Annotated in this window: 109 protein-coding genes, 1 pseudogene and 1 riboswitch (1 of these 111 cut by a window edge); of the genes and pseudogenes, 81 read left to right on the forward strand and 29 right to left on the reverse strand. The window is 71.7% G+C overall.

Features of this window, described 5'->3' with window-relative positions; translation table 11 throughout:
* From AB0M97_RS07610 to AB0M97_RS07625, 4 genes are all read right to left on the reverse strand, one after another.
* Window positions 1-1,364: the 5' portion of a hypothetical protein gene (locus AB0M97_RS07610; RefSeq protein WP_365959823.1), read on the reverse strand. Its footprint begins 139 nt before the window's first position; 1,364 of the gene's 1,503 nt are visible here — the first part of the coding sequence; the start codon lies at window positions 1,362-1,364; its stop codon lies off the left edge, out of view.
* A gap of 47 nt (window positions 1,365-1,411) precedes the next feature.
* Window positions 1,412-3,634 carry a hypothetical protein gene (locus AB0M97_RS07615; RefSeq protein ID WP_365959824.1) on the reverse strand — a complete coding sequence of 741 codons (2,223 nt, stop codon included), beginning with the start codon at window positions 3,632-3,634 and terminating at the stop codon, window positions 1,412-1,414.
* Complete coding sequence (locus AB0M97_RS07620; protein WP_365959825.1) at window positions 3,631-4,449, reverse strand: hypothetical protein; 819 nt, start codon at window positions 4,447-4,449, stop codon at window positions 3,631-3,633. Before AB0M97_RS07620 ends, AB0M97_RS07615 begins: the two co-directional genes overlap by 4 nt.
* Before the next feature lie 172 nt (window positions 4,450-4,621).
* On the reverse strand, window positions 4,622-5,413 hold the full coding sequence (locus tag AB0M97_RS07625) for a Crp/Fnr family transcriptional regulator (RefSeq protein WP_365959826.1): 792 nt from the start codon (window positions 5,411-5,413) through the stop codon (window positions 4,622-4,624).
* A 364-nt stretch (window positions 5,414-5,777) separates the two neighbouring features.
* On the opposite strand from AB0M97_RS07625, the gene rpsL reads away from it, so the two are divergent.
* From rpsL to tuf, 4 genes are all read left to right on the forward strand, one after another.
* A complete protein-coding gene (gene rpsL / locus AB0M97_RS07630; RefSeq protein ID WP_003948652.1) occupies window positions 5,778-6,149 on the forward strand; it encodes a 30S ribosomal protein S12 in 372 nt (123 codons plus the stop codon).
* 2 nt (window positions 6,150-6,151) lie between these two features.
* Window positions 6,152-6,622, forward strand: coding sequence for a 30S ribosomal protein S7 (gene rpsG, locus AB0M97_RS07635; RefSeq protein WP_003998848.1), 471 nt, complete (start codon window positions 6,152-6,154; stop codon window positions 6,620-6,622).
* Between the two features lie 39 nt (window positions 6,623-6,661).
* A complete protein-coding gene (fusA, locus tag AB0M97_RS07640) occupies window positions 6,662-8,788 on the forward strand; it encodes an elongation factor G (protein WP_365959827.1) in 2,127 nt (708 codons plus the stop codon).
* A 154-nt stretch (window positions 8,789-8,942) separates the two neighbouring features.
* Entirely contained in the window at window positions 8,943-10,136 is a 1,194-nt protein-coding gene (gene tuf / locus AB0M97_RS07645) for an elongation factor Tu (RefSeq protein WP_365959828.1), read from the forward strand.
* 185 nt (window positions 10,137-10,321) lie between these two features.
* Here the strand turns inward: tuf and AB0M97_RS07650 are convergent, their stop codons facing one another.
* Both AB0M97_RS07650 and AB0M97_RS07655 read right to left on the reverse strand, forming a co-directional pair.
* Window positions 10,322-11,689 (reverse strand): carbohydrate-binding protein, encoded by a 1,368-nt coding sequence (locus AB0M97_RS07650; protein ID WP_365959829.1) that lies wholly within the window; start codon window positions 11,687-11,689, stop codon window positions 10,322-10,324.
* 241 nt (window positions 11,690-11,930) lie between these two features.
* Window positions 11,931-12,890 carry a LysR family transcriptional regulator gene (locus AB0M97_RS07655; RefSeq protein WP_365959830.1) on the reverse strand — a complete coding sequence of 320 codons (960 nt, stop codon included), beginning with the start codon at window positions 12,888-12,890 and terminating at the stop codon, window positions 11,931-11,933.
* Between the two features lie 369 nt (window positions 12,891-13,259).
* Here AB0M97_RS07655 and AB0M97_RS07660 point away from each other — a divergent pair, with 369 nt between their 5' ends.
* The 33 genes from AB0M97_RS07660 (at window position 13,260) to truA (ending at window position 34,003) form a co-directional block, all read left to right on the forward strand.
* Window positions 13,260-14,396 carry an endo-1,4-beta-xylanase gene (locus tag AB0M97_RS07660; RefSeq protein WP_365959831.1) on the forward strand — a complete coding sequence of 379 codons (1,137 nt, stop codon included), beginning with the start codon at window positions 13,260-13,262 and terminating at the stop codon, window positions 14,394-14,396.
* 513 nt (window positions 14,397-14,909) lie between these two features.
* Window positions 14,910-15,218: a 30S ribosomal protein S10 gene (rpsJ, locus tag AB0M97_RS07665; RefSeq protein WP_003948644.1), complete on the forward strand. Its 309-nt coding sequence runs from the start codon at window positions 14,910-14,912 to the stop codon at window positions 15,216-15,218.
* Window positions 15,219-15,234: 16 nt separating this feature from the next.
* On the forward strand, window positions 15,235-15,879 hold the full coding sequence (gene rplC / locus AB0M97_RS07670; RefSeq protein ID WP_029380970.1) for a 50S ribosomal protein L3: 645 nt from the start codon (window positions 15,235-15,237) through the stop codon (window positions 15,877-15,879).
* Window positions 15,880-15,887: 8 nt separating this feature from the next.
* Window positions 15,888-16,556 carry a 50S ribosomal protein L4 gene (rplD, locus tag AB0M97_RS07675; protein WP_365959832.1) on the forward strand — a complete coding sequence of 223 codons (669 nt, stop codon included), beginning with the start codon at window positions 15,888-15,890 and terminating at the stop codon, window positions 16,554-16,556.
* Window positions 16,556-16,975: a 50S ribosomal protein L23 gene (gene rplW, locus AB0M97_RS07680; protein ID WP_365959833.1), complete on the forward strand. Its 420-nt coding sequence runs from the start codon at window positions 16,556-16,558 to the stop codon at window positions 16,973-16,975. Before rplD ends, rplW begins: the two co-directional genes overlap by 1 nt.
* Window positions 16,976-17,015: 40 nt before the next feature.
* Window positions 17,016-17,852, forward strand: a complete 837-nt coding sequence (gene rplB / locus AB0M97_RS07685) for a 50S ribosomal protein L2 (protein WP_365959834.1) — start codon at window positions 17,016-17,018, stop codon at window positions 17,850-17,852.
* Between the two features lie 12 nt (window positions 17,853-17,864).
* Complete coding sequence (gene rpsS, locus AB0M97_RS07690) at window positions 17,865-18,146, forward strand: 30S ribosomal protein S19 (RefSeq protein ID WP_010036728.1); 282 nt, start codon at window positions 17,865-17,867, stop codon at window positions 18,144-18,146.
* 43 nt (window positions 18,147-18,189) lie between these two features.
* Window positions 18,190-18,537, forward strand: a complete 348-nt coding sequence (gene rplV, locus AB0M97_RS07695) for a 50S ribosomal protein L22 (protein WP_028420772.1) — start codon at window positions 18,190-18,192, stop codon at window positions 18,535-18,537.
* On the forward strand, window positions 18,537-19,364 hold the full coding sequence (gene rpsC / locus AB0M97_RS07700) for a 30S ribosomal protein S3 (RefSeq protein WP_365959835.1): 828 nt from the start codon (window positions 18,537-18,539) through the stop codon (window positions 19,362-19,364). Before rplV ends, rpsC begins: the two co-directional genes overlap by 1 nt.
* Window positions 19,365-19,369: 5 nt before the next feature.
* Complete coding sequence (rplP, locus tag AB0M97_RS07705) at window positions 19,370-19,789, forward strand: 50S ribosomal protein L16 (protein WP_029380975.1); 420 nt, start codon at window positions 19,370-19,372, stop codon at window positions 19,787-19,789.
* Window positions 19,789-20,013, forward strand: coding sequence for a 50S ribosomal protein L29 (rpmC, locus tag AB0M97_RS07710; RefSeq protein WP_003974259.1), 225 nt, complete (start codon window positions 19,789-19,791; stop codon window positions 20,011-20,013). Before rplP ends, rpmC begins: the two co-directional genes overlap by 1 nt.
* On the forward strand, window positions 20,013-20,300 hold the full coding sequence (gene rpsQ / locus AB0M97_RS07715) for a 30S ribosomal protein S17 (protein WP_030641193.1): 288 nt from the start codon (window positions 20,013-20,015) through the stop codon (window positions 20,298-20,300). The genes rpmC and rpsQ overlap by 1 nt, the downstream gene beginning before the upstream one ends.
* 104 nt (window positions 20,301-20,404) lie before the next feature.
* Complete coding sequence (rplN, locus tag AB0M97_RS07720; protein WP_003998823.1) at window positions 20,405-20,773, forward strand: 50S ribosomal protein L14; 369 nt, start codon at window positions 20,405-20,407, stop codon at window positions 20,771-20,773.
* A 2-nt stretch (window positions 20,774-20,775) separates the two neighbouring features.
* Window positions 20,776-21,099, forward strand: coding sequence for a 50S ribosomal protein L24 (rplX, locus tag AB0M97_RS07725; protein WP_069779212.1), 324 nt, complete (start codon window positions 20,776-20,778; stop codon window positions 21,097-21,099).
* Window positions 21,099-21,656: a 50S ribosomal protein L5 gene (gene rplE / locus AB0M97_RS07730; protein WP_365959836.1), complete on the forward strand. Its 558-nt coding sequence runs from the start codon at window positions 21,099-21,101 to the stop codon at window positions 21,654-21,656. The genes rplX and rplE overlap by 1 nt, the downstream gene beginning before the upstream one ends.
* Before the next feature lie 5 nt (window positions 21,657-21,661).
* Window positions 21,662-21,847, forward strand: a complete 186-nt coding sequence (locus tag AB0M97_RS07735) for a type Z 30S ribosomal protein S14 (protein ID WP_003956452.1) — start codon at window positions 21,662-21,664, stop codon at window positions 21,845-21,847.
* 209 nt (window positions 21,848-22,056) lie between these two features.
* The gene (gene rpsH / locus AB0M97_RS07740; protein ID WP_003992367.1) at window positions 22,057-22,455 is read left to right on the forward strand and encodes a 30S ribosomal protein S8; all 399 of its coding nucleotides are present in this window, start codon (window positions 22,057-22,059) and stop codon (window positions 22,453-22,455) included.
* A gap of 24 nt (window positions 22,456-22,479) precedes the next feature.
* The gene (rplF, locus tag AB0M97_RS07745) at window positions 22,480-23,019 is read left to right on the forward strand and encodes a 50S ribosomal protein L6 (RefSeq protein WP_365959837.1); all 540 of its coding nucleotides are present in this window, start codon (window positions 22,480-22,482) and stop codon (window positions 23,017-23,019) included.
* A 3-nt stretch (window positions 23,020-23,022) separates the two neighbouring features.
* Window positions 23,023-23,406 carry a 50S ribosomal protein L18 gene (gene rplR / locus AB0M97_RS07750; RefSeq protein ID WP_365959838.1) on the forward strand — a complete coding sequence of 128 codons (384 nt, stop codon included), beginning with the start codon at window positions 23,023-23,025 and terminating at the stop codon, window positions 23,404-23,406.
* Between the two features lie 66 nt (window positions 23,407-23,472).
* On the forward strand, window positions 23,473-24,078 hold the full coding sequence (gene rpsE / locus AB0M97_RS07755) for a 30S ribosomal protein S5 (RefSeq protein ID WP_003992370.1): 606 nt from the start codon (window positions 23,473-23,475) through the stop codon (window positions 24,076-24,078).
* Between the two features lie 2 nt (window positions 24,079-24,080).
* Window positions 24,081-24,263 carry a 50S ribosomal protein L30 gene (rpmD, locus tag AB0M97_RS07760; RefSeq protein WP_279548905.1) on the forward strand — a complete coding sequence of 61 codons (183 nt, stop codon included), beginning with the start codon at window positions 24,081-24,083 and terminating at the stop codon, window positions 24,261-24,263.
* Between the two features lie 2 nt (window positions 24,264-24,265).
* Window positions 24,266-24,721 (forward strand): 50S ribosomal protein L15, encoded by a 456-nt coding sequence (gene rplO / locus AB0M97_RS07765; RefSeq protein ID WP_365959839.1) that lies wholly within the window; start codon window positions 24,266-24,268, stop codon window positions 24,719-24,721.
* A 457-nt stretch (window positions 24,722-25,178) separates the two neighbouring features.
* Window positions 25,179-26,492, forward strand: coding sequence for a preprotein translocase subunit SecY (gene secY / locus AB0M97_RS07770; RefSeq protein WP_365959840.1), 1,314 nt, complete (start codon window positions 25,179-25,181; stop codon window positions 26,490-26,492).
* The gene (locus AB0M97_RS07775) at window positions 26,492-27,148 is read left to right on the forward strand and encodes an adenylate kinase (protein WP_365959841.1); all 657 of its coding nucleotides are present in this window, start codon (window positions 26,492-26,494) and stop codon (window positions 27,146-27,148) included. The genes secY and AB0M97_RS07775 overlap by 1 nt, the downstream gene beginning before the upstream one ends.
* Window positions 27,149-27,300: 152 nt before the next feature.
* Window positions 27,301-28,137: a type I methionyl aminopeptidase gene (gene map, locus AB0M97_RS07780; RefSeq protein WP_365959842.1), complete on the forward strand. Its 837-nt coding sequence runs from the start codon at window positions 27,301-27,303 to the stop codon at window positions 28,135-28,137.
* A gap of 150 nt (window positions 28,138-28,287) precedes the next feature.
* A complete protein-coding gene (infA, locus tag AB0M97_RS07785; protein ID WP_003948620.1) occupies window positions 28,288-28,509 on the forward strand; it encodes a translation initiation factor IF-1 in 222 nt (73 codons plus the stop codon).
* 60 nt (window positions 28,510-28,569) lie between these two features.
* Window positions 28,570-28,683: a 50S ribosomal protein L36 gene (gene rpmJ, locus AB0M97_RS07790; protein WP_003998809.1), complete on the forward strand. Its 114-nt coding sequence runs from the start codon at window positions 28,570-28,572 to the stop codon at window positions 28,681-28,683.
* 184 nt (window positions 28,684-28,867) lie between these two features.
* Window positions 28,868-29,248, forward strand: a complete 381-nt coding sequence (gene rpsM, locus AB0M97_RS07795; protein WP_006130767.1) for a 30S ribosomal protein S13 — start codon at window positions 28,868-28,870, stop codon at window positions 29,246-29,248.
* A 64-nt stretch (window positions 29,249-29,312) separates the two neighbouring features.
* On the forward strand, window positions 29,313-29,717 hold the full coding sequence (rpsK, locus tag AB0M97_RS07800; protein WP_003956432.1) for a 30S ribosomal protein S11: 405 nt from the start codon (window positions 29,313-29,315) through the stop codon (window positions 29,715-29,717).
* A gap of 152 nt (window positions 29,718-29,869) precedes the next feature.
* Entirely contained in the window at window positions 29,870-30,892 is a 1,023-nt protein-coding gene (locus tag AB0M97_RS07805; protein WP_009715858.1) for a DNA-directed RNA polymerase subunit alpha, read from the forward strand.
* Between the two features lie 156 nt (window positions 30,893-31,048).
* Window positions 31,049-31,588, forward strand: a complete 540-nt coding sequence (rplQ, locus tag AB0M97_RS07810) for a 50S ribosomal protein L17 (RefSeq protein ID WP_365959843.1) — start codon at window positions 31,049-31,051, stop codon at window positions 31,586-31,588.
* A 205-nt stretch (window positions 31,589-31,793) separates the two neighbouring features.
* Window positions 31,794-33,062 carry a hypothetical protein gene (locus tag AB0M97_RS07815; protein WP_365959844.1) on the forward strand — a complete coding sequence of 423 codons (1,269 nt, stop codon included), beginning with the start codon at window positions 31,794-31,796 and terminating at the stop codon, window positions 33,060-33,062.
* A 74-nt stretch (window positions 33,063-33,136) separates the two neighbouring features.
* Window positions 33,137-34,003, forward strand: a complete 867-nt coding sequence (gene truA / locus AB0M97_RS07820; protein WP_365959845.1) for a tRNA pseudouridine(38-40) synthase TruA — start codon at window positions 33,137-33,139, stop codon at window positions 34,001-34,003.
* 16 nt (window positions 34,004-34,019) lie between these two features.
* Here truA and AB0M97_RS07825 read toward each other — a convergent pair whose 3' ends face one another.
* The gene (locus AB0M97_RS07825; RefSeq protein WP_365959846.1) at window positions 34,020-34,898 is read right to left on the reverse strand and encodes a hypothetical protein; all 879 of its coding nucleotides are present in this window, start codon (window positions 34,896-34,898) and stop codon (window positions 34,020-34,022) included.
* Window positions 34,899-35,239: 341 nt separating this feature from the next.
* On the opposite strand from AB0M97_RS07825, the gene rplM reads away from it, so the two are divergent.
* The 3 genes from rplM to glmM all read left to right on the forward strand — a co-directional run bounded on the left by rplM (window position 35,240) and on the right by glmM (window position 37,855).
* Entirely contained in the window at window positions 35,240-35,683 is a 444-nt protein-coding gene (gene rplM, locus AB0M97_RS07830) for a 50S ribosomal protein L13 (RefSeq protein ID WP_365873994.1), read from the forward strand.
* 42 nt (window positions 35,684-35,725) lie between these two features.
* Window positions 35,726-36,238, forward strand: coding sequence for a 30S ribosomal protein S9 (rpsI, locus tag AB0M97_RS07835; protein ID WP_365959847.1), 513 nt, complete (start codon window positions 35,726-35,728; stop codon window positions 36,236-36,238).
* Between the two features lie 258 nt (window positions 36,239-36,496).
* Complete coding sequence (glmM, locus tag AB0M97_RS07840) at window positions 36,497-37,855, forward strand: phosphoglucosamine mutase (RefSeq protein WP_365959848.1); 1,359 nt, start codon at window positions 36,497-36,499, stop codon at window positions 37,853-37,855.
* 104 nt (window positions 37,856-37,959) lie between these two features.
* Here the strand turns inward: glmM and AB0M97_RS07845 are convergent, their stop codons facing one another.
* Window positions 37,960-38,913 (reverse strand): DUF389 domain-containing protein, encoded by a 954-nt coding sequence (locus AB0M97_RS07845; RefSeq protein WP_365959849.1) that lies wholly within the window; start codon window positions 38,911-38,913, stop codon window positions 37,960-37,962.
* Window positions 38,914-38,932: 19 nt separating this feature from the next.
* Window positions 38,933-39,922 (reverse strand): type I pantothenate kinase, encoded by a 990-nt coding sequence (gene coaA / locus AB0M97_RS07850; RefSeq protein WP_365959850.1) that lies wholly within the window; start codon window positions 39,920-39,922, stop codon window positions 38,933-38,935.
* A 280-nt stretch (window positions 39,923-40,202) separates the two neighbouring features.
* Between coaA and AB0M97_RS07855 the strand changes: the two genes are divergently transcribed.
* The 3 genes from AB0M97_RS07855 to AB0M97_RS07865 all read left to right on the forward strand — a co-directional run bounded on the left by AB0M97_RS07855 (window position 40,203) and on the right by AB0M97_RS07865 (window position 43,451).
* Window positions 40,203-40,979, forward strand: coding sequence for a hypothetical protein (locus tag AB0M97_RS07855; protein ID WP_365959851.1), 777 nt, complete (start codon window positions 40,203-40,205; stop codon window positions 40,977-40,979).
* A gap of 158 nt (window positions 40,980-41,137) precedes the next feature.
* Window positions 41,138-42,985: a glutamine--fructose-6-phosphate transaminase (isomerizing) gene (glmS, locus tag AB0M97_RS07860; RefSeq protein ID WP_365959852.1), complete on the forward strand. Its 1,848-nt coding sequence runs from the start codon at window positions 41,138-41,140 to the stop codon at window positions 42,983-42,985.
* A 94-nt stretch (window positions 42,986-43,079) separates the two neighbouring features.
* Entirely contained in the window at window positions 43,080-43,451 is a 372-nt protein-coding gene (locus AB0M97_RS07865) for a holo-ACP synthase (protein ID WP_365959853.1), read from the forward strand.
* A gap of 70 nt (window positions 43,452-43,521) precedes the next feature.
* On the opposite strand, the gene AB0M97_RS07870 is transcribed toward AB0M97_RS07865, so the two are convergent.
* Complete coding sequence (locus AB0M97_RS07870) at window positions 43,522-44,742, reverse strand: hypothetical protein (RefSeq protein ID WP_365959854.1); 1,221 nt, start codon at window positions 44,740-44,742, stop codon at window positions 43,522-43,524.
* A 227-nt stretch (window positions 44,743-44,969) separates the two neighbouring features.
* Here AB0M97_RS07870 and AB0M97_RS07875 point away from each other — a divergent pair, with 227 nt between their 5' ends.
* From AB0M97_RS07875 to tsaE, 5 genes are all read left to right on the forward strand, one after another.
* Window positions 44,970-46,400 (forward strand): NAD(P)H-hydrate dehydratase, encoded by a 1,431-nt coding sequence (locus tag AB0M97_RS07875; protein WP_365959855.1) that lies wholly within the window; start codon window positions 44,970-44,972, stop codon window positions 46,398-46,400.
* A gap of 313 nt (window positions 46,401-46,713) precedes the next feature.
* Window positions 46,714-47,613, forward strand: a complete 900-nt coding sequence (locus AB0M97_RS07880) for a L,D-transpeptidase (protein WP_365959856.1) — start codon at window positions 46,714-46,716, stop codon at window positions 47,611-47,613.
* Window positions 47,614-47,685: 72 nt separating this feature from the next.
* Window positions 47,686-48,915 (forward strand): alanine racemase, encoded by a 1,230-nt coding sequence (gene alr, locus AB0M97_RS07885; protein WP_365959857.1) that lies wholly within the window; start codon window positions 47,686-47,688, stop codon window positions 48,913-48,915.
* Between the two features lie 97 nt (window positions 48,916-49,012).
* Complete coding sequence (locus tag AB0M97_RS07890; protein WP_365959859.1) at window positions 49,013-50,287, forward strand: alpha/beta hydrolase; 1,275 nt, start codon at window positions 49,013-49,015, stop codon at window positions 50,285-50,287.
* Window positions 50,253-50,765, forward strand: a complete 513-nt coding sequence (tsaE, locus tag AB0M97_RS07895; RefSeq protein ID WP_365959860.1) for a tRNA (adenosine(37)-N6)-threonylcarbamoyltransferase complex ATPase subunit type 1 TsaE — start codon at window positions 50,253-50,255, stop codon at window positions 50,763-50,765. Before AB0M97_RS07890 ends, tsaE begins: the two co-directional genes overlap by 35 nt.
* 27 nt (window positions 50,766-50,792) lie before the next feature.
* Here tsaE and AB0M97_RS07900 read toward each other — a convergent pair whose 3' ends face one another.
* The gene (locus AB0M97_RS07900; protein ID WP_365959928.1) at window positions 50,793-50,984 is read right to left on the reverse strand and encodes a hypothetical protein; all 192 of its coding nucleotides are present in this window, start codon (window positions 50,982-50,984) and stop codon (window positions 50,793-50,795) included.
* Window positions 50,985-51,224: 240 nt separating this feature from the next.
* Window positions 51,225-51,776, reverse strand: a complete 552-nt coding sequence (locus tag AB0M97_RS07905) for a hypothetical protein (protein ID WP_365959861.1) — start codon at window positions 51,774-51,776, stop codon at window positions 51,225-51,227.
* Between the two features lie 156 nt (window positions 51,777-51,932).
* On the opposite strand from AB0M97_RS07905, the gene tsaB reads away from it, so the two are divergent.
* The 5 genes from tsaB to AB0M97_RS07930 all read left to right on the forward strand — a co-directional run bounded on the left by tsaB (window position 51,933) and on the right by AB0M97_RS07930 (window position 56,047).
* Window positions 51,933-52,586, forward strand: a complete 654-nt coding sequence (tsaB, locus tag AB0M97_RS07910) for a tRNA (adenosine(37)-N6)-threonylcarbamoyltransferase complex dimerization subunit type 1 TsaB (protein WP_365959862.1) — start codon at window positions 51,933-51,935, stop codon at window positions 52,584-52,586.
* 53 nt (window positions 52,587-52,639) lie between these two features.
* Window positions 52,640-53,146 (forward strand): ribosomal protein S18-alanine N-acetyltransferase, encoded by a 507-nt coding sequence (gene rimI / locus AB0M97_RS07915; protein ID WP_365959924.1) that lies wholly within the window; start codon window positions 52,640-52,642, stop codon window positions 53,144-53,146.
* On the forward strand, window positions 53,139-54,224 hold the full coding sequence (tsaD, locus tag AB0M97_RS07920) for a tRNA (adenosine(37)-N6)-threonylcarbamoyltransferase complex transferase subunit TsaD (RefSeq protein ID WP_365959863.1): 1,086 nt from the start codon (window positions 53,139-53,141) through the stop codon (window positions 54,222-54,224). The genes rimI and tsaD overlap by 8 nt, the downstream gene beginning before the upstream one ends.
* Window positions 54,221-54,478 (forward strand): hypothetical protein, encoded by a 258-nt coding sequence (locus AB0M97_RS07925; RefSeq protein WP_365959864.1) that lies wholly within the window; start codon window positions 54,221-54,223, stop codon window positions 54,476-54,478. The genes tsaD and AB0M97_RS07925 overlap by 4 nt, the downstream gene beginning before the upstream one ends.
* 519 nt (window positions 54,479-54,997) lie before the next feature.
* Complete coding sequence (locus AB0M97_RS07930; RefSeq protein ID WP_365959865.1) at window positions 54,998-56,047, forward strand: LacI family DNA-binding transcriptional regulator; 1,050 nt, start codon at window positions 54,998-55,000, stop codon at window positions 56,045-56,047.
* 134 nt (window positions 56,048-56,181) lie between these two features.
* Here AB0M97_RS07930 and AB0M97_RS07935 read toward each other — a convergent pair whose 3' ends face one another.
* Entirely contained in the window at window positions 56,182-57,384 is a 1,203-nt protein-coding gene (locus AB0M97_RS07935; protein WP_365959866.1) for a methyltransferase domain-containing protein, read from the reverse strand.
* A 221-nt stretch (window positions 57,385-57,605) separates the two neighbouring features.
* On the opposite strand from AB0M97_RS07935, the gene AB0M97_RS07940 reads away from it, so the two are divergent.
* The 3 genes from AB0M97_RS07940 (at window position 57,606) to groL (ending at window position 60,610) form a co-directional block, all read left to right on the forward strand.
* A complete protein-coding gene (locus AB0M97_RS07940; RefSeq protein ID WP_365959867.1) occupies window positions 57,606-58,334 on the forward strand; it encodes a polysaccharide deacetylase family protein in 729 nt (242 codons plus the stop codon).
* A gap of 225 nt (window positions 58,335-58,559) precedes the next feature.
* Window positions 58,560-58,868 carry a co-chaperone GroES gene (gene groES, locus AB0M97_RS07945; protein ID WP_014178834.1) on the forward strand — a complete coding sequence of 103 codons (309 nt, stop codon included), beginning with the start codon at window positions 58,560-58,562 and terminating at the stop codon, window positions 58,866-58,868.
* A 116-nt stretch (window positions 58,869-58,984) separates the two neighbouring features.
* On the forward strand, window positions 58,985-60,610 hold the full coding sequence (gene groL / locus AB0M97_RS07950; RefSeq protein WP_365959868.1) for a chaperonin GroEL: 1,626 nt from the start codon (window positions 58,985-58,987) through the stop codon (window positions 60,608-60,610).
* A 173-nt stretch (window positions 60,611-60,783) separates the two neighbouring features.
* On the opposite strand, the gene AB0M97_RS07955 is transcribed toward groL, so the two are convergent.
* Complete coding sequence (locus AB0M97_RS07955; RefSeq protein ID WP_365959869.1) at window positions 60,784-61,281, reverse strand: ATP-binding protein; 498 nt, start codon at window positions 61,279-61,281, stop codon at window positions 60,784-60,786.
* A gap of 307 nt (window positions 61,282-61,588) precedes the next feature.
* On the opposite strand from AB0M97_RS07955, the gene AB0M97_RS07960 reads away from it, so the two are divergent.
* The 3 genes from AB0M97_RS07960 to AB0M97_RS07970 all read left to right on the forward strand — a co-directional run bounded on the left by AB0M97_RS07960 (window position 61,589) and on the right by AB0M97_RS07970 (window position 63,403).
* The gene (locus AB0M97_RS07960) at window positions 61,589-62,443 is read left to right on the forward strand and encodes a helix-turn-helix transcriptional regulator (protein WP_365959870.1); all 855 of its coding nucleotides are present in this window, start codon (window positions 61,589-61,591) and stop codon (window positions 62,441-62,443) included.
* The gene (locus AB0M97_RS07965) at window positions 62,440-62,640 is read left to right on the forward strand and encodes a DUF397 domain-containing protein (RefSeq protein ID WP_365959871.1); all 201 of its coding nucleotides are present in this window, start codon (window positions 62,440-62,442) and stop codon (window positions 62,638-62,640) included. Before AB0M97_RS07960 ends, AB0M97_RS07965 begins: the two co-directional genes overlap by 4 nt.
* A 352-nt stretch (window positions 62,641-62,992) precedes the next feature.
* A complete protein-coding gene (locus AB0M97_RS07970) occupies window positions 62,993-63,403 on the forward strand; it encodes a preprotein translocase subunit TatB (RefSeq protein ID WP_365959872.1) in 411 nt (136 codons plus the stop codon).
* A 105-nt stretch (window positions 63,404-63,508) separates the two neighbouring features.
* Here AB0M97_RS07970 and AB0M97_RS07975 read toward each other — a convergent pair whose 3' ends face one another.
* The 3 genes from AB0M97_RS07975 to AB0M97_RS07985 form a co-directional block, all read right to left on the reverse strand.
* A complete protein-coding gene (locus tag AB0M97_RS07975; RefSeq protein ID WP_365959873.1) occupies window positions 63,509-64,201 on the reverse strand; it encodes an ester cyclase in 693 nt (230 codons plus the stop codon).
* An 82-nt stretch (window positions 64,202-64,283) separates the two neighbouring features.
* Window positions 64,284-65,057: an SDR family oxidoreductase gene (locus AB0M97_RS07980; protein ID WP_365959874.1), complete on the reverse strand. Its 774-nt coding sequence runs from the start codon at window positions 65,055-65,057 to the stop codon at window positions 64,284-64,286.
* A gap of 113 nt (window positions 65,058-65,170) precedes the next feature.
* Window positions 65,171-65,839 carry an MOSC domain-containing protein gene (locus AB0M97_RS07985; RefSeq protein WP_365959875.1) on the reverse strand — a complete coding sequence of 223 codons (669 nt, stop codon included), beginning with the start codon at window positions 65,837-65,839 and terminating at the stop codon, window positions 65,171-65,173.
* 80 nt (window positions 65,840-65,919) lie between these two features.
* On the opposite strand from AB0M97_RS07985, the gene AB0M97_RS07990 reads away from it, so the two are divergent.
* Window positions 65,920-66,816, forward strand: a complete 897-nt coding sequence (locus tag AB0M97_RS07990; protein ID WP_365959876.1) for a LysR family transcriptional regulator — start codon at window positions 65,920-65,922, stop codon at window positions 66,814-66,816.
* A 111-nt stretch (window positions 66,817-66,927) separates the two neighbouring features.
* On the opposite strand, the gene AB0M97_RS07995 is transcribed toward AB0M97_RS07990, so the two are convergent.
* A complete protein-coding gene (locus AB0M97_RS07995) occupies window positions 66,928-67,260 on the reverse strand; it encodes a WhiB family transcriptional regulator (RefSeq protein ID WP_365959877.1) in 333 nt (110 codons plus the stop codon).
* 380 nt (window positions 67,261-67,640) lie between these two features.
* On the opposite strand from AB0M97_RS07995, the gene AB0M97_RS08000 reads away from it, so the two are divergent.
* The 4 genes from AB0M97_RS08000 to AB0M97_RS08015 all read left to right on the forward strand — a co-directional run bounded on the left by AB0M97_RS08000 (window position 67,641) and on the right by AB0M97_RS08015 (window position 72,073).
* Complete coding sequence (locus AB0M97_RS08000) at window positions 67,641-68,252, forward strand: response regulator transcription factor (protein WP_003948568.1); 612 nt, start codon at window positions 67,641-67,643, stop codon at window positions 68,250-68,252.
* 315 nt (window positions 68,253-68,567) lie between these two features.
* Window positions 68,568-69,155, forward strand: a complete 588-nt coding sequence (locus tag AB0M97_RS08005; RefSeq protein ID WP_365959878.1) for a sigma-70 family RNA polymerase sigma factor — start codon at window positions 68,568-68,570, stop codon at window positions 69,153-69,155.
* 161 nt (window positions 69,156-69,316) lie between these two features.
* Window positions 69,317-70,822: an IMP dehydrogenase gene (gene guaB / locus AB0M97_RS08010; protein WP_365959879.1), complete on the forward strand. Its 1,506-nt coding sequence runs from the start codon at window positions 69,317-69,319 to the stop codon at window positions 70,820-70,822.
* 126 nt (window positions 70,823-70,948) lie between these two features.
* Window positions 70,949-72,073 carry a GuaB3 family IMP dehydrogenase-related protein gene (locus AB0M97_RS08015; protein ID WP_365959880.1) on the forward strand — a complete coding sequence of 375 codons (1,125 nt, stop codon included), beginning with the start codon at window positions 70,949-70,951 and terminating at the stop codon, window positions 72,071-72,073.
* A 243-nt stretch (window positions 72,074-72,316) separates the two neighbouring features.
* Here AB0M97_RS08015 and AB0M97_RS08020 read toward each other — a convergent pair whose 3' ends face one another.
* Window positions 72,317-73,525, reverse strand: coding sequence for a nucleotide sugar dehydrogenase (locus AB0M97_RS08020; protein ID WP_365959881.1), 1,209 nt, complete (start codon window positions 73,523-73,525; stop codon window positions 72,317-72,319).
* Window positions 73,526-73,799: 274 nt separating this feature from the next.
* Between AB0M97_RS08020 and AB0M97_RS08025 the strand changes: the two genes are divergently transcribed.
* On the forward strand, window positions 73,800-75,506 hold the full coding sequence (locus AB0M97_RS08025) for a glycerol-3-phosphate dehydrogenase/oxidase (RefSeq protein WP_365959882.1): 1,707 nt from the start codon (window positions 73,800-73,802) through the stop codon (window positions 75,504-75,506).
* A gap of 253 nt (window positions 75,507-75,759) precedes the next feature.
* On the opposite strand, the gene AB0M97_RS08030 is transcribed toward AB0M97_RS08025, so the two are convergent.
* The gene (locus tag AB0M97_RS08030) at window positions 75,760-76,854 is read right to left on the reverse strand and encodes a serine hydrolase domain-containing protein (RefSeq protein WP_365959883.1); all 1,095 of its coding nucleotides are present in this window, start codon (window positions 76,852-76,854) and stop codon (window positions 75,760-75,762) included.
* 170 nt (window positions 76,855-77,024) lie between these two features.
* Between AB0M97_RS08030 and AB0M97_RS08035 the strand changes: the two genes are divergently transcribed.
* From AB0M97_RS08035 to AB0M97_RS08070, 8 genes are all read left to right on the forward strand, one after another.
* On the forward strand, window positions 77,025-79,040 hold the full coding sequence (locus tag AB0M97_RS08035) for a serine/threonine-protein kinase (protein ID WP_365959925.1): 2,016 nt from the start codon (window positions 77,025-77,027) through the stop codon (window positions 79,038-79,040).
* A 166-nt stretch (window positions 79,041-79,206) separates the two neighbouring features.
* The gene (locus AB0M97_RS08040; RefSeq protein ID WP_365959884.1) at window positions 79,207-81,612 is read left to right on the forward strand and encodes a protein kinase; all 2,406 of its coding nucleotides are present in this window, start codon (window positions 79,207-79,209) and stop codon (window positions 81,610-81,612) included.
* 121 nt (window positions 81,613-81,733) lie between these two features.
* Window positions 81,734-83,581, forward strand: coding sequence for a serine/threonine-protein kinase (locus AB0M97_RS08045; protein WP_365959885.1), 1,848 nt, complete (start codon window positions 81,734-81,736; stop codon window positions 83,579-83,581).
* A 95-nt stretch (window positions 83,582-83,676) separates the two neighbouring features.
* A complete protein-coding gene (locus AB0M97_RS08050) occupies window positions 83,677-84,798 on the forward strand; it encodes a serine/threonine-protein kinase (RefSeq protein WP_365959886.1) in 1,122 nt (373 codons plus the stop codon).
* Window positions 84,799-85,003: 205 nt separating this feature from the next.
* Entirely contained in the window at window positions 85,004-86,671 is a 1,668-nt protein-coding gene (locus tag AB0M97_RS08055; RefSeq protein ID WP_365959887.1) for a serine/threonine-protein kinase, read from the forward strand.
* Window positions 86,672-86,732: 61 nt separating this feature from the next.
* Window positions 86,733-88,373 (forward strand): serine/threonine-protein kinase, encoded by a 1,641-nt coding sequence (locus AB0M97_RS08060; RefSeq protein WP_365959888.1) that lies wholly within the window; start codon window positions 86,733-86,735, stop codon window positions 88,371-88,373.
* A gap of 127 nt (window positions 88,374-88,500) precedes the next feature.
* Window positions 88,501-90,117: a succinic semialdehyde dehydrogenase gene (locus tag AB0M97_RS08065; protein WP_365959889.1), complete on the forward strand. Its 1,617-nt coding sequence runs from the start codon at window positions 88,501-88,503 to the stop codon at window positions 90,115-90,117.
* Window positions 90,118-90,177: 60 nt separating this feature from the next.
* Window positions 90,178-91,989 carry a GMC family oxidoreductase gene (locus tag AB0M97_RS08070; RefSeq protein ID WP_365959926.1) on the forward strand — a complete coding sequence of 604 codons (1,812 nt, stop codon included), beginning with the start codon at window positions 90,178-90,180 and terminating at the stop codon, window positions 91,987-91,989.
* Between the two features lie 89 nt (window positions 91,990-92,078).
* Here AB0M97_RS08070 and AB0M97_RS08075 read toward each other — a convergent pair whose 3' ends face one another.
* Both AB0M97_RS08075 and AB0M97_RS08080 read right to left on the reverse strand, forming a co-directional pair.
* A complete protein-coding gene (locus tag AB0M97_RS08075) occupies window positions 92,079-93,071 on the reverse strand; it encodes an LAETG motif-containing sortase-dependent surface protein (protein ID WP_365959890.1) in 993 nt (330 codons plus the stop codon).
* A 673-nt stretch (window positions 93,072-93,744) separates the two neighbouring features.
* Complete coding sequence (locus tag AB0M97_RS08080; protein WP_365959927.1) at window positions 93,745-94,029, reverse strand: chorismate mutase; 285 nt, start codon at window positions 94,027-94,029, stop codon at window positions 93,745-93,747.
* Window positions 94,030-94,393: 364 nt separating this feature from the next.
* Here AB0M97_RS08080 and guaA point away from each other — a divergent pair, with 364 nt between their 5' ends.
* The gene (gene guaA, locus AB0M97_RS08085) at window positions 94,394-95,974 is read left to right on the forward strand and encodes a glutamine-hydrolyzing GMP synthase (RefSeq protein WP_365959891.1); all 1,581 of its coding nucleotides are present in this window, start codon (window positions 94,394-94,396) and stop codon (window positions 95,972-95,974) included.
* Window positions 95,975-95,980: 6 nt separating this feature from the next.
* Here the strand turns inward: guaA and AB0M97_RS08090 are convergent, their stop codons facing one another.
* Both AB0M97_RS08090 and AB0M97_RS08095 read right to left on the reverse strand, forming a co-directional pair.
* The gene (locus tag AB0M97_RS08090) at window positions 95,981-96,463 is read right to left on the reverse strand and encodes a pyridoxamine 5'-phosphate oxidase family protein (protein ID WP_365959892.1); all 483 of its coding nucleotides are present in this window, start codon (window positions 96,461-96,463) and stop codon (window positions 95,981-95,983) included.
* 105 nt (window positions 96,464-96,568) lie between these two features.
* A pseudogene (locus tag AB0M97_RS08095) lies at window positions 96,569-96,688 on the reverse strand (SHOCT domain-containing protein); the annotation flags it as partial.
* 211 nt (window positions 96,689-96,899) lie between these two features.
* On the opposite strand from AB0M97_RS08095, the gene AB0M97_RS08100 reads away from it, so the two are divergent.
* A complete protein-coding gene (locus AB0M97_RS08100; protein WP_365959893.1) occupies window positions 96,900-98,138 on the forward strand; it encodes a hypothetical protein in 1,239 nt (412 codons plus the stop codon).
* Between the two features lie 189 nt (window positions 98,139-98,327).
* Window positions 98,328-98,858, forward strand: a complete 531-nt coding sequence (locus tag AB0M97_RS08105; protein WP_365959894.1) for a DoxX family membrane protein — start codon at window positions 98,328-98,330, stop codon at window positions 98,856-98,858.
* A 47-nt stretch (window positions 98,859-98,905) separates the two neighbouring features.
* On the opposite strand, the gene AB0M97_RS08110 is transcribed toward AB0M97_RS08105, so the two are convergent.
* The gene (locus AB0M97_RS08110; protein WP_365959895.1) at window positions 98,906-99,145 is read right to left on the reverse strand and encodes a hypothetical protein; all 240 of its coding nucleotides are present in this window, start codon (window positions 99,143-99,145) and stop codon (window positions 98,906-98,908) included.
* On the reverse strand, window positions 99,132-100,655 hold the full coding sequence (locus AB0M97_RS08115) for a PspC domain-containing protein (protein WP_365959896.1): 1,524 nt from the start codon (window positions 100,653-100,655) through the stop codon (window positions 99,132-99,134). Before AB0M97_RS08115 ends, AB0M97_RS08110 begins: the two co-directional genes overlap by 14 nt.
* A gap of 179 nt (window positions 100,656-100,834) precedes the next feature.
* Between AB0M97_RS08115 and AB0M97_RS08120 the strand changes: the two genes are divergently transcribed.
* From AB0M97_RS08120 to AB0M97_RS08130, 3 genes are all read left to right on the forward strand, one after another.
* On the forward strand, window positions 100,835-102,127 hold the full coding sequence (locus AB0M97_RS08120; RefSeq protein WP_365959897.1) for a PspC domain-containing protein: 1,293 nt from the start codon (window positions 100,835-100,837) through the stop codon (window positions 102,125-102,127).
* Window positions 102,124-102,870 (forward strand): response regulator transcription factor, encoded by a 747-nt coding sequence (locus AB0M97_RS08125; protein WP_365959898.1) that lies wholly within the window; start codon window positions 102,124-102,126, stop codon window positions 102,868-102,870. The genes AB0M97_RS08120 and AB0M97_RS08125 overlap by 4 nt, the downstream gene beginning before the upstream one ends.
* A gap of 171 nt (window positions 102,871-103,041) precedes the next feature.
* The gene (locus tag AB0M97_RS08130; RefSeq protein ID WP_365959899.1) at window positions 103,042-103,395 is read left to right on the forward strand and encodes a hypothetical protein; all 354 of its coding nucleotides are present in this window, start codon (window positions 103,042-103,044) and stop codon (window positions 103,393-103,395) included.
* Window positions 103,396-103,423: 28 nt separating this feature from the next.
* On the opposite strand, the gene AB0M97_RS08135 is transcribed toward AB0M97_RS08130, so the two are convergent.
* Window positions 103,424-104,629: an NlpC/P60 family protein gene (locus AB0M97_RS08135; protein WP_365959900.1), complete on the reverse strand. Its 1,206-nt coding sequence runs from the start codon at window positions 104,627-104,629 to the stop codon at window positions 103,424-103,426.
* Window positions 104,630-104,637: 8 nt separating this feature from the next.
* Window positions 104,638-104,806, reverse strand: a riboswitch (cyclic di-AMP (ydaO/yuaA leader).
* 252 nt (window positions 104,807-105,058) lie between these two features.
* Here AB0M97_RS08135 and AB0M97_RS08140 point away from each other — a divergent pair.
* Window positions 105,059-106,147 (forward strand): ScyD/ScyE family protein, encoded by a 1,089-nt coding sequence (locus AB0M97_RS08140; protein ID WP_365959901.1) that lies wholly within the window; start codon window positions 105,059-105,061, stop codon window positions 106,145-106,147.
* An 80-nt stretch (window positions 106,148-106,227) separates the two neighbouring features.
* A complete protein-coding gene (gene pcrA, locus AB0M97_RS08145; protein WP_365959902.1) occupies window positions 106,228-108,708 on the forward strand; it encodes a DNA helicase PcrA in 2,481 nt (826 codons plus the stop codon).
* A gap of 48 nt (window positions 108,709-108,756) precedes the next feature.
* Here the strand turns inward: pcrA and AB0M97_RS08150 are convergent, their stop codons facing one another.
* Together AB0M97_RS08150 and AB0M97_RS08155 are read right to left on the reverse strand one after the other, a co-directional pair.
* A complete protein-coding gene (locus AB0M97_RS08150; RefSeq protein ID WP_365959903.1) occupies window positions 108,757-110,478 on the reverse strand; it encodes a M23 family metallopeptidase in 1,722 nt (573 codons plus the stop codon).
* A gap of 208 nt (window positions 110,479-110,686) precedes the next feature.
* On the reverse strand, window positions 110,687-111,604 hold the full coding sequence (locus tag AB0M97_RS08155; RefSeq protein ID WP_365959904.1) for an alpha/beta fold hydrolase: 918 nt from the start codon (window positions 111,602-111,604) through the stop codon (window positions 110,687-110,689).
* Window positions 111,605-111,959: the final 355 nt, after the last annotated feature.

Raw genomic sequence — 111,959 nt, forward strand, 5'->3', positions numbered from 1 at the left:
GCCGCGGGCGGCATCGTCGGCGCAGGCGGCACCTGCCCGGTGGGCGGCGCGGGCATCGGCGGCGTCATGGGCGGTGGGGGAGGCGGTGCGTACGGCGTCTGCTCGTAGGGCGCCGACGGGGACGCGTACGGCGTCTGCGGATATGCGTACGGCGGTGTCCGGGGTGGTGCGCCCGCCGATGCCTGCGGCTCCGAAGGGGTCTGTGCCTCCGGGGCGGCCGGTGTGTGCGGGGTCCGCGGTGCCGAGGCGGCGTGATCCCTCGGCGCCGGGAGCTGGGGCGGGGTCTGCGGGACGCCCGGCAGGCGCTGGTTGAGGATGTCGCTGACCGTGCGCAGGGCCAGCTGCTTGGGACCCTCCATTTCAAACTTCTCCGCGTTCTCGCCGCCGAGCAGTTCCTTCACGAGGTCCATCTGGGCCTGGATCATGCGGAGCTGGTCCTCGCGCATGCTGTTCATGACGAGCCGCGAGTCCTCCGGGTGCCGGGCGAGGTGCAGCGCCCAGGCGTGCACGCCGCCCTGTGCCAGATGCCACTGGTAGAACTCGATCTTCTTCGCCTCGAGTTGCTGAAGCTCCAGCGCCTGCTGCCCCTGGAGCAGGGCCCGATCGTGCTGCCATTGCTGGTGCTGGAGGGCGAGTTCCTGCTCGGTGCGGCCGTACTCCATGGCGCGGGTGAGTTGCAGCGCGTCCTGCTGCCGGTGCCGTTGGTCCATCTCGGCGTCGACCCGCATGCCCTGCCGCGCCGTGCGGATCTGCTCGGCGGCGGAGTGGTCGATGGCCTGGAGGCGCTGCTGGTGCTCGATGTTCGCCTGGTCGCGACGCAGTCGCAGTGTCCAGGTGACCTGCAATCCGGCGGGCGCGCCGAGCGGCCCGACCACGGTGACGGCGCGCAGCAGCACCTGTTCCGCCGCCGCGCTGTCGGTGATGGCGAAGCGGCGCGTCACCGGCCGAGATGCCTGCTGGAGCTCGCTGAGCAGCATCGCGGGGACGTCCCGGATGCCGCTCGCGACGAACCGGGCCGGGTCGAGGACCTGCCACGAGACGTCCACCTCGGCGGTGAACTCGAACGCGTCGTTGTCGCTGGGCAGGGCGATCGTGTCGGTGAAGAGGTGAACGCCCATGTCCACCTCGTACACGGCCGTGTAGCGGCGTCCCGCGATCTCGCTCCGGGTGGGGCGCCTGGGCGGCAGGTAGGCCTCGTACCCGCTCTTGGGGGTGGCGAAGACCAGGGCGTGGTCGATGCGGACCACATGCTTGAGGGACGTCTCGAAGCGGGACAACTGCCGCACGGTGAGCACGGGATCAATCAGCCGGGTATGCCGGTCCGCGGGCTGCTGCCACTCGGGTGGGCGGTGGAAGCCGGGCATGGTGGGTGCTTCTCCTAGGGACAGTGCCGGCCCGTGCGGGCGGGCGGTCAGCGGGTCGGAAGGGTGGTGAGCAGCCGGTCCGCGACGCGGGGCGGTGGGTTGCCGTCCTCGCCGGGCATCGTGCGCAGCAGGTGGCTGAGGCGGGCGTACTCGGTGGGCGTGGTGACGAGGTTCGGCAGGAGCGCGGCGAGCGCCCATTCCGTGGTCGTCGAACGGTCGGCCACGAGCACCCATTCGCGCAGGACGTCGAGGGCCTGCCGGGTGGTGTGCGGGTCGCCGAGGGCCTCGCGCCACAGGTGGGCGACGCCATTCGCGGACGGTGGGTCCCCGGTGCTCGCCCGGGAGTACCAGCCGAGGACCAGCGGTGTCCCGTGGCATTCGTCGTCCTCGGTACGGCGGCACGCGTTGACGAAGCCGCTGAGCGTCAGGTCGCGCACGGGCCGGTCGTCGTCCAGGTGGGTGCGTAGCTCGGCGAGGACCTGCGGGGCGGCGGCGGACAGCAGGAGCAGTTCGACGGCCCCGGCGAGTTCGTCGGCCATCTCCAGGTCGAAGTCGTCCGGGGTGGAGAGGCCGGCGTGCAGCCTGCGGACGGCTCCGCGCAGCGCGGCGAGGGCCTGTCCGGGCCGCTCCGGGCCGATCAGCGCGTAGGCCCGTACCGCCACCCAGCGCAGCCGCCGGTCCTCCTCGTCACGGGACCAGACGTCGAGGATGCGCGGGACGTTGGGCGTGCCGACGGCGTGGGCGAAGGTGAGCGAGTTGACGGCGACCTGCCGGTGCCGGAACCGGTTGGACCGCGCCCACGGCTCGATGACCAGGGCCATCGCTGACGGCAGGTCGGTGCGGGCCAGGACGGCGACGGTGGACGCGGCGCGGGTGCGGACCAGGGGCCGGCCGTCCTCGGCGAGGCGGCGCAGCCACTCGATGAGCGCAGGACGCGCGGAAGGGTGACCGGTCCACACCTCGCGCAGCAGGACCAGCGAGACGCGTTCGTCGAGGAACGCCGCCTTGGTCTGGGTGACCGGTCCCCACTCGGTGTTCTCGTCCTCCTCGTACCGCTGGGCGCGGGCGAGCTGGAGGCGTTTGCCGATGTGGGTGCCGAAGATGGGGATGTCGGGGGCGAGTTTGCTGTTCTGCGTCTTCTGCAGGAACTCGTAGAGCAGGTCGCCGAGTTCCGCGGTGAGCGCGTACGGGCCGCCGTCGAACGCGGCGAGTGCCACGAGGAACGCCTTGTCGCGCAGGTGGACGGTGTTCTCGTCCTCCTCGAACCACTCCTGGACCTGGTTCTCCAGGGACGCCAGGGAGAACTGCGCGACCTCGTCCTCGGTGACCTGCCCGAGGGAGTACCGGACGAGCAGGTGGGCGAAGGCGGCGATCTCGCGCAGCTGGTGGCCGCGTGCCAGGAACTCCTTGACGTCCGGCATCCCGAGCAGCCGGCCTGCCGTCGCCTCGTCGGTACGGGCGCCCAGATGCGCGGCGAGTACCTCTTCGGCGGCGGGCGGCTTCCAGTCGGCGGGCTGCACGTCCTCCAGCACGGCGGTGGGGCCGACGGTGACGACGAGGTAGGCGTCCTGCTCGGTGAGGCGGTCCCGGACGGCCAGCAGGTGCGGTTCGCGCAGCGGGTTGCCGCGCCGGGTCACCAGGTCGCACAGCACATGTCCGCGGGGCCGCGCGGCGTCGTCGTCGGCGCCGCCGGTGAACCGGTCGGCGAGCGCGCCGGGCGTGGTCTCGCGGTCCAGTGCGTGCAGGGAGGTGACGCCGAGCCGGTGCAGCAGCATCAGGGCGGCGGTGCGGCGGCCGGTGAAGCGGGCGCCGGACAGCACCAGGACGCGTTCGTGGCGCAGCCTCTCCAGCAGGCTCCCGAACTCCGTGTCGTCGGTGACGAAGGACCTGGCCAGCCGGTCCAGCGTCGTGCGCGGGATCTCGCCCGAGATGGCCGTGGTGGAGAACCCGGAGAAAGTCCAGTTGTGGACCGTCTTGCTGCCCATGATCACGTCGCCGGTGACCCTGGCCCCGGCGGCGATATTGGTGTCGCCGCCGCCGAAACTGCCGCCGAAGTCCACGGACCCGCCGCGCACGTTCATCGTGCGAGGGCTGTGGTCGACCAGGTCGCGCCGGGCGGCCCAGGCCTTCTGGGTCTGCTCGGGCTCCTCCGCGTCCTCGGCACCGCCCTTCTTGGTCTCGTCCGCCGCGGCATCGCCCGCGTCGGGCGCGGTTCCGGACCCGCCGGGCGGCGCCGTCGAACCCGCCTCCTGTTGGTCCTGGACGGTCACGACCGTTCACCCCGGTCCTGGTCGCCCAGGATGATGTTGGTGTCGCCGCCGCCGAAGCTGCCGCCGAAACTGACCGCACCGCCACTGACGTTGAAGACATGGCCCGACGCCGGGGTTCCCCGTGATCCCGCCGATGCCGGGCCGCCCGTGGGGACCCCGTGGCACTGCGGCGCCGGACGGTCCCCCGATCCGCCCGGCGCCTGCTCCGTTCCCCCGGAACAGTGGTTCTCCGGGTCGGCCGCTGCCGGCAGCGGCCCGTGCAGCCACGCCCGCAGCGGGCCGTTCTTGCTGTCCAGCGTCACCGGGTGGAACTCGGACGCCGGTACGCCGGGGTGGTCGTGCCGGACGACACCCTGGTACAGGGCGTCCGACACGCACAGCGCCAAGTCGTCGGGGCGCTCCCGCAGCGCCGCGCGCAGCAGGTCCGCGTCCAGCAGCCGGCACGCCCGGTTCAGGTCGGAGCCGACCCAGCCGCCCTGGAGGTCCACGGCGACCCAGCCGGTGGCGACGACGCCGCGCAGCCGGATCTGCGCCGAGCGGGAGGCCATGCGGTTGATCTGCCGCAGCTGTGCCGGTACCTCGGTGAGCAGGGCCCGCAGCAGTGCCGTGACCGGGGCGTTCGCGTCGATCAGCTCCATTACGGCGTCACCGCGGTCCGCGCGCAGGCGCAGGGTCTCGTCGATGCCCGCGCTCTCCAGGGCGCGGTCGGTGATGTCGTAGAGCATGCGCCGCAGATAGGCCTGCTCGACGTCGTCGCGGTCGCTGAACCTCTCGATGTCCAGCAGCAGGATCGTACGGCTCACGGGATCGGTCATGGTCGCCCTTCGAACGGTGGGGTGCCGTGCAGGGCAGCAGCGTGACCGGAGTGCGGAGCGGGGCGTGAGGGCGCATGACCCATTCGAAGTGTGAAAGCGTGCACAGAAGCGCGAGTCCCGCTCCGCCGCAACGACGACTGGGCCACGCGGCAAGGAGTACGGGTGTTCCCCGCTACGCCTTGCCGGGCCGGCACGACCGCGCCGACCCGTCCGCCGCGCGCGGCGGACGCGGTGGTGAGGGGACGCCCGGCACCGGCTGTTCCGTGGCCGCGATGAGGCGCAGCAGGTCGGGCCGGAGGATGATCAGGGCGCGGCGGCCCGTGGCGACGGCCTCCTTCTCGCGCAGCTCCCGCAGCAGGCGCTGCACCATCTCGCGGGAGGCACCCACCGAGCCCGCCAACTCCTGCTTGCTGAGCGGCACGACCAGCTCAATGCCCTCGGCGGTGCGGCGGCCGTGGGTGCGGGCGAGATCCAGGAGCAGCACGGCGAAGCGCTGCCGCACGTTCATCGAGGCGAACTCCAGGCGCCGCCGGTCGGCCGCGCGGGTCCGGTCCGCGGTGAGACCCAGCAGGGCGAAGGACACGGCGGGGGAGCGGCTCAGGAAGTCCTTGAAGCGGGAGTGCTCCAGCGCGACCGCCCGCACCGGCTCCAGAGCGGTGACGGTCGCCGAGCGGGGCCGTCCGGTCAGCGCGGCGGACTCGCCGACGATGTCGCCGGGGCCGCGCAGCGCGAGCAGCGCCTCGTATCCGCTGGCGGCCGCGGCCGTGACCTTGGTCCAGCCCTCCACCAGGAACAGCACGTGCGCCGACGGTTCGCTCTGGTGCAGCAGGACGACGCGGGCCGCGAAGTTCAGCTCCCGGCCCAGTGACAGCAGTGCTGTACGGTCCGGGCTCTCCAGCCGGGCCAGGAACGGCACCCGGTCCTCAAGACCCCCGTCGTCCGGTGAGTGCGGCGCCGGCCTCATCAGGTTGACCCCCCGTTCGTCGCAGTGGACGGATCAACGTACTGAACGGCTCGGCCGTCGGCGGGGTACAGGGCGCGATTCGGCCAATCCGGGGCGCGGGGTGCCCGCGGGGTCCGCCATTGGTGCCGCGTTCCATTTGTTTTGACCGAAGTCCTTGCGGTAGGTACGCTCAGACCTTGTGCCTGGGGTGTGCCCTGGCCCTCGTGCGTGCCTGTGAACCGCACAGGGTCCGAGAGCGGCCACCGTAATCTGCGCCCTTTCCGTCCCAGCGGCGGGAGTCTGCCGGATTCGACACACCCGACCGCGTGGGTCGGTGACGTTCCAGGTTAGCTGTACCCATCGGCACACAGAAACCGGAGAAGTAGTGCCTACGATCCAGCAGCTGGTCCGCAAGGGCCGGCAGGACAAGGTCGAGAAGAACAAGACGCCCGCGCTCGAGGGTTCCCCTCAGCGCCGTGGCGTCTGCACGCGTGTGTTCACGACCACCCCGAAGAAGCCGAACTCGGCCCTGCGTAAGGTCGCGCGTGTGCGTCTGACCAGCGGGATCGAGGTCACCGCTTACATTCCGGGTGAGGGACACAACCTGCAGGAGCACTCCATCGTGCTCGTGCGCGGCGGCCGTGTGAAGGACCTGCCGGGTGTTCGCTACAAGATCATCCGCGGTTCGCTTGACACCCAGGGTGTGAAGAACCGCAAGCAGGCTCGCAGCCGTTACGGCGCCAAGAAGGAGAAGTAAGAATGCCTCGTAAGGGCCCCGCCCCGAAGCGCCCGGTCATCATCGACCCGGTCTACGGTTCTCCTCTGGTGACCTCCCTCATCAACAAGGTGCTGCTGAACGGCAAGCGCTCCACCGCCGAGCGCATCGTCTACGGCGCCATGGAGGGCCTGCGCGAGAAGACCGGCAACGACCCGGTCATCACGCTGAAGCGCGCTCTTGAGAACATCAAGCCGACCCTCGAGGTCAAGTCCCGCCGTGTCGGTGGTGCCACCTACCAGGTCCCGGTCGAGGTCAAGCCCGGCCGTGCCAACACGCTGGCGCTGCGCTGGCTGGTCGGTTACTCCCGCGCCCGCCGCGAGAAGACCATGACCGAGCGTCTGCTCAACGAGCTCCTCGACGCCTCCAACGGCCTCGGTGCCGCTGTGAAGAAGCGCGAGGACACGCACAAGATGGCCGAGTCCAACAAGGCCTTCGCGCACTACCGCTGGTAGTCGCAGACCCCATCGAGACCGAGAGAAGACGAAAGCCTTATGGCTACCACTTCGCTTGACCTGGCCAAGGTGCGCAACATCGGCATCATGGCCCACATCGACGCGGGCAAGACGACCACCACCGAGCGGATCCTGTTCTACACCGGCGTCTCGTACAAGATCGGTGAGGTCCACGACGGCGCTGCCACCATGGACTGGATGGAGCAGGAGCAGGAGCGTGGCATCACGATCACCTCTGCTGCCACCACCTGTCACTGGTCGCTGGAAGACGTCGACCACACCATCAACATCATCGACACGCCGGGTCACGTCGACTTCACCGTTGAGGTGGAGCGCTCCCTGCGCGTGCTCGACGGTGCCGTGACGGTGTTCGACGGCGTCGCCGGCGTGGAGCCCCAGTCCGAGACGGTGTGGCGTCAGGCGGACCGCTACGGCGTTCCGCGCATCTGCTTCGTCAACAAGCTCGACCGGACCGGCGCCGAGTTCCACCGCTGCGTCGACATGATCAGCGACCGCCTGGGCGCGCAGCCGCTCGTCATGCAGCTGCCGATCGGCGCCGAGGCCGACTTCAAGGGCGTCATCGACCTCGTGACGATGAAGGCCCTGGTCTGGTCCGCCGAGGCCACCAAGGGCGAGATGTACGACGTCGTCGACATCCCGGACACGCACGCCGAGGCCGCCGAGGAGTACCGCGGCAAGCTGCTGGAGGCCGTGGCCGAGAACGACGAGGAGCTGATGGAGCTGTACCTGGAGGGCACCGAGCCCTCCGTGGAGCAGCTGTACGCGGCGATCCGTCGTATCACCATCGCGTCCGGCAAGGGCGGCGGCACGACCGTCACCCCGGTGTTCTGCGGCACCGCGTTCAAGAACAAGGGCGTTCAGCCCCTGCTCGACGCGGTCGTGCGCTACCTGCCGTCGCCGGTCGACATCGAGGCCATCGAGGGCCACGACGTCAAGGACCCGGAGACGGTCATCCGGCGCAAGCCGTCGGACGACGAGCCCCTCGCCGCGCTCGCGTTCAAGATCATGAGCGACCCGCACCTGGGCAAGCTCACCTTCGTCCGCGTGTACTCCGGCCGTCTGGAGTCCGGCACCCAGGTGCTGAACTCCGTGAAGGGCAAGAAGGAGCGCATCGGCAAGATCTACCGCATGCACGCCAACAAGCGTGAGGAGATCGAGTCGGTGGGCGCCGGTGACATCGTCGCCGTCATGGGCCTGAAGCAGACCACCACCGGTGAGACGCTGTCCGACGACAAGTCGCCGGTGATCCTGGAGTCCATGGACTTCCCGGCGCCGGTCATCCAGGTCGCCATCGAGCCCAAGTCGAAGGGCGACCAGGAGAAGCTCGGCGTCGCGATCCAGCGCCTGGCCGAGGAGGACCCGTCCTTCCAGGTTCACTCGGACGAGGAGACCGGCCAGACCATCATCGGTGGTATGGGCGAGCTGCACCTCGAGGTGCTGGTCGACCGTATGCGCCGTGAGTTCAAGGTCGAGGCCAACGTCGGTAAGCCTCAGGTCGCGTACCGTGAGACGATCCGCAAGTCGGTCGAGAAGGTCGAGTTCACCCACAAGAAGCAGACGGGTGGTACCGGCCAGTTCGCTCGCGTCATCATCGCGATCGAGCCGATCGAGGGCGGCGACGCCTCGTACGAGTTCGTCAACAAGGTCACCGGTGGTCGTATCCCGAAGGAGTACATCCCTTCGGTCGACGCCGGCTGCCAGGAGGCCATGCAGTTCGGCATCCTCGCCGGTTACGAGATGACCGGTGTGCGTGTGACGCTGCTCGACGGTGCCTACCACGAGGTGGACTCCTCCGAGCTCGCGTTCAAGATCGCCGGCTCGCAGGCCTTCAAGGAGGCCGCGCGCAAGGCTTCGCCGGTGCTCCTCGAGCCGATGATGGCCGTGGAGGTCACCACGCCCGAGGACTACATGGGTGACGTCATCGGCGACATCAACTCCCGCCGTGGCCAGATCCAGGCCATGGAGGAGCGGGCGGGTGCCCGCGTCGTGAAGGGCCTCGTGCCCCTGTCGGAGATGTTCGGCTACGTCGGCGACCTCCGCAGCAAGACGTCGGGTCGCGCAAGCTACTCGATGCAGTTCGACTCCTACGCCGAGGTTCCGCGGAACGTCGCCGAGGAGATCATCGCGAAGGCCAAGGGCGAGTAACGGACCGCGCGTCCACGCCGTAGGCTTGACCCCGGAGCCTGCAGGGGGCGTTTCACCGCGAACTCGGTGAAACGCCCCGGGCCCGGGCATTCCAGCAAAGATCACCTGGCGCCGATGAGTAAGGCGTACAGAACCACTCCACAGGAGGACCCCAGTGGCGAAGGCGAAGTTCGAGCGGACTAAGCCGCACGTCAACATCGGCACCATCGGTCACATCGACCACGGTAAGACGACCCTCACGGCCGCCATTACCAAGGTGCTGCACGACAAGTACCCGGACCTGAACGAGGCCTCGGCCTTCGACCAGATCGACAAGGCTCCTGAGGAGCGTCAGCGCGGTATCACCATCTCCATCGCGCACGTCGAGTACCAGACGGAGGCGCGTCACTACGCCCACGTCGACTGCCCGGGTCACGCGGACTACATCAAGAACATGATCACCGGTGCCGCCCAGATGGACGGTGCCATCCTCGTGGTCGCCGCCACCGACGGCCCCATGCCGCAGACCAAGGAGCACGTGCTCCTGGCCCGCCAGGTCGGCGTTCCGTACATCGTCGTCGCCCTGAACAAGGCCGACATGGTGGACGACGAGGAGATCCTGGAGCTCGTCGAGCTCGAGGTGCGTGAGCTCCTCTCCGAGTACGAGTTCCCGGGCGACGACGTTCCGGTCGTCAAGGTCTCGGCGCTCAAGGCGCTCGAGGGCGACCCGGAGTGGGCCGAGTCGGTCATGAACCTCATGAACGCCGTCGACGAGTCCATCCCGCAGCCGGAGCGCGACGTCGACAAGCCGTTCCTCATGCCGATCGAGGACGTCTTCACGATCACCGGTCGCGGTACGGTCGTCACCGGCCGTATCGAGCGTGGTGTCCTGAAGGTCAACGAGACCGTGGACATCATCGGCATCAAGACCGAGAAGACCACCACCACGGTCACCGGCATCGAGATGTTCCGCAAGCTGCTCGACGAGGGCCAGGCCGGTGAGAACGTCGGTCTGCTCCTCCGTGGCATCAAGCGCGAGGACGTCGAGCGCGGCCAGGTCATCATCAAGCCCGGTTCGGTCACGCCGCACACCGAGTTCGAGGCCCAGGCCTACATCCTGTCCAAGGACGAGGGTGGCCGCCACACGCCGTTCTTCAACAACTACCGTCCGCAGTTCTACTTCCGTACGACGGACGTGACCGGCGTGGTGACCCTCCCCGAGGGCACCGAGATGGTCATGCCGGGTGACAACACCGAGATGAAGGTGGAGCTCATCCAGCCCGTCGCCATGGAAGAGGGCCTGAAGTTCGCCATCCGTGAGGGTGGCCGGACCGTGGGCGCCGGCCAGGTCACCAAGATCACCAAGTGAGCTTGCTGATCTGACCTGGTGGCTCGCAGCGAGCACCGGGAAGGGCCCGCACGACTTCGGTCGTGCGGGCCCTTTCGCGTGCCGGGCTCCGCGAGCGGTGTCCGTGCCGGTGTCCAGGGCCGGACATGCGGAGGGCCCGGCGGCCGGTTGTCCGGACCGCCGGGCCCCGCACCCCCCTCAGCGGGTCAGACGCGCTGCCAGAGCGCCGGGGCGTTCGGGGGCTCCCAGCCGGGCTGGGCCTGGTGTGCCTGGAGGCACCGGTAGGTGGCACCGCCGTACGTCACCTGGGCGCCCGTCTGGTAGACGGTGCCGGCCGCCCAGGTGCCGCCGCCGGGCTCACCGGGCTCGCCGGGGCCGCTCGTGGTGGTCTTGAGGGTGAGGCCGTAGGTCTGCAGCAGTGGGTTGAGCGGCTGGAAGTACGTCGTGCCGCCCGTCGAGCAGTTGCCCGAGCCGCCCGAGGTGACGCCCTGGGCCTGGCTGCCGGAGATGTAGGAGCCGCCGGAGTCGCCGGGCTCGGCGCACACGCTGGTGCGGGTGACGCCGTAGATGGTGCCCTCGGGGTAGGTGACGCTGGTGTTGTGCTGCTGGATCGTGCCGCAGTGCCAGCCGGTCGTGGAGCCCGAGCGGCACACGGACGAGCCGACCGGGGCCTGTGTGGAGCCGGTGACCTGGACGTTCTGGCCGCCGGCGCCCTTCACGTACGGCGTGGCCGTCCAGTTGGTGTTGGTGGCCACCCAGGCCATGTCGTTGCCCGGGAAGGTGGAGCCCTGGAAGGTGCCCTGGGCGACGCGGTTGTAGCCGGTCGTGCCGGTGCCGACCCGGCCGCAGTGTCCGGCCGTGGCGAAGCCCTGCTGGGTGCCGCGCGTGACCGGGAAACCGACCGAGCAGCGGCCGCTGTTGTTCATGTAGTACGCGTCGCCGCCCCGCAGGTCGTAGAGCGGGCGCGGCTGCTCTGCCGATTTCTCGACGCGGGCGAGGGAGCGGTCGACGCCGGCGGCCTTCAGCAGGGCGTGGGCGGCGGCGGGCTCGGCGGCCTCGACGACCAGGGCGTTCGTGCGGACGTCGACGTACCAGACGGGGGAGGCGCCGGTCGCGCGGTGGGCTGCCGCCCGGTCGACGCGGGCCTTGGCGGCGTCGAGTGCGGCAAGCGGACGGCGTACGACGGCGGCCACGGCGCCCTGCGCCTCGATGACCGGTGTGTCGGCGGCGTCGGTGGTCGCCACGGTCAGCGCGCCGGACTCGGCGCCCCGCACCCAGGCGCCCGCGAAGTCGGCGCCCAGCGCGGCGCGCAGCCGCCCGGCGGTGGCGCCGGCCTCGGCCTCGTTGGCCAGGCGGCGCTGAGCCTGCCGCCGGTCGAGGCCGAGGTCGCGCTGCATGGCGTGGAGCAGGGCGGGAGGGGCGTCCGCGGTGCGGAGGGTCTGGGCGGCGGACGCGGGGGAGGCCGAGGGGGTGTCGGTGGCGGCCGCCGCGCCCGTGTCGCTCAGGCCCGTGAAGAGCAGGGCGCCGGTGGCCGCCAGGGCGGCGCACAGGGCTCTGCTGTGACGCTGGAGCATGGGGGTCTCCTCGGTTTCGGTGGGGAAGCTCCGTGGGGAGGTGCCGAAACCGTAGGGAGGGCCGGTGCGGCGGGGTAAGCCGTCAGCCGACCCCCCTCCTCGGTGTTATGGAAGGGGGCGGGCGCTCTCCGGTGGTGTGGGACGCGGTGGGCGGCCGCGGGCCGGCGGCTTGTGGAACCCGGCCGCCGGGCGGGTGCGAGGCGGTCTACGGGATCCGGCCGCCGGGCCCGTGGGAGACGGCTTACGGGACCCGGCCGCCGGGGCCGTGCGAGGCGAGCCAGGCGCGGTAACCGGCGCTGCGGGTCGCCGCGGCGGCGTGGGCGTCGCGGGCCTGCGCGAGCACGGTCGCCGCGAGGTCCGGCGGCTGCGACGCGGGGTGCAGGCCGAGCAGATGCCGCCACAGCAGCGGCGTACCGGCGAGCGGGCGGGTGGTGACGCCGGGGGTGGTGGGGAACGTGGCCCGGCACAGGCCGACCGCGCGGCCGACCTGCACGAGGTGGACGAGGGAGGCGGTGTCCGTCTCGTACATGCGCCGCGGGGCGAAACCGGCGCGGGCGCAGGCGGCGGTGAAGCAGTCGCCGAAACAGCCGTCGCCGGGGACGCAGGCCCACGCGTCGTCGGCGAGCTTGCCGAGGTCGACGTCGGCGCGGTGGGCGAGGTGGTGGCCGTCCGGGAGCATGACGAACACCGGGTCGACGGCGATCTCCTGCCATACGAGGTGGGGGGCGCCCGGTGGGGTGGCGGAGCCGCAGGTCCCGGCGAGCGCGAAGTCGAGGGTGCCGTCGGTGAGTTGCCCGGCGAGCTGCCGCTCGGACCAGGACGCCGAGGTGGTGACGGCGACGCCCGGCACGGCTCCGGCGAGCCGGTCGACGAGGGCGCCGAGCAGCGGGCCGTGGGTGCCGCCGATCCGCAGGCGCTGCTTCGCGTACCGGTCGCGTGCGAAACGGTTGGCCTCCTGCTGGAGTTCGGTCACCGCGGGCAGCACGACCCGGGTGCGCTCCAGCACGAGCTCGCCGAGCGGGGTGGCCCGTACGCCGTGCCGCCCGCGCTCGAACAGCGCGCCGCCCAGGGCCCGTTCGATGCGCCTGAGCTGGGCACTCAGCGCGGGCTGGGTCAGCCCCAGCCGGACCGCCGCCCTGGTGAGACTGCCCGCGTCGGCAATCGCCCGGATCGTCTTCAGATGCCGCAGTTCCAGCTCCATAGAGGGGAGCTTGCGGCGCGGTGGGGGCGGGGGCAAGGGGTTGGTACGGACCTGTGGCGGAGAGGCCCACGGCCACCAGGTTCCTCCGGGCGGAATGTCCTGCTCCGGCCGGGCCGCGGCGCCGCCCGCCAGGTGGGCCAGGTCGCAGGCCTACAGGAGCAGGGCAGTTGGGAGGCGCTAGCCGCAGCTCAGCGGGTGATGTTCACCCGCCCGAGCGAGCGGCAGTCCAGCTCCGTCACGGCCGCTCGGCGTTCGATCTCCTGCACGGGTATTGACCTCTGGCTCGGTGGGCCTTTAGCTTCCGTCATCCCCAAATGTTTCGGACAGCGTTTCGAAACATTCGAAGAACGACGGAATGAGACTCCCCGCATGAGATCCATTCGCTTCGCCACCGTGGCCCTGGCCGCGGCCGCCCTGTCCCTGCCGCTCGTGACGGGCGTGGCCACGGCCGACCCGGCGGCCGACCAGCAGGCCGCGCCGCACTCCAACGCCCGTTTCGACAGGCTGCGCTGGGCCGCGCCCGAGGGCTTCGTGGTGGGTACCGCCGTGGCGGGCGGCGGTCACCACCTGTCGCAGGACTACCCGGACCCGTTCACGTACGACGCCGAGTACCGCAAGATCCTGGGCCGCCAGTTCAGCTCGGTGTCCCCCGAGAACCAGATGAAGTGGGACTCCATCCACCCGGAGAAGGACCGGTACGACTTCGGGCAGGCCGACGCCATCGTCGAGTTCGCCGAGAAGCACGGCCAGGTCGTGCGCGGCCACACCCTCCTGTGGCACAGCCAGAACCCGGCGTGGCTGACCCAGGGCAACTTCTCCAAGGCAGAGCTGCGCGAGATCCTGCGCGAGCACATCGCCACCGTCGTCGGCCGCTACGCCGGCCGGATCCAGCAGTGGGACGTCGCCAACGAGATCTTCGACGACCAGGGCAAGCTGCGGACGACCGACAACATCTGGATCCGCGAGCTCGGCCCGGGCATCGTCGCGGACGCCTTCCGCTGGGCGCACGAGGCCGACCCGAAGGCGAAGCTGTTCTTCAACGACTACAACGTGGAGAGCGTCAACGCCAAGAGCAACAGCTACTACACGCTGGTCCAGCAACTGCTCGCACAGGGCGTTCCCGTGCACGGCTTCTCCGTGCAGGCCCACCTGAGCACGCGCTACGGCTTCCCGGGCGACCTGGAGAACAACCTGCGCCGCTTCGACGCGCTGGGCCTGGAGACCGCGGTCACCGAGCTGGACGTCCGCATGGACCTGCCGGAGAGCGGCGTCCCGACCGCCGAGATGGAGAGGAAGCAGGCCGACTACTACCAGCGCGCCCTGTCGGCGTGCCTGGCCGTGGACGGCTGCAACTCCTTCACGATCTGGGGCTTCACCGACAAGTACTCGTGGGTGCCGGTGTTCTTCGAGGGCGAGGGCTTCGCCAACGTCATGACCGACGACTACACCCGCAAGCCGGCGTTCTACGCCCTGCGGGACACCCTGAAGGCGGCCCGCCAGGGCTGAGTCCGCCGCTTGTCGGCGCCCTTTCACGCCCCGGGCGGAGACGGTCCCGGCCGTCTCCGCCCGGGGCGTCAGGGTCTGCCCGGCCGGAGTCGGCCGCCCCGCCCCCGCCGCACCGTGTTTGACCTTCGTCACGCCCGGGGTATTCTCTCCGGCTCGATTGGCGTCCGCGGTGCCCCATATGGCAGACTGTCCGAGTTGCTCGGTCGAGCGTTGATGCTGCGCGCCTCCCGCCGGGAGGACCGGAAGCGAGTCCCACAGTACTCGTCGCCCCTGATCAGGGGCGGACGTACGGGAATCTTTCGGGAAGCGTTGGCGCGGCGCCGGCCAGGCACCCGGTGGGCCTTTCGCCTCCGGCGTGCGGTTCCGGAAGGGCCGTGTGCAATCCCGCGGGGATGTTCGATCAAGGGACATCTGTGTCAGCGAGAGTGCGACACGCCCGACCGCGTGGGTCGGAGAACGAAGAGTGGAACACCGGGTTCCAGAGCTGTAGAGAGACAGGACTACTGAGTAGCCATGGCGGGACAGAAGATCCGCATCCGGCTCAAGGCCTACGACCACGAGGTCATCGACAGCTCGGCGAAGAAGATCGTCGAGACGGTGACGCGTACTGGTGCGTCGGTCGCGGGCCCGGTGCCGCTGCCCACTGAGAAGAACGTGTACTGCGTCATCAAGTCGCCGCACAAGTACAAGGACTCGCGCGAGCACTTCGAGATGCGCACGCACAAGCGCCTGATCGACATCCTCGACCCGACTCCCAAGACCGTTGACTCTCTGATGCGACTCGACCTCCCGGCCGGTGTCGACATCGAGATCAAGCTCTGAGGCCGGTGATCTGAGAATGGCTAAGCAGATCAAGGGCATCCTGGGCGAGAAGCTCGGCATGACGCAGGTGTGGGACGAGAACAACCGTGTCGTCCCGGTCACCGTCGTCAAGGCCGGCCCCAACGTCGTGACCCAGGTCCGCACGAACGATGTCGACGGCTACGAGTCCGTCCAGATCGCTTTCGGCGAGATCGACCCGCGCAAGGTGAACAAGCCCCTCAAGGGCCACTTCGCCAAGGCCGACGTCACCCCCCGTCGCCACCTCGTCGAGATCCGCACGTCGGACGCCTCCGAGTACACGCTCGGCCAGGAGATCACCGCTGAGGTGTTCGAGGCCGGCGTCAAGGTCGACGTGACCGGCAAGAGCAAGGGCAAGGGCTTCGCCGGTGTCATGAAGCGCCACAACTTCCGTGGCCTCGGCGCCGGACACGGCACCCAGCGCAAGCACCGCTCGCCCGGTTCCATCGGTGGCTGCGCCACCCCGGGCCGCGTGTTCAAGGGCCTCCGCATGGCGGGTCGTATGGGCAACGAGCGGGTCACCACCCAGAACCTGACCGTCCACGCCGTTGACGCGGAGAAGGGCCTGCTGCTCATCAAGGGCGCGGTTCCCGGTCCGAACGGCGGCCTCGTCCTGGTCCGCACCGCGGCCAAGGGGGCCTGAGGTAACCGATGAGCACTGTTGACATCCTTTCGCCGGCGGGCGACAAGGCCGGTACCGTCGAGCTCCCCGCGGAGATCTTCGACGTCGAGAAGGTCAGCATCCCGCTGATCCACCAGGTCGTCGTCGCACAGCTGGCTGCCGCCCGTCAGGGCACGCACAAGACCAAGACCCGTGGCGAGGTCCGCGGCGGTGGCAAGAAGCCGTACCGCCAGAAGGGCACCGGCCGCGCCCGTCAGGGCTCGACCCGCGCCCCGCAGTTCGCCGGCGGTGGCGTCGTCCACGGCCCGCAGCCGCGTGACTACTCGCAGCGGACCCCGAAGAAGATGAAGGCTGCCGCTCTGCGTCACGCCCTCACCGACCGGGCCCGTCATAACCGCATCCACGTCGTCACCGGCGTGGTCGAGGGCGAGACCCCGTCCACCAAGGCCGCCCGGTCGCTGTTCGGCAAGATCTCGGAGCGCAAGAACCTGCTCCTGGTCGTCGACCGCGCCGACGAGGCCGCGTGGCTGTCCGCCCGCAACCTGCCCCAGGTGCACATCCTGGAGCCGGGCCAGCTGAACACGTACGACGTTCTCGTCTCCGACGACGTGGTCTTCACCAAGGCCGCCTTCGAGTCCTTCGTGTCCGGCACGCCTTCTGCCGCGCGGAACAATGACACCGAAGGGAGCGAGGCCTGATGGCCATCCGTCACCCCGCTATCGCCTCCAAGGCCGCGAAGAAGGCCAAGGAAGCGCGCCTGAAGAAGGCGCGCCGCCACGCGGCCGAGGGCAAGAACACCGTCGTCACCCCGGCGAGCAAGGCGTACACGGACCCCCGTGACGTCCTGCTGAAGCCGGTCGTGTCCGAGAAGAGCTACGCGCTCATCGACGAGAACAAGTACACGTTCATCGTCGACCCGCGTGCCAACAAGACCCAGATCAAGGAGGCCGTCCAGGCGGTCTTCGAGGTCAAGGTCACCGGAGTCAACACGATCAACCGCCAGGGCAAGCGCAAGCGGACCCGCACCGGCTTCGGCCAGCGCGCGGCGACCAAGCGCGCGATCGTGACCCTCGCCGAGGGCGACCGTATCGACATCTTCGGCGGTCCGACCGCCTGACGGCGGTCCGGATCGTCCGATATCGGACGAGGACTGAGAAATGGGTATCCGCAAGTACAAGCCGACGACTCCGGGCCGTCGTGGCTCCAGCGTCGCCGACTTCGTCGAGGTCACGCGGTCCACGCCGGAGAAGTCGCTGGTCCGCCCGCTGCACAGCAAGGGCGGCCGTAACAACGCCGGTCGTGTGACCGTTCGCCACCAGGGTGGCGGACACAAGCGCGCCTACCGCGTGATCGACTTCCGTCGTCACGACAAGGACGGCGTGCCGGCGAAGGTCGCGCACATCGAATACGACCCCAACCGCACCGCGCGCATCGCGCTGCTGCACTACGCGGACGGCGAGAAGCGCTACATCCTCGCGCCGCGTGGCCTCAGCCAGGGCGACCGCGTCGAGAACGGTCCCGGGGCCGACATCAAGCCGGGCAACAACCTGGCCCTCCGCAACATCCCGGTCGGTACCACGATCCACGCGATCGAGCTCCGTCCCGGCGGCGGTGCCAAGTTCGCCCGCTCCGCCGGCACCTCGGTGCAGCTGCTGGCGAAGGAGGGCACCATGGCCCACCTCCGCATGCCGTCCGGTGAGATCCGGCTGGTCGACGTCCGCTGCCGCGCCACTGTCGGCGAGGTCGGCAACGCCGAGCAGTCCAACATCAACTGGGGCAAGGCGGGCCGCAAGCGGTGGCTGGGCGTTCGCCCGACCGTCCGTGGTGTCGTCATGAACCCGGTCGACCACCCGCACGGTGGTGGTGAGGGCCGGACCTCCGGTGGCCGCCACCCCGTGTCCCCGTGGGGCAAGAAGGAAGGCCGTACTCGTTCGCCCAAGAAGGCGTCGAACAAGTACATCGTCCGCCGCCGCAAGACGAACAAGAAGCGCTAAGGACGGGTTGAGATGCCTCGTAGCTTGAAGAAGGGACCCTTCGTCGACGACCACCTGATCAAGAAGGTGGACGCGCAGAACGAAGCCGGTACCAAGAACGTCATCAAGACCTGGTCCCGTCGCTCGATGATCGTCCCGGCGATGCTCGGTCACACGATCGCGGTGCACAACGGCAAGACCCACATCCCGGTGTTTGTCACCGAGTCCATGGTCGGCCACAAGCTCGGCGAGTTCTCGCCGACGCGCACCTTCCGGGGTCACGTCAAGGACGACCGGAAGTCGAAGCGCCGCTAACAGCGGGGTGGAATGACCAATGACAGACACTGAAGGGACAACCATGGAAGCCAGGGCCCAGGCGCGGTACATCCGCGTCACGCCCATGAAGGCCCGCCGCGTGGTGGACCTCATCCGTGGCATGGACGCCACGGAGGCTCAGGCGGTCCTGCGTTTCGCCCCGCAGGCCGCGAGCGTGCCGGTCGGCAAGGTGCTGGACAGCGCCATTGCCAACGCCGCGCACAACTACGACCACACCGATGTCGACAGCCTCTACATCTCCGAGGCCTACGTCGACGAGGGCCCGACCCTGAAGCGGTTCCGGCCGCGTGCCCAGGGCCGTGCCTACCGGATCCGCAAGCGGACCAGCCACATCACCGTGGTCGTCAGCAGCAAGGAAGGAACCCGGTAATGGGCCAGAAGGTAAACCCGCACGGGTTCCGGCTCGGTGTCACGACCGACTTCAAGTCGCGTTGGTACGCCGACAAGCTGTACAAGGACTACGTCAAGGAAGACGTCGCCATCCGTCGGATGATGACGTCCGGCATGGAGCGCGCCGGCATCTCGAAGGTGGAGATCGAGCGCACCCGTGACCGTGTGCGTGTGGACATCCACACCGCGCGTCCCGGCATCGTCATCGGCCGCCGCGGCGCCGAGGCCGACCGCATCCGCGGTGACCTGGAGAAGCTGACCGGCAAGCAGGTCCAGCTGAACATCCTCGAGGTCAAGAACCCGGAGACGGACGCTCAGCTGGTGGCCCAGGCCGTCGCCGAGCAGCTGTCCTCCCGCGTCTCCTTCCGCCGTGCCATGCGCAAGAGCATGCAGTCGGCGATGAAGGCCGGCGCCAAGGGCATCAAGATCCAGTGCGGTGGCCGCCTCGGTGGCGCCGAGATGTCCCGCTCGGAGTTCTACCGCGAGGGCCGCGTGCCCCTGCACACGCTCCGCGCGAACGTGGACTACGGCTTCTTCGAGGCCAAGACGACCTTCGGCCGCATCGGCGTGAAGGTCTGGATCTACAAGGGCGACGTCAAGAACATCGCCGAGGTCCGCGCCGAGAACGCCGCCGCGCGTGCGGGCAACCGCCCGGCCCGTGGTGGTGGCGCCGACCGCCCGGCCCGTGGTGGCCGCGGTGGCGGCGAGCGGCGCGGTCGCAAGCCGCAGCAGGCTCCGGCAGCCGAGGCCCCCAAGGCCGAGGCTCCCGCCGCCGCGCCGGCTGAGAGCACCGGAACGGAGGCCTGACCGACATGCTGATCCCCCGTAGGGTCAAGCACCGCAAGCAGCACCACCCCAAGCGCAACGGTATGTCCAAGGGTGGAACGCAGGTTGCGTTCGGCGAGTACGGCATCCAGGCGCTGACCCCGGCGTACGTCACGAACCGCCAGATCGAAGCGGCTCGTATCGCCATGACCCGTCACATCAAGCGTGGCGGCAAGGTCTGGATCAACATCTACCCGGACCGCCCCCTCACCAAGAAGCCGGCCGAGACCCGCATGGGTTCCGGCAAGGGCTCCCCGGAGTGGTGGGTCGCCAACGTCAAGCCCGGACGCGTGATGTTCGAGCTGTCGTACCCCAACGAGAAGATCGCCCGTGAGGCGCTGACCCGTGCGGCCCACAAGCTGCCGATGAAGTGCCGGATCGTCAAGCGCGAGGCAGGTGAAGCGTGATGTCGGCCGGTACCAAGGCGTCCGAGCTGCGCGAGCTGGGCAACGAGGAGCTTCTCGCGAAGCTCCGCGAGGCCAAGGAAGAGCTGTTCAACCTCCGCTTCCAGGCGGCGACCGGTCAGCTCGAGAACCACGGGCGGCTCAAGGCCGTCCGCAAGGACATCGCGCGGATCTACACCCTGATGCGTGAGCGCGAGCTGGGCATCGAGACGGTGGAGAGCGCCTGATGAGCGAGAGCAACGTGACTGAGCAGAACACCGAGGCACGCGGATTCCGCAAGACCCGTGAGGGTCTGGTCGTCAGCGACAAGATGGACAAGACCGTCGTCGTCGCCGTCGAGGACCGCGTCAAGCACGCGCTGTACGGCAAGGTCATCCGCCGTACCAACAAGCTCAAGGCTCACGACGAGCAGAACGCCGCGGGTGTCGGCGACCGTGTCCTCCTCATGGAGACCCGGCCGCTGTCCGCGACGAAGCGCTGGCGCGTCGTCGAAATCCTCGAGAAGGCCAAGTAATCCCTCCTAGGGGGACCCCCTAGGCATCGTTCCGCCAGGCTCGGGGCGGGCCGCCGCGACAGCGGAGCCCGCCCCGGGAACCGGCAGACAACCAGGAGATAGACGTGATCCAGCAGGAGTCGCGACTGCGTGTCGCCGACAACACTGGTGCGAAGGAGATCCTTTGCATCCGTGTGCTCGGCGGCTCCGGTCGCCGCTACGCGGGCATCGGTGACGTCATCGTCGCCACCGTCAAGGACGCGATCCCCGGTGGCAACGTGAAGAAGGGTGACGTCGTCAAGGCGGTCATCGTTCGCACCGTCAAGGAGCGCCGCCGTCCGGACGGCTCGTACATCCGCTTCGACGAGAACGCCGCCGTCATTCTGAAGAACGACGGCGACCCCCGCGGCACCCGTATCTTCGGCCCGGTGGGCCGTGAGCTGCGCGAGAAGAAGTTCATGAAGATCATCTCCCTCGCGCCGGAGGTGCTGTGAGCATGAAGATCAAGAAGGGCGACCTGGTCCAGGTCATCACCGGCAAGGACAAGGGCAAGCAGGGCAAGGTCATTGCCGCTTACCCGCGCGAGGACCGCGTCCTGGTCGAGGGTGTCAACCGGGTCAAGAAGCACACCAAGGCCGGGCCGACCGCTCGCGGTTCGCAGGCCGGCGGCATCGTCACCACCGAGGCCCCGATTCACGTGAGCAACGTTCAGCTCGTCGTGGAGAAGGACGGCCAGAAGGTCGTGACCCGCGTCGGTTACCGCTTCGACGACGAAGGCAACAAGATCCGCGTTGCCAAGCGGACGGGTGAGGACATCTGATGACGACCACCACCACTCCGCGTCTGAAGACGAAGTACCGCGAGGAGATCGCGGGCAAGCTGCTTGAGGAGTTCTCCTACGAGAACGTCATGCAGGTTCCCGGCCTCGTCAAGATCGTGGTCAACATGGGTGTGGGCGACGCCGCCCGCGACTCCAAGCTGATCGAGGGCGCCATCAAGGACCTCACCACGATCACCGGTCAGAAGCCGGCCGTCACCAAGGCCCGCAAGTCCATCGCGCAGTTCAAGCTGCGCGAGGGTCAGCCGATCGGTGCCCACGTCACGCTCCGTGGCGACCGCATGTGGGAGTTCCTCGACCGCACCCTGTCGCTCGCGCTGCCGCGCATCCGCGACTTCCGCGGCCTGTCCCCCAAGCAGTTCGACGGCCGTGGCAACTACACCTTCGGTCTCACGGAGCAGGTCATGTTCCACGAGATCGACCAGGACAAGATCGACCGTGTCCGGGGTATGGACATCACCGTGGTCACCACGGCGACCAACGACGAAGAGGGCCGCGCCCTTCTCCGTCACCTCGGCTTCCCGTTCAAGGAGGCGTGAGCGAGATGGCGAAGAAGGCTCTCATCGCGAAGGCTGCTCGCAAGCCCAAGTTCGGCGTGCGCGCGTACACCCGCTGCCAGCGCTGCGGTCGTCCGCACTCCGTCTACCGTAAGTTCGGCCTGTGCCGCGTGTGCCTTCGTGAGATGGCTCACCGTGGCGAGCTGCCGGGCGTGACCAAGAGCTCCTGGTAATCCGGTAGTTCCGGACTCCCAGGGCTCTCGGTAAGCAATGGGACGGCAGGACGCCCACCCCGCATGGCTTAGGCTTGTGGGGTTGGGCACCTGCCGTGCCGTACGACTTACTACGCCGTAGGTCCACCGCGCCGCACCCGTCCCGTCTCGGATCGGGGAGAGGGATGGCGCACCAGGAAACCCCGGCGAGAGAGGCCGAAGGCCAATTCATGACCATGACTGATCCGATCGCAGACATGCTTACGCGTCTGCGGAACGCGAACTCGGCGTACCACGACTCCGTGGCGATGCCGCACTCGAAGATCAAGTCGCACATCGCGGAGATCCTCCAGCAGGAGGGCTTCATCACGGGCTGGAAGGTCGAGGACGCCGAGGTCGGCAAGAACCTCGTCCTGGAGCTGAAGTTCGGCCCCAACCGTGAGCGCTCCATCGCGGGCATCAAGCGGATCTCCAAGCCCGGTCTCCGGGTGTACGCGAAGTCCACCAACCTGCCCAAGGTGCTGGGCGGCCTGGGCGTGGCGATCATCTCCACGTCCCACGGTCTGCTGACCGACAAGCAGGCGCAGAAGAAGGGCGTGGGTGGGGAAGTCCTCGCCTACGTCTGGTAACTCGGGAACGGAGGAGAGACAGCAATGTCGCGTATCGGCAAGCTCCCCATCCCGGTTCCCACCGGCGTGGACGTCACCATCGATGGCCGTACGGTCCAGGTGAAGGGCCCCAAGGGCACCCTGACCCACACCGTTGCCGCGCCGATCGAGATCGTTAAGGGCGAGGACGGCATTCTCAATGTCACGCGCCCCAACGACGAGCGTCAGAACAAGGCCCTCCACGGCCTGTCCCGCACGCTGGTGGCGAACATGATCACCGGTGTGACCCAGGGATACGTCAAGAAGCTCGAGATCAGCGGTGTCGGTTACCGCGTCCAGGCCAAGGGCTCCAACCTGGAGTTCTCCCTGGGCTACAGCCACCCGATCCTCATCGAGGCCCCCGAGGGCATCACCTTCAAGGTGGAGACGCCCACCCGTTTCTCGGTCGAGGGCATCGACAAGCAGAAGGTCGGCGAGGTTGCGGCCAACATCCGCAAGCTGCGCAAGCCCGACCCGTACAAGGCCAAGGGCGTCAAGTACGAGGGCGAAGTCATCCGCCGCAAGGTCGGAAAGGCGGGTAAGTAAGCCATGGCATACGGGCAGAAGATCCTCAAGGGCGACGCCTACAAGCGTGCTGCCATCAAGCGTCGCCACATCCGGATCCGCAAGAAGGTCGCGGGTACGGCTGAGCGTCCCCGTCTGGTCGTGACCCGCTCCAACCGCCACATCGTGGCGCAGGTGATCGACGACCTGAAGGGCCACACCCTGGCATCGGCGTCCACGCTGGACAGCTCGATCCGCGGTGCCGAGGGCGACAAGTCCGCGCAGGCCAAGCAGGTCGGCGCCCTGGTCGCCGAGCGCGCCAAGGCCGCCGGTGTCGAGGCAGTCGTGTTCGACCGCGGTGGCAACCAGTACGCCGGGCGCATCGCCGCTCTGGCGGACGCCGCCCGCGAAGCCGGGCTCAAGTTCTAGAGCCGCCCGTCGCGAAGCGACTGATGGTCGCTGCGTAGCTAGCGGAAACAGAGAGAGGTAATTCCAATGGCTGGACCCCAGCGCCGCGGTGGCGGTGCCGGTGGCGGCGAGCGGCGGGACCGGAAGGGCCGTGACGGCGGCGCTGCTGCCGCCGAGAAGACCGCGTACGTTGAGCGCGTAGTCGCGATCAACCGCGTCGCCAAGGTTGTGAAGGGTGGTCGTCGCTTCAGCTTCACCGCGCTGGTCGTGGTGGGCGACGGTGACGGCACCGTGGGTGTCGGATACGGCAAGGCCAAGGAGGTGCCGGCCGCCATCGCCAAGGGCGTTGAGGAGGCCAAGAAGCACTTCTTCAAGGTCCCGCGTATCCAGGGCACCATCCCGCACCCGATCCAGGGTGAGAAGGCCGCCGGCGTCGTGCTGCTCAAGCCCGCGTCGCCAGGTACCGGCGTGATCGCCGGTGGTCCGGTGCGTGCCGTGCTCGAGTGCGCCGGTATCCACGACGTGCTGTCGAAGTCGCTCGGCTCCGACAACGCCATCAACATCGTGCACGCGACCGTGGCGGCCCTGAAGGGCCTGCAGCGTCCCGAGGAGATCGCGGCCCGCCGCGGTCTGCCGCTCGAGGACGTCGCTCCCGCGGCTCTGCTGCGTGCGCGTGCCGGGGCGGGTGCGTAATCATGGCGCAGCTCAAGATCACGCAGGTCAAGTCCTACATCGGCAGCAAGCAGAACCACCGTGACACACTGCGTTCGCTTGGTCTCAAGGGGATCAACGACGTGGTCGTCAAGGAGGACCGCCCCGAGTTCCGCGGCATGGTTCGCCATGTCCGTCACCTCGTGACGGTCGAGGAGGTCGACTGATCATGGCGGAGAACAACCCGCTCAAGATCCACAACCTCCGTCCCGCCCCGGGCGCCAAGACCGCCAAGACCCGTGTGGGTCGTGGTGAGGCGTCGAAGGGTAAGACGGCCGGTCGTGGTACCAAGGGCACGAAGGCCCGCTACCAGGTTCCGGAGCGCTTCGAGGGTGGCCAGATGCCCCTCCACATGCGTCTTCCGAAGCTGAAGGGCTTCAAGAACCCGTTCAAGACCGAGTACCAGGTCGTGAACCTGGACAAGCTGGCCGCGCTCTACCCGCAGGGTGGCGAGGTCACGGTCGAGGACCTGGTCGCCAAGGGCGCCGTTCGCAAGAACAGCCTGGTGAAGGTGCTCGGTCAGGGTGAGATCTCCGTGGCGCTGCAGGTGACGGTCGACGCCGTCTCCGGCTCCGCCAAGGAGAAGATCACCGCTGCCGGCGGCACCGTCACCGAGCTCGTCTGAGCCGGCTGACCTGTTACCGGCGAAGGCCGGGAGTTCCCTTCGGGGGCTCCCGGCCTTCTGCTGTGCCCGGGGAAGGCCCTGGGCCGGCTGTACGGCGGCTGCGCACGCGTCCGGTACGTACCCGTAGGGCATGCCGACGTGGCAGCTGCCCAGAGGCGGGTGCGGGAGCGTGTCGTACGCCGGTGGGATTGTTCACGCGGGGGCGCGGAGCGCGGCGCGATGTGGCGCGCGGTGCGGGGGGCGCAATGGCGCAGAAGGCGCGGAGCGGGCGTACCGCCCCTGCCACAGTGGCCGACGAGGCGGTTTCTTACCGGTGCGGGCTCCGCGTAGGGTAGTCCGCACTGTTAGTCTCCCTGATGGCCTGTCGTCGGACAGGCCACAGGAACAGAGACATCCGTCCCTCGCACAACATACCGTCACCTCTCGCGTAGCGAACGCGGGGGTCGCAGGAGGCACCGTGCTCACCGCGTTCGCCCGGGCGTTCAAGACGCCCGACCTGCGCAAGAAGCTGCTCTTCACGCTTGGCATCATCGTCCTGTACCGGATCGGCACGCACATCCCGATCCCCGGCGTGGACTACAAGAGCGTTCAGGAGTGTGTGGACCAGGCGTCCGGCAACCAGGGCCTGTTCGGCCTGGTCAACATGTTCAGCGGCGGCGCACTGCTCCAGATCACGGTGTTCGCGCTCGGCATCATGCCGTACATCACGGCGAGCATCATCCTGCAGCTGCTGACCGTGGTCATCCCGCGCCTGGAAGCCCTCAAGAAGGAGGGCCAGTCCGGCACGGCGAAGATCACGCAGTACACGCGCTACCTGACGGTCGCGCTCGCCGTCCTGCAGGGCACCGGCCTCGTCGCCACCGCCCGCAGCGGCGCCCTCTTCCAGGGCTGCACGGTCGCCAGCCAGATCGTGCCGGACCGCGCGATCTTCACCACGATCGTCATGGTCGTCACGATGACCGCCGGTACGGCGCTGGTCATGTGGCTCGGTGAGCTGATCACCGACCGCGGCATCGGCAACGGCATGTCGATCCTGATGTTCATCTCGATCGCCGCGACCTTCCCGTCCGCCCTGTGGGCCATCAAGAAGCAGGGCGAGCTGGCGGACGGCTGGATCGAGTTCGGCACCGTCTGCGCGGTCGGCCTGGTGATGATCGGCCTCGTGGTCTTCGTGGAGCAGGCTCAGCGCCGCATTCCGGTCCAGTACGCCAAGCGCATGATCGGCCGCCGGTCCTACGGCGGCACGTCGACGTACATTCCGCTGAAGGTCAACCAGGCGGGCATCATCCCTGTGATCTTCGCCTCGTCGCTGCTCTACATCCCGGCGCTGATCGTCCAGTTCACGAACTCGACCGCGGGCTGGGCGACCTGGATCCGGTCGAACCTGGCCGACACGGCCGCGCCGGCGCACATCGCGCTGTACTTCTTCCTGATCGTCTTCTTCGCCTTCTTCTACGTGGCCATCACGTTCAACCCCGAAGAAGTCGCGGACAACATGAAGAAGTATGGTGGCTTCATCCCGGGCATCCGGGCTGGCCGACCGACCGCTGAGTACCTCAGTTACGTACTCAACCGGATCACCTGGCCGGGTTCGCTGTACTTGGGGCTTATCGCTCTCGTTCCGACAATGGCGTTGGCTGGTTTCGGGGCAAACCAGAACTTCCCCTTCGGCGGCACCAGCATCCTGATCATCGTGGGTGTGGGTCTTGAGACGGTGAAGCAGATCGAGAGCCAGCTTCAGCAGCGCAATTACGAAGGGTTCCTCCGCTGATGCGAATCGTCCTCGTCGGGCCGCCGGGTGCCGGTAAGGGAACGCAGGCCACACGGCTTGCAGAGACGCTGCGCGTACCGCACATCTCCACGGGTGACCTGTTCCGCGCCAACATCAGCCAGCAGACGGAACTCGGGAAGCTCGCGAAGTCCTACATGGACGCCGGCAATCTCGTGCCCGACGAGGTCACGATCGCGATGGCGAAGGACCGCATGGAGCAGCCGGACGCGGAGAACGGCTTCCTGCTGGACGGTTTCCCGCGCAACGTCTCGCAGGCCGAGGCGCTCGACGAGGTGCTCGAGTCCGAGGGCATCACGCTGGACGCCGTGCTCGATCTGGAGGCCCCCGAGGAGGAGGTCGTCAAGCGGATCGCCGGCCGGCGGGTGTGCCGCAACGAATCGGCGCACGTGTTCCACGTGACGTACAAGCAGCCCGCCCGGGAGGGCGTCTGCGACGTGTGCGGCGGCGAGCTGTACCAGCGCGACGACGACTCCGAGGAGACCGTGCGCAAGCGGCTGGAGGTCTACCACACGCAGACCGAGCCGATCATCGACTACTACAAGGCGCAGGGGCTGGTCGTCACCATCTCCGCGATGGGTGCGGTCGACGAGGTCACGGGGCGGGCGCTGGAGGCGCTGAAGCGCGAGGACGCGTAGTCGTTTCCCGGTACGTCTTACGACACGTGGTGCAGCCGCGGTTCCCTCACGGGGGCCGCGGCTGTGCTGTGGGGTGGGAGGGCCCGGCCCGCCGCGGGCCCCGTATCGTGGGAAGCGTTCGTTCTTCCGGTCCAGAAAGGCCGTCGTCACTCATGGTGCAGATCAAGAGCCCCGAGCAGATCGCCAAGATGCGAGAGGCGGGGCTGGTGGTCGCCGCCATCCACGCGGCCACCCGTGAGGCCGCGGTGCCCGGCGCCACCACCAAGGACCTGGACCAGGTCGCCCGCAAGGTGCTCGCCGAGCACAACGCCAAGCCGAACTTCCTCGGGTACGGCGGCTTCCCGGCGACCATCTGCACCTCCGTGAACGAGGTCGTGGTGCACGGCATCCCGTCCGACGACGTCGTCCTCAAGGACGGCGACATCATCTCCGTCGACTGCGGCGCGATCATCGACGGCTGGCACGGCGACGCCGCCTACACGGCCTTCGTGGGCTCCGGCCACGCCCCGGAGCTGGTCGAGCTCTCCCGGGTGACCGAGGAGTCGATGTGGGCGGGCATCGCGGCCATGAAGCAGGGCAACCGGCTCGTGGACATCTCCCGCGCGATCGAGACGTACATCCGCCGGCAGCCGAAGCCGGGCGGCGGCAAGTACGGCATCGTCGAGGACTACGGCGGCCACGGCATCGGCACCGAGATGCACATGGACCCGCACCTGCTGAACTACGTCGACCGCCGCCGCGGCAAGGGCCCCAAGCTGGTGCCGGGCTTCTGCCTCGCCATCGAGCCGATGGTGTCCCTCGGCACGCCGAAGACGGTCGTCCTGGAGGACGACTGGACGGTGGTCACGACCGACGGCAGCTGGTCGTCCCACTGGGAGCACTCCGTCGCGCTCACCGAGCAGGGGCCGCTGGTGCTGACCGCGCCGGACGGGGGGCGGGCGAAGCTGGCCGAGTACGGGATCACGGCCGCTCCCGATCCGGTCGGTTAAGGATCTCCGGCGTGGGGCAGACTTCCCCGATTCGTGTTTCCGGGGGCCCTGACGTAGACTGACTCGTCGGCTCTTGTGTACCCGCATGTCCGCATGGACCTCGGGGGTGCGCCAGGAGTCGATCAAGGTAGTCGATTCGAAGGGCGAAGCGTGGCCAAGAAGCAAGGTGCCATCGAGATCGAGGGCACTGTCGTCGAGTCTCTGCCGAACGCCATGTTCAAGGTCGAGCTCCAGAACGGCCACCAGGTCCTGGCACACATCAGCGGCAAGATGCGCATGCACTACATCCGCATCCTCCCTGACGACCGGGTCGTGGTGGAGCTGTCTCCGTACGACCTGACCCGTGGCCGGATCGTCTACCGCTACAAGTAGATCTTGCCCACGCCTCGCGTCAGCGGGGCCGCCGGCAACTGACCCGGAGAACCTCACCCCATGAAGGTCAAGCCGAGCGTCAAGAAGATCTGCGACAAGTGCAGGGTGATCCGCCGTCACGGCCGGGTCATGGTCATCTGCGAGAACCCGCGCCACAAGCAGCGCCAGGGCTGACGCACGACCACCCTCTGCTCTTCGCAGGGATTCGCGCGACGCGAGCTGAATTGTTCATACGCAGAACCCGAGCCGCACGGCTCGACACCCCCGGTTCGGAGGCCGGGGACCCAGTTCGTACCTGGTACGGCGGCTGGGAGCCGGTTCTGTGGAAGACCTCCGAAGATCAAACTGGAGCCATTGAATGGCACGCGTTTCCGGTGTTGACATCCCGCGCGAAAAGCGCGTGGAGATCGCCCTCACCTACGTGTTCGGCATCGGCCGGACCCTCTCGCAGCAGACGCTCGCTGCCACCGGCGTGGACCCGAACACCCGTGTTCGCGACCTCACCGAAGAGCAGCTCGTCGCGATCCGCGAGTACGTCGACAACAACATCAAGACCGAGGGTGACCTCCGTCGCGAGATCCAGGCCGACATCCGCCGCAAGGTCGAGATCGGCACCTACCAGGGTCTGCGTCACCGTCGCGGTCTGCCCGTCCGCGGTCAGCGCACCAGCACCAACGCCCGCACCCGCAAGGGCCCGCGTCGCGCCATTGCCGGCAAGAAGAAGCCGGGCAAGAAGTAGTCCGCAGCGGACACCTGTCCACGGTCTTCGCTGTAGGACCGACCACCTCCCGTAGGAGTTATAGATGCCCCCCAAGGGACGTCAGGGCGCTGCCAAGAAGGTGCGCCGCAAGGAAAAGAAGAACGTCGCTCACGGCCACGCGCACATCAAGAGCACGTTCAACAACACGATCGTCTCCATCACGGACCCGTCCGGCAACGTGATCTCCTGGGCCTCCGCCGGCCACGTCGGCTTCAAGGGCTCCCGGAAGTCCACGCCGTTCGCCGCGCAGATGGCCGCCGAGTCGGCCGCCCGCCGCGCCCAGGAGCACGGCATGCGCAAGGTCGACGTCTTCGTCAAGGGCCCGGGCTCCGGTCGTGAGACCGCGATCCGCTCCCTCCAGGCCACCGGCCTCGAGGTCGGCTCGATCCAGGACGTCACGCCGACCCCGCACAACGGCTGCCGCCCGCCGAAGCGCCGCCGCGTCTGACGCGTCGCACTTCACGGCTCAGCGGTTCCGGGCGGTACGGCTCCTCGACGGGCCTGCCGCCCGTACCCTTGCAGTACCCGCACTTCTCACGGGTGCGGTTTCCGTCGGACGTCAAATAGCGGGCGTCCACGAAAGAAGGATCTGATCCACACATGCTGATCGCTCAGCGTCCCTCGTTGACCGAAGAGGTCGTCGACGAGTTCCGCTCCCGGTTCGTGATCGAGCCGCTGGAGCCGGGCTTCGGCTACACCCTCGGCAACTCCCTCCGCCGCACCCTCCTGTCGTCGATCCCCGGTGCCGCTGTCACCAGCATCCGCATCGACGGCGTCCTGCACGAGTTCACCACCGTGCCGGGCGTCAAGGAGGACGTCACCGACCTGATCCTCAACATCAAGCAGCTGGTCGTCTCCTCGGAGCACGACGAGCCGGTCGTGATGTACCTGCGCAAGCAGGGCCCGGGTCTGGTCACCGCCGCCGACATCGCGCCCCCGGCCGGTGTCGAGGTGCACAACCCCGACCTCGTCCTCGCCACGCTCAACGGCAAGGGCAAGCTGGAGATGGAGCTGACGGTCGAGCGCGGCCGCGGTTACGTCTCCGCCGTGCAGAACAAGCAGGTGGGCCAGGAGATCGGCCGTATCCCGGTCGACTCGATCTACTCGCCGGTTCTCAAGGTCACCTACAAGGTCGAGGCGACCCGTGTCGAGCAGCGCACCGACTTCGACAAGCTGATCGTCGACGTCGAGACCAAGCAGGCCATGCGCCCGCGCGACGCCATGGCGTCCGCCGGCAAGACCCTGGTCGAGCTGTTCGGTCTGGCCCGCGAGCTCAACGTCGACGCCGAGGGCATCGACATGGGCCCGTCGCCGACGGACGCCGCGCTCGCCGCCGATCTGGCGCTGCCGATCGAGGAGCTGGAGCTCACCGTCCGGTCGTACAACTGCCTCAAGCGTGAGGGCATCCACTCCGTGGGTGAGCTCGTCGCCCGCTCCGAGGCCGACCTGCTCGACATCCGCAACTTCGGTGCGAAGTCGATCGACGAGGTCAAGGCGAAGCTGGCCGGGATGGGTCTCGCGCTCAAGGACAGCCCGCCCGGATTCGACCCGACGGCCGCCGCGGACGCCTTCGGCGCCGACGACGACGCGGACGCCGGGTTCGTGGAGACCGAGCAGTACTGATCGGTCTCCGCTGCCGGTGCGTCGTGGCCGGCCGCGCAGTCCCCCCTTCCGGGAGCGCCCCTGAGGGACGCTCCCGGATCTCTGACAGACAACCGTCTGCTCGGATACTGACCCCGGTACCTGATACGGCCGGGGCAGACACCTAGGAGAAACACCATGCCGAAGCCCACCAAGGGTGCCCGTCTGGGCGGCAGCGCCGCGCACGAGAAGCTGATGCTCGCGAACCTCGCGAAGTCGCTGTTCGAGCACGGCAGGATCACCACCACCGAGGCGAAGGCCCGCCGCCTGCGCCCGTACGCGGAGCGTCTGATCACCAAGGCGAAGAAGGGTGACCTTCACAACCGCCGCCAGGTGCTCCAGGTCATCACGGACAAGGGCATCGTCCACGCGCTCTTCACCGAGATCGGCCCGCGGTACGAGAACCGTCCGGGTGGTTACACCCGTATCACCAAGATCGGTAACCGCCGTGGCGACAACGCGCCCATGGCCGTCATCGAGCTGGTCGAGGCGCTGACGGTGCAGCAGAAGGCGGTCGGCGAGGCCGAGGCCGCGACGAAGCGCGCGGTCAAGGAAGACAGCCTCAAGAAGGACGAGTCCGCCGAGGCCACGTCCGAGGAGGCCACGTCCGACGAGGCCGCCGAGGCTCCGGCCGAGCCCGCCGCGGACGCGGCTGAGGGCAGCGCGAAGGACGCCTGACGCTTCCGCGTGGTGACGGGCCCGCTCCCTCCGGGGGGCGGGCCCCTTCGCATGCCCGGGGCGGGAGCAGAGGGCAACCCTCTGGGCGGTTCAGGGGTCAAAGGCATGCGTGCCCGACCGGACGCGCGTCTCAAGTCCCTTGCTTTTTGCGCGTGTTCCACTTGCACGGGGGTTCCAAGCTTTCTCTCGCCGCCGCGCGGCGCGCGTGAACCTCTCGCTGCACCCGGAGTCCGGTGAGCCGAGTGAGCAGGAGATCGTGCTGCGGCTCAAGGCGCCCGGCGAGCCGGTGCCGGACGAGAACGGCATCGTCTGGCCCATCCACCGGGGCTCCTACACCCTCACCGTGGACGCCCGCTCCCTGGCCGGGGCGGCGTCGGTGGACTTCTCCCGCCTCGACCCGGGTGCCGGGTGCTCCGTCGACGGGCTGGTCGCCACCTGCACCGGCTACCAGATCTACGCCGGCAGGGAGTACAACCGCCTCGGCGCCATCACCCTCGACGTGACCGACGCGAGCGCCGCGGGTGACTTCGGCACCGTCGAGATCACGGCCCAGGGCGAGGGCCTCGACTTCACCGGGCACCGCGTGGACGTGCTGGTCGGCGGTCCCGAGCTGCGGATGAAGCAGCTGGTCGAGCCCGCGGACCTGCGGGCCGGCGACACCTTCCAGGCACCGCTGGGCTTCCACAACGCCGGCGGCCACGGCGTCGTGCTGCGGATCTCCGGCTCCCGCGGCCTGTCCTTCCCGAGCACCTTCAGCAACTGCTCCTACGACCCGAGCGACCCCGCCGACCTGCACGGCTCGTCCACGGCGGTCTGCGTCTTCGACAGCGACTTCGCGGGCGGGGCGGTGTACGGGCTGAGTGCGCCCTTCCCCGTCGCGACGGCCGGCTTCGCGCTCGACGACGTGCTGCACTACACCTTCACCGCGATGCCCGTCGAGCAGGCGCGGGAACTGCTGGCCGAGGGCCACCACCAGGCGGGCGACGGGGCCGCACTGGAGCTGGTGCGGCTGCCGGACGCCGACCCGGCCGGGTACACGCGCTACGCGGAGCTGGACCTGCCGACCACGAACACCTTCGACCTCGACCTGACCGGTGAACGGCTGCGGGCCCGCAAGGGCGCCACGGTGCCGGTGGACATCGGCTTCCGGAACCACGGCCCGGCCTGGCTGGCCCTGCTGCGCTCCGGCGGCGAGCCGGTCACCTTCGCGGTGGACCTGCCGCCGGGGACCACGGCCACCTCGGTGCCCGAGGGGTGCCGGCCCGGCTGGGAGGGCTCCGAGGCCGACTACCACTGCTTCATCGGGACGCCCATCCGGGAGGACGCCTCCCGCGCCTACACCTTCGGCCTCCGTGTGGACCAGGTGATCAAGGGCGCGACCGGCCGGGCGTACTTCCCGTACACCCTGCCGCAGGAGGGCAACCCGGCGAACGACTCCGGGGAGATCGTCCTCAACCCGGCGCGCACGGCCTGACCGCACGGCGGGGCGGGCCCCTTCCCGGCAGGGGGGTGGGCCGGCCCCGCCGTGCGCGGTGAGAGGATCGGGGCGTGAGTGATGAGGTGGAGCCCGGGTTCGTACGGGTGCGGATGGACCTGTCGTACGACGGGACCGCGTTCTCCGGGTGGGCCAGGCAGGCCGGCGGGCGCCGGACCGTGCAGGGCGAGATCGAGGACGCGCTGCGGACCGTGACGCGGTCCGGGGACACGACGTACGAGCTGACGGTGGCCGGGCGGACCGACGCCGGGGTGCACGCCCGCGGGCAGGTGGCCCATGTGGACCTGCCGGCCGCGCTGTGGGCCGAGCACCGGGAGAAGCTGCTGAAGCGGCTCGCCGGGCGGCTGCCGCGCGATGTGCGGATCTGGTCGCTCACCGAGGCCCCGGCCGGGTTCAACGCCCGTTTCTCGGCGATCTGGCGGCGCTACGCCTACCGCGTCACCGACAACCCGGGCGGCGTCGATCCGCTGCTGCGGGGCCATGTCCTGTGGCACGACTGGCCGCTCGACGTCGACGCCATGAACGAGGCCGCCGAACGGCTGCTGGGGGAGCACGACTTCGCCGCCTACTGCAAGAAGCGGGACGGCGCGACGACCATCCGTACGCTCCAGGAGCTGAGCCTGGTGCGGGGCGGCGACGGCATCATCACGGCGACCGTGCGGGCCGACGCCTTCTGCCACAACATGGTGCGCTCGCTGATCGGGGCGCTGCTGTTCGTCGGCGACGGCCACCGGCCGCCCGACTGGCCGGGCAAGGTCCTCGCCGCGGGCGTACGGGACTCGGCGGTGCATGTCGTACGGCCGCACGGGCTGACGCTGGAGGAGGTCGGCTACCCGGCGGACGAGCTGCTGGCGGCGCGGAACAAGGAGGCGCGCAACAGGCGGTCGCTGCCGGGGGCACCCGCGGCCGGCTGCTGCTGAGCCCGCGGCCCGCGGGCTACTCGTCGGCCGCCGCCGACGCCTGGGCCTCGCCGCGGCGGCGGATCTGGCGGAAGGCGAACTCGGCCAGGTCGTCGCCGGACGCGAACACCTCGGTGTTCCTCTCGGTGACGTCCTTGCCGCTGGTGTAGCCGGCGATGGTGAAGTAGGCGTAGCGGCCGTAGGAGTTGGTGGTCGAGCGGCACACCGCGCCCGTGCAGAACGGCGCCACGCCACCACCCGACAGCGACCGGACGATGCTCCTGGTGTCGGCCTGCTTCTTCGCCCTCAGCGCCTGCGCCTCGGTGTCGAAGACGGCGACGCCGACGGTCACGGCCACGCCGTCGCGGGTGTAGGTGACGCGCATCAGACGGGTGCAGCCGTTCGCCGCGAGGACCTTCGGCAGGGTGCCCTGGGCTGCGGAGGAGCACGTCCGGGAGTCCGCCGTCGGGCCCTTCTTGTAGACCGTCTCGGCCATGGTCAGCTGCGTGCCCGGGAAGAGGATCTCCGGGCTGAGCGGGGCCTTGTCCTTCTTCTCGTTGGACACGAAGTCCTTCGGGTCCAACGGGGGAGGCGCCGTGGTCGGGTCGAACGACGGCGCGCCGGCGCTCTCGCTCGGGATGTCGGCCGCCGAGGGCAGCCGCGAGGCCGACTCGCCCGACGGGCCGCCGCTGCCGTTCGCCGAGACGACGGCCACCGCGACGGCAGCGCCGATCGCCACGGTGGCGAGCGCGCCACCGCCGATCATCAGCAGCCGGCGCCGCTTCTTGCGGGCCTCGGACGCCTCGGCGAGCGCCGCCCAGTCCGGGGTGTCCCCGCCGCCGCTGTTCCAGGGCTGCTGAGACTGCGGTTTCCAGGGATCCCACTGAGACTGGGGTCCCCCCTGCCCAAAGCTCATGGGGCGCATCTTAGACGGGGCGCCGGGCGCGCCGTCCGCCGTTGCGCCCCCGAGGTCGCGCGGGAAGCGGGCGGGCGGCCGTCGCGTACCCTGGGAGAGGCAGGCGCCAGGCGTCCGGCGGGATCGCTCGTTTTGACCCGTCCGGGCAGGCCCGGCTATCCTGCATGTTCGTTGTGTATTGGCTTGCTCATTCTCACGGGACGGGCCCTTACACCGGTCCACCGGGCCGATGACCAGCGACCCCATGTATGCGGTATGCGTCGCCGCCGTGCGGTCAAGGCTGTCGTGATCGTTTCGGTGACCTTGTCAGGACCATTCACTCGAAGCGAAGGCTACGAACCGTGCGTACGTACAGCCCCAAGCCCGGCGATGTGACGCGCCAGTGGCACGTCATCGACGCTCAGGACGTTGTCCTGGGCCGTCTCGCCACCACCGCCGCCACCCTTCTGCGGGGCAAGCACAAGCCGATCTACGCGCCGCACGTCGACACTGGTGACTTCGTCATCATCATCAACGCCGACAAGGTGCACCTCTCCGGCAACAAGCGGACCCAGAAGATGGCGTACCGCCACTCCGGCTACCCGGGTGGTCTGCGCTCCGTCCGTTACGACGAGCTGCTCGACAAGAACCCCGAGAAGGCCATCGAGAAGGCCGTCAAGGGCATGCTCCCCAAGAACTCCCTGGGCCGTCAGATGCTCTCGAAGCTGAAGGTCTACAAGGGTGACCAGCACCCGCACGCCGCGCAGCAGCCGGTGCCGTTCGAGATCACCCAGGTCGCGCAGTAAGTCCGGCCACCCCCTAAGACTGAAGAGAATCTGAGGAGAATCGTGGCCGAGACCACTGCCGAGCAGCCGCTCGAAGAGATCGACATCGACAGCTACACCACCGAGACCGAGGTGCCCGTCGAGGGCGAGTACACCTCGGAGTCGCTGGCCTCCCGCTTCGGCGAGCCCCAGCCGGCCGCCGGCCTGGGCCGCCGCAAGAACGCCATCGCCCGTGTCCGGATCGTCCCGGGCACCGGCAAGTGGAAGATCAACGGCCGCACCCTCGAGGACTACTTCCCGAACAAGGTGCACCAGCAGGAAGTCAACGAGCCCTTCAAGGTGCTCGAGCTCGAGGGCCGTTACGACGTCGTCGCCCGCATCTCCGGTGGCGGCGTCTCCGGCCAGGCCGGTGCCCTCCGCCTCGGTGTCGCCCGCGCCCTCAACGAGGCCGACGTCGACAACAACCGCGGCCCGCTGAAGAAGGCCGGCTTCCTGCGCCGCGACGACCGCGCGGTCGAGCGGAAGAAGGCCGGTCTGAAGAAGGCCCGCAAGGCTCCGCAGTACAGCAAGCGCTAAGCTCCGCTGCCTGCTCGTACGTCCTACGAGCCGGATCGGCTCGCTCGTACGTACTCCGAACGCCCCGGCGGCACGCCACAGTGCTGCCGGGGCGTTCGTTTATCACGGTCGTTGGGCGTATAACGGCACAAGACGCTCAAAGGCTTGTGTGTTCGGATGTCCGGGCATGGACGGCATCGCCGGCCCGGGCCGCGGGAGCCGCCCGCGCGAGCCGCACCGGCACGGCTTTCCGTAACTGACGCTTCCTCAGGAGGACAAGTGGGACGACTCTTCGGCACGGACGGCGTGCGCGGTGTCGCCAACGCGGATCTGACGGCGGAGCTGGCCCTCGGGCTGTCTGTCGCCGCGGCGCACGTGCTGGCCGAGGCGGGCACGTTCGAAGGGCACCGGCCGGCCGCCGTGGTCGGACGTGATCCGCGCGCGTCCGGGGAGTTCCTGGAGGCCGCCGTGGTCGCCGGTCTCGCCAGCGCCGGAGTGGACGTGCTGAAGGTCGGCGTGCTGCCGACGCCCGCGGTCGCCCACCTGACCGGCGCGCTCGGCGCCGACCTCGGCGTCATGCTGTCCGCCAGCCACAACGCCATGCCGGACAACGGCATCAAGTTCTTCGCCCGCGGCGGCCACAAACTCGCCGACGAGCTGGAGGACCGCATCGAGGCCCTCTACGAGGAGCACCGCACGGGCGCCCCCTGGGACCGCCCGACCGGCGCGGGTGTCGGCCGGGTCCGCGACTACGAGGAGGGGTTCGACCAGTACGTCGCCCACCTCGTCTCCGTGCTGCCCAACCGGCTCGACGGCCTGAAGGTCGTCCTGGACGAGGCGCACGGCGCCGCCTCCCGGGTCTCGCCCGAGGCCTTCGCCCGGGCCGGTGCCGAGGTCGTCACGATCGGCGCCGAGCCCGACGGCCTCAACATCAACGACGGCTGCGGCTCCACCCACCTCGGCCCGCTGTCGGCCGCCGTGGTCGAGCACGGCGCCCACCTCGGCATCGCCCACGACGGCGACGCCGACCGCTGCCTCGCCGTGGACCACACCGGCGCCGAGGTCGACGGCGACCAGATCCTCGCCGTGCTCGCGCTGGCGATGCGGGAGCGTGGCCGGCTGCGCTCCGACACCGTCGTCGCCACCGTCATGTCGAACCTGGGCTTCAAGCTCGCCATGGAGCGCGAGGGCATCTCCCTCGTGCAGACCGCTGTCGGTGACCGCTATGTCCTGGAGGAGATGAAGGAGCACGGCTTCGCCCTCGGCGGCGAGCAGTCCGGGCACGTCATCGCCCTGGACCACGCCACCACCGGCGACGGCACGCTCACCGGGCTGCTGCTGGCCGCGCGGGTCGCGCAGTCCGGCCGGACGCTGCGGGAGCTGGCGTCCGTCATGGAGCGGCTGCCGCAGGTGCTGATCAACGTGCCCGACGTGGACAAGTCCCGGGTGAAGACCTCCGCCGACCTCGCCGCCGCGGTCGCCGACGCCGAGCGGGAGCTGGGCTCGACCGGGCGGGTGCTGCTGCGCCCCTCCGGCACGGAGCCGCTGGTACGGGTCATGGTCGAGGCCGCCGACATCGACCAGGCACGCTCGGTGGCGAGCCGGCTGGCGGATGCGGTGAAGTCGGCGCTCGGGTAGGCGGGGCGCGGGGGCGGATCGGGCGGGCTCGGGTTCGGCCGGGCCGGGCGCCGGGGCCGTGCCGGTGGGGTCGCAGGGTGCTGCCGGCCGGCCGGCGGGTTCGGTCAGGGCCGGCGGCGGGCCCGTATCGGGTTGCGTTCGTGCTGCTTGGCCCAGAGCCACTTCTGGGTCAGCAGGGTGAGGGTGCCCGCGAGGATGATGCCCAGCAGGTTGAGCAGGAGCTGCTCCGTCGAGCCCCAGGTCTGCTTCGCGTCGCCGTAGCTGAGGGCGACGGCCGCGTTCGCGGCGGCCGGGACGGTCGTCACGGAGATCGCCACGCCGACCAGCGCGCCGGACTTCGCCGAGGTCAGCGACAGCGTTCCGGCCGCGCCCGCGAGGACCGCCACGACGAAGGAGAACCAGTCCGGGGCGTACACGAACCCGGTGTTCGGCCGGTCCGCCGCCAGCTTGGCCTCGGTGAACAGACCCACCCCGTCCATGAACCAGCTGAAGCCGACCGTCACCGCCATCGCCGCCGCGAAACCGGCCAGCAGCGCGATCAGTGACCGCAGCGCGAGCCGGGGTGCCCGCTGCACGGCGGCCGTGCAGATCCCGGCCAGCGGCCCGAACTCCGGTCCGACGGCCATCGCGCCGACGATCAGGACCGCGTTGTCGAGGACCACACCGCACGCCGCGATCATCGTCGCCAGCGTGATGAAGGCGACGTAGGTGACGGAGAGCGTCGACTCCTCGTGCGTGGCGTCCGAGAGCTGCTCCCACAGCACCGCGTCCGCGGCCTCGCCGGGCGCGTCGTCCTCGGCCTTGTCGGCGTGGCTCGACAGCGACAGGTCGATGTTCTCCACGGCGATGGCGCCGGACTTGTCCAGCCCCAACTCCCGCAGCTCCTGGAGGAGTTCGTCGCCGGCCTCGCGGGCCACGTCGCACATCACGACGTCCCCCGAGGGGTTGCGGGCCGCGTCCGGCAGCACGCAGACATGGGCGGTGCCGACCGTGTCCTCGATCAGACGGACCACGTCGTCCGTCCGGTCGGCGGGGGTGATCAGGCGCAGATGCAGCATGGCGGCAGCGTAGCCGCGCTCACAGCTTGCGCAGACTCAGCCGCTGCACCGTGTGGTCCGGGCCCTTGCGCAGCACGAGGGTGGCCCGGCCCCGGGTGGGGGCGATGTTCTCCACCAGGTTGGGCTTGTTGATGGTGCGCCACATGGTGCGCGCGTAGTCGAGGGCTTCTTCCTCGGAGACCTGCGTGTACTTGCGGAAGTACGAGGACGGGTTCTGGAAGGCGGTCGCGCGCAGCTTCTTGAACCGGTCGAGGTACCAGCGCTCGATGTCCTCGGTGCGGGCGTCGACGTACACGCTGAAGTCGAAGTAGTCGGCGAGGCCGACCCGGGTGCGGCCGTCCTTGCCGGGCAGGGCGGGCTGCAGGACGTTGAGGCCCTCGACGATCAGGATGTCGGGCCGGCGCACGACGAGCTTCTCGCCGGGGACGATGTCGTAGATGAGGTGCGAGTAGACGGGCGCCGTCACCTCGGCCTTGCCCGCCTTGATGTCGGCGACGAAGCGGGTCAGGGCCCGGCGGTCGTACGACTCCGGGAAGCCCTTGCGGGACATCAGGCCGCGGGCCTGGAGTTCCCTGGTCGGCAGCAGGAAGCCGTCCGTCGTCACCAGCTCGACGCGCGGATGCTCGGGCCAGCGGGACAGCAGCGCCTGGAGGAGGCGGGCGACGGTGGACTTGCCGACCGCGACCGAACCGGCGACGCCTATCACGAAGGGCGTGCCCGACTGGGAGCCCTGCTCGCCCAGGAAGGTGTTCAGCGCTCCTCTGAGGCCGTCCGTGGCGCCGACGTACAGATTCAGCAGCCGGGACAGCGGCAGGTAGATGTCCCGCACCTCGTCGAGGTCGATGACGTCACCGAGGCCGCGCAGCTTCTCGACCTCCTCCGCGGACAGCGGCAGCGGCGTCTTGTCACGCAACGCGCTCCACTCGGCTCGGGTGAGGTCGAGGTAGGGAGTCGCCTCCGGCCGCTGCCGGTGGGCGCTCCGGGGCAGTGCGGGGACCGGAGAGATCACAGTCCATTGTTAACGGAGTTTGAACCGGGGGGAGGGTGGGGTGCGTCACGCCGTCGGCCGTGAAGGGCCGTGCGCGGGCCGTGCGGGAGGGGCCTGCACGGCGCCCCGGGGCCAGGTGATCACAGGGGCGTCACGGTCGGGTACCGGGTCGACGGCCCATGATCACTTGTGAGGTTCTCGTGCGTAAAGTGCGCCGATGCCTTGCGGAGGAGCTGCACGCCTTCGCGTGTCCCCGCACGCCTGTGCGTGCCTCCGCATACCCCGGAAGAGAGAACCCGACGTGAGATCCACCGCCGTCCGCCGTGCCGCCCTCGCCGCGTCCACCGCCGCGTTCGCCCTGCTCGTCACCGCCTGCGGCGGCGGCAGCGGCGACGACGGCAAGCACGAGGGCGGCTCCTCCGCGGCCCCGGAGGCGACGCCCGCCGCCAAGGCGCTGACCGCCGCCGAGCTGGAGAAGGCGGCGCTGGCGCAGGCCGACGTCACGAGCGGCAAGGTCACCACCAAGGTGCCCGCGGGGGACCCCGTCGCGCAGGACGAGGTCACGACCGACGACGAGGCCTGTGCGCCGCTCGCGTACGCCCAGGCCGGTACCTACGCCGGTACGCCGGCCGCGACCGCCAGGCGCTCCTGGCTGGGCGAGCCGAAGAAGCCCGCCGAGGGCGCGAGCGCCGAGGAGAGCGTGCTGGCCACCCTCGACATCGAGAGCGTCGCCCTGACCCTCTCCTCCTACGAGGACGGCGGCGCCGAGAAGGCCATGAAGGACCTGGGCACGGCCGCCGAGAAGTGCGCGGGCGGCTTCACCTACACCGCCGACGGCAGCGAGACCGAGGTCCTGTCGGTCGTCACGACCGAGGCGCCCAAGGGCGGGGACGAGGGCCTGGCCGTGACGATGGCCATCGACGTCGAGGGCGACAAGGCCCCGATGAAGGTGGTCGTGGTCCGCAAGGGCGCCACCGTCGCGTACTTCCCCGCCATGAACCTCGCCTCGGCCGCGTCCGGAAAGGACTTCACCTTCCCGGCTCAGGTCGTCGAAGCGCAGGTGGCGAAGCTCGGCTGAGGCCGTTCCCCGGCGCCCTGACCGGCGCCGTTGCCGCGCGGAGATCCCTCTCGCGGCGCGGAAGCACTCCCACCGGGGTTCGTACCCCGGTGGGAATTTCCGATTTCGGGCACGCGGCGGCCGTTTTCGGCGCGGGTGTGATCGTAGGCTGCCGTTCCATGTGCGGAATCGTGGGATATGTGGGGTCGCAGTCGGCGCTCGGGGTCGTGACGGCCGGACTGAAGCGGCTGGAGTACCGGGGCTACGACTCGGCGGGCGTCGCCGTGCTCGCCGACGGCGGGCTGGCCGCCGCCAAGAAGGCCGGAAAACTGGTCAACCTGGAGAAGGACCTGGTGGAGCGGCCCCTGCCGACCGGCACGACCGGCATCGGGCACACCCGCTGGGCCACCCACGGCGGGCCGACGGACGCGAACGCCCACCCGCACCTCGACAACGCGGGCCGGGTCGCCGTCGTCCACAACGGCATCATCGAGAACTTCGCGCTGCTCCGGGCCGAGCTGGAGGAACGCGGCCACCGGCTCGCCTCCGAGACCGACACCGAGGTCGTCGCCCACCTCCTCGCCGAGGAGTTCTCCTCCTGCGCCGACCTGGCGGAGGCGATGCGGCTGGTGTGCCGGCGACTGGAGGGCGCCTTCACGCTGGTCGCGGTGCACGCCGACGAGCCGGACGTCGTCGTCGGCGCCCGGCGCAGCTCGCCGCTCGTGGTCGGTGTCGGTGACGGCGAGGCCTTCCTCGCCTCGGACGTCGCCGCGTTCATCGCCCACACGCGCTCCGCGATCGAACTCGGCCAGGACCAGGTGGTGGAGCTGCGCCCGGACGGCGTGACGGTCACCGGCTTCGACGGCAGCCCCGCCGACGTGCGCGCCTACCGCGTCGACTGGGACACCTCGGCCGCCGAGAAGGGCGGCCACGACTACTTCATGCTCAAGGAGATCGCCGAGCAGCCCAAGGCGGTCGCCGACACCCTGCTGGGGCGCGTCGACCCGTCCGGCTCGCTGACCCTGGACGAGCTGCGCATCCCCGCCGAGGAACTGCGCGAGGTCGGCAAGGTCGTCATCGTGGCGTGCGGTACGGCCTTCCACGCCGGGCTGATCGCCAAGTACGCCATCGAGCACTGGACGCGGATCCCCTGCGAGGTGGAGCTGGCCAGCGAATTCCGCTACCGGGACCCGATCCTTGGCCCCGGGTCGCTGGTCGTGGCGATCTCCCAGTCCGGCGAGACGATGGACACCCTGATGGCGCTGCGCCACGCCCGCGAACAGGGCTCCAAGGTGCTGGCCATCTGCAACACCAACGGCTCGACCATCCCGCGCGAGTCCGACGCGGTGCTCTACACGCACGCGGGGCCGGAGGTCGCCGTCGCCTCGACGAAGGCGTTCCTCACGCAACTGGTGGCGTGTTACCTGGTGGCGCTGTACCTCGGCCAGGTGCGCGGCACCCAGTGGGGCGACGAGATCCGGGCGGTGATCCGCGACCTCTCGCACGTCTCGGGCGCGGTGGAGCGCGTCCTGGAGACGATGGGGCCGGTACGGGAACTGGCCCGCTCGCTCGCCGCAAAGGACACGGTGCTGTTCCTGGGGCGGCACGTGGGCCATCCGGTCGCCCTGGAAGGCGCGCTGAAGCTGAAGGAACTCGCCTACATGCACGCCGAGGGCTTCGCGGCGGGCGAGCTGAAGCACGGGCCGATCGCGCTCATCGAGGAGGACCTGCCGGTGGTCGTCGTCGTGCCGTCACCGCGGGGCCGCTCGGTCCTCCACGACAAGATCGTGTCCAACATCCAGGAGATCCGCGCGCGGGGTGCGCGCACCATCGTGATCGCGGAGGAGGGCGACGAGGCGGTCGTCCCGTACGCCGACCACCTGATCCGCATCCCGGCCACCCCGACGCTGCTCCAGCCGCTGGTGGCGACGGTGCCGCTCCAGGTCTTCGCCTGCGAACTGGCGACGGCTCGGGGCAATGACGTGGATCAGCCGCGGAATCTGGCGAAGTCGGTGACGGTGGAGTGAGAGGGGCGGTGGCGGTCGGTGGCCGCCCGGGGGGCGCGGCGGCCCGATGAGGTCGCCGGCGACGGGGTGCGGGAGCCGCCGTAGGCTGCCCGGCATGAGCATCATCGGGGTCGGTATCGACGTCGCCGAGATCGACCGGTTCGCGGCGTCGCTCGCGCGTACGCCGGGGATGGCGCGGCGGCTGTTCCTGGACAGCGAGTTGTACCTGGCGAGCGGGGAGCGGCGCGGGGTCGCGTCGCTGGCCGCCCGGTTCGCCGCCAAGGAGGCGCTGGCGAAGGCGCTGGGGGCGCCGGCCGGCCTGCACTGGACGGACGCCGAGGTGTACGTCGAGGACACCGGGCAGCCCCGGCTGCGGGTGTCCGGGACCGTTGCCGCGCGGGCTGCCGAACTCGGGGTGCGGTCCTGGCACGTGTCGCTCAGTCACGATGCCGGGGTCGCCTCGGCCGTGGTCATCGCGGAGGGGTGAGGCGGGCCCGGGGGCCCGTGGCGGAAGGTGAGGCCGGGTCGGCTCGGCCCCACCCTCCCTCCGGGGCCTCTCAGCAGATCGACTGGACGCTGTTGACCAGGGTGTTGTTGCGGAACGTCGTGTTCGTGCCGCACGGGCTCTCCCTGATGGCGGAGTTCGTCACCGTCAGGTTCTGGATGAGGATGTCGGAGTTGTTCGGGAACTCCGAGCGGGCCGCCAGGCGGATCTCGCCGCCGCCGGAGACCGTGCCGCTCTGGGCGGCGATGTTCACGTTGGAGCAGTTCTCGATGAGGATGGCGTTGCTGCCCGTGTGGGAGATGCTGACCCGGTCGATGACCGCGCCGCCGCTCTCCGACACGCAGAACACGCCCCGTCCGCCGCCCCGGGCGACGACCTCGCCCACCCGGATGTTGGTCGGGTAGCCGCTGCCCACGCGGCCGTTGCGGTTGGCCATGCGGAAGGCGGCGTAACCGGTGCCGGTGCCCGCGCCGTCGGCGTCGACCCTCGTCACCGTGGCGTTGATGGTCTGGTTGAGCAGCAGGCCCGACTCGCCGACGTTGCGGGCGGTCACCGTGCCGATGGTGATGCCGTCGACGCCGTACGTCTCGACCGCGTGGCTGGAGGCGCCGGAAACGTACACGGAGTCGATGCGGACGTTCCTCGTCCACTGGCTGGTGTCGCCCCGGTTGTCGATCCGTACGCCGAGGCCCGCCGACAGGCGCATGTCGATCTGGCCGAGGATCACGTTCTGCACGTTGCGCAGGAAGATCCCGTACAGCGGCGTGCCCGTGAGGTTGAGGTGCTGGACCTCGATGTCGCGTGTGCCGCGGGAGTAGACCGGCGCCTGGTCACCCGAGCCACTGCCGGTGACGTTGATCGTGCCGCAGACGTCGAGGGCGGTGTAGCTGGGCAGGGAGATGCGGGAGCCGGCGGACATGGAGCCGGAACCGCGGACCACGACGCGTTCCTTCGCCGTGCGGCCCGACGTCAGGCTGCCTATCGCGGCCTGGACGGCCGAGCGCAGGTCGCCGCCCGTGTAGACGACGCGGCTGCCGCGCCGGGCGGTCCAGGTGCTGCCGCTCAGCACGGCCTCGGCGTGGTAGGTGCCCTCGCCGCAGGCGGCTGCGGCGGTGGTGCCGGTCGTGGTGGTGTGCGCGGTCGTGGGTCGGGCCGGTGTGGCCGAGGCGGTCAGGGAGCCCGCGGCGGTGAGGAGGGCGAGGGCGCCGGTGGCGGTGATGCCCGCGCGCCTGCGCGCGGTCTTCCCGGTGGGGAGTACGGCTCTGCGTCCCATGGGGACGGTCCTCCGCTCGTGTAGTCGAACCGATCCGGATGAATCGATTCACTTGTGGGGAGGGCCGAGTGTGGCAACGGCGCGGCGGGCGGTCAATCGGTCCCGTCGTATATCGAGAGTTTTCGGTGACCGGTGACCGGTGACGCGGGGGCTGCTCGCCGCGCTGCGGTGCGGTGCGGTGTCGTGCGGTCCGGTGTCGTGCGGTCTTGTGCGGGACACTCGTCCCCATGCGTAGTGCCTACAGCGTCGAAACCGTCAGGACCGCCGAACGCCGTCTCATGGAACGGCTTCCCCAGGGCGCGTTGATGCAGCGCGCCGCCGCCGGACTGGCCGCCGCCTGCGCCGAGTTGCTCGGGCGGGTGTACGGCAGCCGCGTCGTGCTGCTCGTCGGCAGCGGCGACAACGGGGGCGACGCCCTCTACGCCGGTGCCCGCCTCGCCCGGCGCGGCGCGGGCGTCACGGCGGTGCTGCTCACGCCCGAACGCGCCCACCCGGGCGGCCTCGTGGCGCTGCGCCGGGCCGGCGGGTCGGTCACCGGCACCGCTGCCGCCGGGGAACTGATCGCGCGGGCCGACCTCGTGGTCGACGGCATCGTCGGCATCGGCGGCAAGGGCGGGCTGCGGCCGGACGCGGTGCCGCTCGCGGAGGCCGCCGCACGGTCGCGGGCCGCCGTCGTCGCCGTCGACCTGCCGAGCGGTGTGGACGCGGACACCGGCGAGGTGCGCGGCGCCGCCCTCCGGGCCGACCTGACGGTGACGTTCGGGACGCACAAGCCGGGGCTGCTGGTCGATCCGGCGCGGGACTACGCCGGTTCGGTGCGGCTGGTCGACATCGGCCTCGAACTGCCCGCCGAACCCGCACTGGAGGCCCTCCAGCACGCGGACGTCGCCCGGCTGCTGCCGGTGCCGGGCGCCGAGAGCGACAAGTACCGGCGCGGCGTCGTCGGCATCGCCGCCGGGTCCGCGCGCTACCCCGGCGCGGCCGTCCTGGCCGTGTCCGGCGCGCTGCGGGGCGGCGCCGGGGCCGTGCGGTACGTCGGTCCGGCCGGGGACGCCGTCATCGCCCGCTTCCCCGAGACGCTCGTGTCCGACCGGGGGCCGAAGAAGGCGGGGCGCGTGCAGGCGTGGGTCACGGGGCCCGGCGCCGGTGAGAACGCGGACACCGTCGCCGAGGTGCTGGCGGCGGACGTGCCCGTGCTGATCGACGCGGACGGGCTGCGGCTGGCCGACCGGGGCGCGGTACGGGCCCGGAGCGCGCCGACTCTGATGACGCCGCACGCCGGGGAGGCCGCGGCGCTGCTCGGCGTCTCCCGTGAGGAGGTCGAGGGGGCGCGGCTGGCCGCGGTGCGGGAGCTGGCGTCGCGGTACTCGGCGACGGTGCTGCTGAAGGGCTCGACGACGCTGGTCGCCGGCCCGGGGGGCGGGCCGGTGCGGGTGAACGCGACCGGAACGGCCTGGCTGGCCACGGCGGGCAGCGGGGACGTGCTGTCGGGGCTCGCGGGGTCGCTGCTGGCGGCGGGGCTGTCGGCGCGGGACGCGGGCAGTGTGGCGGCGTACCTGCACGGGCTGGCGGGGCGCTTGGCGGCCGACGGGGCGCCGGCCGGGGCGCATGACGTGGCCGATGCGGTGCCGCGGGCTTGGCGGGACGTACGGGGCTGAATCCGGCCGGTGCCTGAGAGGTGCGGTCGGCTCGGCGCGGGTCTGCCTTTCCCACCCACCCACCCGACTCACTCGGCCAAGAGGAAGCCGTAGCCAAGCTGCGACCCCGCCCGGCCAGGAGCGCGCCCCGCATGGTCGGGACTGCGGCTTCGCCCGGTCAAGCCGCACCCTCGCTCTTCCAAGGCCCTCGCCTCAACGCGCCCCGGTCAAGCCGCGCCCCCGCCGCCCCCACCAAGCCCCACCCCCCATACGTCCGAGTGACCCCCCAGCGCGCCGCCCCCATCCTCCCCCCGCCCCGCGCTTCTCTGATCGCATGATCAGCAGACGTGTGGTGCGTCGGGGTGTCGCGGTGCTGCTTGCCCTTGTGGTGGTTCTGCCCGTCGACGCCGCTGCGGGGGCGCCCGGGGCTCCCGTGCCGCCCGGGGCCGGGCCCGAGGGGCGGCAGGCGGGTGGGACGGACGAGCCGGGGCCGTTTCGGCCGGGGGCGGTGGACACGCCCGACCAGGCGCTGGCGCCGGAGGTGTACACGCCGAGCGCGGCCGAGGACGCCGTGGAGCCGCCGGACGCGGCGGAGGGGACGTACGACCTCGTCGAGCACGTCGCGCCCGGCGGGGCGGACCTGCGCGCGGGCTGCACGCGGCGTACCGGGCCGTACCAGCGGCAGGCCGAGCGGTGGCTGGGCCGGCGGGCCGACGGCCGGCAGTCTCCCGCCGACTGCCGGGCCATCCGCGCGTTCCAGCTGTGGCAGGGCATCAGGCCCGCCGTCGGGTACGCCGGTGCCGTCACCTGGGCGCGGATGCGGTTCGTCTCCGCGCAGCGCAACCCCAACGCCGCGCGCAGATGTCCGGTCCGCGCGTACCGGGTCGCCTGCGTCGATCTCAGCCGGCAGCTGACCTGGGTGCAGCAGGGCCGGAGGGTGCTGTACGGGCCCGTGCCGATCCGCAGCGGGCGGGCCGGGTACCGCACCAGGACCGGCTGGCACCGGATCTACTGGCGGCACAAGAACCACTGGTCGACGCTGTACCACACGCCGATGCCGTACGCGCAGTTCTTCAACGGCGGCCAGGCCTTCCACGGCATCTACGGCAGCGTCCACGCCCGGCCCGGCTCCCGGGGGTGCGTCAACCTGCGGGTCAGGGACGCGCGCGGGCTGTGGAGCCTGCTGCGCAGGGGCGACCGGGTGTACGTGTGGGGGCGCAAGCCGGGGACCTGACCCGGGAAGGCGGCGAGGGGCGGGCTGCCCGGCCCGGAGGGGATGTCGGACCCCTCTGAGACACTGGGCGCGATGACTGAGACAGCCAGCCCGCGGACCGCACCCCTGCGCGCCCGCGCCGAGATCGATCTGGCCGCCCTGCGGGCCAACGTGCGCGCGCTGCGCGCCAAGGCCCCCGGGGCCGCCCTCATGGCCGTGGTCAAGTCCGAGGCGTACGGCCACGGCGCGGTGCCCTGCGCCCGCGCGGCCGTCGCCGCGGGCGCCACCTGGCTCGGCACGGCGACGCCCGAGGAGGCGCTCGCGCTGCGCCGCTCCGGCAGTCTGCCGCCGGACGTCCGGATCCTGTGCTGGCTGTGGACGCCGGGCGGGCCCTGGCGCGAGGCGATCGAGGCCGGCCTCGACGTGTCGGTCGGCGGCATGTGGGCGCTGCGCGAGGTCACCGAGGCCGCCCGCCGGGCGGGCCGACCCGCGCGCGTGCAGCTCAAGGCCGACACGGGCCTGGGACGCAACGGCTGCCCGCCCGGCGACTGGCCCGAGCTGGTCGACGGGGCGCTGCGCGCCGAGGCCGACGGCCTGCTGCGCGTCACCGGCCTGTGGTCCCACTTCGCCTGTGCCGACGAGCCGGGCCACCCCTCCGTCGCCGCGCAGCTCACCCGCTTCCGCGAGATGCTGGCGCACGCCGAGGCGCGCGGCGCCCGCCCCGAGGTGCGGCACATCGCCAACTCGCCCGCCACGCTCACGCTCCCCGAGGCCCACTTCGACCTCGTACGGACCGGAATCGCGCTCTACGGCATCTCGCCGAGCCCCGAGATCGGCACCCCGGCCGACTTCGGGCTGCGCCCCGTGATGACGCTGTCGGCCTCGCTGGCCCTGGTCAAGCATGTGCCGGGCGGCCACGGCGTGAGCTACGGACACCACTACACGACCCCCGGCGCCACCACCCTCGGCCTCGTGCCCGTGGGGTACGCGGACGGCATCCCGCGGCACGCGTCGTCGGCCGGCCCGGTCCTGGTGGACGGCAAGTGGCGTACGGTCGCGGGGCGCGTGGCGATGGACCAGTTCGTCGTGGACCTCGGCGGGGACGAGCCGGCGCCCGGCGCCGAAGCGGTGCTGTTCGGCCCCGGCGACCGCGGCGAGCCCACCGCGGAGGACTGGGCGCAGGCCGCGGGGACCATCGCGTACGAGATCGTCACCCGGATCGGATGGCGTGTGCCGCGCGTCTATGTGAACGAGGAGGACAACCGGGAAGACGACAACGGGAAGACCGAAGAGATCGAGGCAGTGGAAGCGCAGGAGGGGTGACGCCCCGCCGGAGGGTGGACCGGGCGGCGGCCACCGGGGCGGGTGCGCAGGCACGGGCGGGCGGCGGGCCCGTGACGGGGGCGACGAGGAGGGGTTCGTGACCGAGAGCAGTGCGGAGGTGGTGGCGGGCGCCGCCACCGCTGCCGCCGCGTCGGCGGCCCGCGGCGCCGCCGCTGTCGGTGGAGTGGCGGGCACCTGGCGCCGGGCCGGCATCGCGGGTGCCGCGCTGGGCGTCGTCGCGGCGGGCGCGGCGGCCGGCGTCGCCATAGAGCGGCTCACCGTCGGCCGCGGCATGCGCCAGAAGGCCCGGCTGGCGCTCGACTCGGCGGGCCCGTACGGCGGGCTGCGCGGCATGCCCGGCACGGCGCACGCCGACGACGGCACCGAGCTGTACTACGAGGTCGACGAGGTGGACCCGGAGGCCGCGGGCGCGACCGGGCCGCGCCGCAGGCGCCTGTTCGGCCGCAAGGCGCCCGCGCCCGTCACCGTGGTGTTCAGCCACGGCTACTGCCTCAACCAGGACTCCTGGCACTTCCAGCGCGCCGCGCTGCGCGGTGTCGTCCGCACCGTGTACTGGGACCAGCGCAGCCACGGCCGCTCCGCGCGGGGCGCGGCCCAGCTGCGGGACGGCGCGCCGATCACCATCGAGCAGCTCGGCCGCGACCTGAAGGCCGTGATCGACGCCGCCGCGCCCGAGGGGCCGCTCGTGCTGGTCGGCCACTCGATGGGCGGCATGACCGTGATGGCGCTGGCCGACCAGTACCCCGAGCTGATCCGTGAGCGCGTCGTCGGCACGGTCCTGGTCGGCACGTCGTCGGGGCGGCTCGGCGAGGTCAACTTCGGGCTGCCGGTGGCGGGGGTCAACGTGGTGCGGCGGGTGCTGCCCGGAGTGCTGAAGGTGCTCGGTCAGCGGGCCGAGCTGGTGGAGAAGGGGCGCCGGGCGACGGCCGACCTGTTCGCCGGGGTCATCAAGCGGTACTCGTTCTCCTCGCGGGACGTCGACCCCGCCGTCGCCCGGTTCGCCGAGCGGATGATCGAGAGCACGCCGATCGACGTGGTCGCCGAGTTCTATCCGGCGTTCACCGACCACGACAAGACGGAGGCGCTCGCCCACCTCCGGGAGACACCGGTGCTGGTGCTGGCCGGCGTCGGCGATCTCGTCACGCCGAGCGAGCACAGCGAGGTCATCGCCGGTCTGCTCCCGGACGCGGAACTGGTCCTCGTACCGGACGCCGGGCACCTGGTGATGCTGGAGCACCCGGACGTGGTCACGGACCGCCTCGCCGACCTGCTCACGCGCGTGGGCGCGGTGCCCGCAGGAGCTACCGTGGGTGGCTATGGAAGCACCAGCAGCACCGCACAACCCGGCTGACACCCGGCTGACGATCACCTCGCCCGAGCAGATGAAGGACCTGGGCCGCAGGCTCGCCGAGCTGCTGCGCGCCGGTGACCTCGTGATGCTCTCGGGGGAACTGGGCGCGGGCAAGACCACACTGACCCGGGGGCTCGGCGAGGGCCTGGGCGTGCGCGGCGCGGTCACGTCGCCGACGTTCGTCATCGCGCGCGTGCACCCGCCGCTCGGCGAGGGCCCGCCCCTGGTGCACGTCGACGCCTACCGGCTGTCCGGCGGCCTGGACGAGATGGAGGACCTCGACCTCGACGTGTCGCTGCCGGAGTCGGTGATCGTCGTCGAGTGGGGCGAGGGCAAGGTGGAGGAGCTGACCGAGGACCGGCTGCAGGTCGTCATCCACCGCGCCGTCGGCGACACGACCGACGAGGTGCGGCACGTGACGCTGACCGGCCTCGGGGCGCGCTGGGCGACGGCCGACCTGAGCGTACTGGCGGCCTGACCGGCCGGGCGGCACCTTGCGGGCGGCCTAGGCGGCTTCGCGGTGGCCGAGTGCCGGTCGGGGGCGGCGCGACGGGCGGGCCTCGGCCGGCTCCGGGGCCCGGGGCGGCGTGGACACCGCCCGCGCCGCGGCGCACGACGCCAGCAGGTCACGCATGGACACTCCGGCGGCCGTCGGCGGCTGCGGCGTGGTCGGTGACGCGGTCTGTGACGTGGGCACGGACGCCTCCTGAGGGCCGGGGGCGGAGGTAGTTAGGTAGACCTAACCACGAGCGGGATACCATGTGACCACGCCCGGGACGCCCAGCGCAAGAATTTCCCGACACCGTGTCGGTACGTGTCGGGGCGCGTACGTGCCGGTACGCCTGCGTGCCGGCACGCCCCGCGGACCGCCGGTCACCGTCCCGGCAACCCGCCGCCAGGAGACACCCGGCAGGGCACGGCGTGCGCGCGGACCGGCCTAGCGGATCACGACGACCTTCCGCCCGATCGTCGCGAACGTCCACATCGCGGCGCCGTCCGCGCGGGTCTCCCGGATGCCGCCCGTCTTCTTCCGCGGGTCGGCCCGCACCGAGCCGTCCACCGCCGCGCTGAAGCCGACGGCCACGCCGTCCACACTGGCGAACCGGACGACGTGCTCGACGGGGACGCCGTCCGAGCCGCGCACCGAGTTCGACCGGGACGTGACGGTGTAGCTGCCGGGCGGCGGATCGACCGCGCCGGGGCTGACCTCGAACGAGCGCTGGACCTTGTCGCCCTCGCCGACCAGCCACACCCGGTCGTCGTCGAGCGAGTACACGACCCGGACGCCCTTCCCGGAACCGGTCGGCAGCGCGGTGGGGTGCCGCCTGTCCCGGGGCATCTTGCTGATCGCCACCTCCGGCGAGGCGGTCGCCCGCGGCCTGCCGAACTCCGCGGGCGCGGTCGCCGCGGCCTGGTACGCGAGGAAACCCGCCGTCGCCAGGGCCGCCGCGGTGAGTCCGGCCACGATTGCCGAGCTGCTGCCTGCCACCGTCGTCCACCTCTGCCGTACGTCGCCCGGAGCCGCCTGCACCCACCTGTTCGCGCACGGTGAACGGACCGTCGCGCTCCGTGGCGACGGTAGCAGGAGGTGGCCGTCCGGGCCGGGGCGACGGTGCGGGCGGCGCCGGAGCCGTAGGCTGTTTGCGTGCTCTTGCTCGCTCTCGATACCGCAACTCCCGCCGTGACCGTCGCGCTGCACGACGGCACGGACGTCATCGCCTCGTCCAGCCAGGTGGACGCCCGCCGGCACGGCGAGCTGCTGCTCCCGGCCGTCGACCGCGTGCTCGCCGGCGCCGGCCTCGCGCTCGGCGACGTCACCGGCATCGTCGTCGGCATCGGCCCGGGCCCGTACACCGGGCTGCGCGTCGGCCTGATGACCGCGGACACCTTCGGGCTCGCGCTCGGCGTGCCCGTGCACGGCGTGTGCACCCTGGACGGCCTCGCGTACGCGGCCGACCTGCCCGGCCCCTTCGTCGTGGCGACGGACGCCCGCCGCAAGGAGGTCTACTGGGCGCGCTACGCCGACTCCCGCACCCGCGTCACCGACCCGGCCGTCGACCGGCCCGCCGACATCGCCGGGCAGGTCAAGGGCCTGCCCGCGGTCGGCGCGGGCGCCCTGCTGTACCCGGACACCTTCGAGCAGGTCCACGAGCCCGAGCACGTGTCGGCCGCCGCCCTCGCCCGCCTCGCCGCCGGGAGGCTGGCCCGCGGCGAGGAACTGCCGGCCCCCCGGCCGCTGTACCTGCGCCGCCCCGACGCCCAGGTCCCCAGGAACTACAAGGTGGTCACCCCGAAGTGACGGGACGGACGACCGCACCCGAGGGCGCGCCGGCGGCTCCCGTGCTGCGCGAGATGCGCTGGTGGGACATCGACCCGGTGCTGGAACTGGAACGCGCCCTCTTCCCCGAGGACGCCTGGTCGCGCGGCATGTTCTGGTCCGAGCTGGCGCACGCGCGCGGCCCCGGGGCGACCCGGCGCTACCTGGTCGCCGAGGCGGACGGCCGGATCGTCGGCTACGCGGGCCTGGCCTCCGCCGGCGACTTCGCCGACGTGCAGACCATCGCCGTGGCCCGCGACCAGTGGGGCACCGGACTCGGCTCCCGGCTGCTGACCGAGCTGCTGAAGGCCGCGACCGCCTTCGAGTGCGCCGAGGTGATGCTGGAGTGCCGCGTGGACAACGTCCGCGCGCAGAAGCTGTACGAGCGCTTCGGCTTCGAGGCCATCGGTTTCCGGCGCGGCTACTACCAGCCGGGCAACGTCGACGCCCTGGTGATGCGACTGACGACCACGGCCTCCGACGGCGGCAGCGCCACACACGCCCCCTCACCCTCCGTACAAGGAACCGAGATCCATGACTGACGAACCCCTGGTACTGGGGATCGAGACCTCCTGCGACGAGACCGGCGTCGGCATCGTCCGCGGCACCACCCTGCTCGCCGACGCGGTCGCCTCCAGCGTCGACGAGCACGCCCGCTTCGGCGGTGTCGTACCGGAGGTCGCCTCGCGCGCCCACCTGGAGGCGATGGTCCCGACCATCGACCGCGCGCTGGAGGAGGCCGGGGTGAGCGCGCGGGACCTGGACGGCATCGCGGTGACCGCGGGCCCCGGCCTGGCGGGCGCGCTGCTGGTCGGCGTGTCGGCGGCGAAGGCGTACGCCTACGCGCTCGGCAAGCCGCTCTACGGCGTCAACCACCTCGCCTCGCACATCTGCGTGGACCAGCTGGAGCACGGCAGGCTGCCGGAGCCGACGATGGCGCTGCTGGTGTCCGGCGGGCACTCCTCGCTGCTGCTGTCCTCGGACATCACCTCGGACGTCCGCCCGATGGGCGCGACGATCGACGACGCGGCCGGCGAGGCCTTCGACAAGATCGCCCGCGTGCTGAACCTCGGCTTCCCCGGCGGCCCCGTCATCGACCGGTACGCGCGCGAGGGCGACCCGGACGCGATCGCGTTCCCGCGCGGCCTGACAGGGCCGCGCGACCCGGCGTACGACTTCTCCTTCTCGGGGCTGAAGACGGCGGTCGCCCGCTGGATCGAGGCGAAGCGGGCGGCGGGGGAGGAGGTGCCGGTGCGTGACGTGGCGGCGTCCTTCCAGGAGGCGGTCGTGGACGTGCTGACCCGCAAGGCGGTCCGGGCCTGCCAGGACGAGGGCGTCGACCACCTGATGATCGGCGGCGGCGTGGCGGCCAACTCCCGGCTGCGGGCGCTGGCCCAGGAGCGTTGCGAGGCGGCCGGCATCAGGCTGCGCGTGCCGCGTCCCAAGCTGTGCACGGACAACGGCGCGATGGTGGCCGCGCTCGGCGCGGAGATGGTGGCCAGGAACCGTACGCCGTCGAGCTGGGACCTGTCCGCGGACTCCTCCCTGCCGGTGACGGACCCGCACGTGCCGGGCCACTCCCACTCCCACGAGGCCGGCGGGGGGAACCTCCACCCATGACGGTCGCGCTGATGTGGGAGGCGCGGGCGGCTGACGGCCGGGGCGCGGACCTGCTCGCCTGGGCGCGCGCCCAGGAACTCCCGGCGCGGCCCCTGCGCCGGGAGACCTTCCGCGCCCCTCAGGACCGGGTGCTGGTCGTCACGTGGTGGGAGGCTCGGTACGACGCGGTTCTCCCGGAACTTCCGGAGCCTCCGGGGGAGTTGGTGACCCGGACCGTGCACCGGTGGCGGTTCGAGTCGCTGGGCGCGGACTGACCGACAGATCCCACGGGCTGCCCTTGCGCCACAGGAGGAGGCCGTGCCGGCGTTCCCAGCGCGCGGCGACGGCGGCGTCGCCCAGCCAGACCATCGCCGAGCCCGGGCAGACGGCGATCACCCACGGCTCCCACAGGAGGGCCACCGGGAGCGTGAGCATCACGTAGAAGAGAGGAGCCCTCCGCTGACCGGGTTGTCCCGGCGGAGCGGGACGTCGGCGTACGGCACCTGACCGGTCTTCTCCAGGGGGACGGCCTCCTCGAATTCCCGGTGGCTGCCGATTCCCCTGACGCGGGTCGCCGTGAGCGAGGTCCACAGGACGAGGAAGCCGGCGCTTCCACCGACGGCCCGCCACTCCCAGTCGGGGGCCGGGATCCCCGTGTCCTGAACTGCGGGTGAACTCCGGGGACGGCTCCCGGGCCCTCGGGCGAATCTTTCGCAGACAAGTGCGAATGTTCCGGGAGGGGGTGCCGGAGCAAGGTCTTCGTCCAGAGGTCCTGCGGGGTTACGATCGCCGCCATGACAACACCGCAGCCCGCAGAAACCCGGACGCGAGGGCGGTCCGCGCAGACCGCGACCCTCGCCGAGATCGCCCGCGAGGCCGGTGTGTCGGCACCGACTGTTTCGAAGGTGCTCAACGGCCGGGCCGACGTGGCCCCGGGGACCCGGGCCCGCGTGGAGCAGTTGCTGCGCACCCACGGCTACCGGCGGCGCCGCGCCGAGGCGAGCCGCTCGCCCCTCATCGACCTGGTCTTCCACGAGCTGGAGAGCGCCTGGGCGATGGAGGTCATCCGCGGCGTGGAGAACGTGGCCCGCGACGCCGGGCTGAGCGTCGTGCTCTCCGAGAGCGCGGGGCGGCTCACGCCGGGCCGCAGCTGGGCCGACCAGGTCGCCGCCCGCCGCCCGCACGGCGTCATCCTGGTGCTGTCCGACCTCGACGGGTCGCAGCGCGCGCTGCTCACCAGCCGCTCCATCCCGTTCGTGGTGATGGACCCGGCCGGCGACCCGGGCGCGGACGTGCCGTCGATCGGCGCCACCAACTGGCAGGGCGGCCTCGCCGCCACCCGCCACCTGATCGATCTCGGCCACACCCGCATAGGCGCGATCAGCGGCCCGTCCCGCATGATGTGCAGCCGCGCCCGCGTCGACGGCTACCGGGCCGCCCTGGAGACCGCCGGGCTGCCGGTGGACCCCGACCTGATCCGGGCCGGCGACTTCCACCACGACGCGGGCTACCGCCAGGGCCTCGCCCTGCTGCGCCGCCCCGACCGGCCCACCGCCGTCTTCGCCGGCAACGACCTCCAGGCGCTCGGGCTGTACGAGGCGGCGCGCGAGCTGGGGCTCCGGATCCCCGAGGACCTCAGCGTGGTCGGTTTCGACGACCTGCCGGTGGCGCGCTGGGTCGGGCCGCCGCTGACGACCGTGCGCCAGCCGCTGACGGAGATGGCGGAGGCCGCGGCCAAGCTCCTGCTCGACCTCGGCCGTGAGGAGGGAATCCCGGCCGCGACCCGGGTGGAACTGGCCACCAGCCTGGTGGTGCGCAGCAGTACGGCGGCACCGGGGGAGTAGGGCGGGGGTGGGCCGGCGCGCGGCCGAAACTTTCGGACACGGCCGGAGGGCAGGACCGGAGACATCACCCGAAGAGATCCCGGTGGGCGACACAGGGGCCGAAAAGCGGTTCGCCCTGCCGGAACGACGGGAGGTCAGGAACCGGGGATTCGGGGGGAGCGGTCCGGCCGGGCGTCCTGCGCGGGGTGTCCGATCAGCATGGTGGGCGCTCCCGCGACCCTGGTCAGGAACACCGTCGCCGCGTGCGGGCCCCGCGGTCCGACCTTGCGGCGCAGTTCCTCCGGTTCGACGGCCGAGCCGCGCTTCTTCACGGTCAGGACGCCGACCTGCCGCTCCCGCAGCAGGGCCTTCAGCTTCTTGACGTTGAACGGGAGCCGGTCGGTGATCTCGTAGGCGGTGGCGTACGGCGTCGGCCGCAGCGTGTCCGAGGTGATGTACGCGATGGTCGGGTCGAGCAGTCCGCCGTCGAGCTGTTCGGCGGCCTCGGCGACCAGGTGGGCGCGGATGACGGCGCCGTCGGGCTCGTAGAGGTAGCGGCCGACGGGGCGGACGGCGGGGTCGGGCAGGCCGCGGGAGAGCAGGGTGCGCGGCCCCGGCAGCAGGGTCGCGCGTACGGCGCCCGGCGCGGTCCCGAACCACAGCACCGCCTCCTTCACGTCCCCGCCGTCGGAGATCCACTCGGCCTCGGCCGCCGCGGGCACCGCCTCGTGCGGGATGCCGGGGGCCACCTTCAGGGCCGCGTGCGGTGCCGTGCCGGCCGCCCGGACCGCCCAGGACAGGGGCGGGGAGTACGCCTCGGGGTCGAAGACGCGGCCCCGGCCGCCGCGCCGCGCCGGGTCGACGAAGACGGCGTCCCAGCCTGCGGTGTCCACCTCCGTGACGTCCGCCTCCCGCACCTCGATCAGCTCCGCGAGCCCCAGCGCGTCGGCGTTGGCCCGCGCCACCGCTGCCGTCAGCGGGTCGCGGTCCACGGCGAGGACGCGGATGCCGGCCCGCGCCATGGCGATCGCGTCGCCGCCGATGCCGCAGCACAGGTCGGCGACCGAGGTGACGCCCAGTTCCCGGAGCCTGCGCGCCCGGTACGCCGCGACACTCGCCCGCGTCGACTGCTCGACCCCGTTCGGTGTGAAGAACATCCGCCCGGCGTCCTCGGCGCCGAACTTCGCCACCGCCCGCTGCCGCAGCCGGGCCTGGCCGAGCGCCGCCGACACCAGCTCGGCCGGGTGCTCGCGGCGCAGCCGGGTGGCGACGGCGAGTTCCTCGGCGGGGGCGGTGCCGCGGACCTCCTCGAGGAGGGCGCGGCCTTCGGGGGTCAGGAGGGGGGCGAGGTCGTTCACCGGGTCATTGTGGGCCAGTCGGTGGACGGTGTGCCCCGGGCGGCGGTGTCGGGCCGGATTCCGGGCAGCTGCCTGGGAGGATCCGGCCCCATGCGGGGAGTAGGACAAAACGACAATGGCCGGGTTGTTCGGCGGGCACGGTTCCGTGGTGGCACCGCCGTGCCGCCGCAGCCGGGAGCGGCCGGGCCGGAGGGCGCCCGGTGACAGGGCGCCGCCACCTGATGACCACGGCCGCACTGACGGCACTGCTGCTCACGGGCTGCGCGCCCGCCCCGGACTCCTCGGGCGGCAAGTCCACGGACCGCGCCCCGCACGCCCTCGCACGCCCCGCGGCGCCCCCCGCCGCCCTCCCGCCGGTCGTCACGCGGGTCCCCACCCGCGACCGGGTGGTCTTCCTGACCTACGACGACGGCGCCGGACGCGACCCGGCCTTCATCGGCCTCGTACGCGAGCGCCGTCTGCCGGTCACCCTGTTCCTCACGGACAGCGTCGTCGGCCCGGGCTACGCGCACTTCGCCCGGCTGCGCGCGGTCGGCGCGAGCATCCAGAACCACACCCTGGACCACCTGGCCCTGCGCGGCCTGCCGTACGCGGGGCAGCGCGCGGAGATCTGCGGCCAGCAGCACAAACTCACGTCCCGTTTCGGCATCCGCCCCCACCTGTTCCGCCCGCCCCACGGCCGCTACGACACGGTCACCCGCCAAGCGGCGTCGACCTGCGGCATCCGCGCCCTGGTCCTGTGGCGGGCGACCCTGACCGCCGGCGCCGGACTGACCTTCACCGGAGGCGTCCCGCGCCTCGCCCCCGGCGACATCGTCTCCGTCCCGTCCGCGGAAGGCCCGGCCCTGCCGCTGCACACCCGCACGGCCCGCCTCCTGGAGACGATCGAGAAGCGGGGCCTGCGGGTGGGCCGCCTGGAGGACTACCTCCAGCCCACTCCTGGGAACTGAAGGCCGCGAACTCGGTCGATCACCGGGAATCCCCCCGCCGCGCCGCGCGCAATTGGCACTCCGCTTGACCGAGTGCTAACCGCGGTCATAGTCTCGGCTCTGGCACTCCCCCCAGGAGAGTGCCAACAACGCGACGGGCAGGTCCGGCACCCGCGACGACGGATCGACCTGGTCGCCACCTCAGACAGTTAACCCCGTGAGATCTCCGAAGGGGGAGGTCGGATCGTGACGACCGCCAGCTCCAAGGTTGCCATCAAGCCGCTCGAGGACCGCATTGTGGTCCAGCCGCTCGACGCCGAGCAGACCACGGCCTCTGGCCTGGTCATTCCGGACACCGCCAAGGAGAAGCCCCAGGAGGGCGTCGTCCTGGCCGTGGGCCCGGGCCGCTTCGAGGACGGCAACCGTCTTCCGCTCGACGTATCCGTCGGCGATGTCGTTCTCTACAGCAAGTACGGCGGGACCGAGGTGAAGTACAACGGCGAGGAGTACCTCGTCCTCTCGGCCCGCGACGTGCTCGCGATCATCGAGAAGTAAGTCACCTCGAAGCAGCACCGTTTGACCAGAACTGCGCCCCTGGCCCCGCGACCTAAGAAGCCGGGCGCCCGGGGCGCAGTACTTTCACCCAGATTTCCGAGAGGGCTCACGCTCCCATGGCGAAGATCCTGAAGTTCGACGAGGACGCCCGTCGCGCCCTCGAGCGCGGCGTCAACAAGCTCGCCGACACGGTGAAGGTGACGATCGGCCCCAAGGGCCGCAACGTCGTCATCGACAAGAAGTTCGGCGCCCCCACCATCACCAACGACGGCGTCACCATCGCCCGCGAGGTCGAGATCGAGGACCCGTACGAGAACCTCGGCGCCCAGCTGGTCAAGGAGGTGGCGACCAAGACCAACGACATCGCGGGTGACGGCACGACCACCGCGACCGTGCTGGCCCAGGCGCTCGTCCGCGAGGGCCTGCGCAACGTCGCCGCCGGCGCCTCCCCGGCCGCCCTGAAGAAGGGCATCGACGCGGCCGTCGCCGCCGTCTCCGAGGACCTGCTCGCGACCGCCCGCCCGATCGACGAGAAGTCCGACATCGCCGCCGTCGCCGCGCTGTCCGCCCAGGACCAGCAGGTCGGCGAGCTGATCGCCGAGGCGATGGACAAGGTCGGCAAGGACGGTGTCATCACCGTCGAGGAGTCCAACACCTTCGGTCTGGAGCTGGACTTCACCGAGGGCATGGCCTTCGACAAGGGCTACCTGTCGCCGTACTTCGTGACGGACCAGGAGCGCATGGAGGCCGTCCTCGACGACCCGTACATCCTGATCCACCAGGGCAAGATCTCCGCCATCGCGGACCTCCTGCCGCTGCTGGAGAAGGTCATCCAGGCCAACGCCTCCAAGCCGCTGCTGATCATCGCCGAGGACGTCGAGGGCGAGGCCCTGTCGACCCTGGTCGTGAACAAGATCCGCGGCACCTTCAACGCCGTCGCCGTGAAGGCCCCCGGCTTCGGCGACCGCCGCAAGGCGATGCTGCAGGACATGGCCGTCCTCACCGGCGCCACGGTCATCTCCGAGGAGGTCGGCCTCAAGCTCGACCAGGTCGGCCTGGACGTCCTCGGCTCCGCCCGCCGCGTCACCGTCACCAAGGACGACACCACGATCGTCGAGGGTGCCGGCAAGGCCGAGGACCTGCAGGGCCGCGTCGCCCAGATCAAGGCCGAGATCGAGAACACCGACTCCGACTGGGACCGCGAGAAGCTCCAGGAGCGCCTCGCGAAGCTGGCCGGCGGCGTGTGCGTGATCAAGGTCGGCGCCGCCACCGAGGTGGAGCTGAAGGAGCGCAAGCACCGTCTGGAGGACGCCATCTCCGCGACCCGCGCCGCGGTCGAGGAGGGCATCGTCTCCGGTGGCGGTTCCGCGCTCGTCCACGCCGTGAAGGTCCTGGAGGGCAACCTCGGCAAGACCGGCGACGAGGCCACCGGTGTCGCGGTCGTGCGCCGCGCCGCCGTCGAGCCGCTGCGCTGGATCGCCGAGAACGCCGGCCTGGAGGGCTACGTCATCACCTCCAAGGTCGCCGAGCTCGACAAGGGCCAGGGCTTCAACGCCGCGACCGGCGAGTACGGCGACCTGATCAAGGCCGGTGTCATCGACCCGGTCAAGGTCACCCGCTCCGCCCTGGAGAACGCCGCCTCCATCGCCTCCCTCCTCCTGACGACCGAGACCCTGGTCGTCGAGAAGAAGGAAGAAGAGGAGCCGGCCGCCGGCGGCCACAGCCACGGTCACTCGCACTGAGCGAGGGCCGCACACGGCGGCTTGAGTGGAACGACGCCGTGCGGCGTCCCCGGGGCCCGGCCCTCCGTCACGGAGGGCCGGGCCCTCGGGCGTTCACCGGGCAGACGGCCTGCCGCCGACGGGCCGGCCCCCGCCGCCGGCCGTGAACGGCGAGCCGTCAGAACCGTCAGCCGTCAGCCGTCGTGCCGGGCCGCGAACCGCACGGGGGCCCCGGTCCGCACCACGGCCCACACGGTCTTCCCGGGCGCACCGGGTCGCGGCGCGACGCCCCAGTCCTCGGCGAGGGCCGTGACGAGCGCGAGGCCGCGTCCGCCGTCGTCGTCGGGCCGACCGCCCCGGACGGGGCACGGCAGCCGTTCGCCGCGTACGTCGCTGACCTCGACGCGGACCCGTCCGGCGCCGTCGAGCCGGACGAGACGGAGCTGGGCGTCCCGGCCGGGCACCCGCCCGTGCGTCACGGCGTTGGCGGCCAGCTCCGCGACGATCAGCTCCACGGCGTCGTGGGCGGGGGTGCCGGGACTCCAGCCCCAGGCGTCCATCTGGCAGGAGGCGAGCCTGCGGGCGAGCCGGGCGCCGCGCGGGGACGCGGTGAAGCGGAACGAGAACACCGTCTGATCGGCGAGCGGAGGCGGCAGCGCGGGCCGCCGCGCGTGGCGGGGGGAACTGGTCATGCCCCGAAGATCCCGCGCCCACACCCCCGTTCACCAGGATCGATGCCCCCACGGAGGTCGTCTGTCGGGGCGGCGGACGACGCTGTAGGACCTGTCGGGGCGGCCTCTGGGCAGGCGGGTGCAGGCCGCGCGCGGTGCGGGGGTCCCTGACAGCGAGGGGGCTGGACGCGCTGAGTGAAGAAAGCTTTCGCGGAGGGCGTTCACTCGTACGCCTCAACTTGCCTGATGCGCGGTGTGGTTGGCCGCTGTGCGTCCTACCGTGCGAGCACGGGTGACGTGGGCTGGGCGTGCTGAGGGAGCGAACGAGATGGTGCCGGGCGCGGATTCGGGTGCGGGTGTGGAGAGCACGGGCGTGGGCGCGGACTCGAACGGGGAGTTCCTGCGCTGTTTCGGGCGCCAGATGAAGCTGCTGCGGGAGGCCGCGGGGCTGACGCAGGCGCAGTTGGCCGAGCGGGTCGGCTACACCGAGGCACTGATCGCGGCGGTGGAACAGGGACGCCGCATCCCCCGGCCGGAACTGGTGGACGCGGTGGACCGGGAGGTGGGGGCGCGGGGGGTGCTGATGGCGATGAAGGGGGAGGTGGCGAAGGCGCGGTATCCGGGCTTCTTCCGTGCCTTTGCGGCCCTGGAAGCCAATGCCGCCGAACTGCATGCCTACGACGCTCACCTCGTCAACGGCCTGTTGCAATGCGAGGAGTACGCACGCGCGGTTTTCGGCATGTGGCGGCCACTGCTGGACACGGAGACCATCGAGCAACGGCTGTCGGCACGTCTGGACCGTCAGAAGCTGCTGGCGCGACGTCCCAAGCCGCTGCTGAGCTTTGTGATCGAGGAGAGCGTTCTGCGGAGGCCCCTTGGTGGGCCAGAGGTCATGCGAGCCCAGCTGGAGCACCTGTTGCTCGTCGGGCACGAACGCAACGTAGAGCTACAGGTGATGCCGACCGGACGCGATGAACACGCTGGTGTGGCAGGGCCGTTCACATTGATCCTTACGCAGCAACAGCGGAGGATGGCGTACACGGAGGTGCAGAGCAACAGCACCCTGCATACGGAGCCAGCGAAGGTCCAGGGGTTCGAGTCCACGTACGGAGTCCTGCGAGCACAAGCGGTGACCCCCAGGGAATCGCTGGCCTGGATCGAGAAGCTCTTGGGAGATTTGTGAAGGCCAACGACGATCAGGCAGCTGAGCTGACCTGGGTGAAGAGCAGCTACAGCGCTGGAGACGGCGGTCAGTGCGTCGAGGCCGCCGCTACCGGCTCTGCCGTACTGGTCCGCGACTCGAAGCAGCCGGACGCAGCGGTCCTGAGCGTCCCCGCAGGGCAGTGGTCGGCGTTCGTGCGGATGGCCGCGCGCGACTGACGTGATCGAAGGGCGGTGGGAGCCGATCGGGCTTCCACCGCCCTTTTCAGCCGTGGTTGAACAGAGAAACGTGGCGCGGATGTGCCGGTGAGGGAGGCACCTGGGCTGGGACTTCTCGTCCGGCCCGGTCAGCGCGGCTGAGACGCGCCGTACACCCACTCGGCGGGGCGTGCGTCCCGTTTCACGCGCTCATCTGCGCGCCTTCGCGCCTGACGCGTGTCAGTGACACGACAAGCGTCGGTCACGCTGGATTTCCCCTTGGGTACGGGGAGTGACCAGTCGAGACTTCCTGTGTCCCGCACACCACATCCGCCACCGGCACAGGCCGGTGGCTGACATGAAGGAGACGACTGTGAAGCTTGCTCGTTTCGCTGCCGCCCTCGGCGCCACCGCGGCCCTCACCGCCGCAGCTGTCACCCCGGCGGTCGCGCAGCAGCACAGCTCCACCAGCCCGCGCGACTACACGTGCAGCAACCAGGGCGGCGGCCCGGACCACTCGGTCATCTGTTCCGGCCTGATCACCGTCAACAACGTGCTCAACGGCACGACGGTGAACATCGGCGACATCAACGTCCTCAACGACACGCAGCTCTCCGACCTGGAGATCGCTCTCGTGAAGGTCGCCGACAACAACATCAACGCCCCCGTCACCGTTCAGGTCGCCGCGCTGGAGACCGCGGTCGTCAACACCTACCTGACGAAGTTCGGCATCGCTGTCCTGCCGATCAAGGTCAACGTCTGCGCTGTCAGCGTCTGCGTCTGATCCGCCGCCCGGGGCCCTGAGGCCCCCGGGCACAGCACTCCCGTGGCGTCGGCCGGGCCGCTCGTGCGGCTGGGCCGGCGCCACGCCGCACATCGCGCGAAGAGCTCAGCCCTCCAGCACCCCCAACTGCGCCATCAGCCCCACCCGGTCGTACTGCCACCAGCCCTCGCAGATCCGCCCGTCCCGGAAGCGGTGCCACGTCATGCCCGTCATGGTGACGTCCTGGCCGGTGGCGGGGATGCCCACGAAGTCGCCGGTGTGGCGGCCGGTCCACGTCCAGCGCGTGCACACCCGGTCCCCCTCGGCGAGCTGGTCGTCGACGCGGAACGCGAACGTGAAGGCCGCGCGCCGGCCCGCGTACTCCTCCCGCATCCGGGCCAGGCCCTCCACGTCACCCGGATTGGCCGGATCGTGGTCCCGGTAGTCGTCCGTGAGGTGCGCCGCGAGCGCGTCCGGCTCGACGCGGCCCAGGTCCTCGAAGAAGGCCCGCGCGGCGGCCTCGTTGAGCTGCTCGTCGCGCACCACGTCGAGATCGGTGAACGTCGGCATCCCGTCGCACAGCGCCACCATCTCCCGGAAGACCCGCTCGGTCTCCGGCAGGGTCGAGTTCCGCATCGCCTCCTCGTACGAGGGGAACTCCACGATCTCCACGAAGTGTGCCTCGTCGGACAGGTCCCTGCCGATCACGCTGTGCGTCGCCGTGCGCCTGCCCCGGGTCTGCTCGACCCACTCGTCCATCAGCCGGTTCACCTCGTCGAACCGGCTGGTCCTGCAGTCGATGAGCTGTACGAACGTCATGGGGTCCGCCTCCCGGCCCCCCTGGATTTCCCCGGTCCCGCAGGGCCGGCCGGTCCACCCCATTCTCGCACCGGCAGCGCCCCTACCGCGGCCCGTACTTCCGCCCCGTCCGCGAGGTCAGCCCGCCCAGCATGCCCCGCGGCACCACCTTCACGAGCCCCATCAGCGCCTTGTACCGCGGGTCCGGAATGGACAGCGACTTGCCGCGCGCCAGGTCGTCCAGCGCCGCCGCGACCAGCTTGTCCGCGTCCAGCCACATCCAGCCCGGGATGTTGTCCGTGCCCATCCCGGCCCGCGCGTGGAACTCCGTCCGCACGAAACCGGGGCACAGCGCCATCAGCCGTACGCCGCTGCCGGTCAGGTCGCGCGCCGCGCCCTGCGTGAACTGCACGACCCACGCCTTCGACGCGCCGTACGTCCCGCGCGGCACGAACGCCGCCACCGAGGCGACGTTGACGACGCCGCCGCGGCCCCGCTCCCGCATCGCCTCCGTCGCCGCCGACGTCAGCCGCAGCACCGCCTCGCAGTGCACCTTGAGCATCTTCAGCTCGTCGGCCAGGGGCACGTCGAGATAGCGGCCCTTGTGGCCGAAGCCGGCGTTGTTGATCAGCAGGTCGACGGGGTTCCTGCGGTCCCCGAGGCGGGCGGCGACCGCCTCGATGCCGTCGTCCGTGGCCAGGTCGGCGGTGCGGACCTCGGCCTCGACACCGTGCCGGTCGTGCAGTTCGGTGGCCTGTTCCCGCAGGCGCTTGGTGTCCCGCGCCACCAGGACCAGGTTGTGCCCGTCGGCCGCCAGCCGCCGCGCGAACGCCGCGCCGATGCCCGCCGTCGATCCCGTAATCAATGCCGTTGTCATGGCGCAAGATTAGTGACCCGTACCGCGCGGACCCGTTTCCTGCACGTTTCCTCCCGCTCGGTGAAGCCCGGGCGAACAGCGGGCGCGGACCCGGCCGTCCTGCCCGCCGGGCGTCAACCGCCCTGCCGCGCCACGTACTTCCGCGCCGCCGCCAGCGCCTCCGGGTGCAGGGCCGGGCCCGCCGCGAGAAGGCGCGGCAGCAGCGTCCGTTCGGTGGTCAGCGCGCGGAACTCCACGGCCACCGTCACGTCGTGGTCCGGCCGGTGCACCACTTCCACGGCATCGCCCGCGCAGACCTCCCCGGGCTCGACCACCCGCAGATACGCCCCCGGCGCGCCCCTCTCCGTGAACCGCCGCACCCAGCGCTCCTCACCCAGATGGCCCTGGAAGGTCCGGCAGGGAATCCGCCCGCTGGTCACCTCCAGCACGACGTCCGGCCCGATCCGCCACCGCTCGCCTATCCGCGCCCCCGACACGTCCAGGCCCTCGGTGGTGAGGTTCTCGCCGAACGCGCCGTTGACCAGCGTGCGCCCCAGCGCGCGCTCCCACTCGTCCAGGTCCTCGCGCGCCACCGCGTACACCGCCTGGTCGTCTCCGCCGTGATGGCGGGTGTCGCACACCGCGTCCCCGGCCAGCCCGCTCGCGCCGGTCCCCTTCGGCCCGGGCGCCGCCACCTTCACCGGCCCGTCGGCCGGCCGCTTGTCGATGCCGGTCAGCCCTTCTGGCTGATCCGTGTAGGGCACGGCCACCGGGCGGCCCAGATTCACAGACAGAAGCTTCATGGCGGCACGGTAGGCGAACGGCATCCAAAGCGTCGACGCATTATTCGGCGTCGGACCAAAGACTCGCTTATCCTCGAAGCGTGATCGAAGCCCGTCATCTCCGCGTTCTGCGCGCCGTGGCCACCACCGGCTCCTTCTCGGCGGCGGGGCGCGAGCTGGGCTGCACCCAGCCCGCCGTCAGCCAGCAGATCAAGGCCCTGGAGACCTCCGTCGGCACACCCCTGCTGGTCCGCAGCGGACGCGCCATGCGGCTCACCCAGGCCGGCGAGGCCCTCGTACGGCACGCCGCCGGCATTCTCGCCGGGCTCACCGCCGCCGAGGAGGAGGTCGCCGCGATCGCCGGACTGCGCGCCGGCCGGGTCCGGCTGGTGTCCTTCCCCAGTGGCAGCTCCACCCTCGTGCCGACCGCCCTCGCCGCCCTGCGCGCCGCGCACCCCGGCACCCGGGTCTCCCTGGAGGAGGCCGAGCCGCCGAGGTCCGTCGAACTGCTCCGGGAGGGCGACTGCGACCTCGCCCTCGCCTTCCGCTACGAGGGCGCGGCGGGCGCCGAGGAGTGGGACGACCTCGTCGTACGGCCGCTGCTGACCGACCGGCTGGTCGCGCTCGTGCCCGAACGGCACCGCCTCGCGCGTGCCCGGACCGTCGCCATCGGGGAACTCGCCGGGGAGTCGTGGATCGCGGGCTGCCCGCGCTGCCGCGGCCAGCTCGTCGAGGTGTGCGAGGGCGCCGGCTTCACGCCCCGCATCGACTTCGCCACCGACGACTACCCGGCGGTGGTCGGCCTGGTGGGCGCGGGCCTCGGCGTGGCCGTCCTGCCCCAGCTCGCGGTCGAGTCCGTACGGCCGCGGGGCGCGCGCACGGTGACGCTGGAGCCGGCGGTGCGCCGCGAGATCGTCGCGCTCACGCTGCCCGACCTGGCGCAGGTGCCGGCCGTGGCGGCCACGCTGGACGAACTGGCGCGGGCCGCCGCCCGGTAACCGCAGGGAACCGCCCCGAGGCCGGCAGGGCTCCGCGGAAGGCACCGGGAGAAAACCAAGGGGCACGCAACGCGTGCCCATCCGTGCAGAAACGTTCTTTCTGACTGCCCTTCAGTCCTGCGGGGCGTGGCCCCCGCCCGGTGTCGACGTCGACGACACCAGCCGGTTGCGCGCCCGCCCCATGAGTTCCTCGCGCTCGTCCTCCGTCAGTCCGCCCCAGACCCCGTACGGCTCGCGTACCGCCAGCGCGTGCGCCGCGCACTGGGCGCGGACCGGGCACCTCATGCAGACCTCTTTGGCGGAGTTCTCACGAGCACTTCGCGCCGCACCGCGCTCTCCCTCGGGATGGAAGAAGAGGGAGCTGTCCACCCCGCGGCAGGCAGCCAGGAGCTGCCAGTCCCACAGGTCCGCGTTCGGTCCGGGAAGGCGGGAGAAATCTGCCATTGCGTGACCCCTTGTAGCCGTTATGGGCGGATCCGGTGTCCACGACCGTACAACTACGATCTAACAAGATGAAAATATGACTCATTGCGAATCTAGCCGCAGACACCAGCAAGAGGGAAGAAAAGGGTCTGAATGGGGCATAGGTTGTGATGAAAAATTGAGGGTCTGCTGTGCATGTCTGCACCGTGTCCGTCCCCTCACGTAGAGTGCCGAAGATGGCACACGGCCCCGTAACTCTTTCGAGTGACCGTCGTTGAGAGGGCGGAGGCGGTTGAAGCAACAAGCGCTCGGACGGACGTCCGAGGCGGTCGACCGCACAGGTGACGATTCGTACCAGCCTGGAGGCTCAAGGTGACGTGCATCAGCTGCGGAGGGCGGCCATGACATCCGTCCTCGTCTGCGACGACTCCCCGCTTGCCCGAGAGGCGCTGCGCCGCGCGGTCGCGACCGTGCCCGGCGTCGAGCGGGTGACGACTGCGGCCAACGGCGAGGAAGTCCTCCGCCGCTGGGGCGCCGACCGCTCGGACCTCATCCTGATGGACGTACGCATGCCCGGACTGGGCGGCGTCGAGACCGTCCGGCGGCTGCTGTCCGCCGACCCCGGTGCCCGCATCATCATGCTCACGGTCGCCGAGGACCTGGACGGCGTGGCGCTCGCCGTCGCCGCCGGCGCCCGGGGCTACCTGCACAAGGACGCCTCCCGCGCGGAGCTGCGGGCCACCGTGACGCAGGCCCTCGCCGACCCGACCTGGCGGCTCGCGCCGCGCCGGCTGCGGTCGGCCGAGATGGGCGCCGCGCCCACGCTCACCGCCCGTGAGATCCAGGTGCTCGAAGGCATGAGCCACGGCCGCTCCAACGCCGAGATCGGCCGCGAGCTGTTCCTCTCCGAGGACACCGTCAAGACGCACGCCCGACGGCTGTTCAAGAAGCTCGGCGCCTCGGACCGGGCACACGCCGTGGCGCTCGGTTTCCGGTGGGGCCTGGTCCGCTAGGCCACCCCCCTGTGTGTCCCAGGCCGCGTCGACGGACCCCCGCCCGCCACGCGACGCCGTGCCCGCCCGGCGCGGGCAGCGCAATCCCCGCCTACCGCGAGGTGGGCGGGGGTGGCAGGACGGCCCGCCGGGTGCCCGCTGCTCGTTTCGCCGCGGATGCCGCATCCTTGAGGTGTGGAGTCTCTCGGGGACGAGTCGGTCGAGCGGAAGGGGAGGGCGCAGGGGATGAGTTCCGGCGCACCTGCTCATAACGCTTCGGTGCACAACAACGGGCGCAGTGCCGCGGATCGGACGGGCGCAGGGCACCATGGACCGATGCGCGAGGACGATGCGGCCACTGCCCAAGGGGCGATCGGTGCGCTCGTCCATCGCGCCGTCGACGGGGACGAGCAGGCCACGCACGACCTGCTCGCCCATGTCCACCCCCTCGCCCTGCGCTACTGCCGCACGCGGCTCTCGCGGCTCCCGGGCGACGCCCGGCACTTCGTGGAGGACCTCGCCCAGGAGGTCTGCGTGGCGGTCCTGCTCGCCCTGCCGCGCTACAAGGACACCGGGCGCCCCTTCGAGGCGTTCATCTTCGCCATCGCTGCCCACAAGGTCGCCGACCTGCAGCGGGCCGCGATGCGCCACCCCGGCTCCACGGCCGTGCCCTCCGACGAGATGCCCGAGCGGCCCGACGACTCGCTCGGCCCGGAGGAGCGCGCCCTGCTCAGCAGTGACGCCGAATGGGCCAAGAAACTCCTGGCCAACCTCCCCGAGAACCAGCGCGAGCTGCTGCTGCTGCGGATCGCGGTGGGCCTCACCGCCGAGGAGACCGGTCAGATGTTGGGAATGTCACCCGGCGCCGTGCGTGTCGCCCAGCACCGGGCGCTGAGCCGGCTGCGGGCGCTGGCCGAGCAGTAACGCCTTCACGCGAACGGGCGTTCGGCTCCCGTGCACCGGAAGGGCGCCGGGTCCGTACGAAACCACGAAGCCCCCATGCCCTCGTGATCGTGGAATCAGACACGTCCGCTTCCCGTTAGCATGGACATCCGCACCGATCAAGGCCATTTGGGGAAGGTGTCATGACTGCCAACGTCGACGGAGTGCCCGGAAAATTCGCGACACTCGGGCTGACCTACGACGACGTGCTGCTGCTGCCGGGAGCGTCCGAGGTGCTCCCCAACGCGGTCGACACCTCGTCCCGCATCTCCCGCAACGTCCGGGTCAACATCCCCCTGCTGTCCGCCGCCATGGACAAGGTCACCGAGTCGCGCATGGCGATCGCGATGGCCCGTCTCGGCGGCGTCGGCGTCCTGCACCGCAACCTGTCCATCGAGGACCAGGTCAACCAGGTCGACCTGGTGAAGCGGTCGGAGTCCGGGATGGTCACCGACCCGATCACCGTCCACCCGGACGCCACGCTCGCCGAGGCCGACGCGCTGTGTGCCAAATTCCGCATCAGCGGCGTCCCGGTCACCGACCCGGCCGGCAAGCTCCTCGGCATCGTCACCAACCGCGACATGGCCTTCGAGACCGACCGCAGCCGCCGGGTGCGCGAGGTCATGACCCCGATGCCGCTGGTCACCGGCAAGGTCGGCATCTCCGGTCCGGAGGCCATGGAGCTGCTGCGCCGCCACAAGATCGAGAAGCTGCCGCTGGTCGACGACGCGGGGGTCCTCAAGGGCCTGATCACGGTCAAGGACTTCGTCAAGGCCGAGAAGTACCCCAACTCCACCAAGGACGCCGAGGGCCGGCTGCTCGTCGGCGCCGCCGTGGGCGCCAGCCCCGAGGCGCTGGAGCGCGCCCAGGCACTCGCCGCCGCCGGGGTGGACTTCCTGGTCGTCGACACCTCGCACGGCCACAACAGCAACGCCCTCAGCTGGATGGCGAAGATCAAGTCCAGCGTGGGCGTCGACGTGATCGGCGGCAACGTCGCCACCCGCGACGGCGCCCAGGCCCTCATCGACGCCGGCGTCGACGGCATCAAGGTCGGCGTGGGCCCCGGCTCGATCTGCACCACCCGCGTGGTCGCCGGCATCGGCGTCCCGCAGGTCACCGCCATCTACGAGGCCTCCCTCGCGGCCCGTCCCGCGGGCATCCCGCTGATCGGCGACGGCGGCCTGCAGTACTCCGGCGACATCGGCAAGGCGCTCGCCGCGGGCGCCGACGCGGTGATGCTGGGCAGCCTCCTCGCCGGCTGCGAGGAGTCGCCGGGCGAGCTGCTGTTCATCAACGGCAAGCAGTTCAAGTCGTACCGCGGCATGGGCTCGCTCGGCGCCATGCAGTCCCGCGGCCAGGGCAGGTCGTACTCCAAGGACCGCTACTTCCAGGCCGAGGTCTCCTCCGACGACAAGCTCGTCCCCGAGGGCGTCGAGGGCCAGGTGCCCTACCGCGGCCCGCTGTCCAACGTGCTGCACCAGCTCGTCGGCGGCCTGCGCCAGACCATGGGGTACGTGGGCGCCGCCACCATCGACGAGATGGAGTCCAAGGGCCGCTTCGTCCGGATCACCTCGGCGGGCCTGAAGGAGAGCCACCCGCACGACATCCAGATGACGGTCGAGGCGCCGAACTACAGCGCCAAGCGATGACACGCACGTTTCAGGGAGGGCGGCCCGGGAAATCCCGGGCCGCCCACCTCGTACGTCCGGGCGGCGCCCGCGGACCGGTCAGGGATACTGGAAGGCGCTGAAACGCAACAGGGAAAGGCCACAGACGTGACTGAGATCGAGATCGGGCGCGGCAAGCGCGGCCGCCGGGCGTACGCCTTCGACGACATCGCCGTCGTCCCCAGCCGCCGTACGCGGGACCCGAAGGAGGTCTCGATCGCCTGGCAGATCGACGCCTACCGCTTCGAGCTGCCGTTCCTGGCCGCCCCCATGGACTCGGTCGTCTCCCCGGCCACCGCGATCCGCATCGGCGAGCTCGGCGGCCTCGGCGTGCTGAACCTCGAGGGCCTGTGGACGCGGTACGAGGACCCGCAGCCGCTGCTGGACGAGATCGCCGGGCTGCCCGTCGAGGCCGCCACCCGCCGCCTCCAGGAGATCTACGCCGCTCCGATCAAGGAGGAGCTGATCGGGCAGCGGATCAAGGAGGTGCGCGACTCGGGCGTGGTCACCGCGGCGGCGCTCTCCCCGCAGCGCACGGCGCAGTTCTCCAAGGCCGTCGTGGACGCGGGCGTGGACATCTTCGTCATCCGCGGCACCACGGTGTCGGCGGAGCACGTCTCCTCCTCGCACGAGCCGCTCAACCTGAAGCAGTTCATCTACGAGCTCGACGTCCCGGTGATCGTCGGCGGCTGCGCCACGTACACGGCGGCCCTGCACCTGATGCGCACCGGCGCGGCGGGCGTCCTGGTCGGCTTCGGCGGCGGCGCCGCGCACACCACGCGCAACGTCCTGGGCATCCAGGTGCCGATGGCGACGGCGGTGGCCGACGTGGCGGCGGCCCGGCGTGACTACATGGACGAGTCCGGCGGCCGGTACGTGCACGTGATCGCGGACGGCGGTGTCGGCTGGTCCGGCGACCTGCCCAAGGCGATCGCCTGCGGCGCCGACGCGGTGATGATGGGCTCCCCGCTCGCCCGCGCGACGGACGGCCCGGGCAAGGGCCACCACTGGGGCATGGAGGCGGTCAACGAGGAACTGCCGCGCGGCAAGAAGGTCGACCTGGGCACGGTCGGCACGCTGGAGGAGATCCTCACCGGCCCCTCCCACACCCCGGACGGCTCGATGAACCTCTTCGGTGCCCTGCGCCGTGCCATGGCCACGACCGGCTACAGCGAGCTGAAGGAGTTCCAGCGGGTCGAGGTGACGGTGGCGGACGCACAGCACAAGCGGTGAGCTGACGCTGCGCCCCGCTCGAGTGGGAAGGGCCTGGACCAGGGGGTGGTCCGGGCCCTTTTGCGTGGCTTGGGGGCGTGCGGCACGGGGAGGGGGGCGCACCCGTGGGGCGTCACCGCAAGCCCACTCGTTCTGGAGCCTGCCGCAGTGGCCTCAGCGGTGGGCTCCGCCTGGTTCAACGGCACCGGTGCCGGATGTCCCGTGCCGGCGGCTCCCGGAGCGCGCCGAGTGGCGGGCGCCCCCTCACAGCCGGTGCGCCGCCCCCGTGGGTGTGGCCCCCCGCGTGTCCAGGAGGAGCTGCGCCTTCACCGACAGGCCCTGCAGGTCGTACGTGCGGTGCTGCTGGAGCAGGATCGTCAGGTCGGCGTCGGCTGCCGCCTCGTAGAGGGAGTCGGCGCGCGGGACCGGGCGGTCCAGAATGTGCCAGGACGGGACGTGCGGGTCGTGGTAGCTCACCTGCGCGCCGAGTTCCATCAGGCGGATCGCGATCTCCTGGGCCGGGGTGGCCTGCTGGTCGGCGAGGTCCGCCTTGTAGGTGACGCCGAGGAGCAGCACGCGCGCGCCGCGGGCCGACTTGCCGTGCTCGTTGAGGAGGGCGGCGGCGCGCTGCACGACGTACCGGGGCATCTGGTGGTTGACCTGCTGGGCCAGCTCGACCATGCGCAGGGTGCGTACGGCGTGTCCGGCGAGGTCCTGGGGCACGGCGTGGCCGCCGACGCCGGGTCCGGGGCGGAACGCCTGGAAGCCGAACGGCTTGGTCTCGGCGCAGCGGATGACGTCCCACAGGTCGACGCCGAGGTCGTGGCAGAGCACGGCCATCTCGTTGACCAGGGCGATGTTGACATGCCGGAAGTTGGTTTCCAGGAGCTGCACGGTCTCGGCCTCGCGTGGTCCACGCGCGCGTACCACCTTGTCGGTGAGCCGGCCGTAGAACGCGGCGGCCGACTCCGTGCACGCGGGCGTGAGGCCCCCGATGACCTTGGGCGTGTTGCCGGGCGTGAAGTCGCGGTTGCCGGGGTCGACGCGGCTGGGGGAGTAGGCGAGGTGGAAGTCGCGGCCGGCGCACAGCCCGGAGCCCTCTTCCAGGAGACCCCGCAGGAAGTCCTCGGTGGTGCCGGGGGGCACGGGGGACTCCAGGATCACCGTGGTGTGCGGACGCAGGCGGCCCGCGAGGGTGCGGGCGGCGGTCTCCACCTGGCCGAGGTCGAGCCCCCCGTCCGCGCCACGCGGCGTGGGCGCGCAGATGACGGCGGTGCGGACGCGGCCCAGCTCGGCCGGGCCCGCCGCGGTGCGGAAGCCGCCCGCGAGCATCCTGCGCAGCTCGGCGGGGCTGAGCGAGCCGGACTCGGGACCGGTCCGGTAGCCGAGCGTGGGGATGCCGGCGGCGACGGCGGCCTGGGCCAGGGGCAGGCCGTACGGGCCGAGTCCGATGACGGCGAGATCTGCGGGCATGACGTGGGCCGTCCTTCCCAGTAACCGAAGCGGGACAGGTGCGCAAGCCCTGTGGACTGGTCGAGCGAGCGCAATGTCAGACTAGGGGTAAATATGACCGGTATGCGGGATTGGTCGGTCGAGTCTCGTCGGATGTTTCTGTGAGCGTTGTCCACAGGGCGGGGGCGAGTGGTGGCTGAAGTTGGGCAAGGCGGTCAGAATTTGGGCATGGGGGGTTCGAACCGGGCTTCGCCCGACGGGTGCGGCCTACGCGACTGACGAGCGGGAGGCAGCGGTGAGGACAGCGACACTGGGACCGGCGCAGCGCGCCGAGTCACTCGCGGCCATGGCCGAGCGCGAGCTGGACGTGCTGGTCGTGGGCGCAGGTGTGGTGGGCGCGGGCACCGCCCTCGACGCCGTGACCCGCGGCCTGTCCACGGGACTGGTCGAGGCACGCGACTGGGCGTCGGGCACCTCCAGCCGGTCCAGCAAGCTCATCCACGGAGGCCTGCGCTATCTGGAGATGCTCGACTTCGCGCTCGTACGGGAGGCGCTGAAGGAGCGCGGCCTGCTCCTGGAGCGGCTCGCCCCGCACCTGGTCAAACCGGTGCCGTTCCTCTACCCGCTGGAGCACCGCGGCTGGGAGCGACTGTACGCCGGGTCGGGCGTCGCGCTCTACGACGCCATGTCGATGGCCCGCGGGCACGGGCGGGGCCTGCCCGTGCACCGGCACCTGAGCCGCCGTCACGCCCTGCGCGTGGCCCCCTGCTTGAAGAAGGACGCGCTGGTCGGGGCCCTGCAGTACTACGACGCCCAGATGGACGACGCGCGTTACGTGGCGACACTGGTGCGCACGGCCGCGGCGTACGGCGCGAAGGTCGCCAACCGCGCGCGCGTGACCGGATTCCTGCGCGAGGGCGGGCGGGTCGTCGGCGCGCGCGTGCAGGACGTCGAGGCGGGCGGCGAGTACGAGATCCGCGCCAAGCAGATCGTCAACGCCACGGGCGTGTGGACCGACGACACGCAGGCGATGGTCGGGGAGCGGGGCCAGTTCCACGTCCGCGCCTCCAAGGGCATCCACCTGGTCGTCCCCCGGGACCGCATCAGCTCCTCCACCGGGCTGATCCTGCGCACCGAGAAGTCCGTGCTGTTCGTCATCCCGTGGGGCCGGCACTGGATCATCGGCACCACCGACACCGACTGGGACCTCGACAAGGCGCACCCGGCCGCGTCCAGCGCGGACATCGACTACCTGCTGGAGCACGTGAACTCGGTCCTGGCGGTGCCGCTCACCCGGGACGACGTCCAGGGGGTGTACGCGGGCCTGCGGCCGCTGCTCGCCGGCGAGTCCGACGCCACCAGCAAGCTGTCCCGCGAGCACACCGTGGCGCACCCCGCGCCGGGCCTGGTCGTCGTCGCGGGCGGCAAGTACACGACGTACCGGGTGATGGCCAAGGACGCGGTGGACGAGGCCGTGCACGGGCTGGACATGCGCGTCGCCGAATGCGTCACCGAGGACGTCCCGCTGCTCGGCGCCGAGGGATACCCGGCGCTGTGGAACGCGCGAGCGCGGACAGCGGCCCGCACCGGACTCCACGTGGTGCGCGTGGAACACCTGCTGAACCGGTACGGATCGCTGATCGAGGAACTCCTCGACCTCATCGCCGAGGACCCCTCCCTGGGCGAGCCGCTGCCGGCGGCCGACGACTATCTGCGCGCCGAGATCGTCTACGCCGCCTCGCACGAGGGCGCCCGCCACCTGGACGACGTGCTGACCCGGCGCACCCGCATCTCGATCGAGACCTTCGACCGGGGCACGCGCACCGCCCGCGAGGCCGCGGAACTGATGGCGCCGGTGCTGGGCTGGGACAAGGACCAGATCGAGCGCGAGGTCCGGCACTACGAGAAGCGGGTGGAGGCCGAGCGGGAGTCCCAGCGCCAGCCGGACGACCTGACGGCGGACGCGGCACGGCTGGGGGCGCCGGACATAGTGCCGCTGTGAGAGGCGGGTCGGGGCCGGGCCGCAGCGGGGCCGCGGGCGGCGGCCTGTCACGGCAGGGGGTCACGGTAGCGGGTGCGGTCCCGGTAGCGGGTGCGGTCCCGGCAGCGGAGGCGGTCCCGGTCCCGGTAACGGGTCCGGTGCCGGTCCTGGTAACGGGTGCGGTCCCGGCAGCGGATTTCGGTGAGGGGCGCCCGACGTGGCACGTCCGGAGGGGCGCCGGACGGCAACGAGGTCCGCGCACCGCCGTCCGAAGTCACCCGATCGAGCGGCGAGAATGGGGATCTGCGTTCGAGGCCCGTTCGTTCCACTGATGGCGAGGACAGAACTCGGCCGCGAGCAGGCGGAGTTCGAGACCGGGTTCCGCGATCGCCGTCGTGTTCACCCGGAAGGTGAGGACATGACGCCCGTCGACGGTGGCCGCGGTGCGCACGTAGCTGCCGGAGATGCGCCCGTTGTGCCCCCACACCGTGACCCCGCACGGCAGCTTCACGGGGAACAGCCCCATGCCGTACGAGCCGTGTGCGGCACGGGTGTCGAGCATCTCGCGCAGCCGGCGCGGGGGCAGCAGTTCGCCGCGCAGCAGGGCCGAGTAGAAGCGGCCCAGGTCGGCGAGCGTCGTGACGATCTCACCCGCGGCACCCGCCACCCGCGGGTCGAGATCGGTGACGTCGGTCCCGTCCGCGGCGTAGGCGCGGCCGTGCGGGGCGGGCAGTGAGGTGCGGGAACCGGGAAAGGAGGTGCCGGTCAGACCCAGCGGAGCGATGAGGCGGTGTTCGGCCTCGGCGGCGTACGAGCGGCCGGTGACCCGCTCGATGACGAGACCGAGCAGGACGTAGTTGGTGTTCGAGTACGCGTAGCGGCCGGGGGAGGCCGGAGGGTGGGTGAGTGCGATGCGTATGGCCTGATGGGGCGTGACCGGGGCGCTGCCGCTGGAGTCGGCGGTGAAGTCGTACAGGCCGCTGGTGTGGTTGAGCAGGGCGCGCAGGGTCAGCGCGCGGCCGTCGTTGCCCGCTCCGCGCACCAGGCCCGGCAGGTGCCGCTCCACCGTGTCGGACAGCGACAGGCGCCGCTCGGCCGCCAGCTGGAGGACCACGACCGCGATGAAGGTCTTCGTGATGCTGCCGGCGCGGAAGTGGTGGGCGCGGGAGACACCCGGCCCGGACTGGGCGTAGCGGCTGCCGCTTTCCGACACGGCGAGCAGGGCGGCGGCGGGCGCTTTGCCCCGCGTCACCAGCAGCGGAAGGACCGTCTTCGGGGACGGGGCGGTGAGCGCCGACGTGCCGGACGGGGCCAGGGCGAGCAGCAGTGCGGCCACGGGGAGGGCCAGTAGCGTCCGAAGCGTCTGCATCACGGTCCTCCCTTGTCGCGGCCCCATGATGCAGATCGCGGAAGGGAGGGTTCCGTCCGGGTCCCGGCCGTACGGGAGTGAACCGGCCGTCAGAGGCACCCTGAGCGCCCGGCACTTGCCGGGTGAGAGACAATGAAGTCTCTGTCAGGGCGGGTTGCATGAGGGGACGCATGTCGGAGGCGGAGCGGGCGGGGACATCCCGTCAGGACAAGAGCGCACGTCTCCTCGCCGGGCGGTACCGGCTGGGAGATGTGCTCGGCCGCGGTGGCATGGGGACGGTGTGGCGTGCCGAGGACGAGACTCTGGGACGGACGGTCGCCGTCAAGGAGCTGCGGTTCCCGTCGAGCATCGACGAGGAGGAGAAGCGGCGCCTGATCACACGGACGCTGCGCGAGGCCAAGGCCATCGCGCGGATCCGCAACAGCAGCGCCGTCACGGTCTTCGACGTCGTCCAGGAGGACGACCGGCCGTGGATCGTGATGGAGCTGGTCGAGGGCAAGTCGCTCGCCGAGGTCATCCGGGAGGACGGCGTGCTGGAGCCGAAGCGCGCCGCCGAGGTGGGCCTCGCCGTCCTGGACGTCCTGCGGTCCGCGCACCGTGAGGGCATCCTGCACCGCGACGTGAAACCGTCGAACGTGCTGATCGCCGAGGACGGCCGGGTCGTGCTCACCGACTTCGGCATCGCGCAGGTCGAGGGCGACCCGTCCATCACCTCGACCGGCATGCTCGTCGGCGCGCCCTCCTACATCTCCCCGGAGCGCGCCCGCGGGCACAATCCGGGGCCGGCGGCCGACCTGTGGTCGCTCGGCGGGCTGCTGTACGCGGCGGTGGAGGGCACGCCGCCGTACGACAAGGGGTCCGCGATCGCGACGCTCACGGCCGTGATGACCGAGCCGCTGGAGGAGCCGAAGAACGCGGGGCCGCTGAGGGACGTCATCTACGGTCTGCTCACCAAGGACCCGGCCAAGCGGCTCGACGACACGGGTGCGCGGGCGATGCTCACCGCGGTCATCAACGGGCCCGCGGTGAGCCGGTCCGAGCTGGCCGCGACCAAGGTCGTGCCGCTGCCCGAGCAGCCCGACCGGCGCGGAGGGAGCGGGGACCCGGCGGGGTCCGGGAGCCGCCGCGGTGAGGACGCCGCCGAGCGGCTGCGCGGTGCGCTGCGGTCGGTGCGCAGGGCCGCCGGCGCGGGCGCCGCGGCCGCCGCGGCGGACGGCAAGTCCTCGGGCGGCGCGGCCGGTTCGCCGTCCGAGGCCCCGGGTGAGGCCGTCGGCGGAATGGGCGAGACGCGGGCGTCCGGTGCGCCGGCCGGTGCCGGCGCGTCCGCCGGTGGGGTCAACGCCGCCTCCGAGGGGCGGAGTTCGGGGTGGCCCGTGATGTCGCCGCCGGATCTGCCGGCCAGGCCCGCGCCGAAGGCGTCGCTCACCGACGTGGTGCCGCGGCGGACGCTGATCGCCATCGCGGTGGTCGTGGTGCTCGCCGTGCTGGGCACCGTACTCACGCTCACCCTCGGTGACGGTGACGCCTCCGGCGGGGCGAAGGGCGGTGGCAAGCCGGCCGCCAGCGCGGCGCAGAGCGGTGACACCGAGGAGGGCAGGGACAAGGAGGGCGGTGCCCGGGAGGACGGGGACGCCAAGGAGTCCGCGAGCCCAGGCTCGACGAGTGGGTCGAAGGGCGGTGCGACGGGCTCGGGGTCGCCCAGTGCCGGGGCCAGCCGGTCGGCCGGGGCGGGAGGCTCGTCCGGCGGTGCCGCGCCGGCGGTCTCGACGCACGAGAGCCGTCAGGGGTACGCGATCGGGCTGCCGGAGGGCTGGAGGTTCCAGTCCAGCAGTGCGGCCGGGGACCGGTTCACCGGGCCGCGCGGGCAGCGGCTGCTCGTCGCCTGGACGTCCACGCCGAAGGACGACCCGGTCGCGGACTGGCGGAACCAGGAGCGGTACATGGTCCGCGAGCAGTACCAGAGGATCCGCATAGCGAAGGTGGACTACCGCGACTGGAACGCGGCCGACTGGGAGTTCACCTATGTGGAGGGCGGCACCAAGTACCGGACGATCGACCGGGGTTTCGTCGTCAACGGGCAACTCGGGTACGCGCTGATGTACACGGCGAAGGCCGCGAACTGGGACGGTGATCTGCGCGCGGGCACCTGGCGGACGCTGACGAAGACGTTTGAACCCGCATCGTGAGGTGAACGGTCCCGGTTTGGAAGCGTGAGATGTGGCATCCGCTCTTTGCGGGTTGCCTCCGGCACGTATCGTGAATGGCTGCGGACCGTACGCATCCAGAACGGGACGCGGGGCGAACGAATTCGACCGACCGGACCGGACCGACCGGCCAGCCGGGGGAGGCAACGTGGACGACTACGCGGGTCGGGTGCTCGCCGACCGCTACCGCCTGCCGCTGCCGCCGTCCGACGAGTACGAACTGACCGAGTCCCGGGCCTTCGACACCTACAGCGGGCAGGAAGTCCTCGTCAGACAGGTGCCGTTGCCGGAGGTCGTCGAGGCCGAGGTGCTCGACGCGGAAGGCCTGCCCGACGGTTTCACCGCGCGCGACGGCGCGGCCCGGCGCCCCGGCGCGCGCCCCGGGCCGCGGCGGCCCGCCGACCCGGTCGTGCGGCGTGCCGTGGAGGCGGCGCAGGCCGCGGCCCGCATACCCGACCATCCGCGGCTCGACCAGGTCTTCGACGTGTTCGCCGAGGGCGGTTCGCTGTGGATCGTCAGTGAGCTGGTGGCCGCGCGGCCCTTGGCGGCGCTGCTCGCCGAGAAGCCGCTGACCCCGTACCGGGCGGCCGAGATCGCCTCCGACATCCTGATGGCGCTGCGGGTGCTGCACGGCCACGGCTGGGTGCACCGGAACCTCACCGCGCGCACGGTGCTGGTCTGCGACGACGGCCGCGTGATGCTGACCGGCCTGGCGGCCGGGGCGGCCGAGGAAGCGCTGTGCGGCTACGACCCGGTGCCGCACGACCCGGACGAGGAGACCCGCGGCGGCGCGGCGGACACCGCCGAGCTGCCGAGACCCGCGGGGACGGTCGCCGGGGCCGTCGATCCCGAGGCCGCGCGGCGGGCCGCCATCGAGGCGCGTTCGGCCCGTGGGCTGCCGGCCGCCGGGGTGGAGGCGGCCGGTGCCGGTCCGGCCGGGCTGTCCCGCACTCCCGTCGATCCCACCGCCGAGATCCGGGCGGCGCGGGCCGGGGCGATCGCGGCGTACCGCGCGGGGGCGCGGGCGGCGGCCCGCATCCACGAGGCGCAGAACGGCCGGACGGCCCTGCCCGGCACTCGTCCGGCCTCCGACACCACGACTCCCGGCGCGGGCCGCCCGGCCCTCGACGGCCCGGTACCCCCGGGCGCCTCCTCGCCGCTGCCCGGTACCTCCTCGCCGTACCTGCCGTCGGGGCAGGCGGGCGCGGACCTCTCCGCGCGGGCCGGGGTGCCCGCGGCCGAGGGCGGTGCGTCGGCCCGCTGGGACGACCTGGTCGCCGGGGCGCCCGCCCCCCGCCGTGGGCCCGCCACCGCGTTGGCCGCCGAGCGGGCGCGGCAGGCGCGGATGGCCGTGGTCGGGCCGGTGACCGAGCGGTGGGCGCCCGAGCAGGCCGGGCCCGTGCACGAGAACTGGCAGCTGGCCGCGCCCATCGGCCCCGCGACCGACCTGTGGGCGCTCGGCGCGCTGCTCTTCCGCGCCGTTCAGGGGCATGCGCCCTACCCGGAGGACTCGACGGCCGAGCTGGTGCAGTTGGTGTGCGCCGAGCCGCCCGCGTACGCGGAGGAGTGCGGTCCGCTGCGGCCGGTCGTGGAGTCGCTGCTGCGGCAGGACCCCACCGAGCGGATCGACTTCGAGGAACTGGGCGGCTGGCTGCGGTCGCTGGTGCGTTCGGCGCCCGAGCCGGAGGCCGGTCTGCACGTCATCGCCGCGCCGCCCGTCGACACCCGCCGGCTGCCGGTCGTACGCCGGCGCGGCGAGCTGGTGCGCAGGCGGCGCGCCGGGCTGCCGGTGCATCAAGGGCGGCACAAGCGGGCCAGGCAGGAGCAGGGATCGCCGCGCAACCTGGGCCGCATGCTGCTGGTGCTGATACTGCTCGCGGTCGCCGGGGCGATCGCGTACGCCGTGCTGTTCATGCCGAAGTCGGGAGCCACGGGCGGGGACGGCACCGACCGTGCCGGTTCCGCGGGCCAGGTCGGCCAGGCGCCCGAGCAGTCCCCGGACACCGGCGGTGAGCCGGGCTCCGACCGGACGCCGGCAGGACCGGACGACGACCCGTCGGACGGGGCGGCCGAGACGCAGACCACCGACGGCCCCGACGTCGCCGACGGCTTCACCCTGCGCAAGGACCCGGAGGGCTTCCGCGTCGCCGTGGCCGAGGGCTGGGAGCGCACCGCTGTCAACGGCCGCGGCCAAGTCGTCTACGCGCACGGTGCGTTCCAGCTCATCGTCGTGCCGGGCCGGGACAGCGCGGACGAGTACGGCAGCGACCCGATGGCGTACCAGCGGGAGGACGAGCGGGAGTTGCAGCCGTTCCGGGACTCCAGCTGGGCCACGTCGACCGGGCTGAAGACCATCGAGGTGGGCGGACGGTCCATGGCCGAGGGGCAGTTCACCTGGACCGGGGACGACGGGCGTGAACTGTACGTGCGCAACCTGGCGATGCTGGTCGACGGGCGCTACCACGTGGTGCAGGTGCGCGGCCCCGAGGCGGAACGGGACGAAGTGACGCGGCTGTTCGAGCAGGCGTCGGCGACGTACCAGGTCACGGGCTGAGCCGCCGCCGTTCGTCACGGGGAGCGACAACCGTCACAGTGCGGTCACCTTGGTGTCGCCCCGGTTCCCCGGGTGCGGGCCGGTCCCTACGCTGGCCCTGTCAAAAGCATTGCGGGGAAACGTGAATCAGACGCAGGGCCTGCTCCTCGCGGGCCGCTACCGGCTCGGCAGCGCCATCGGCAGCGGTGGCACGGGCCGGGTGTGGCGCGCCCACGACGAGGTGCTGAACCGGTCCGTCGCCGTCAAGGAACTGACCGCCGCCCTCTACGTCTCCGAGAGCGAGCGGGGCATCCTGTTGGCCCGCACCCGGGCCGAGGCGCGGGCCGCCGCGCGCATCAACCACTCGGCCGTCGTCACCGTCCACGACGTGCTCGAACACGACGGCCGGCCGTGGATCGTGATGGAGCTGGTCGAGGGCCGTTCGCTGGCCGACGCCGTCCGGGACGAGGGCGGCGTGGAGCCGCGCGAGGCGGCCCGCATCGGCCTGTGGGTGCTGCGCGCCCTGCGCGCCGCGCACACCGCCGGTGTCCTGCACCGTGACGTGAAACCCGGCAACGTCCTCCTCGGGCACGACGGACGGGTCCTGCTCACCGACTTCGGCATCGCCCAGATCGACGGCGACACCACGATCACCCGGACCGGCGAGGTGGTCGGCTCGGTCGACTTCCTGCCGCCCGAGCGGGTGCGCGGCCACGACCCGGGGCCCGCCTCCGACCTGTGGGCGCTCGGCGCGACGCTCTACGCGGCGGTGGAGGGCAGGTCGCCGTTCCGGCGCACCTCACCGCTGAGCACCATGCAGGCGGTCGTGGACGACGAACCGGCCGAGGCGCACCGCGCCGGGCCGCTCGCGCCCGTCATCACGGCCCTGCTGCGCAAGGATCCGGCCACCCGTCCCGACGCGTCGGCCACCGAGCGGATGCTCGCCGAGGCGGCGCAGGGGCGGCGCCCGGACGCGGCTCAGGCGCATGTGCCGACGCAGTACGGCGGCGACCCCCGCACGGCCCCGGCGGCCCCGGTGGCCGGGGCGGCCGGGGTGTCCGGGGCGTCGTACGGGCCCTCGTACGGGTCTGCCGCCGGTGCCACGTACGGGGCGGGTACAGGTGCCGCGTACGGCCCGGGCACCGGCGCCGCGTACGGGGCCGGAGCGGGCGCGTCGTACGGGACGGTGGCGGGGACGGGGCACGGGACGGCGGTCGGCGCGTCGTACGGGGCGGGGACCGGTCCCACCCGTGTCGGGCCGCCGGGCGCGCCGGGGCACGGGCGGACCGTCGGGGCCACGCCGGGGCGCCGTCGGCTGCGTACCGCGGCCCTGGTGATCGTCCTCGCCGCACTGTTCGGCGGCGGCACCGCCGTGGTGCTGCGGCAGTGGGACGGGGGCCGCGGGACGGGCAGCGAGGCGGCCCAGTCGCCGACTCCCAGCCTCAGCCCGAGCCGCCCCAGCCCCAGTGCCAGCCCCAGCGTCGGCGCCACCAGGTCGCCGCGCCCCGAAGGCGGCGTACCGGCCTCCTGGGTCCGCCGCGACGACCCCGCGGGATTCAGCCTCTACCTGCCCGAGGACTGGAAGCGCGAGGTCTTCGACACGCAGGGCGGCATCCGGCAGATCGACTACACCCCGGACGGAGGCGAGCACTTCCTGCGCATCGCCGTGGACGCCTCGCCGGACTTCGCCGACCCGTACGCCCACCAGCTCGACCTGGAACAGCAGGTGCAGCGGCTCGTCGACTACCGGCGCGTGACCCTCCACAAGAACGTCTACCGCGACCGCCCCGGCTCCCTGTGGGAGTACACCTGGACCGCGCAGGCCAAGGACACGCCCTTCCCGGGGCCGCGCCGCGCGATCGAGGAGACGTACGTCGCCCGGGACGGAACCGAGTACGCGCTCTACCTGTCCGCGCCCGCCGGGGACTGGCCGACGGCCCGCAGGCAGTTCACGTCGGTTCTCCAGGGCTGGCAGCCGGGAACGTCCTGAGCAGTGCCGCAACGGCGTTCGGGGCGGCGTCGGTTGTCGGCCACCTGCGCTTCGGCGCCCGAAGGGGGGTGCGTCCGTTGGGGCATGATGGGCTCATGGGGACCGAGGGGGCCGGCGCCCGGATCGTCGCGGGACGGTACCGGCTTGAGGCGAAGCTCGGACGCGGCGGCATGGGCGTGGTGTGGCGGGCCACCGACGAGTTGCTCGGCCGGCGTGTCGCCGTCAAGGAGCTCCCGTTCGACGACACGCTCACCGCGGAGGAGGCCCGGCGCCAGCGCGACCGTACGCTGCGCGAGGCCCGGGCGGTCGCCCAGTTGCACCATCCGCACATCGTCGTCGTGCACGACGTCGTGGAGGACGACGAACGGCCCTACATCGTCATGGAGCTGATCGACGGCTCCACGCTCGCCGACCGCGTCGCCGAGCGCGGCCCGGTCGACGCCGCCGAGGCCGCGCGCATCGGCATCGCCCTGCTGAGCGCGTTGCGCACCGCGCACGAGGCCGGTGTGCTGCACCGCGACCTCAAACCGGCGAACGTCCTGCTGGAGGACGGCACCGACCGGGTCGTCCTGTCCGACTTCGGCATCGCCCAGGTGCCGGGCGCCACGACGCTCACCGAGAGCGGCTCCTTCGTCGGCTCGCCCGAGTACACGCCGCCGGAGCGGATAGCCGGGGTCAGCACCGGGCCCGCGTCCGACCTGTGGTCGCTGGGGGTGCTGCTGTGCGCGGCCATGAGCGGGGAGTCGCCGTTCCACCGCGACTCGCTGGGCGGCGTGCTGCACGCCGTGGTGTCGGGCGAGATCAGCCCGCCCGCGCAGGCCGGGCCGCTCCTGCCCGTGGTGCGGGGCCTGCTGGAGCGCGATCCGCAGCGGCGGCTGGAGGCGGTGCAGGCCGAGTGGATGCTGCGGGTGTTCCGGGAGACGGGCCGCATGCCCGCGCTCCCGGCCGACGGCACCCGCTCCCGGACGCCGCGCGGGACGCGGGAGCGGCGGCGTCCCCGGCGGGGCGTGCTGATCGCCGCGCTGCTGATCGCGGCGACGGCCGGGGCGGGCCTGTCCGCGGCGGCGCTGCTGATACACCTCGACGGCGCCGGGGGTGCCACGCCGACCAGCCCGGCGCCGGGCACCACGACCCGGACCGCCACGCCGACGGCCACGCCGACGGCCACGGTGACGGTGACGCGCACCACGTCGCCGGTCAGCCCCGGCGGGCGATGACCTGAGCCCCGTATGCCGGTGCGCGGTGACGGCCGGAGCCGTGTGCGCCCGTGCCCGGTGGCCGGCGACGACCTGAGCCCCGTACGCCCTCCCTGCCCCGCGTACGCGCATAAACGGGAGATAAGCCCCAGGTCGCGTCACGACTCCGTGACCGCACGCCGCCGCAGGTGGATGCGGCGGCACCCGGCGCGATATGGATGGAGCCATGAACCACCACGGGGGAGCCCACCACGGGCCCGACGAGCCCACGAGTTTCGGGCTGCAACCGCCGAACCCGCAGGCGGCGGTGCCGCTCCCGGACAACCCGTACGCGGCGCCCACCCACGTCGTCCCGCCCCGCCCGGAGCCCGCGCCCGACCCCGGAGCCGGACGGCTGATCGGCGGTCGCTACCGGCTGCTGGCGAAGCTCGGCCACGGCGGCATGGGCACCGTGTGGCGGGCCAAGGACGAGACCGTGGACCGTGAGGTCGCCGTCAAGGAGCCGCGCGTCCCGGACCACCTTCCGGAACGCGAACGCGCCAACGCCTTCGAGCGGATGCGCCGCGAGGCACGGGCCGCGGCGCGGCTCGACCACCCGGCCGTGGTCAACGTGCACGACGTGGCCGTGGTGGAGGGCCGGCCGTGGATCGTGATGGAGCTGGTGCAGGGCCGCTCCCTGGGCGACGTGCTCAAGGAGGGCACGCTGAGCGCGCGCGAGGCGGCCCGGATCGGCCTGGAGGTCCTCGGCGCGCTGGAGGCGGCGCACGCGGCGGGCATCCTGCACCGGGACGTGAAACCGGACAACGTGATGCTCGGCCGCCACGACCGGGTCGTCCTCACCGACTTCGGCATCGCCCAGATCGAGGGAGAGACGAACCTGACGGACACCGGCGGCTTCGTCGGCTCGCCCGAGTACATCGCGCCCGAGCGGGTGCTCGGCCAGCGCCCGGGCCCCGCCTCGGACCTGTGGTCCCTCGGCGTCGTGCTGTACGCGGCGACGGAGGGCGTCTCCCCGTTCCGCCGCAGCAACACGCCGGCCACGCTCCAGTCGGTACTCAACGCCACGCCCGCGCCGCCCGCCGCCGCGCAGGGCCCGCTCGGCGAGGCCATCACCGGCCTGCTGCAGAAGGACCCGGCCCGCCGCCCCGGCGCGGCCCGGGTCCGGGCCCTGCTGGAGGCCGCGGCGAACCCGCCCGCCCCCGCGCCCACCCGGTTCGTCACGGCCCCCGGCCCCGGTGGCGCGGCGGCCCCCGGCCCCGGTGGTGCGCCCGGACCCGGCGTTCGCGTCGGCCGCAGGACGTCGGCCGTCCTCGGTGCCGTGGTCGTCGCCGCGGCGGTGGCGGCGTACCTGGTGATCGGGGACCCGTTCGCGGGGCCCCTGCCGGACGACTGGAAGTACAAGCAGGAGAAGGCCCTCGGCGCGACCCTGGCCGTGCCCTCTCCCTATGTGCGGCAGGTGCCCGAGGACCCGGACGACGGCCACTGGGTCAGGTACACCGACCCGAGCGGCAGCCTCTGGATCGGCCTGGCCCTGGACAAGAAGTCCGAGGACACCACGGGCGGCATCGCGGAGTCGGCCGCCGCGGAGATGTACGAGGACGAGGCCGCCTTCAAGGACCGGGGCGACTACCGGCTCGACATGCCCGAGGACCCCAGGACGGTCACTCAGGAGACCACGTACAAGGGGAAGAAGGCCGCTCGAAGCACGGTCGAGTACGAGACGGACGACAACGAGAATCCGCTTCCCCGCACGCTGGAGATCTTCTACTACAAGGACTCCGGCGGGAACATGTACAAGCTGACCATCAGCTACCCGGGCAGGGGCGACTTCACCAAGCGGGGCCGCGAGGTGGCGAGTACGGCCATCGAGAACCTGGACATCGACAGGCTCTGAGCCCGGCGGGGCGCGAGGGCGCGCGTCGACAAGCGGGCGGCCCGCGGGGTACTGATGGGGCATGAGCTACGACGGGGACGGCGCGGGCGTCCAGGGGCGGCTGGCGGGGGCGGGCGTCCCGGGGCGGCTGGTGGCCGGGCGTTACCGGCTGGCCGAGCGGATCGGCTCCGGCGTCCTGGGCACCGTGTGGCGGGCCCGCGACGAACTCGCCGGACGTGAAGTCGCCGTCAAGGAGCCCCGGTTGCCCGGCGATCCGGAGGACGAGGCCCACCGGCGCGCCGCGCACCGGCTGTACCGCGAGGCCCGCGCCGCCGCCCGGGTCGACCACCCGGCGGCCGTCATCATCGACGACGTGGTCGTGGAGGACGGGGACGGGCCGGACGGGCTGCCGTGGATCGTCATGGAGCTGGTGCCCGGCGAGTCCCTGCACGAGGTGCTGCGCGGCGGCCCGGTCGGCGCCCGGGAGGCCGCCCGCATCGGCCTCGCCGTCCTCGGTGCCCTGCGCGCGGCGCACGCCGTCGGCATCGTCCACCGGGACGTGAAACCGGCCAATGTGCTGCTCGGACCCGACCGCCGGGTCGTCCTGACCGACTTCGGCATCGCCCACGCGCACGGCGAGGAATCCCCCACGGCGGCCGGGGAGTTCGCGGGGGCGCTGGAGTACGTGGCGCCCGAGCGCGTGTCCGGCCGGATCGCGGGCCCGGCCTCCGACCTGTGGTCCCTGGGCGCCCTGCTGTACGCCGCCGTCGAGGGCGCGTCCCCGTTCCTGCGCGCGTCCCCCGAGGCCACGCTCGCCGCGATCCTCGCCTGCGACCCGCCCGAGCCGAAGGGCGCGGGACCGCTCGGGCCGCTGATAGGGCGCCTCTTGGCGCGAGACCCCGGTGAGCGGCCGGACCCGGAGGAGGTCGGCGAGACCCTGCAGGCGGTCGCCGGGCCGGGGGCGGGCAACGATGCCCCGGTGACGGAACCCCAGGAGCCTGCCCCGCGGGAGGCATGGGAGGACGGCGGGCAGGCCGGGACCGTCGGCGCGCCCGTCCCCGTGTCCCGCCGCCGTCGCCTGCTGCGTACCGCGCCCTTCGCCTTCCTCGGCGGTCTGCTGCTCCTGGCCGGCCTGTGGTCCGCCGCCCTCTTCGCCGGTCCCGGCAGCGGAACCGCCGCCGAGCGCACGCCGGCCGGACCCGGCCCCGGCAGCGGAACCGCCGCCGAGCGGACGCCGGCCGGACCCGCCCCCGGCAGGGGCGCGTGGACCGCGCACCGGGCCGAGGGCCTGCACGCCACGCTCTTGCTGCCGAGCCCCTACCGCGCGTCCGGCACCGAGGGCAGCACCACCGACCAGCCCCGGGTCGCGCTCTACGACGACGAGCGCGGCGGCGCCGTACGGGTCCGCCTCTCCCTGTGGGACCGCGCGCCCCGCACCCCGCTGGAGCAGGCCCGCGAGGCGCACCGCACCTGGGACCGCCGTGACGGCGAGGCGCGGACCCGGTACACCCGCACCCGCGTCCGGGGCCACGAGGCGGTCATCGCCGACACGGCCTGCGGCCCGGACACCCGCCCCCGGCGCATCATGCAGGCGATGATCCGCACCGGCGACGGCCGCCTGTACGAGCTGCGCGTCGACATGCCCCGGGGCACCGAGGCGGAGAAGGAGGGCACGGCGGTGTTCCACGGCGCCCGTGACCGGGTCGAGTTCGCAAGCGACTGATTTCCGACCGAACAACGCCCTGATCAGCGCGTTTGTTGCCAGCGAACACTGGCGTCATGTGAGCGGACCGTGAATCCCTGTTACCGACGGGTACACAAAGCGGGCGGTCCCGCATACTCTGCCGCCCATGACGGACGCGCAGGCCCTCGAGAAGACCGGCACGACGAACCCCCTCGCCCCCGCCCCGGCGGGCGCCCGCACCGCCGCCGACGTGGTGACGCCCGAGCTGGTCGCCCAGCTCGTCAAGGGCGTGGCCGGATCGGGCACCACCGCCAACCACACGCCGTTCACCGGGGAGAAGCTGGCCGACCTGCCCGAGTCGTCCCCCGAGGACGTGGCGCGGGCCTTCGACGCGGCCCGTGCCGCGCAGGCCGTCTGGGCGCGGGTCCCGGTGCGGCAGCGCGCCGCCGTCCTGCTGCGCTTCCACGACCTGCTGCTGGAGCGCCAGGCCGAGGTGCTCGACCTCATCCAGCTGGAGACCGGCAAGGCCCGCCTGCACGCCCACGAGGAGGTCCAGGCCGTCGCGGTCGCCGCCCGGCACTACGGCCGCAGGGCCCCCGCCTACCTGCGGCCCAAGCGGCACGCCGGTGCCCTGCCGGCCCTCACCAAGGTCACCGAGCTGCGCCACCCGCGCGGCGTCGTCGGCCAGATCGCGCCCTGGAACTACCCGCTGGAGCTGTCCGTGGGCGACGCGCTCCCGGCGTTCGTCGCGGGCAACGCGGTCGTCATGAAGCCCGACACCGAGACCTGCCTGACCGCCCTGTGGGCCCGTGACCTGCTCGTCGAGGCGGGGCTGCCCGCCGAGGTGTTCCAGGTCGTCATCGGCGACGGTCCGGTCGTCGGCCCCGAGGTCGTCGCGCACGCCGACTACGTGTCCTTCACCGGCTCCACCCGCACCGGCCGCGAGGTCGCCCGGCGCGCCGCCGCCCGCCTGGTCGGCGTCTGCCTCGAACTCGGCGGCAAGAACGCCATGCTGGTGCTGGAGGACGCCGACATCGACAAGGCCGCGGCCGGTGCCGTGCGCGCCTGCTTCTCCTCCGCCGGGCAGCTGTGCATCTCCATCGAGCGGCTGCTGGTCCACGAGTCCGTCGCCGACGCCTTCCTGGAGCGCTTCGCCGCCCGCACCAGGGCCATGCGGCTCGGCACCTCCCTGACCTACGGCGCCGACATGGGCTCCCTCGTCGGCGAACGCCAGCTGGAGACCGTCACGCGGCACGTCGAGGACGCCGTCGCCCGGGGTGCGAGGATCGTCGCCGGGGGCGTCGCCCGCCCGGACATCGGCCCGTACTTCTTCGAGCCGACCATCCTCGACGGCGTCGAGGAGCCCATGGCCGTGTGCGCGGAGGAGACCTTCGGCCCCGTGGTGTCCGTCTACCGCTTCCGCACCGAGGACGAGGCGGTCGAGCGCGCCAACTCCACGCCGTACGGCCTGAACTCCTCGGTGTGGACCAAGGACGCCCGGCGCGGCCACGAGATCGCCGCCCGGCTGCGCACCGGCACCGTCAACATCAACGAGGGCTACGCGCCCGCCTACGGCAGCGTCCAGTCGCCGATGGGCGGCATGAAGGACTCCGGCCTCGGCCGCCGGCACGGCTCCGAGGGCATCCTCAAGTTCACGGAGGCCCAGACCGTCGCCCACCAGCGGCTGCTGCCGATGGCCCCGTCGCTCGGCATGGACGACGAGAAGTACGCGGCGTTCATGAGCGCCGGCCTGCGCCTGATGAAGGCGTTCCGTTTCCGCTAGGTCCCGGCCCGTCGAGCCACCCCGGGCGGTTCTCAACGAGGAGAGCACGTGTCACAGGAGATGTATGACTACGACGTCGTCGTCGTGGGCTCCGGCTTCGGCGGTTCCGTCACCGCCCTGCGCCTGACGGAGAAGGGCTACCGGGTGGGGGTGCTGGAGGCGGGCCGCCGCTTCACCCGCGAGACGCTCCCGAAGAACTCCTGGGACCTGAAGAACTACCTGTGGGCCCCCAAGCTCGGCATGTACGGCATCCAGCGCATCCACCTGCTGGGCAACGTCATGGTCCTGGCGGGCGCGGGCGTCGGCGGCGGCTCGCTCAACTACGCCAACACCCTCTACGTACCGCCGAAGCCCTTCTTCGAGGATGCGCAGTGGCGGGACATCACCGACTGGGAGGAGGAGCTGCGGCCGTACTACGACCAGGCGCGGCGCATGCTCGGCGTGCGGCTCAACCCGACCATGACGCCGTCCGACGTGCATCTGAAGGCGGCGGCCGAGCGGATGGGCTGCGGCGACACCTTCCACATGGCGCCGGTCGGCGTGTTCTTCGGCGACGGCGAGGACGCCGGGAGGGCCGTGCGCGCCAAGCCCGGCGAGGAGGTGCCCGACCCGTACTTCGGCGGCGCGGGACCCTCCCGCCGCGCCTGCAACGAGTGCGGCGAGTGCATGACCGGCTGCCGGCGCGGCGCGAAGAACACCCTCAACGAGAACTACCTGTACCTCGCCGAGAAGGCCGGCGCGGTCGTCCACCCCATGACGACGGTGGTGTCGGTCACGGAGGACGCGCGCGGCGGATACGCCGTCGCCACGCTCCCCACCAGTCGGCGGCGCAAGGGCAGGGACAAGGACGGGGGCCGCGTCTTCACGGCCCGGCAGGTCGTGCTGGCCGCCGGCACCTACGGCACGCAGACCCTGCTGCACCGCATGAAGTCCAGCGGCCTGCTGCCGCGCGTGTCCGACCGGCTGGGCGAACTGACCCGCACCAACTCCGAGGCGCTGGTGGGCGCCCAGACCGACGACCGGCGCTACCGGAAGGTGACGGGCGAGCCGAAGGTCGACTTCACCAAGGGCGTCGCCATCACCTCCTCGATCCACCCCGACGCGAACACCCACATCGAGCCGGTCCGCTACGGCAAGGGCTCCAACTCGATGGGCAGCCTGTCGATCCTCCAGGTGCCCTACGCGCCCAGCGGCAGGGGCTCCGCGCGGGTCCTGGGCTGGCTGGCCCACGCGGCCCGGCACCCGATGCTGGTCCTGCGCTCGCTGTCCAACCGCCGCTGGTCGGAGCGGACCATCATCGGCCTGGTGATGCAGTCGCTGGACAACTCGGTGACGACGTACCTGAAGCCGAAGGGCGTCGGCAAGGGCCTGCTCACGTCCCGGCAGGGGCACGGCTCGCCCAACCCGAAGCAGATCAGGGCGGCCACGGAGGGCGCCTCCGCGCTGGCGGCCGAGATCAACGGCTTCGCGGGCTCCAACGTCGGCGAACTGATGGGCACCCCGCTGACCGCCCACTTCCTGGGCGGCTGCCCCATCGGCGCGTCCCGCGAGAGCGGTGTCATCGACCCCTACCACCGGCTGTGGGGCCACCCGGGCATCTCCGTCGTCGACGGCTCGGCCGTCTCGGCGAACCTCGGCGTGAACCCGTCCCTGACGATCACGGCCCAGGCCGAGCGGGCCATGTCGTTCTGGCCGAACAAGGGCGAGGCGGACCCGCGCCCCGCGCAGGGAGCGGCGTACGAGCGTCTGACGCCGGTGGAGCCGAAGTCGCCGGTGGTCCCGGCCACGGCGTTCGCCGCGCTGCGCCTGCCGTTCGTGGGGATACCCGCGGTGCCGCCGAAGAAGGAACCGGCGGCACCGCGGCAGCAGTAGCGCCCCCGGGATCTCCGGGAAGCGGAAGGGACCTGCGCCCCCCTCCGAGCGCAGGTCCCTTCCGTACTTCTGGGTACGTCCGTCGCGTGTTACGCGACGGTCCCGGCGTTGCGGCGCCGCACGACGAAGACCGCGCCGGCACCGGCGACGACCGCGACGCCGCCGACGAGGCCGATCACGGGAAGCGCGGAGCTGGAGCCGGTCTCGGCGAGGCTGCCGGTGACCTCGGGCGTGTTGCCGCCGGGCTTCTTGTCGGTGACGGGCGCCTTGCCGCCTTCCTGCGGCTCGGTGCCGTCGGTGTCCGTGCCGGCGGCCACGATCTGGAAGCGGTACGCCACGTCGCCGAAGCCGACGCACTCGTTGTCGGCGTCGCCGTAGATCGTCGCGCCGAGCGTGAAGCCCGCGCCGACCGGGGCGCTCGCCTTGACGTTCAGGCGCATCGGGATGTTGACGACGTAGTCGGGCTCCAGGACGTCGGTGTAACCGACGTAACCGACCGCGTAGCCCTCCTCGTCCAGGTCGACCCAGGTCTCGTTGTCCGGGTCCCAGGCCTGGAGCTGGACCTGCTTGCTGCGGAACAGGTCGGCGCCGTCCCGGTCGGCGGAGGCGCCGGCGAAGAAGTCCAGGTCCTCCAGGGTGGAGTCCGAGGAGTTGAGGACGTTCAGCGAGAACTTGTGCCAGCCGCTGCCCGCGGCGACCTTGCCCGGCAGGCCCGTGATGCTGACGTCGACCTGGGAGTCCTCGCAGATCGACGGCTCCGGGTCCGGGGTCTCCGACTCGCTCGCGGACGCCGACGGGGCCGGCGAGGTGGCGGAGGCGCTGGCGGACGGGCTCGCGCTCGGCGACGAGGACCCGGTGGCGGGCGGGGTCGTGGAGGTGCCGGCCTCCGGCTCCTTGCCCTCGTCGGTACCCGTGCCGGCCGACTCCGTCGAGGACGGCGTGGGGCTGGCCGAGGTGGTGTCGTCGGCCGTGGCGGAGGCGGAGGTGCTGGCCGTGGTGTCGGGCTCGTCGGTCGCGTACGCGGCGGGCGCCACGAGGAGCGCCACCGGGGCGATCACCGCAGTCGCAGCCGCTGCTGCCATGGCGCGGCGAAGCTTCATGAGGACCTCAGGATTCCGGCGTACTGCGGCAAGGCAGTACGAGTGTTGGGTGGAGGCCAGCCGCGTCGGCGCGTGGCCCGTGGTGTCGAGAGGTCTGATCAACGAAGCCCGGGAATGGTTGTCCTACTCCTCACATCATCTTTATGTGAGCTGGGTCACGAGTGGCTTGTGCGGGCGGCGTCACCACGTGGGGCTGAGGTGAGCGGCGCGCACGAAGGGCCCCGCGGGGCGTCGGCCGCGGGGCCCTTCCTCGTCAGCACCGGCGTTAGGGCAGCGCCGGTGCCTCGGGGGAGCGGCGCCGGGGGGTGCGCCGCTGGTCTGTGGTGCTGGTCCGTGGTGCTGGTTCGGGGCGGTGTGGGACGGTCCGCCGGCCGGCCCCGGGCGTCCCCGGAGCCGGCCGTTTCCTGGGTGACCGGGCTGCTGTCCCCTGCCGTCCGGTCACTTCCCTGGAGCGAGGTCCCACGACACACGGCACGATCCGTACGTCTCATCGCTCCAGCGAGCCACGCGTGGTTTTCTCGGGCCCGCCCCTGGCTGGCACGGACACACCGGGACCAACGAAGCGGCCCGCGAGGCGTCACGCGCCGTACGGGTGAGGGGCGATGCGTACGTCTGTGCCCGGGCCCGCGACGGGGGCGGACCGTCGGCGCCGGGTTCAGATCCTGCCCCGGCACAGTTCCAGCAGGGTCATCGCGAGGGCCGTGCCCGGCCTGCCCAGGGCGTCGCGGAAGTGGCCGAGGACCTCCGTCTCGCGGGACAGGTTCACGCGCCGCCCGCCCGAGGAGATCCGCGCCTCCTGGATGACGGCGGAGACGGCCATGCGTTCCTGGACCAGCCCGATGATCCGGTCGTCCAGCGCGTCGATGCGCTCACGGGCCCCGGCGATCAGGTCGGCGGCCTCGTCGGTGCGGGCGCCGGTCCTCTCGGTGACGCTCGTCATCCCGGCGGTGACGCTCGTCTTCCGGGCGGTGACGGTCTGCTCGGCGGTGCCGGTCTGCTCGGCGGTGACGGTCATGTGAGGCTCCTCATCGGGCGGGATGCGGTGCCCCGGGGTGACAGGTCCCGGAAAACGCCAGGCGCCCCGGGCCGTGAAGCCCGGGGCGCCTGGGAAGTCGCTTGTCAGTTGCTCAAGCAGCACGACCGTGGCAGCCGGCGGGCCGGTTGCCATAGGTAAAGACGAAGGTCGGGTGCGTGAGCATGGCGGCGAGTGTACCCGGTGCCCGCACCCGGCGCGGAAACGTCACTCACCTCATCTCGGTAGAATCGGCAGCACAAGCCCCCGCCCCACCGCCGGAAGGCACCCCGTGTCATCAGCGACTCCCGCTGCCGCCGCCCCCGACACCGTCCTGGTCGTCGACTTCGGCGCGCAGTACGCCCAGCTCATCGCCCGTCGCGTCCGTGAGGCCCGGGTCTACAGCGAGATCGTGCCCAGCACCATGCCGGTCGCGGAGATCCTCGCCAAGAACCCGGCGGCCATCATCCTGTCCGGCGGTCCTTCGTCCGTGTACGAGGAGGGCGCCCCCCGCCTCGACCGTGAGCTCTTCGAGGCCGGCGTCCCCGTCTTCGGCATGTGCTACGGCTTCCAGCTGATGGCGCAGACCCTCGGCGGCACCGTCGACAACACCGGCGCCCGCGAGTACGGCCGTACGGAACTGCGGGTCGCCCGGCCGTCGTCCACCCTCTTCGAGGGCACGCCCGCCGAGCAGACCGTGTGGATGTCGCACGGCGACGCCTGCTCCGCCGCCCCGGAGGGCTTCACGGTCACCGGGTCCACCGACGTCGTCCCGGTCGCCGCCTTCGAGAACGACGAGAAGAAGCTGTACGGCGTGCAGTACCACCCCGAGGTGATGCACTCCACGCACGGCCAGCAGGTGCTGGAGCACTTCCTGTACCGCGGCGCCGGCCTCAAGCCCTCCTGGACCACGGGCAACGTGATCGAGGAGCAGGTCGCCGCGATCCGCGAGCTGGTCGGCGACCGGCGCGCGATCTGCGGCCTGTCCGGCGGCGTGGACTCCGCGGTCGCCGCCGCCCTCGTCCAGAAGGCCATCGGCTCCCAGCTGACCTGCGTGTACGTCGACCACGGCCTGATGCGCAAGGGCGAGACCGAGCAGGTCGAGAAGGACTTCGTCGCCGCGACCGGCGTGCAGCTGAAGGTCGTGGACGCCGAGGAGCGGTTCCTCAAGGCGCTCGCCGGGGTCAGCGACCCCGAGGAGAAGCGGAAGATCATCGGCCGGGAGTTCATCCGGGTCTTCGAGCAGGCGCAGGCCGAGATCATCGCGGATGAGGGTCCCGCCGTCGAGTTCCTCGTCCAGGGCACCCTCTACCCGGACGTCGTCGAGTCCGGCGGCGGCACCGGCACGGCCAACATCAAGTCCCACCACAACGTCGGCGGGCTCCCCGAGGACCTCGAGTTCAAGCTGATCGAGCCGCTGCGCAAGCTGTTCAAGGACGAGGTCCGCATGGTCGGGCAGGAGCTCGGCCTGCCCGAGGAGATCGTCCAGCGCCAGCCCTTCCCCGGCCCCGGCCTCGGCATCCGCATCGTCGGCGAGGTCACCAAGGAGCGCCTGGACCTGCTGCGCGAGGCCGACGCCATCGCCCGCGAGGAGCTGACGGCGGCCGGCCTCGACCGCGACATCTGGCAGTGCCCGGTGGTCCTCCTCGCGGACGTCCGCAGCGTCGGCGTCCAGGGCGACGGCCGCACCTACGGCCACCCGATCGTGCTGCGCCCGGTCTCCTCCGAGGACGCCATGACGGCCGACTGGTCGCGTCTGCCGTACGACGTCCTGGCGAAGATCTCCACGCGGATCACCAACGAGGTCAAGGACGTCAACCGCGTCGTCCTCGACGTGACGAGCAAGCCGCCGGGCACCATCGAGTGGGAGTGACGGGGCCTACCTGCGCTTGATCGTGCGCAACGGCTCGCCGGGCTTCCAGATGTGCAGGACGAGGTACATGTCGTCCTCGACGCAGGTCCGCACGACCTCCGTCAGCTCGGTGCGGAAGAGGTGGAACGGCTGCGGCGGTTCCACCTCTTTCACGTACGCCGACTTCGCCGCGCCCTCTCCGACCTCGACCGCGCGCCCGCTGATCCGCACGTCGCCGCCGCCCATCGACGTGCCCTCGCCCGGATTCGCCTGGAGCGCGAAGCGCGGGTCGTGGCGCAGGTCGAGCGCCTTCAGCGAGCCCGGCATCATGCCGAGCCACAGCTCGCCGTTCAGGAACCGCGTCTCCAGCCCGGTGGTGCGCGGCGACCCGTCCTTGCGCAGGGTCGCCAGGACGTGATGGGTGTGGGCGGCGAACCGCTCCTCGACGGTGCGGGCGAGGTCCGGTTCGGCGGCGGTGAAGGCCGCCCAGTTCGGTGCTTCAGGATTCATGCGGCGAGTGTGCCGCCGATACCCGACATCTTCTGTCGTGTATCGGTGCGTCTCCCGGGCGGGGACCCGCCCGGCTTCCGCCGTGGGGGCTCGCGCGGGCGCGGGTCAGAAGTCGCGCAGGACGGCCGCCTTGGTCCGGGCGAACTCCTCGTCCGTGAGCACGCCGTCCCGGTGCAGCTCGCGCAGCCTGCGCAGCAGCACGTCGTGGTGATCGGCCGACGCCGGGTCAACCCGGCGCCGTGCCGTTCACCCTCTCCGACCACACCTGCCGGACGCGGGCGGGGTGGCGTAGGGCACAATTCGTCCTCGTCGTGGGGGAGTTGCGCGGCGGCGGACGCCCGGACCGCGGGCGGTCGCAGGTGACGGTGACGGGAAGGCGGGCATCGGGCGTGGCGGTGCAGGGGGCGGGGCGGGGCGGGGCGGCGCGGGCGCCGACGTGCACAGAGGCGGCTGCACCTGCGGAGACTGCCCGCACGGAGCGCGTGCCGGGCACCGGCGGGCGGTCGCCGCATTCCTGGCCCGACGCGACGAGTTCGCCGCCGGCCACGGCCTGCCGGCCGCGGTCGCCCACTCGGCGTCGGCCTCCCGCCAGTGGGTTTCGGAGGAACTCACCCAGTCCGCGGAACTGGTCGCCGAACGCGGTCGCGCCGAGGGCGTCGCCTGGCTGGCGAGCCTGTGGCGCCGCACCGCGTACGTCGTCTGGGCGGCGGTCGTCGTGCTGCTCCTTGTGCAGGCGCTCACCGCGATCGGTGCGGGCTGGACGGCGGCCCGCACCGCCGGACTGCTGGCCGCGCTGGTGGTCGCCGCCGCGCTGACCGCCGCCTCCTGGTTCCACCGGGCGCGCGGCGGCGCGCTCGCGCCGGTCATCGGCGAGGACAACCGGCTGTCGACCTCCCGTGCCGTGGCCGCCGCGTGGGTGCTGTTCGTGGCGTACGCGGTGCTCGTCCTGGTCGGCCGGCTGGCCGCCGCCTCCGGGCCCCGCGAACGCGACGCGCTGCTCGCCGGGCTCGAACTCGCCCGCGGCGCCGGGGTGGTGACCGTCCTCGCCGTGGTGTGCGGCATCGCCGTCCTGGTGCGCCGCGTGGTCGGCCTGCGGGTCCTCGGCCAGCGGCTGCAGAAGGTCCCGGCGAACCGGCCGCGCGCCGCCGACCTGCTCACCGACGACTCCGGGCGCGGCACCTTCACCGATATCCAGTACGTCGTGATCGGCGTCGTCGCCCTCGCCTTCGCTGCCGTACGCCTCGCCCGCCGTCCGGACCAGCTGCCCGACCTGCCGTGGGGCCTGGCCGTACTGGTGCTGGTGTCCGCGGCCACCTACGTCGCCGGGAAGTACGCCGAGGGCGGCCGGCCCGTGATCCTGTCCGTCGTGCGCTCCCGCGAGGCCGGCGACCTGGACGCGCCGATCCGCACCGGCGACGACATCGAGATCCGCGGCGCCGGATTCGTGCCGCCCGGCGCCCAGAGCGCCGACCGCCTCTCCCGCATGGTCGTCCGCATCGGCACCGTCCACGTCCACGTCCCGCTCGTGCCGGTCACCGGCGGCTTCAGCAACCCGACGGACACCCTCCTGACCGTCCCGGTCCCGGCCGACGTCGAACCGGGCCGCCTGGCGGTCCAGGTGGTGACGGCGGCGGGCGTGGAGACCAACCGCTACGAGATCGACGTGACGGACTGAGCGGCTCGGGGGCGTGCCGGACCCCGTGGAACGGGCCCCCCGCACATCCTGTGTCCACGACGACTGAGCCGGCGGTCCCGCCGGGCCCGGCGTGGGGAAAAACCCGCGGTACGGGACTGAGCGTGGCCGGCCCGGCGTACGTATCGTCTGATGAGGTACGGCAGGGTGGGTGAGAGGCGGCTGGCAAAGATGACTCACGGTATGCGGACGGATACCCGCGATCCCCGCCTCGACGGCGGCAGCCGTCGCGGCCGGCGGGACACGGCCTCCCATTACGCCCTCCTTCCCCTCCGGGTGTTCCTCGGTGTCACGTTCGTCTACGCCGGGCTCGACAAGCTCACCGACAGCGCCTTCATGCAGGCCTCCGGTGCCGGGTCGGTCGGCGACCTGATGCGCAGCGTCCGGGACTCCTCGGCCGTCCCCGCCCTGGTCGACCTGGCCCTGGAGAACCCGCCCGGCTTCGGCTACGCCATCGCCTTCGGTGAACTGGCCGTCGGCATCGGCATCCTGCTCGGTCTCCTCGCCCGCCTCGCCGCCCTCGGCGGTGCGCTGATCTCGCTGAGCCTGTGGCTGACCGTGAGCTGGGCCTCCGACCCCTACTACTACGGCAACGACCTCGCCTACCTGATGGCCTGGATCCCTCTCGTCCTGGCCGGTGCGCCCTGTCTGTCGATCGACGCGGCCCTGCGGGCGCGGCGACGGCGGCGGAGTGGCCGGTGACGGGAGCGATCAGCGGCTCCCCCGCGTGATCCGCCCGCCGTCGGCGGTCAGTGCGGGGTGCCTGCCCCCTCCCGAGTGCCCCGGGGCGCTCCGCGGCGGCGTCTGCGTATGCCGCCCGCGACGACCGCCGTCGCGCCCGCCAGGCACAGGCCGCCCGTGACGAGCGGGATCAGCACGAACCACGGCGTGTCCCACGCCCCGGCCGCGTCTCCGGCGTAGAGCACGCCGCCGAGGGTGAGGAAGAGACCGGCGACCAGCCTGCCCGGCTGGAACTCATGCCGCAGCACGGGTCACCTCCACCTGTCCGGCGCCGACGTGGAGTTCCAGATCGAGTGTCCCGGCGTTCGCACCGCCCGTGACCGGGGGCAGGGTGGTCTTCTGGCGCTTGCCCGGTTCCACGTCCACGTCCTTCTGCCGGTCACCCGGCAACTGGATGTCGCCCACGCCCACGTCGATGCTGAGCCGTACCGTCACGTCCCGGGGCACGATCACCTTTATCCGGCCCAGGCTCACCTCGGCGCGCGTGGCGACGGACTGACCGTCGGGCACGCGCAGCCGGGACAGATCCAGCGTGCCCACGCCGGTGCCGAGGTCGTAGTGGTCCCGCACCTGCGTCACCGCGGTGGGCTGCCAGGTCGTCCGTGTCCACTGTGTGCCGATGTCCTTGGGCACCGCCGCGGAACCGGCCAGCAGACCCGCCGTGACGACCGCCAGGAGGATCGACCCCGCTCCCGTGCGCCCGAGGAAGGCGCTGACCGCGATGCCCAGGCCGAAGACCACGAGCGCCCAGGACAGGCCGGTCTGAAGGCTCGTGCCGAGCGGGTGGTCCTCCCAGGTGAGGCCGGTGCCGAGGCCGCCCGCGAGAAGGGCGAGCAGGAACACCCGGCCGCCCACCCAGCGGGGGCCGCGCGGTTTCGGCGGCCGGGGCTGCGCCCCGGGGACGTCCTCGCGGTCGTCCGGGGGGATGCCGCGGCTGATGTTGACGGCCGCCGCGACGTCCGGGTGGAGGGCGTCGCGCGGGCCCCACAGATATCCCGTGCCGCCGACGTGCGTGCCGTCCTTGACTATCGGGTCACGCCACCAGGACGGCCATGTCGTGATCACCGGCGGGGCCTGCGGCTCCGGAGGGGCGTCGGCGACGGCCTGCGAGGCCAGCGGGTCGGGGCCGGGGGCGCCGCGCTGCCGCGACCAGTACCCGGCGCCCGCGAGCAGCAGGGAGAGGATCACGGCGAACGTCAGCACGCCGCCGTTCTTCAGCATGGTCAGGAACACGCCGCAGCCGACCAGCGCGAACAGCACGGCCGCCAGTGCCTGGCCGTCGACCCGGCCGGTGAGGAGCTTGCGCAGCTCGTTCTCCTCCTCGTCGTCGTACGGGACGAAGAGCCAGGCGAAGCCGTAGAAGATGAGGCCGATACCGCCGGTCGCGGAGAGCACGGCGAGGGTGATGCGGAAGATGACCGGGTCCATGTCGCACTGCCGGCCGAGGCCCGCGCACACGCCGCCGATCAGCTTGTGCGGCCGGTCGCGCCGGAAGCGGTGGGGAGGCTCGGGGCCGTCCGCCCCGCCGGCCGGGTCCGTGTCCGGGCCCGGCGCCCTTGTGCTCCCCTTTCTCCGCGCGCCCGCATGCCCGTGCGCGCGCGAGCCCTCGTCCGCGCCTGCCGGCGCGAACCCGCCCGAGCCGGGCGGGCCGGGGGAGGCAGCCGCGGCGGGCGCGGCATCCTGCGGCCCGGCGCCCAGCGGAGGGCGCGGGCCGGAGCCGGGTCCCGGACCCGTCGCGGCGTGCTCGTGTTCTGTCATGAGTCCATGGTGACGGCCGCGCCGCCGCGACGGGAGTCGGAACGACCCTGGCCGGACCCTGATATCGCCCCCGAGCCGGCGCCCGGGAAGCGTTCGACGGGGCCCCGGGCCGAAGATCAGGGGCGTCTCGGGGACGGACCCTGATGCCCGGCTCTGCCGGTCGTGTGACCATCAGTGGCATGCCGGAAGCCGTAGCAGCGCCACTCAGCGAACCGCGGCCGCCGCGCAAGCTCTACCGCAGCAGCGACGGACGCTGGCTGGGTGGTGTGGCGCGGGGGCTCGCCGGGCATCTCGGGCTGCCCGTGATCTGGGTGCGGCTGGTCTTCGTCGGGCTGTTCATGGCGGACGGCCTCGGTGCGCTGCTGTACGCGGCCTTCTGGTTCTTCGTGCCGCTCGGGGTCGGCGGCGTCGAGGCGCAGAAGCCGCCCTCCCTCGTCGGCTCGGAGACCTCGCCGGACGGCCGCCGCAGACTCGTCGCCCGCAAACCGGACCGGGGCCAGATCGTCGCCCTGCTCCTCATGGTCGTGGTGGCCATGGTCTTCGTGGGCAACGTCAATCTGAGCGGCGGGGCGCGGGCCTACCTGTGGCCCATGGTCCTCGTGGGCGCGGGCGTCGCCCTCGTGTGGCGCCAGGCGGACAACGCCCGCAGGGCCCGCTGGGCCGAGGTCGGCCGCCACCGGCGCACGGTCACCTTGCTGCGGGCCGTGGCCGGCGTGCTGCTGGTGACGGCCGGTGTCTCCGGCATCTTCGTCCTCCAGGGCTCCGCCGCCCACCTCGGCTCCATCCTCCAGGCCGCCCTCGCCGTCCTCGTCGGTATAACGCTGCTGGCCGGCCCCTACCTGGTGCGCATGACGCAGGACCTCTCCGAGGAGCGCCTGATGCGCATCCGCGCCCAGGAGCGCGCCGAAGTCGCCGCCCACGTCCACGACTCGGTGCTGCACACCCTGACCCTGATCCAGCGCAACGCGGAGAACGCGAGCGAGGTGCGCCGCCTCGCCCGCGCCCAGGAACGCGACCTGCGCACCTGGCTCTACAAACCGGAGGGCACCGGCAAGGACGAGGAGGACGAGCCCACGACCCTCGCCGACGCGGTACGGCGCAACGCGGCGGAGGTGGAGGACAAGCACGGCGTCCCCATAGAGGTCGTCGTGGTGGGCGACTGCCCGCTCGACGAGAAGACCGCCGCACAGATGCAGGCCGCGCGGGAAGCAATGGTGAACGCCGCCAAGTACGGTGGCGAGGGCGGCGCCGTACAGGTCTATGCCGAAGTCGAGGGCAGGACGGTCTTCGTGTCCGTCCGGGACCGCGGCCCCGGCTTCGACCTCGACTCGATACCCGCCGACCGCATGGGCGTCAGAGAATCGATCATCGGCCGCATGGAGCGAAACGGCGGCACGGCCCGGTTGCGGGCGGTGCCGGACGGCGGCACGGAGGTCGAGCTGGAGATGGAGAGGGCGGAGAAGACGTCATGAGCGACCCGACCGACACGAACGGACCGACCGGGACGGCCGAAGGGGCGGACGCCGGGGAGGTTTCCGGCGACGGCACGGCCGGGCGTCACGTCCGCGTGGTCCTCGTCGACGACCACCGCATGTTCCGTACGGGCGTCCAGGCCGAGATCGGCCAGACCGCGCAGACCGGCGTCGAGGTGGTCGGCGAGGCCGCCGACGTCGACCAGGCCGTCACGGTCATCACCGCGACCCGGCCGGAGGTCGTCCTCCTGGACGTGCACCTGCCGGGCGGCGGTGGCGTGGAAGTACTGCGCCGCTGCGCCCCGTTGATGGCCGACGCCCAGCAGCCCGTCCGCTTCCTCGCCCTGTCCGTGTCGGACGCCGCGGAGGACGTGATCGGCGTCATCCGGGGCGGCGCGCGCGGCTACGTGACGAAGACGATCACCGGCTCCGACCTGATCGACTCGATCTTCCGTGTCCAGGAGGGCGACGCGGTGTTCTCCCCGCGTCTGGCCGGCTTCGTCCTCGACGCGTTCGCCTCCACGGACGCCCCGCCGGTGGACGAGGACCTCGACCGCCTCACCCAGAGGGAACGGGAAGTGCTCCGGCTCATCGCCCGCGGCTACGCCTACAAGGAGATCGCCAAGCAGCTGTTCATCTCCGTCAAGACGGTCGAGTCCCACGTCTCGGCGGTCCTCAGAAAGCTCCAGCTGTCCAACCGGCACGAGCTGACGCGGTGGGCTACGGCACGTCGGCTGGTGTGAGGGGCGGTTGCGCGTCGAGCCGGTGCGGAAGTTCGGACCAGTCCGTCCTGCCGATGCCGCACGGGCGGGGCTCGGCGCCATGGTCCAGCGGCATGCCATGACCCTCGCGCGTGCCGGCCTCACCCCACCCGCGTACCACGGCGCCCGCGCCCCTCACTAGGCTCCGGGCTCATGGACGTACTCATCCATCTCTTCGTCGGTCTGCACATCATCGGCATCGCCGCGCTGCTCGGCGGTTTCCTCACCCAGATGAAGGCCATGGGGGAGGGCACCGCCCGCTTCACCCCCGCGATGCTGCACGGCGCCCTCACCATGCTGGTCACCGGCGTGGCACTGGTCGGCCTCAACCAGGCCGACGACCAGACCGTCAACAACATCAAGATCGGCGTGAAGCTGGCCCTGCTGATCGTGATCCTCGGCCTCGTCTATGTGAAGCGCGACGAGGAGAGGGCCGAGAAGGGTCTGTTCGGTCTCGTCGGCCTGCTGACCACGGCGAACATCTTCATCGCCGTGCTGTGGACGTAACCCGCCACGACGAACGCGACGGGGTCGCTCAGGCCGGCCGCACGACGCTGTGGATCGACCCCTCGCCGTCGTAGTAGACGGACTCCTCGCGGACGTCCGTCCCCGGTTTCGGCGCGTGGATCATCATGCCGTCGCCGATGTAGAGGCCCACGTGGGTGACGTCGTCGTAGAAGAAGACGAGGTCGCCGGGCCGGGCCTGGGACAGGGGGACCGTCGTGCCGGCGTTGACCTGGTCGTAGGTGGTGCGCGGGAGGGAGACGCCCGCGGCCCGCCAGGCGGCCCCGGTCAGGCCCGAGCAGTCGTAGGAGTCGGGGCCGGTGGCGCCCCAGACGTACGGTTTGCCGATCTGGGCGCGGGCGAAGGCGACCGCCTTCTCGGCCTTGGTGGCGTACGCCGGGTCGGTGACCGGGGAGCCCGGGGCACCGCCGCCGGTCTCCGCTGAGCCACCCGTCGAGCCGCCCGCCGAGCCGCCGTCGGAACCGTCCTCCTGCCGTTCGGCCGCCGCGGCCTCCTCGCGGGCCTGCCGCTCCTCCTCCTGCTGGCGGGCCAGCTCGGCGGCCTTGCGGGCGGCCTCCCGCTGCTTGCGCGTCTCGATCGCCGCGAGCCGCGCCTTCTCCTCGGCGGTCAGCCGCGACAGCAGCTCACGCGCCTCGGAGAGCTTCTTCTGGACGGTCGCCTTCGCCGTCTTCAGGTCGGCCTGCGCGTCGCTGAGCGTCTCCAGGCTCCTGGTGGCCTCCTGGCGCTTCTTCATCGTCGCGGACTGCTGCGTGAAGTAGTCGTCGACCGCGACCTTCTGCCGGCCGGTGAGCCGGTCCATCAGCTGCGAGCGGTCGAAGAAGTCCTGCGGTGTGTCCGCGAGCAGGAAGGTCGCGGTGTCGGGGACGCCGATGCCGGTGCGGTACTGGGCGGCGGCGTAGGAACCCAGCTCCTCGCGCGCTTCGTTGAGCTGCTGGGTGCGCCGGGCGATGTCGTCCAGGAGGGTGTCGACCTGCTTGCGCCGCTTGACGGTCCTCTCCCTGGCCGAGTTGTACTTCTCGGTCGCCGACTCCGCCTGGCGGTAGAGGTCGTCGACCTTCTTCTCGACCTCTTCGATGCTCGGCCTGTCGTCGGCGGGCGCGGCGTTGGCCGTCTGGGTCAGCAGGGCCACGGAGGTGAGGGCGGCCGTGGCGAGGGCGGGCGTCCGTATGCCTGCGACGCGTTGCCGGGCGGGGTTCGTCTTGCGGTGCGACGCCAAGGGAGGCGACTCCTTCCGTGCTCCGCCTACCGGGTTAGCTGTCGGGTTCGGGCGGGTGGATCGGAAGGTGTGCCCTACGGCCGCGCCCACGAGGGAGCTCGGCCGATTCACCCCAGAAGTCGGTGGGTCCCCGGCTCCGGCTGCCGTCGGGCGCACCGGACTCGGCGGAGGCCGCGCGGCCCGGCGATCTTTCGCCGGTGGGGGTCGTGCGGCCTGCCCGGCACGGTAGCCAACTCGTGTGGCGCCTGTGAAGGTTGGTGGGTGATATGCCCGATACATTTTCGTGACCTTCGGTCAGGGCCTCGCACGCAGTGATCCATATGGCGGGATTTGAGGTGAGTCAAGCGCTATAAGCGGGTTTATCTGTCCGGGGCCGCTACTTTCCAGCCAGTCACGGTCCGGTTCCGTGGCCGCTGAGAGAGGTAGGGCATGAGAAATCCCAGAATGCGCCTGGCGCTCGTCGTCGCCACGGGCGCCGCACTCGCCGTCTGTGCGGGCGTCGCACCCGCGGGCGCCGACGCGGGCCGGCAGGGCGGCAAGCCGGTCGTCAAGGTCGTCGCGACCGGCCTCGACAACCCCCGGCAGCTCTCGTACGACCACGGCGACCTGTACGTCGCCGAGGCCGGACGGGGCGGCAAGAAGTGCATCGGCGCGGGCCCCGAGGGCGAGAGGTGCGTCGGCCTGTCCTCCGCCGTCACCAAGGTCCACCGGCACAAGGGCGCGTGGAAGCACCACCGGGTGGTTGAGGGGCTCCCGTCCTTGGCGCAGCCGGACGGCGGCTTCGCCACCGGCGTCGACGGCGTCTCCGCACGCCACGGCCGCCTGTGGGCCGTCGAGACCTACGCCCCGGCGGGCTCCGGCGTGCCCACCGCCCGGCCCTGGAACACGCTCGGCAAGCTGCTGCGGATCCAGCACGGCAAGGCGAAGATCGCCGCCGACGTCTCCGCCGTCGAGTTCAGGCACAACCCGCACACGACGGCCCTCGACTCCAACCCGTACGCCGTCCTCGCCCTGCCCGACGGCCGCAGGATCGTCGCGGACGCGGCCGGAAACGACCTCATCGAGGTCTCCCGGTCCGGCCGGGCCCGCCCCTTCACGGTCTTCCCCGACCACGACGGGCACGAGACCGTCCCCACCTCCCTCGCTCTCGGCGGCGACGGCAAGCTCTACGTCGGCGAGCTGAACGGCCTCACCGACGAGCCCACCGCGCGCGTGTGGCGCGTCGACGTGCGCACCGGCAAGATCCTCGACTGGAAGTCCGGCTTCGGCCCGGTCACCGGCGTCGCCGTCAACCGCAAGGGCGACCTCTACGTCAGCCAGCTGTTCGGCGGCGTCGTGACGAAGGTCTCGCACGACGACGAGCGCACGCACGTGAAGGTGCCGTACCCCGCGGGCCTCGCCCTCGACGGGCAGGGCAAGCTCTACGTCTCGGCCTGGTCGGTCGCGGACCGTGACGGCACGGTCGTGAAGGGCGAGAAGACGCCGGGCGGGCAGCTCTGGAAGATCCTCGGCTTCTGACCGCCGGGCCGCCGGTCCTCCGTGTGATGTTCTCGAGGTGGCGGCGGGCTGTCAGTGGGGCGCCCTAGACTCGTAGAGCGATGAGCAGCCTCTTTGACGACAGCTTCCTGGCGAGCCTCCAGGCCCCGCGGGCCCCCGAGGACGAGCCCCCGCCGCCCCCCGAGGACGAGCACGTACCGGAACCGGTTCCGGACGACCTGTTCGGCGGGAAGTTCGACCTGCCCCCGGACCGGGACACCCACTACCGGGACGGCGCCCCGCGTCCGGTGATCGACGCGGCCGCGCTGCTCGAAGGGCTGAACGACAACCAGCGCGCCGCCGTCGAGCACTCCGGCTCCCCGCTGCTCATCGTGGCCGGCGCCGGTTCCGGCAAGACGCGCGTGCTCACGCACCGCATCGCGTACCTGCTCGCCGAGCGGGGCGTCCATCCCGGCCAGGTCCTCGCCATCACCTTCACCAACAAGGCCGCCGGGGAGATGAAGGAGCGCGTCGAGCACCTCGTCGGCCCGCGCGCGAACGCGATGTGGGTGATGACGTTCCACAGCGCGTGCGTGCGCATCCTGCGCCGCGAGAGCAAGAAGCTCGGCTTCACGTCGTCGTTCTCGATCTACGACGCCGCCGACTCCAAGCGCCTGATGGCCCTGGTCTGCCGCGACCTGGACCTCGACCCCAAGCGCTACCCGCCCAAGTCCTTCAGCGCCAAGATCAGCAATCTGAAGAACGAGCTGATCGACGAGGAGGACTTCGCCGCCCAGGCCTCCGACGGCTTCGAGAAGACCCTCGCCCAGGCCTACGCGCTCTACCAGTCGCGGCTGCGCGAGGCGAACGCGCTCGACTTCGACGACCTGATCATGACGACGGTCAACCTGCTGCGCGCCTTCCCGGACGTCGCCGAGCACTACCGCCGCCGCTTCCGGCACGTCCTGGTCGACGAGTACCAGGACACCAACCACGCCCAGTACGCGCTCGTCCGCGAACTCGTCGGCACCGGCTCCCACGACGAGGACGCACCCCCCTCGCCGGACGACCCGGCCCCGGCCGAGCTGTGCGTCGTCGGTGACGCGGACCAGTCGATCTACGCCTTCCGCGGCGCGACCATCCGCAACATCCTCCAGTTCGAGGAGGACTACCCGAACGCGACGACGATCCTGCTGGAGCAGAACTACCGCTCCACGCAGACCATCCTCAGCGCCGCCAACGCGGTCATCGAGCGCAACGAGTCCCGCCGCCCCAAGAACCTGTGGACCAACGCCGGCCAGGGCGCCGCCATCACGGGATACGTCGCCGACACCGAGCACGACGAGGCCCAGTTCGTCGCCGACGAGATAGACCGCCTCACCGACGCGGGCGAGGCCAAGGCCGGGGACGTCGCCGTCTTCTACCGCACCAACGCCCAGTCCCGTGTCTTCGAAGAGGTCTTCATCCGCGTCGGCCTGCCCTACAAGGTCGTCGGCGGCGTCCGCTTCTACGAGCGCAAGGAGGTCCGGGACGTCCTGGCCTACCTGCGGGTGCTGGCCAACCCGGAGGACTCGGTGCCGCTGCGCCGCATCCTCAACGTCCCCAAGCGCGGCATCGGCGAGCGCGCCGAGGCGATGATCGACGCCCTCTCCCAGCGCGAGAAGATCAGCTTCCCGCAGGCGCTGAAGCGCGTGGACGAGGCGTACGGCATGGCCGCGCGCTCCACGAACGCCGTCAAGCGGTTCAACACGCTGATGGAGGACCTCCGGACGATCGTGGAGTCCGGCGCCGGACCGGCGACGGTCCTGGAGGCCGTCCTCGAACGGACCGGCTACCTGGCCGAACTGCAGGCCTCCACCGACCCGCAGGACGAGACCCGCATCGAGAACCTCCAGGAACTCGCCGCCGTCGCCATGGAGTTCGAGCAGGAGCGCGGCGAGGGCGAGCAGGGCACCCTGGCCGACTTCCTGGAGCAGGTCGCGCTGGTCGCCGACTCCGACCAGATCCCCGACGAGGAGGACGGCGACGGCGTCATCACGCTGATGACGCTGCACACCGCCAAGGGCCTCGAATTCCCGGTCGTCTTCCTCACCGGCATGGAGGACGGCGTCTTCCCGCACATGCGCGCCCTCGGCCAGACCAAGGAGCTGGAGGAGGAGCGCCGCCTGGCCTACGTCGGCATCACGCGTGCGCGTGAGCGGCTGTACCTGACGCGGTCCACGCTGCGCAGCGCCTGGGGGCAGCCGTCGTACAACCCGCCCTCCCGCTTCCTGGAGGAGATCCCGGCCGCGTACGTGGAGTGGAAGCGCACCGGAGCGAGCGCGCCCATGCCGTCCGGGCCCGCTTCCGGGGTCGCCGCGTCGCTGTCGTCGTCCCGCTCCCGCTCGTCCGCGTCGGGCGCCTCCGGCTTCGCCACGCGGCGTACGGCGGAGAAGCCGGTCGTGGGGCTCGCGGTCGGGGACCGGGTGACGCACGACCAGTTCGGGCTCGGCACGGTGGTCGCGGTGAAGGGCACCGGGGCGAACGCGGAAGCGACGATCGACTTCGGCGACGCCAAGCCGAAGCGGCTGCTGCTGCGGTACGCGCCCGTGGAGAAGCTGTAGACGCTCACTGAGGAGGGGCGCCGCCTGCCGGGGCGGCCGCCCCGGCCGCTACTGCGGGTCGAGGCCGTGGCTGCGGAACCAGGACAGCGGGTCGATCGCCGAACCGCCTGCCGGACGGACCTCGAAGTGCAGGTGCGGGCCGGTCGAGTTGCCGGAGTTCCCGGAGTACGCGATCGGGTCGCCGGCCTTCACGGTCGTACCGGTGGAGACCCGGTAGGTGGAGAGGTGGCAGTACCACGTCTCCGTGCCGTCCTTCGCGGTCACGATCATCATGTTGCCGTACGCGCTGTTCCACTGCGTGCGGACCGTGCCGTCGGTCGCGGCCATCACGGTCGTGCCGTACGAGACGGGGAAGTCGATGCCGCTGTGCACGGACATCCAGTTGATGCCGGACTGGCCGTAGTAGGCGCTGAGGCCGTGCTGCGCGACCGGCAGCGCGAACTTCGGGCGCAGCCGCTCCTTGCGGGCCGCCTCCGCAGCCGCTCTTCGCTTCTCGGCCTCCTGCTGCGCCTTGAGGTCGATGCGCTCCTGCGTACGGCTGGCCCGGTCGGCGAAGTCGTCGGCGCCCGCGGTGAGGCTCTCGAGCTGGGTGTCCAGCAGGTTGTTCGCGGTGGCCGGCTGCACGGGCTTCGCGTCGGCCGCGGACGTGCTGGTCTCCTGGCCGTCCTCGGACAGGCCGCTCACCGAGGCGGCGGCGATCCCGGCGACACCCATCACGCAGGCCGAGGGTACCGCGACCGTCATCAGCGCCGAGCGCTTGGCGGGGGAGCGGCGGCGGGAACGGGAACCGGAGCGATTCGCGGCCCGGCGGCCGGGGACGACCTCTTCCTGGTCGTCCAGGAGCGGGGCGACCGCGGGCAGCTCGCCGGTGGCGGTCGACTGATCGGCGCCGTCCGAGGGTTCCGAGAACTCCGAGGGCTCGCGGTGGTCGGCGGCCGGCTCGCCGTACGGGGCCTCCTCGTACGGGCCTTCGGTGTACGGCGACTGGTCGAAGGCCGCGTCGGCCTGATCGTCGTAGGACTCGCCGTGCGGGTCGTAGGTGTCGGCCGACTGCTGCGGTGTGCCGTCCGTGTTCCACTGCGTCGCGTCGTACGCGCCGGTGTCGAAGGCCTGCGTGCCCCATTCCCAGTGCTGGGTCTGGTCGGCCGGGTTGCCGGACTGGTCGGGCCGGAGCCAGGAGTCCGCCTCCCACTGGCCGGTGGCCTCGGGGCCGGTGGCCTGCTGCGGGACGACGGGCACCTGCTGGTGGCCGGAGGCCCAGGCGGTCGCGTCGTAGGCGCCGGTGTCGTACGTGCCGGTGTCGTAACCGGCGTGCTGGGCGGCCTGCTGCTGCGCTCCCGCGTAGGCGTCGTAGTGCGCTGCGTCGTGGCCGCCGGCCGTCCACCGGGTGGCGTCGTAGGAGCCGGTGTTGCCGCCCGCCGTGTGGTCGGCGCCGGGGAGGTCCCCGAAGAGGGGGTCGGCCGCGAAACTGGTCGTGGCATGCGCGCCCGGGTCGAAGGCGGGGGCGGTGCCAAAAGCGGTGGCGTCGCAGGCGCCGTACGTGGTGAAGTCGTCGTACGGGACTTCCGGTGTGCCGTAGGACGCGTAATGCGCGGAGGCGGCGTCGGAAGCCGGAGCCGGGGTGGTCATGGTCCCCGACGGGTGACGATCGTTCACCAACTTCTCTTTCGCCTCGACAACAGGGGCTGCCAGAGCAGTGCGGCGACTGTACCCGGCGGTACGCGGGCACGACAATCTTCGGCAGGTTTCGCGATCGCAGGAAACGGGCATTCGGCCGTGTTTCGGCGGTCGGTGGACACGACTTTGGTGTTGTGTTCGACGGGCGTTCGATAGTGACCGGCTTCCCGTCGGGAGTGGATCACCTTTGTTCGGAACGCAGTTCGGATGCGGGCGGGTGTCGACGGCGGGTGAGGTTGTGTGGGGGTTCGGGCGTGTTGCGGGGGACTTCTCCCGGCGTCAGACCACCGTCACGCCACTGTCAGGCCGTCCGCACGGGGTGGTCGACGTCCGTGTCCGGCCGGTCCCCGTCGAGGGCCCGGCGGATCCCGGTGGCGACCGCCGGGTGGACCGGCAGGGCGAGGTGACCGATGCCGCTCACCCGGACGTTCTCCACGGTCAGGTCGGCATGGTCGAGGCGGGCCGCCTCCGGCGGGTCCATCATGTGGTCCAGGTCGCCCCAGAAGCTGACGAAGCGCGTCCGGCAGCCGGGCGCCGGGCGGGCCAGCTCCTCGATCACCGGGGAACCGGGACGCATCTGGCGCACGATCGGGTGCGCGTTCGCCAGCGGCACGGCCCGGGTGCCGGAGTGCGGCGTGCCCAGGGTCACCAGCGTGCGGACCCGCGCGTCACCGCCGAGCCGCTGCACGTAGTGGCGCGCGATGAGGCCGCCGAGGCTGTGCCCCACGATGTCGACCCGCGGGCTGCCCGTGCGCTCGCAGATCTCCTCGATGTGCCGGCCCAGCAGTTCCGCGGCGGTGCGTATGTCGCACGTCAGCGGCGAGTGGTTGAGCGACTCGACCCGCTGCCCGCCGTGCCGGGCGAGGCTGCGGCGCAGCAGGACGAAGACCGACCGGTTGTCGATGAAGCCGTGCAGCAGCACGACCGGGGGCCTGGTGTCCGACGGCAGCCGGGCCGTGCCGTCGCGCTGCTCCGGGAGCGGGGACCGGGCGGGGGCACGGCGCTCCTGGGTGATGCCGGAGGGGTAGAGCACGAGGTGCGCGGCCAGGATGGCGATCTCCAGGGCCGTCGCCTTGAGCAGGGCCACCGGCAGGCCCGGAAGAACCGGCCGGCTCGGCAGGCCCGGGAGGTTCGGCATGCCCGGCAGTTCGAGCAGAGTGGCCGGCAGCAGGCGGCGGCAGAGCGGGAGAAGGGGCAGGGCTGACCCGGTGGCCTTCATGGCCGACCTCCTGTCGGCACGCGGAGGACGGCTCTGTCCCCCCTGTGCCCTGGTGGAGAGCCGCTCGCAGGCCGACCGGCGCGGTGCCCCCGCCGAATGCGCCGTACCGCCACGACGCGCGGTCTCGGCGTGGCGGTACGGCGACCTCGTGCGGCTCCCGTGAGAGCTTCGTCCCGGTGGCGGGGCCCCGCGCCGCGAGCGTGCGTGCGTGCCGCGGGCGGCGTGCCCTGTGCGGCGGGTGCAGCGCGTGCGGTGCGGGGTCGTCGGAGCCGGGAACGATGTGCGATGAACGTGTCCCACTGTGTGATTTCCCCCTCCCTCCGCACCGCGAAACGACCGGTTGCGGGATGCTGGA

Origin of the sequence: Streptomyces sp. NPDC051207 (assembly GCF_040682395.1) — a bacterium.
Lineage (GTDB): Bacteria > Actinomycetota > Actinomycetes > Streptomycetales > Streptomycetaceae > Streptomyces.

Bases quoted from the DNA above. Each gene is read 5' to 3' on its own strand.
- rplB (WP_365959834.1), top strand. From the start codon at position 17,016: ATGGGTATCCGCAAGTACAAGCCGACGACTCCGGGCCGTCGTGGCTCC.
- tsaD (WP_365959863.1), top strand. From the start codon at position 53,139: ATGACTGACGAACCCCTGGTACTGGGGATCGAGACCTCCTGCGACGAG.
- AB0M97_RS07880 (WP_365959856.1), top strand. From the start codon at position 46,714: ATGATCAGCAGACGTGTGGTGCGTCGGGGTGTCGCGGTGCTGCTTGCC.
- AB0M97_RS07865 (WP_365959853.1), top strand. From the start codon at position 43,080: ATGAGCATCATCGGGGTCGGTATCGACGTCGCCGAGATCGACCGGTTC.
- alr (WP_365959857.1), top strand. From the start codon at position 47,686: ATGACTGAGACAGCCAGCCCGCGGACCGCACCCCTGCGCGCCCGCGCC.
- AB0M97_RS07870 (WP_365959854.1), bottom strand. From the start codon at position 44,742: ATGGGACGCAGAGCCGTACTCCCCACCGGGAAGACCGCGCGCAGGCGC.
- AB0M97_RS07975 (WP_365959873.1), bottom strand. From the start codon at position 64,201: ATGACGTTCGTACAGCTCATCGACTGCAGGACCAGCCGGTTCGACGAG.
- pcrA (WP_365959902.1), top strand. From the start codon at position 106,228: ATGAGCAGCCTCTTTGACGACAGCTTCCTGGCGAGCCTCCAGGCCCCG.
- AB0M97_RS07985 (WP_365959875.1), bottom strand. From the start codon at position 65,839: ATGAAGCTTCTGTCTGTGAATCTGGGCCGCCCGGTGGCCGTGCCCTAC.
- AB0M97_RS07620 (WP_365959825.1), bottom strand. From the start codon at position 4,449: ATGACCGATCCCGTGAGCCGTACGATCCTGCTGCTGGACATCGAGAGG.
- AB0M97_RS08070 (WP_365959926.1), top strand. From the start codon at position 90,178: ATGTATGACTACGACGTCGTCGTCGTGGGCTCCGGCTTCGGCGGTTCC.
- rplF (WP_365959837.1), top strand. From the start codon at position 22,480: ATGTCGCGTATCGGCAAGCTCCCCATCCCGGTTCCCACCGGCGTGGAC.
- AB0M97_RS07875 (WP_365959855.1), top strand. From the start codon at position 44,970: ATGCGTAGTGCCTACAGCGTCGAAACCGTCAGGACCGCCGAACGCCGT.
- AB0M97_RS07655 (WP_365959830.1), bottom strand. From the start codon at position 12,890: ATGGAGCTGGAACTGCGGCATCTGAAGACGATCCGGGCGATTGCCGAC.
- AB0M97_RS07930 (WP_365959865.1), top strand. From the start codon at position 54,998: ATGACAACACCGCAGCCCGCAGAAACCCGGACGCGAGGGCGGTCCGCG.
- rplQ (WP_365959843.1), top strand. From the start codon at position 31,049: ATGCCGAAGCCCACCAAGGGTGCCCGTCTGGGCGGCAGCGCCGCGCAC.
- AB0M97_RS07650 (WP_365959829.1), bottom strand. From the start codon at position 11,689: ATGCTCCAGCGTCACAGCAGAGCCCTGTGCGCCGCCCTGGCGGCCACC.
- rplR (WP_365959838.1), top strand. From the start codon at position 23,023: ATGGCATACGGGCAGAAGATCCTCAAGGGCGACGCCTACAAGCGTGCT.
- rpmJ (WP_003998809.1), top strand. From the start codon at position 28,570: ATGAAGGTCAAGCCGAGCGTCAAGAAGATCTGCGACAAGTGCAGGGTG.
- rpsS (WP_010036728.1), top strand. From the start codon at position 17,865: ATGCCTCGTAGCTTGAAGAAGGGACCCTTCGTCGACGACCACCTGATC.
- AB0M97_RS08035 (WP_365959925.1), top strand. From the start codon at position 77,025: ATGTCGGAGGCGGAGCGGGCGGGGACATCCCGTCAGGACAAGAGCGCA.
- rpsM (WP_006130767.1), top strand. From the start codon at position 28,868: ATGGCACGCGTTTCCGGTGTTGACATCCCGCGCGAAAAGCGCGTGGAG.
- fusA (WP_365959827.1), top strand. From the start codon at position 6,662: ATGGCTACCACTTCGCTTGACCTGGCCAAGGTGCGCAACATCGGCATC.
- AB0M97_RS07825 (WP_365959846.1), bottom strand. From the start codon at position 34,898: ATGAGCTTTGGGCAGGGGGGACCCCAGTCTCAGTGGGATCCCTGGAAA.
- AB0M97_RS08030 (WP_365959883.1), bottom strand. From the start codon at position 76,854: ATGCAGACGCTTCGGACGCTACTGGCCCTCCCCGTGGCCGCACTGCTG.
- rplO (WP_365959839.1), top strand. From the start codon at position 24,266: ATGGCGGAGAACAACCCGCTCAAGATCCACAACCTCCGTCCCGCCCCG.
- AB0M97_RS08090 (WP_365959892.1), bottom strand. From the start codon at position 96,463: ATGAATCCTGAAGCACCGAACTGGGCGGCCTTCACCGCCGCCGAACCG.
- rplV (WP_028420772.1), top strand. From the start codon at position 18,190: ATGGAAGCCAGGGCCCAGGCGCGGTACATCCGCGTCACGCCCATGAAG.
- AB0M97_RS07960 (WP_365959870.1), top strand. From the start codon at position 61,589: ATGGTGCCGGGCGCGGATTCGGGTGCGGGTGTGGAGAGCACGGGCGTG.
- AB0M97_RS07735 (WP_003956452.1), top strand. From the start codon at position 21,662: ATGGCGAAGAAGGCTCTCATCGCGAAGGCTGCTCGCAAGCCCAAGTTC.
- AB0M97_RS08075 (WP_365959890.1), bottom strand. From the start codon at position 93,071: ATGGCAGCAGCGGCTGCGACTGCGGTGATCGCCCCGGTGGCGCTCCTC.
- AB0M97_RS08005 (WP_365959878.1), top strand. From the start codon at position 68,568: ATGCGCGAGGACGATGCGGCCACTGCCCAAGGGGCGATCGGTGCGCTC.
- AB0M97_RS07940 (WP_365959867.1), top strand. From the start codon at position 57,606: ATGACCACGGCCGCACTGACGGCACTGCTGCTCACGGGCTGCGCGCCC.
- AB0M97_RS07775 (WP_365959841.1), top strand. From the start codon at position 26,492: ATGCGAATCGTCCTCGTCGGGCCGCCGGGTGCCGGTAAGGGAACGCAG.
- rpsC (WP_365959835.1), top strand. From the start codon at position 18,537: ATGGGCCAGAAGGTAAACCCGCACGGGTTCCGGCTCGGTGTCACGACC.
- rplC (WP_029380970.1), top strand. From the start codon at position 15,235: ATGGCTAAGCAGATCAAGGGCATCCTGGGCGAGAAGCTCGGCATGACG.
- groL (WP_365959868.1), top strand. From the start codon at position 58,985: ATGGCGAAGATCCTGAAGTTCGACGAGGACGCCCGTCGCGCCCTCGAG.
- AB0M97_RS08020 (WP_365959881.1), bottom strand. From the start codon at position 73,525: ATGCCCGCAGATCTCGCCGTCATCGGACTCGGCCCGTACGGCCTGCCC.
- rpsJ (WP_003948644.1), top strand. From the start codon at position 14,910: ATGGCGGGACAGAAGATCCGCATCCGGCTCAAGGCCTACGACCACGAG.
- AB0M97_RS07845 (WP_365959849.1), bottom strand. From the start codon at position 38,913: ATGCTGCATCTGCGCCTGATCACCCCCGCCGACCGGACGGACGACGTG.
- AB0M97_RS07980 (WP_365959874.1), bottom strand. From the start codon at position 65,057: ATGACAACGGCATTGATTACGGGATCGACGGCGGGCATCGGCGCGGCG.
- rpsH (WP_003992367.1), top strand. From the start codon at position 22,057: ATGACCATGACTGATCCGATCGCAGACATGCTTACGCGTCTGCGGAAC.
- guaB (WP_365959879.1), top strand. From the start codon at position 69,317: ATGACTGCCAACGTCGACGGAGTGCCCGGAAAATTCGCGACACTCGGG.
- AB0M97_RS08120 (WP_365959897.1), top strand. From the start codon at position 100,835: ATGCCGGAAGCCGTAGCAGCGCCACTCAGCGAACCGCGGCCGCCGCGC.
- rplP (WP_029380975.1), top strand. From the start codon at position 19,370: ATGCTGATCCCCCGTAGGGTCAAGCACCGCAAGCAGCACCACCCCAAG.
- AB0M97_RS08000 (WP_003948568.1), top strand. From the start codon at position 67,641: ATGACATCCGTCCTCGTCTGCGACGACTCCCCGCTTGCCCGAGAGGCG.
- rplW (WP_365959833.1), top strand. From the start codon at position 16,556: ATGGCCATCCGTCACCCCGCTATCGCCTCCAAGGCCGCGAAGAAGGCC.
- rplE (WP_365959836.1), top strand. From the start codon at position 21,099: ATGACGACCACCACCACTCCGCGTCTGAAGACGAAGTACCGCGAGGAG.
- rimI (WP_365959924.1), top strand. From the start codon at position 52,640: ATGCGCTGGTGGGACATCGACCCGGTGCTGGAACTGGAACGCGCCCTC.
- rplX (WP_069779212.1), top strand. From the start codon at position 20,776: ATGAAGATCAAGAAGGGCGACCTGGTCCAGGTCATCACCGGCAAGGAC.
- AB0M97_RS08155 (WP_365959904.1), bottom strand. From the start codon at position 111,604: ATGAAGGCCACCGGGTCAGCCCTGCCCCTTCTCCCGCTCTGCCGCCGC.
- rpmD (WP_279548905.1), top strand. From the start codon at position 24,081: ATGGCGCAGCTCAAGATCACGCAGGTCAAGTCCTACATCGGCAGCAAG.
- AB0M97_RS08140 (WP_365959901.1), top strand. From the start codon at position 105,059: ATGAGAAATCCCAGAATGCGCCTGGCGCTCGTCGTCGCCACGGGCGCC.
- AB0M97_RS07925 (WP_365959864.1), top strand. From the start codon at position 54,221: ATGACGGTCGCGCTGATGTGGGAGGCGCGGGCGGCTGACGGCCGGGGC.
- tsaE (WP_365959860.1), top strand. From the start codon at position 50,253: ATGGAAGCACCAGCAGCACCGCACAACCCGGCTGACACCCGGCTGACG.
- AB0M97_RS08060 (WP_365959888.1), top strand. From the start codon at position 86,733: ATGAGCTACGACGGGGACGGCGCGGGCGTCCAGGGGCGGCTGGCGGGG.
- AB0M97_RS08125 (WP_365959898.1), top strand. From the start codon at position 102,124: ATGAGCGACCCGACCGACACGAACGGACCGACCGGGACGGCCGAAGGG.
- AB0M97_RS07805 (WP_009715858.1), top strand. From the start codon at position 29,870: ATGCTGATCGCTCAGCGTCCCTCGTTGACCGAAGAGGTCGTCGACGAG.
- glmS (WP_365959852.1), top strand. From the start codon at position 41,138: ATGTGCGGAATCGTGGGATATGTGGGGTCGCAGTCGGCGCTCGGGGTC.
- AB0M97_RS08050 (WP_365959886.1), top strand. From the start codon at position 83,677: ATGGGGACCGAGGGGGCCGGCGCCCGGATCGTCGCGGGACGGTACCGG.
- AB0M97_RS08055 (WP_365959887.1), top strand. From the start codon at position 85,004: ATGAACCACCACGGGGGAGCCCACCACGGGCCCGACGAGCCCACGAGT.
- rplD (WP_365959832.1), top strand. From the start codon at position 15,888: ATGAGCACTGTTGACATCCTTTCGCCGGCGGGCGACAAGGCCGGTACC.
- rpsK (WP_003956432.1), top strand. From the start codon at position 29,313: ATGCCCCCCAAGGGACGTCAGGGCGCTGCCAAGAAGGTGCGCCGCAAG.
- AB0M97_RS08150 (WP_365959903.1), bottom strand. From the start codon at position 110,478: ATGCCCGTTTCCTGCGATCGCGAAACCTGCCGAAGATTGTCGTGCCCG.
- map (WP_365959842.1), top strand. From the start codon at position 27,301: ATGGTGCAGATCAAGAGCCCCGAGCAGATCGCCAAGATGCGAGAGGCG.
- AB0M97_RS08105 (WP_365959894.1), top strand. From the start codon at position 98,328: ATGACTCACGGTATGCGGACGGATACCCGCGATCCCCGCCTCGACGGC.
- AB0M97_RS08065 (WP_365959889.1), top strand. From the start codon at position 88,501: ATGACGGACGCGCAGGCCCTCGAGAAGACCGGCACGACGAACCCCCTC.
- AB0M97_RS07660 (WP_365959831.1), top strand. From the start codon at position 13,260: ATGAGATCCATTCGCTTCGCCACCGTGGCCCTGGCCGCGGCCGCCCTG.
- rpsQ (WP_030641193.1), top strand. From the start codon at position 20,013: ATGAGCGAGAGCAACGTGACTGAGCAGAACACCGAGGCACGCGGATTC.
- AB0M97_RS07625 (WP_365959826.1), bottom strand. From the start codon at position 5,413: ATGAGGCCGGCGCCGCACTCACCGGACGACGGGGGTCTTGAGGACCGG.
- AB0M97_RS08115 (WP_365959896.1), bottom strand. From the start codon at position 100,655: ATGACAGAACACGAGCACGCCGCGACGGGTCCGGGACCCGGCTCCGGC.
- rpmC (WP_003974259.1), top strand. From the start codon at position 19,789: ATGTCGGCCGGTACCAAGGCGTCCGAGCTGCGCGAGCTGGGCAACGAG.
- rpsE (WP_003992370.1), top strand. From the start codon at position 23,473: ATGGCTGGACCCCAGCGCCGCGGTGGCGGTGCCGGTGGCGGCGAGCGG.
- rpsG (WP_003998848.1), top strand. From the start codon at position 6,152: ATGCCTCGTAAGGGCCCCGCCCCGAAGCGCCCGGTCATCATCGACCCG.
- AB0M97_RS07995 (WP_365959877.1), bottom strand. From the start codon at position 67,260: ATGGCAGATTTCTCCCGCCTTCCCGGACCGAACGCGGACCTGTGGGAC.
- AB0M97_RS07955 (WP_365959869.1), bottom strand. From the start codon at position 61,281: ATGACCAGTTCCCCCCGCCACGCGCGGCGGCCCGCGCTGCCGCCTCCG.
- AB0M97_RS08080 (WP_365959927.1), bottom strand. From the start codon at position 94,029: ATGACGAGCGTCACCGAGAGGACCGGCGCCCGCACCGACGAGGCCGCC.
- AB0M97_RS08130 (WP_365959899.1), top strand. From the start codon at position 103,042: ATGGACGTACTCATCCATCTCTTCGTCGGTCTGCACATCATCGGCATC.